The 81,786-nt window shown below is 40.1% G+C and carries 76 protein-coding genes and 3 riboswitches; of the genes, 64 read left to right on the top strand and 12 right to left on the bottom strand.

The features are described from left to right. Window positions 1-153 precede the first annotated feature (153 nt). A riboswitch (SAM riboswitch) is annotated at window positions 154-251 on the top strand. A gap of 81 nt (window positions 252-332) precedes the next feature. The 8 genes from B5Y67_RS08975 to B5Y67_RS08940 all read left to right on the top strand — a co-directional run bounded on the left by B5Y67_RS08975 (window position 333) and on the right by B5Y67_RS08940 (window position 8,889). Then, window positions 333-557 carry a hypothetical protein gene (locus tag B5Y67_RS08975; RefSeq protein ID WP_088226112.1) on the top strand — a complete coding sequence of 75 codons (225 nt, stop codon included), beginning with the start codon at window positions 333-335 and terminating at the stop codon, window positions 555-557. 92 nt (window positions 558-649) lie between these two features. Next, entirely contained in the window at window positions 650-1,105 is a 456-nt protein-coding gene (gene def / locus B5Y67_RS08970; protein WP_088226111.1) for a peptide deformylase, read from the top strand. A 216-nt stretch (window positions 1,106-1,321) separates the two neighbouring features. Next, on the top strand, window positions 1,322-2,479 hold the full coding sequence (locus tag B5Y67_RS08965) for a hypothetical protein (RefSeq protein WP_088226110.1): 1,158 nt from the start codon (window positions 1,322-1,324) through the stop codon (window positions 2,477-2,479). Window position 2,480: 1 nt separating this feature from the next. Beyond that, on the top strand, window positions 2,481-3,344 hold the full coding sequence (locus tag B5Y67_RS08960) for a diguanylate cyclase (protein ID WP_088226109.1): 864 nt from the start codon (window positions 2,481-2,483) through the stop codon (window positions 3,342-3,344). Next, entirely contained in the window at window positions 3,331-4,941 is a 1,611-nt protein-coding gene (locus B5Y67_RS08955) for a DUF2334 domain-containing protein (protein ID WP_170932641.1), read from the top strand. The genes B5Y67_RS08960 and B5Y67_RS08955 overlap by 14 nt, the downstream gene beginning before the upstream one ends. A 1-nt stretch (window position 4,942) precedes the next feature. Then, complete coding sequence (locus B5Y67_RS08950; protein ID WP_088226107.1) at window positions 4,943-6,211, top strand: glycosyltransferase; 1,269 nt, start codon at window positions 4,943-4,945, stop codon at window positions 6,209-6,211. Window positions 6,212-6,217: 6 nt separating this feature from the next. Continuing rightward, a complete protein-coding gene (locus B5Y67_RS08945) occupies window positions 6,218-8,260 on the top strand; it encodes a cellulose biosynthesis cyclic di-GMP-binding regulatory protein BcsB (protein ID WP_088226106.1) in 2,043 nt (680 codons plus the stop codon). After that, on the top strand, window positions 8,257-8,889 hold the full coding sequence (locus tag B5Y67_RS08940; protein WP_088226105.1) for a fibronectin type III domain-containing protein: 633 nt from the start codon (window positions 8,257-8,259) through the stop codon (window positions 8,887-8,889). The genes B5Y67_RS08945 and B5Y67_RS08940 overlap by 4 nt, the downstream gene beginning before the upstream one ends. A gap of 55 nt (window positions 8,890-8,944) precedes the next feature. Here the strand turns inward: B5Y67_RS08940 and B5Y67_RS08935 are convergent, their stop codons facing one another. Then, window positions 8,945-10,657, bottom strand: coding sequence for a methyl-accepting chemotaxis protein (locus B5Y67_RS08935; protein ID WP_088226104.1), 1,713 nt, complete (start codon window positions 10,655-10,657; stop codon window positions 8,945-8,947). Window positions 10,658-10,729: 72 nt separating this feature from the next. Beyond that, window positions 10,730-10,903 carry a hypothetical protein gene (locus B5Y67_RS25295; protein ID WP_170932640.1) on the bottom strand — a complete coding sequence of 58 codons (174 nt, stop codon included), beginning with the start codon at window positions 10,901-10,903 and terminating at the stop codon, window positions 10,730-10,732. Then, a riboswitch (cyclic di-GMP riboswitch) is annotated at window positions 10,863-10,946 on the bottom strand. (Overlaps the previous gene by 41 nt.) Before the next feature lie 351 nt (window positions 10,947-11,297). Between B5Y67_RS25295 and B5Y67_RS25840 the strand changes: the two genes are divergently transcribed. The 10 genes from B5Y67_RS25840 (at window position 11,298) to B5Y67_RS08885 (ending at window position 22,294) form a co-directional block, all read left to right on the top strand. Beyond that, window positions 11,298-11,660 (top strand): SHOCT domain-containing protein, encoded by a 363-nt coding sequence (locus B5Y67_RS25840; RefSeq protein WP_242975912.1) that lies wholly within the window; start codon window positions 11,298-11,300, stop codon window positions 11,658-11,660. 287 nt (window positions 11,661-11,947) lie between these two features. Then, window positions 11,948-12,631: a GntR family transcriptional regulator gene (locus B5Y67_RS08925; protein WP_088226103.1), complete on the top strand. Its 684-nt coding sequence runs from the start codon at window positions 11,948-11,950 to the stop codon at window positions 12,629-12,631. Window positions 12,632-12,843: 212 nt separating this feature from the next. Further along, complete coding sequence (gene uxuA / locus B5Y67_RS08920) at window positions 12,844-13,917, top strand: mannonate dehydratase (protein ID WP_088226102.1); 1,074 nt, start codon at window positions 12,844-12,846, stop codon at window positions 13,915-13,917. 84 nt (window positions 13,918-14,001) lie between these two features. Beyond that, entirely contained in the window at window positions 14,002-15,291 is a 1,290-nt protein-coding gene (locus B5Y67_RS08915) for an MFS transporter (RefSeq protein WP_088226101.1), read from the top strand. A gap of 157 nt (window positions 15,292-15,448) precedes the next feature. Further along, a complete protein-coding gene (gene uxaC, locus B5Y67_RS08910) occupies window positions 15,449-16,843 on the top strand; it encodes a glucuronate isomerase (RefSeq protein WP_348982298.1) in 1,395 nt (464 codons plus the stop codon). Between the two features lie 60 nt (window positions 16,844-16,903). Further along, a complete protein-coding gene (locus tag B5Y67_RS08905) occupies window positions 16,904-17,551 on the top strand; it encodes a bifunctional 2-keto-4-hydroxyglutarate aldolase/2-keto-3-deoxy-6-phosphogluconate aldolase (protein WP_088226099.1) in 648 nt (215 codons plus the stop codon). A 38-nt stretch (window positions 17,552-17,589) separates the two neighbouring features. Further along, entirely contained in the window at window positions 17,590-19,206 is a 1,617-nt protein-coding gene (locus B5Y67_RS08900) for a mannitol dehydrogenase family protein (RefSeq protein WP_088226098.1), read from the top strand. 71 nt (window positions 19,207-19,277) lie between these two features. Next, window positions 19,278-20,225: a sugar kinase gene (locus B5Y67_RS08895; RefSeq protein WP_088226097.1), complete on the top strand. Its 948-nt coding sequence runs from the start codon at window positions 19,278-19,280 to the stop codon at window positions 20,223-20,225. A 373-nt stretch (window positions 20,226-20,598) separates the two neighbouring features. After that, on the top strand, window positions 20,599-21,093 hold the full coding sequence (locus tag B5Y67_RS08890) for a MarR family winged helix-turn-helix transcriptional regulator (RefSeq protein WP_170932639.1): 495 nt from the start codon (window positions 20,599-20,601) through the stop codon (window positions 21,091-21,093). Beyond that, on the top strand, window positions 21,083-22,294 hold the full coding sequence (locus B5Y67_RS08885; RefSeq protein WP_088226095.1) for a Bcr/CflA family efflux MFS transporter: 1,212 nt from the start codon (window positions 21,083-21,085) through the stop codon (window positions 22,292-22,294). The genes B5Y67_RS08890 and B5Y67_RS08885 overlap by 11 nt, the downstream gene beginning before the upstream one ends. A gap of 96 nt (window positions 22,295-22,390) precedes the next feature. On the opposite strand, the gene B5Y67_RS08880 is transcribed toward B5Y67_RS08885, so the two are convergent. Continuing rightward, window positions 22,391-23,791, bottom strand: coding sequence for an amino acid permease (locus tag B5Y67_RS08880; RefSeq protein WP_088226094.1), 1,401 nt, complete (start codon window positions 23,789-23,791; stop codon window positions 22,391-22,393). A gap of 99 nt (window positions 23,792-23,890) precedes the next feature. After that, a riboswitch (Lysine riboswitch) is annotated at window positions 23,891-24,066 on the bottom strand. A gap of 470 nt (window positions 24,067-24,536) precedes the next feature. Here B5Y67_RS08880 and B5Y67_RS08875 point away from each other — a divergent pair. The 4 genes from B5Y67_RS08875 to B5Y67_RS25290 all read left to right on the top strand — a co-directional run bounded on the left by B5Y67_RS08875 (window position 24,537) and on the right by B5Y67_RS25290 (window position 27,369). Beyond that, window positions 24,537-25,334 (top strand): HD-GYP domain-containing protein, encoded by a 798-nt coding sequence (locus B5Y67_RS08875; RefSeq protein ID WP_088226093.1) that lies wholly within the window; start codon window positions 24,537-24,539, stop codon window positions 25,332-25,334. A 7-nt stretch (window positions 25,335-25,341) separates the two neighbouring features. Next, window positions 25,342-26,814 (top strand): methyl-accepting chemotaxis protein, encoded by a 1,473-nt coding sequence (locus B5Y67_RS08870; protein WP_088226092.1) that lies wholly within the window; start codon window positions 25,342-25,344, stop codon window positions 26,812-26,814. Window positions 26,815-26,984: 170 nt separating this feature from the next. Beyond that, the gene (locus B5Y67_RS08865) at window positions 26,985-27,131 is read left to right on the top strand and encodes an aspartyl-phosphate phosphatase Spo0E family protein (protein WP_088226091.1); all 147 of its coding nucleotides are present in this window, start codon (window positions 26,985-26,987) and stop codon (window positions 27,129-27,131) included. Window positions 27,132-27,228: 97 nt separating this feature from the next. Then, complete coding sequence (locus B5Y67_RS25290; protein ID WP_170932638.1) at window positions 27,229-27,369, top strand: hypothetical protein; 141 nt, start codon at window positions 27,229-27,231, stop codon at window positions 27,367-27,369. A 134-nt stretch (window positions 27,370-27,503) separates the two neighbouring features. Here the strand turns inward: B5Y67_RS25290 and B5Y67_RS08860 are convergent, their stop codons facing one another. Beyond that, on the bottom strand, window positions 27,504-28,031 hold the full coding sequence (locus B5Y67_RS08860; RefSeq protein ID WP_088226090.1) for a DoxX family protein: 528 nt from the start codon (window positions 28,029-28,031) through the stop codon (window positions 27,504-27,506). Between the two features lie 405 nt (window positions 28,032-28,436). Between B5Y67_RS08860 and B5Y67_RS08855 the strand changes: the two genes are divergently transcribed. After that, window positions 28,437-28,646 carry a DUF1657 domain-containing protein gene (locus tag B5Y67_RS08855; RefSeq protein WP_047809112.1) on the top strand — a complete coding sequence of 70 codons (210 nt, stop codon included), beginning with the start codon at window positions 28,437-28,439 and terminating at the stop codon, window positions 28,644-28,646. A 653-nt stretch (window positions 28,647-29,299) separates the two neighbouring features. Continuing rightward, on the top strand, window positions 29,300-29,959 hold the full coding sequence (locus B5Y67_RS08850; protein ID WP_088226089.1) for a flagellar brake domain-containing protein: 660 nt from the start codon (window positions 29,300-29,302) through the stop codon (window positions 29,957-29,959). Between the two features lie 420 nt (window positions 29,960-30,379). On the opposite strand, the gene B5Y67_RS08845 is transcribed toward B5Y67_RS08850, so the two are convergent. Then, window positions 30,380-32,443 (bottom strand): methyl-accepting chemotaxis protein, encoded by a 2,064-nt coding sequence (locus B5Y67_RS08845; protein WP_088226088.1) that lies wholly within the window; start codon window positions 32,441-32,443, stop codon window positions 30,380-30,382. Between the two features lie 600 nt (window positions 32,444-33,043). Here B5Y67_RS08845 and B5Y67_RS08840 point away from each other — a divergent pair. The 18 genes from B5Y67_RS08840 (at window position 33,044) to eutM (ending at window position 47,547) form a co-directional block, all read left to right on the top strand. Beyond that, window positions 33,044-33,340: a BMC domain-containing protein gene (locus B5Y67_RS08840; protein WP_088226087.1), complete on the top strand. Its 297-nt coding sequence runs from the start codon at window positions 33,044-33,046 to the stop codon at window positions 33,338-33,340. 29 nt (window positions 33,341-33,369) lie between these two features. Continuing rightward, window positions 33,370-33,660 (top strand): BMC domain-containing protein, encoded by a 291-nt coding sequence (locus B5Y67_RS08835; protein WP_088226086.1) that lies wholly within the window; start codon window positions 33,370-33,372, stop codon window positions 33,658-33,660. 47 nt (window positions 33,661-33,707) lie between these two features. Beyond that, on the top strand, window positions 33,708-35,150 hold the full coding sequence (locus tag B5Y67_RS08830; protein WP_088226085.1) for an acetaldehyde dehydrogenase (acetylating): 1,443 nt from the start codon (window positions 33,708-33,710) through the stop codon (window positions 35,148-35,150). Between the two features lie 32 nt (window positions 35,151-35,182). After that, window positions 35,183-37,732, top strand: a complete 2,550-nt coding sequence (cutC, locus tag B5Y67_RS08825; RefSeq protein ID WP_088226084.1) for a choline trimethylamine-lyase — start codon at window positions 35,183-35,185, stop codon at window positions 37,730-37,732. 26 nt (window positions 37,733-37,758) lie between these two features. Next, complete coding sequence (gene cutD / locus B5Y67_RS08820) at window positions 37,759-38,739, top strand: choline TMA-lyase-activating enzyme (RefSeq protein ID WP_088226083.1); 981 nt, start codon at window positions 37,759-37,761, stop codon at window positions 38,737-38,739. A gap of 41 nt (window positions 38,740-38,780) precedes the next feature. Further along, on the top strand, window positions 38,781-39,131 hold the full coding sequence (locus B5Y67_RS08815) for a BMC domain-containing protein (protein ID WP_088226082.1): 351 nt from the start codon (window positions 38,781-38,783) through the stop codon (window positions 39,129-39,131). Continuing rightward, complete coding sequence (locus B5Y67_RS08810) at window positions 39,128-39,574, top strand: EutP/PduV family microcompartment system protein (RefSeq protein WP_088226081.1); 447 nt, start codon at window positions 39,128-39,130, stop codon at window positions 39,572-39,574. The genes B5Y67_RS08815 and B5Y67_RS08810 overlap by 4 nt, the downstream gene beginning before the upstream one ends. An 82-nt stretch (window positions 39,575-39,656) precedes the next feature. Next, the gene (locus B5Y67_RS08805; protein WP_088226080.1) at window positions 39,657-40,328 is read left to right on the top strand and encodes a cobalamin adenosyltransferase; all 672 of its coding nucleotides are present in this window, start codon (window positions 39,657-39,659) and stop codon (window positions 40,326-40,328) included. Next, window positions 40,316-41,158, top strand: a complete 843-nt coding sequence (gene eutJ, locus B5Y67_RS08800; RefSeq protein ID WP_088226079.1) for an ethanolamine utilization protein EutJ — start codon at window positions 40,316-40,318, stop codon at window positions 41,156-41,158. Before B5Y67_RS08805 ends, eutJ begins: the two co-directional genes overlap by 13 nt. 17 nt (window positions 41,159-41,175) lie before the next feature. Continuing rightward, window positions 41,176-41,463 carry a BMC domain-containing protein gene (locus B5Y67_RS08795; RefSeq protein ID WP_088226078.1) on the top strand — a complete coding sequence of 96 codons (288 nt, stop codon included), beginning with the start codon at window positions 41,176-41,178 and terminating at the stop codon, window positions 41,461-41,463. Between the two features lie 15 nt (window positions 41,464-41,478). Further along, window positions 41,479-41,739 (top strand): EutN/CcmL family microcompartment protein, encoded by a 261-nt coding sequence (locus B5Y67_RS08790; protein WP_047809123.1) that lies wholly within the window; start codon window positions 41,479-41,481, stop codon window positions 41,737-41,739. 24 nt (window positions 41,740-41,763) lie between these two features. Continuing rightward, complete coding sequence (locus B5Y67_RS08785) at window positions 41,764-43,092, top strand: 4Fe-4S dicluster domain-containing protein (protein ID WP_088226077.1); 1,329 nt, start codon at window positions 41,764-41,766, stop codon at window positions 43,090-43,092. Between the two features lies 1 nt (window position 43,093). Then, on the top strand, window positions 43,094-43,642 hold the full coding sequence (locus B5Y67_RS08780) for a BMC domain-containing protein (protein WP_088226076.1): 549 nt from the start codon (window positions 43,094-43,096) through the stop codon (window positions 43,640-43,642). Between the two features lie 66 nt (window positions 43,643-43,708). Further along, a complete protein-coding gene (locus B5Y67_RS08775; protein WP_088226075.1) occupies window positions 43,709-44,386 on the top strand; it encodes a cupin domain-containing protein in 678 nt (225 codons plus the stop codon). A gap of 11 nt (window positions 44,387-44,397) precedes the next feature. After that, window positions 44,398-45,006 carry a BMC domain-containing protein gene (locus tag B5Y67_RS08770; RefSeq protein ID WP_088226074.1) on the top strand — a complete coding sequence of 203 codons (609 nt, stop codon included), beginning with the start codon at window positions 44,398-44,400 and terminating at the stop codon, window positions 45,004-45,006. 90 nt (window positions 45,007-45,096) lie between these two features. After that, complete coding sequence (locus tag B5Y67_RS08765) at window positions 45,097-46,587, top strand: acetaldehyde dehydrogenase (acetylating) (RefSeq protein WP_088226073.1); 1,491 nt, start codon at window positions 45,097-45,099, stop codon at window positions 46,585-46,587. A 1-nt stretch (window position 46,588) separates the two neighbouring features. Continuing rightward, window positions 46,589-47,230 (top strand): phosphate propanoyltransferase, encoded by a 642-nt coding sequence (locus B5Y67_RS08760; protein ID WP_088226072.1) that lies wholly within the window; start codon window positions 46,589-46,591, stop codon window positions 47,228-47,230. Between the two features lie 26 nt (window positions 47,231-47,256). Then, the gene (gene eutM / locus B5Y67_RS08755) at window positions 47,257-47,547 is read left to right on the top strand and encodes an ethanolamine utilization microcompartment protein EutM (protein WP_088226071.1); all 291 of its coding nucleotides are present in this window, start codon (window positions 47,257-47,259) and stop codon (window positions 47,545-47,547) included. A 172-nt stretch (window positions 47,548-47,719) separates the two neighbouring features. Here the strand turns inward: eutM and B5Y67_RS08750 are convergent, their stop codons facing one another. From B5Y67_RS08750 to B5Y67_RS08740, 3 genes are read right to left on the bottom strand one after another with little or no spacing between them, the layout of a single operon-like run. Beyond that, window positions 47,720-47,986: a hypothetical protein gene (locus B5Y67_RS08750; RefSeq protein ID WP_088226070.1), complete on the bottom strand. Its 267-nt coding sequence runs from the start codon at window positions 47,984-47,986 to the stop codon at window positions 47,720-47,722. A 12-nt stretch (window positions 47,987-47,998) separates the two neighbouring features. Beyond that, on the bottom strand, window positions 47,999-48,994 hold the full coding sequence (locus B5Y67_RS08745) for a DMT family transporter (protein WP_088226069.1): 996 nt from the start codon (window positions 48,992-48,994) through the stop codon (window positions 47,999-48,001). A gap of 60 nt (window positions 48,995-49,054) precedes the next feature. Further along, window positions 49,055-49,996, bottom strand: coding sequence for a LysR family transcriptional regulator (locus tag B5Y67_RS08740; protein WP_088226068.1), 942 nt, complete (start codon window positions 49,994-49,996; stop codon window positions 49,055-49,057). A gap of 421 nt (window positions 49,997-50,417) precedes the next feature. Between B5Y67_RS08740 and B5Y67_RS08735 the strand changes: the two genes are divergently transcribed. From B5Y67_RS08735 to trxB, 4 genes are all read left to right on the top strand, one after another. Beyond that, window positions 50,418-51,800, top strand: a complete 1,383-nt coding sequence (locus tag B5Y67_RS08735; RefSeq protein WP_088226067.1) for an MFS transporter — start codon at window positions 50,418-50,420, stop codon at window positions 51,798-51,800. Window positions 51,801-51,859: 59 nt separating this feature from the next. Continuing rightward, a complete protein-coding gene (locus B5Y67_RS08730) occupies window positions 51,860-53,908 on the top strand; it encodes an alkaline phosphatase family protein (RefSeq protein ID WP_088226066.1) in 2,049 nt (682 codons plus the stop codon). A 178-nt stretch (window positions 53,909-54,086) separates the two neighbouring features. Continuing rightward, window positions 54,087-54,413 carry a thioredoxin family protein gene (locus B5Y67_RS08725; protein ID WP_088226065.1) on the top strand — a complete coding sequence of 109 codons (327 nt, stop codon included), beginning with the start codon at window positions 54,087-54,089 and terminating at the stop codon, window positions 54,411-54,413. A 46-nt stretch (window positions 54,414-54,459) separates the two neighbouring features. Then, entirely contained in the window at window positions 54,460-55,674 is a 1,215-nt protein-coding gene (trxB, locus tag B5Y67_RS08720) for a thioredoxin-disulfide reductase (RefSeq protein WP_088226064.1), read from the top strand. Window positions 55,675-55,931: 257 nt separating this feature from the next. Here the strand turns inward: trxB and B5Y67_RS08715 are convergent, their stop codons facing one another. Together B5Y67_RS08715 and B5Y67_RS08710 are read right to left on the bottom strand one after the other, a co-directional pair. Next, window positions 55,932-56,828 carry a hypothetical protein gene (locus tag B5Y67_RS08715; protein ID WP_088226063.1) on the bottom strand — a complete coding sequence of 299 codons (897 nt, stop codon included), beginning with the start codon at window positions 56,826-56,828 and terminating at the stop codon, window positions 55,932-55,934. 137 nt (window positions 56,829-56,965) lie between these two features. Then, the gene (locus B5Y67_RS08710) at window positions 56,966-58,210 is read right to left on the bottom strand and encodes an MFS transporter (protein ID WP_088226062.1); all 1,245 of its coding nucleotides are present in this window, start codon (window positions 58,208-58,210) and stop codon (window positions 56,966-56,968) included. A gap of 254 nt (window positions 58,211-58,464) precedes the next feature. Here B5Y67_RS08710 and B5Y67_RS08705 point away from each other — a divergent pair, with 254 nt between their 5' ends. The 17 genes from B5Y67_RS08705 to B5Y67_RS08625 all read left to right on the top strand — a co-directional run bounded on the left by B5Y67_RS08705 (window position 58,465) and on the right by B5Y67_RS08625 (window position 79,037). After that, window positions 58,465-60,870 (top strand): cell wall-binding repeat-containing protein, encoded by a 2,406-nt coding sequence (locus tag B5Y67_RS08705; protein WP_088226061.1) that lies wholly within the window; start codon window positions 58,465-58,467, stop codon window positions 60,868-60,870. A gap of 520 nt (window positions 60,871-61,390) precedes the next feature. Beyond that, window positions 61,391-62,026: a DUF3786 domain-containing protein gene (locus B5Y67_RS08700; RefSeq protein ID WP_088226115.1), complete on the top strand. Its 636-nt coding sequence runs from the start codon at window positions 61,391-61,393 to the stop codon at window positions 62,024-62,026. 553 nt (window positions 62,027-62,579) lie between these two features. After that, window positions 62,580-62,795, top strand: a complete 216-nt coding sequence (locus B5Y67_RS08695) for a hypothetical protein (RefSeq protein WP_088226060.1) — start codon at window positions 62,580-62,582, stop codon at window positions 62,793-62,795. Between the two features lie 263 nt (window positions 62,796-63,058). Continuing rightward, a complete protein-coding gene (locus B5Y67_RS08690) occupies window positions 63,059-64,288 on the top strand; it encodes a multidrug effflux MFS transporter (RefSeq protein ID WP_207652411.1) in 1,230 nt (409 codons plus the stop codon). Between the two features lie 333 nt (window positions 64,289-64,621). Next, a complete protein-coding gene (locus tag B5Y67_RS08685) occupies window positions 64,622-65,827 on the top strand; it encodes an MFS transporter (protein WP_088226058.1) in 1,206 nt (401 codons plus the stop codon). Between the two features lie 184 nt (window positions 65,828-66,011). After that, window positions 66,012-66,644, top strand: coding sequence for a corrinoid protein (locus B5Y67_RS08680; protein ID WP_088226057.1), 633 nt, complete (start codon window positions 66,012-66,014; stop codon window positions 66,642-66,644). A 33-nt stretch (window positions 66,645-66,677) separates the two neighbouring features. Then, window positions 66,678-67,661 (top strand): uroporphyrinogen decarboxylase family protein, encoded by a 984-nt coding sequence (locus B5Y67_RS08675; protein ID WP_088226056.1) that lies wholly within the window; start codon window positions 66,678-66,680, stop codon window positions 67,659-67,661. Between the two features lie 288 nt (window positions 67,662-67,949). Further along, window positions 67,950-68,408: a hypothetical protein gene (locus B5Y67_RS08670; protein WP_140419076.1), complete on the top strand. Its 459-nt coding sequence runs from the start codon at window positions 67,950-67,952 to the stop codon at window positions 68,406-68,408. Window positions 68,409-68,524: 116 nt separating this feature from the next. Next, window positions 68,525-70,408 carry a site-specific DNA-methyltransferase gene (locus tag B5Y67_RS08665; RefSeq protein WP_088226054.1) on the top strand — a complete coding sequence of 628 codons (1,884 nt, stop codon included), beginning with the start codon at window positions 68,525-68,527 and terminating at the stop codon, window positions 70,406-70,408. 13 nt (window positions 70,409-70,421) lie between these two features. Then, the gene (locus B5Y67_RS08660; protein WP_088226053.1) at window positions 70,422-72,776 is read left to right on the top strand and encodes a DEAD/DEAH box helicase family protein; all 2,355 of its coding nucleotides are present in this window, start codon (window positions 70,422-70,424) and stop codon (window positions 72,774-72,776) included. A gap of 186 nt (window positions 72,777-72,962) precedes the next feature. Then, window positions 72,963-73,163 (top strand): helix-turn-helix transcriptional regulator, encoded by a 201-nt coding sequence (locus B5Y67_RS08655; RefSeq protein ID WP_088226052.1) that lies wholly within the window; start codon window positions 72,963-72,965, stop codon window positions 73,161-73,163. Beyond that, window positions 73,160-73,621, top strand: coding sequence for a DUF6773 family protein (locus tag B5Y67_RS08650; protein ID WP_088226051.1), 462 nt, complete (start codon window positions 73,160-73,162; stop codon window positions 73,619-73,621). Before B5Y67_RS08655 ends, B5Y67_RS08650 begins: the two co-directional genes overlap by 4 nt. 275 nt (window positions 73,622-73,896) lie before the next feature. After that, a complete protein-coding gene (locus B5Y67_RS08645) occupies window positions 73,897-74,235 on the top strand; it encodes a P-II family nitrogen regulator (RefSeq protein WP_088226050.1) in 339 nt (112 codons plus the stop codon). A 179-nt stretch (window positions 74,236-74,414) separates the two neighbouring features. Continuing rightward, complete coding sequence (locus B5Y67_RS08640; protein ID WP_088226049.1) at window positions 74,415-75,503, top strand: dipeptide epimerase; 1,089 nt, start codon at window positions 74,415-74,417, stop codon at window positions 75,501-75,503. Window positions 75,504-76,036: 533 nt separating this feature from the next. Next, window positions 76,037-77,416, top strand: coding sequence for a sodium:alanine symporter family protein (locus tag B5Y67_RS08635; protein WP_088226048.1), 1,380 nt, complete (start codon window positions 76,037-76,039; stop codon window positions 77,414-77,416). A gap of 551 nt (window positions 77,417-77,967) precedes the next feature. Further along, window positions 77,968-78,393, top strand: coding sequence for a DUF2500 domain-containing protein (locus B5Y67_RS08630; protein WP_088226114.1), 426 nt, complete (start codon window positions 77,968-77,970; stop codon window positions 78,391-78,393). 275 nt (window positions 78,394-78,668) lie between these two features. Continuing rightward, window positions 78,669-79,037 (top strand): hypothetical protein, encoded by a 369-nt coding sequence (locus B5Y67_RS08625; RefSeq protein WP_088226047.1) that lies wholly within the window; start codon window positions 78,669-78,671, stop codon window positions 79,035-79,037. Window positions 79,038-79,115: 78 nt separating this feature from the next. Here B5Y67_RS08625 and B5Y67_RS08620 read toward each other — a convergent pair whose 3' ends face one another. Continuing rightward, window positions 79,116-80,003 (bottom strand): phosphatidylserine decarboxylase, encoded by an 888-nt coding sequence (locus B5Y67_RS08620; RefSeq protein ID WP_088226046.1) that lies wholly within the window; start codon window positions 80,001-80,003, stop codon window positions 79,116-79,118. Window positions 80,004-80,551: 548 nt separating this feature from the next. Between B5Y67_RS08620 and B5Y67_RS08615 the strand changes: the two genes are divergently transcribed. Continuing rightward, window positions 80,552-80,800 carry a hypothetical protein gene (locus B5Y67_RS08615; RefSeq protein ID WP_242975913.1) on the top strand — a complete coding sequence of 83 codons (249 nt, stop codon included), beginning with the start codon at window positions 80,552-80,554 and terminating at the stop codon, window positions 80,798-80,800. Between the two features lie 310 nt (window positions 80,801-81,110). Here the strand turns inward: B5Y67_RS08615 and B5Y67_RS08610 are convergent, their stop codons facing one another. Further along, window positions 81,111-81,347 (bottom strand): hypothetical protein, encoded by a 237-nt coding sequence (locus B5Y67_RS08610; RefSeq protein ID WP_242975911.1) that lies wholly within the window; start codon window positions 81,345-81,347, stop codon window positions 81,111-81,113. Window positions 81,348-81,786 lie beyond the last annotated feature (439 nt).

Here is an 81,786-nt window from a genome sequence, read left to right as displayed (position 1 = left end):
GCTTGATAAAGCTTGTTAAACAGTAAAATTCCAATGGAATTGTCTGAGTTAAGATGCAAGAACTCAAACTGGTGACCAAGTTTCCGCCGGGAAATAACTCCTATCAGGGTGCGAAACTTAAATTAATCATTAACAGCAATCAATTGAATAAATCTCTTATCAAGAGTGGCGGAGGGACTGGCCCGATGAAGCCCAGCAACCAGCGTAAGCATGGTGCTAAATCCTGTAGGAGTATTCCTAACAGATGAGAGCTATAAATATCTCTTCATGTTAGAAGAGGTATTTTTTGTTTTTGGTAAAAATCAACGTTTCTCAAAAGAGAGGTGCTTTTCATGGATGATATAATTTGGTTTCCTGTTACAGATAATGAAAAACAACGTATCGAACGTATCTGTGATTTAGCTGGAATGACTCAACAAGAATGGTTTGCGGAGGCCGTGAAAAAATCCGAAAGGGATTTAGTTCTTCCATTGGCTGCCGAGAAAAAAGTTGTTTTGTATGGTAATGAAAAGGGTCTTAGTTTTTGGAAAAGATCTTTAAAAAAGTTATCGTGTTAGAAAAAGAAATTGGAGTTAAAATGGAGCTAATGAAGGGTGATAAGTAAAGTTACCTTAAAATTAAGGCAGAGATTAGAAGAGGTGTGATTTAAATGGCCTTGAGGAAGCTTAGGTTTTTGGATGATGAACTATTACGAAAAAAGAGTAAACCCGTTGAAGTAATCGACGATAAAATAAGACAAATACTCAATGATATGGCAGAAACAATGTATAAAGAAAATGGCGGCGGATTGGCTGCTCCTCAGATTGGATTGCTAAAAAGGTTGGTTGTCATTGATATGGGACAAGGGCTTCTAAAGCTAGTAAATCCGGAAATTATTGAACGTGAGGGGAATCAAGAGGTTATCGAGGGTTGTTTAAGTATTCCTAATATATGGGGTAAACTTAAGAGGCCTGCTAAAGTAAGGGTAAAGGCTTTAAACGAAAATGGGAAGGAAATAATATTAACAGGGACAGGAGATTTAGCAAAATGTTTTTGCCATGAAATAGATCATTTAGATGGTATTCTTTTTGTAGACTCAGTTACTGAATATGTCAAAGGATCATAAATGAGGGTTTAACGGGAGATAATTGCGTGCATAATGCGGAACTAGTTCGTTCAATGTTAGATTTTGTTTAACTCTCAATGTTTGACAAAAAATACGAAGGAAATTAATGAAAGATGTAGAATTTAAGCATACAAGTTAATATAGAAGAGTTAATATGGAATTAGCATTCAAGTTAAGGCATTAATCCAGCCGTCTGTTTTACTCTGCGGGAGAGGAGTGGATCTTAAAATTAAAAAGAAAACAAAATTATTTGCCATCTTCCTAATTCCTTTTGCTGGATTGTTTATTGGATTGTTCTTATACTTCAATTATAAAATAAACCACTTGGAACCGGGCAACTTAGCTGGTAAATATTTACTTAATGTTGACACCCAAAACAGCACTGAAAAGAAAATTGATCAGTTACTATCTCAGCACTTTATTACGAGTGAGGGTCTGTTGACAAGCTGTCAGGGTGTGGGAACCGAAAAAGATAGGTATATTCTTCTTGAGTCCCAAGGTCAACTTATGGAGTATGCTCTGCTAGTCAAGGATAAAAATCTGTTTGAATCTGTTCTTAATAACCTGCAAACGTATTTTACAGCTCCTAAAGGATATTATTACTGGCGGCTAAATTTGCAGGGGAATCAACCGGACGATGCAACGGCCTTGGTTGATCAACTGAGATTATTAAGAAGTCTGGACGAAGCAAGTACTGACTTTGGTGAGCTAACTTATAAAATCAAAGCTTTTTTCTTGGCATTTAATCTTTATAAATATAACCGGGACGAAAATGTATTTTGCGACAGCTACGATGGCAGAATAGGAAAAGCAGAGCAGAAAATTTCTTTATTCTATATCGATCCGGTGGGATTGGAAACCTTATCAGCTGATTTTCCTCCAGCCAAACAATCAGTTCGCAGTACTTTAGATATTCTTAAAAATGCCCCTCTTAATAATCAGGGCTTTTTCCCGTCCAATTATAATTTGCAGACGGGAAGTTATGTCTGGCCGGAAAAGTTCACCACTGTTGAACAATTATACACGATTGATTACGCTCAGAAAGCCGGGATGAATGTTAATAAGTTCTTGGATTTTCTGCATAAAAGTATTCAGGCGAACGGTAAGATTTTCAGTACTTATCATGCGGATGGCAGTCCAGATGGTGTTAATGATTCCGCAGCGGTTTATGCGTTAGCGGCACGGATTTTTCATCAAGCTGGGGATAATAAGGATGAGCAATGGTGTTATGAACGAATGCTCGCATACCGCATTTCGGATCAACCTGAATTGCAGGGGGCCTTTGGCTATGAAACGGCTACATCAGCGTTTACTTTTGACCAAATGGAAGCATTGTTAACACTGAATCAAGAAGGGAAGACTAGGAAGCAATAAAATGTTAGAACATAAAAATAAAGCAATTCGCAAAGATTACTTTTTTTTTGCAGAGATTTTTCTTCTGTGGTTAGTTTTATTAGCTATTAATATGTCCACAACTCCAGGTGCTAACCTGCCTACATTTGTGCTGATGGGTTGTACCGTAGCTGCTTTATTAATTGGTTATATTTTTGGCTCCATGACTGGGCTTATTACTTCCTTAGCGTTTGTTTTTGTCTATGGTTCATATTTAATTTACAATGTGCTGGTGAGCGGCGGTATAACTGAGCTCAAAGTGCAATATGTTGTTTGGCTGTTCGTTGTTCCTTTGGGTTCCTATTTATCGGGACAGATGAGTGCATATGTAACTGGCCTTTTTTGGCAGCTGGAACGAAAGTCAGATCTTGCTGAGTTTATTACTATTGATGAACTCACTAAATTCCTTAATCATAAGGCTTTTTTTAATAAGCTGGAAGAAGAAATGTCCCGCTCCCGGCGGTTTGGGCAGTCTTTGACCCTCGTTATAATAGTACTCGTCAATGAGACAGAGATGCGCACAGTTTACGGCCAAAATGGGATGAGCCAAATTATCCTTGAAATGGCGAGAGTCATCGAAGAACATACTCGCATCATAGACGTTAAGGGTTGTATCGATGAAAAAACGACTGCCATAATCCTTCCGGGCACATCCAGTGAAGGAGCCGCTGTTGTGATTGAAAAGCTTAATAATTCCTTAGATAGAATTAGCGTCAACATAAACGGGAAACACAAAATTATTAAACTAAGGGTTAGACTGGGAAAAGCAGAAGTTAGGAAAGGTGAGGACGATATTTTTGCTCTTTATGACCGTGCCCTGGAAGAAACTAAGTATGATCTTGGCTAGCCTTTCGCTGATTTTCATAACTGCTTTTGTTCCTGCAGCCCAAGGAGCTGCTGCCGAAAACTATCCGATATCACAGCCTCAGCCGAAAGCTGTGATTCTTTATGAAAGCAGGACAAGGTTTGGTGAAAGTTTTCCTCTTGTTAGTGCCTTAGAAGAATATTTAGGACACTTTAATGTTCAAGTTGAAGAATTAGAACGTTCAAAATGGACTTCGGGCGGTTTAAAGGGATTTGATTATATCTTTTATATAGGCGATTACAAGGCGAATCTGCCGAGTGGCATGCTTTCGGAAATGAGCAAAACACGTAAATTGTTTTGGTTCGAGCAGAATATTCAACAGTACGCAAACTATAAGAAATGGGTCGGCTTTCAAAGTCCAGGTCAGCAAAGTGGTTTTGTATCGCTTCATTATCGAGGAGAGGATCTCCCCATTGATCCTGCTGCAGAATTCAATGTTGCCTATCCAGCCAATGCGGAAAATCTAGTCTCTGCCGACAATCTCCATCATACCGTTCCTTTTGTTTGGAAAATGGACAATGTTGTATATGTAAGCAGACTCGACTTTCAGATGCCTTTGAACTTGATTTTGGGTGGGATTTTAGAAGATACCTTAAGTGAGAATCTCGTTGAAAGCCGTCAAGTCTTATTGAGAATTGAGGACGTCCAACCCCTTACTCCATCCGCTGCCTTGGCTAAGTTGATAAACACTTTAGCGACGGCTCGAGTTCCTTTCGCCCTGACCGTGACCCCGGTCGTAAACATTGAGGGAAAAACGGTTACTCTGGCAGACTATCCCCAATTAGTTCAGGTGCTTAAAACCGTAGAATCAAATGGAGGATGCCTGATTTTAAAAGGATATGAGGCTACTAATGATAATGAATTGGAGTATTGGAACACTGCTGACGATAAACCCCTTGCAGAGGACAAAGAAACTCTTGCTCTAAACAAGATAAGGCAAGGCATCGAACTCTTAGCAGGGTTAGAGTTGTATCCCCTGGCCTTTGAGGTGCCAGGTTCAGCCATGTCATCCCGCGGCTATAAGGCTTTAGCCCAGTATTTCACGACGCTGTCCGGGCAGGTTCAACTTTCTGATACCTCATCCTCTGTATCTGTTGACGTTCCATTCACCTATCGATCAAAACGGGCAGGAATGTTGGTTTATCCCAATAATCTTGGCTATTATGATCCGAAACTGTTAGACCCTTCCGGAACAATTCTTGAACAAGCTCGTCAATTATCGGTGGTTCCTGATTGCACTGCCGGTCTTTTTTTTCATAGCTACTTGCCGCCTGAAAAGCTGTTGCCTATTATAAAGGGTTTGAGCCAACTGAAATACCGGTTTGTGGATCTGCGAACTACGTCTTACCGGGTAACTACCCCTCATGTCTCGATTACAAGTGAGAATGGGTACCGCCGAATAAAATCGGATATTCCAGCCATATCCATTGACCAACCCCTAAGTGGTTTGAGATTATCAGTACGTAACTGGTTTTATGTACTGGCTTCATTACTTCTAATTATCCTGTCACTATTTCTCCTGATACTGTCTCGAATCCGTCGGAGCAAAAGCAATTTGTACGAAAAAAGGAGGAGTTAAAGTGGGAAGCCTTACTTTGACGGATTGGTTATTTATTTCAACGGTTTTGGCCATTTGGATGCTCCTTTTTTATCATGTGATTCTAACTTTTGCCGGATATCGCCGGTTCGTGGCATCATTTTCAGAAGACGAAAATTCTCCGGGCATAAGTTTAGAGTCTTACCCGACAGTTTCTGTTCTTGTTCCTGCTCATAATGAAGAACAAGTAATTGGCCGTACTGTCGAAGCTTTAGCAAGATTGGAATATCCTAAAGACCGTATTGAAATCATTGTTGTCAATGACAGTTCCACGGATGGAACTGGTAATGTACTGGCTGAAAAACAGAAAGTGTATCCGTTTTTAAAAATTGTTACCATTAACCCTCCTTTAGGAGCTAAAGGTAAGTCTAACGCTCTTAACCAAGGTTTTCTTGCTTCAAGTGGTGAGTATATTGTTATCTATGACGCGGATAATACTCCTGAAAGGCGAGCGGTTCGCAGATTGGTGGAGAGAATTGTAAACGATCCTGAGCTCGGCGCTGTCGTAGGAAAATTTCGGACACGCAACAAGAATGCTAACATCCTTACCCGCTTTGTTAACATTGAAACTCTAAACTTCCAATGGACTGTTCAAGCGGGCCGCTGCAGTCTATTTGGCCTGACAACAATTACTGGAACGAACTTTCTGATTAGGCGCAGCATCCTGGAAAAAATTAAAGGCTGGAATATCAAAGCATTAACCGAGGACACTGAGTTGACCGTTCGGTTATATGACGAAGGTTACTACATTACTTGGGTGCCTGATTCTGTAACTTGGGAGCAGGAGCCGGAGAAATGGAGGATTTGGATCAAGCAGCGAACTCGCTGGGCCCGCGGAAACTTAGGTGTTATAAATTACTATATTCGTAACATCTTTAAGTTAAGAAACAAACGTATTACCGGGGACATTATTTATTTCTTTTTCACCTATGGTATTTTCTTTTTTTCGATACTAGTTTCAGATGCAATTTTTATTCTTGGCTTATTGGGAAGAAGCAATTTAACCCTCACGGGACCATTTACGATTATCTGGTTTATGGCCTATGCTATGTTTATCTTCGAATCATTCATTTCTGTAAACTTCGAATCGGGTGAGGGAACATTCCTGAATCTTCTTCTTATTTGCCTAATGTATTTTACCTATTGTCAGTTGTGGCTTTTTGTCGTCGTAAAGGCAACCTATTCAGCAATTAGCGATCGGATTTCGGGGACCAATGCACGTTGGTATAAGACCGAACGGTCAGGAGGTTAGGAAACGGTGTCTAAGAAACTTATCGCACTAGTATTGGTGCTAATCTTACTTCTATTTCCTTCTGGTGTTAGGGCCGCTGAAGTGCCTAGGCAAGAACTATCTAATCTCACCTTATTTTCTACTGAGCAAGTATTTAAAGCGCCTTTTAATCAGGCAACTTATTATTTTACCTTACAGCCCTATTTTCAAGCCGGCGGACATTGCTTTTTGGACTTATTTTATACTCATTCCGATATTCTTGATTATGAAGCTTCCAACATGAGCGTTCTCGTCAATGGAGTACCTATTGCCAGTCGAAGGTTTTCAAAGGAAGACGCAGAAAATGGATCATGGCGGGTGGATTTGCCGACTCAAAGCTTCACTCAAGGAATCAATCAAATTCAGATTGCAACCAAACAAAGTACTTCCGGTTCAAACGGTCAGGACATTGACAATACGGGTAATTGGGTTGTCCTTTCGCCCCATTCGAACTTACACCTCGAATTGACGGCAAATTCAATCGGTTTGTCCACATATCCGTATCCTTTTTTAAATCCTTTTGCCCGGCAGCCGGTGCAAAGTACGTGGTATTTGCCAAACAATACTAATGTGGAAGATATTAAATCCATGTTGGCGACAGCTGCTGATTGGGGTTCTAAAGAACCCTATCAGCCGCTCAAATTTAATGTTAAAGTCGGAAAAGACAATCCTGGAGACAGTGACACGATTCTTTTTGGGCAGCTCAAGGAATTGCCCGGTACAGGGAACTCTGATTTGCCGGCTCAGGTAGGCGTTCTTTCCTTCAGCCAAAGCTCAAACGGGAACGGAGATACACTTCTAATCTCGGGAACTGACTCTTCAGGCTTAGCCAAGGCAACGGCGTCTTTGAGCAGTCCTGATACGGTTAATCAGATTAAGGACAATACCCTGATTGTTCAAAATGATCCCGCTGCCAATCGGCCACAAAAACAAACCATTGGCTTAGCCGGTTCTTATACCTTATCTGATTTAGGTTACTCGGATATCGTTCTGGGTGGGGTATTTCACCAGCAAACCAGTATTGTCCTTAACCGCCCCTTAAATTGGCAGCCCGGCAGTTCCAGCTATATAAATGTGCATTTTAGGCATTCTGTTCAATTGGATCCAGCCAAATCCGCTCTCACAGTTTACATAAACGGGATTCCGGTAAAAAGCACTCCTTTAGATGCCAATAATGCCGATCAAGGTGAACTTCGTGTCCAGATTCCGGCATCAGAATTAAATAAACCCTCATGGACTGTTAACTTTGCTTTTATGAACTATCTCAATGTTAATGGTAGTGCGAAGCGTTATGATGAAGTCGCTTGGTCGGTTCTTTCTGCTGCTACAGAAATTTATCTGGCTCCAGGCCCAATCGATAATTCATGGGGACTAAAGGAATTTCCCACGATTTCCCGTCCTGGTCAGTCTTCTATACAAGCCACAATGTGGTTATCTCAACAACCGGATCAGGAAGAATTGACCCTGGCCGCGATAATTGCTGCCAAGGCGGCTCAAAAAGGACAACAGATTAATTGGAATGTCGTGTTGGGGGCAAGGACAAAGCAAATGGAGAATAACGGCCCTGTAATAATGGTAGGATATACTCAGGAAAAAGAACGTTTAGACGGATTAAAACAAGACATTCCGGCTTGGCCTGATCAAAATGGCAGTTATGACGTTGCACCTTTTGTCAGTTTCATTCCAACTCAAAATAATGCAGCGGCTCTTCTTGAAACGGCCACATCGCCTTGGAATAAACAGCAGCCTCTCTTTGTGGTTCTTGGAACAAAAGCTGATTCGCTAAGTAAAGTAAGTGAGGTCCTTTCTAACAGTAAATTAGTGGATCAAGTAACCGGACAATTAAGTATTATTTCGGCTGATGGAACCATTACTTCCTTATCCCCGACTGTGGAAAATCAAAGAAACCAGCCCAACATTATTCAACAAAGGCCTGTTCTCGGATACGCGGTGGTTGTAGGAGCAGTGCTGCTGCTCACCCTTGGCAGTTTATGGCTGATCCGAAGAAGGGATAGGGTGGGAAGGCCATGAAGATAATGGGAAAGGGCAAAGCGATTCTTATAGTGCTTATAGTATTAGCAATTATAGCTGTTTCTTTGGTTCTGGTACTTTGGAAACAGAGGTCGGTTCCCCAAAATTATACATCGGTTCGTTATCTCGCGCCGCTGCCAAACTCGGAGCAACAGGCGATCCAGAATTCCTTGGATGATTTTTGGCACGCATACTCCCTGCAAAACACTACCAAGGGAGACGAAAAGGACCCAGCTCCAGTTCCAAAATCAGAATCAATAAACTCTATAAGCAGTGAAACAAACTCAACGACAGATACAACAACGAAATTACTTTATCCAGGCATACCTCAAGGGCTAGTGACTGTCCCTCTGAGCAATTCTAGCATAAAATTAAGCTGGGATCCTGCTCCGTATGCTTCAACTTATAACGTTTATCGTTCGACGAATCAGGAGCGAGGATATCGTAAGATTGCGAACGAGAAGGATCCAGAGTATGTGGATACAGGACTTAATCCAAGTACCGAATATTTTTATAAAATAAGTTCTGTGAAAAGTTCCGGTGTCGAAAGCTATTTTGCAAACCCGGTTGGCGCAGTGACTAATGCCTCAGATGCTTCAGCCCCAGCCAAGGAAAAAAATAATCCTTAAAAAAGGAAGTGCCTTTCGCTTTGGCTAAGGCACTTCCTTTTTGTGATGCAAAGTTCTAAACAATAAACTTGCCTATGACACTTTGAAGCTCCGTGGCTAAGGAAGCCAGCATATTGGCAGATGAGGCTATTTGTTCCATTGATGCTGCTTGTTCCTCGATGCCTGCAGATACTGTTTGGGCTTGAGAGGCAGTCTCCTTACTATAAGTATCGATCTTTTCGGCTGAAGTTGCCAGTTGCTGAGCGCCAATTGACACTTGTTGAACCGTTGCCGTTATTTCTTCGATTTGAGTTGTAACAGACTCAACAAGTTTGCTAATTTCCTTAAACGATTGTTCAGCGACATTTACGACATCAAGGCCTTCTTTTACATTTTTAACTTCGTGGTCCATTGCTGTAACTGCTAAATCGATGTTTTCATTATTTTGCTCAATAAGAGAAGTAATTTCTGTTGTTGATTTTCGTGACTGCTCAGCAAGTTTTCGTACTTCTTCAGCTACCACTGCAAATCCGCGGCCATTTTCTCCAGCTCTTGCTGCTTCAATCGCGGCGTTTAAAGCCAGCAAATTGGTTTGTTCCGAAATTTGAGTTATAAACTGAATGATGGTGCTGATTTTTTTTGAGCTTATTGAAAGATCTTCAATACGTTCTTGAATGATATTTGTCCCGTCACTAATGTTATTCATTTGGAGGGTTACTTCGTCCAAAGCCTTTTGCCCGGTTTGAGTTGTCATCAATGTTTTTGTCATCGAATCGGCAATTTCACTGCTGCTTGCCGCAACCTCCTGTGTGCTGGCAGAAATTTGTTCAATAGAAGAAGTTACGTTATCAATAGCCATTGCCTCTTTTTCAGTCTCATTGGCAACAAGCTCCATGGATGAAGCAATCTGATTGGCAGCTTGGGTGTTTTCTTCAATAATGGCACTAAGTTCTTCAGATGATGTCGTTACTTCTTTTGAGGTATGACTAACCTGGTTAACTAGTTCAAGGAGATGTTTTTTCATGAGGTTAAAACTCTGAGCTAACTTACCCGACTCATCGTTTTCCTTGACAATAACATCTTCAACCGTTAAATCACCATTCGAAACTCGTTCTATCCCTGCTAAGACTTTCTTAAGGTTAATGGTAATTAAATTAGCAATTAGATAACTGATCAGAAGGCCTAAAAGAGCCGCGATGAGGGTTAAAATAATAATGACTCTTTGGGCATCGATATTTCTCGAGTCATTTTGAGTATAGATAGTATCTGCTTTTTGGGCACAGAAATCAGCAAGTTCTTGAAGGGTTGTATTTATCGTATCGAGATGTGCTTGAGCGTTATTAGCGAAATATTCATAAGCCGTTGGATTTCCCTGTTTGGCCAGCGCTATTGCTTTTTGCTGTTCAGTTCTAAAGGCGGTTAGCTCCTGATTAATTTTAGATACTCTTTCTTTTTCATAGGAGTTATTAGCTAATTTCAAGTAGGAAGCATAACTTTTATCAAAGGCATCAGAGAGAGAATTGATCTCGTCTTGCAACGTTTGTTGAGAGGTTTTATCTTTGACTAAAAAATAATGAAAGGTATCTGATTCATCAGCCCTGGTCAAAGCTCGCGCATCATTTATGTATTTGACAGACAGAAGGTAATTTGCATAGATATCATCCATTTGAGAATTGTCGACGGCACTAAAGTGGTAACCAACAAAACCCACTGAGCAGATGAACAATACCATGATTACGACCAAGGCTAAAATTTTTTTCCGAATTTCCCAATTTCTAAACCAACTCATACATAGCGCCTCCAAATTATTGGTATTTGGCAAAATTAGTTGACTTATCTCGTCTAACACTTTTACAGTTGTTTACTTCATACGTTTTCTTTCATCATTCGCTTTAAGCGCAGCACCTGTTGCTGAGAATTTGAGCCCTCCCTTTATTAGGATTTTAGTTAGAAATAAAAATCGCCACACCTTTGCGGTATGGCGATATGAGCGTTTCGGAAGCTTGGCAGTCATCAGCTTAACTGGAAGACCCATAGCTTTGCGTCCTTGGCTTTCGCCAAGTTTGCCTTTATCGTCATCCCATAATTTTTTTGTACAGAACTCTTTCGTATAGTTATAATACTACCTTTAATTTTACGAATGTTGATGTTGACAGTATCTTAATGACTTTATCAAAATTTATTAAACAGTAAGACCACTAAAATAAAGATAAAGTACAGACCACTTACTAGGGGCTGTACTTTATGTCGCCGTGATGTAACAGCAGAGATAGGTCCATACAACAGAACTATCATTCAAAATGGTGTTAAAAGTCCATCGTTTATATTCTTTGACGCAAAACCTTGATATAACAATCACACTTTTGTCACGAAAATACCAAATGTCTGGTTTAGAGTAACGTTAGGACAAAAAGGAGGTGAGTTGAACCATGAATCCCTACAGCGGAGGCTTTAGTTTTGGAAGTGGGCAGGGGCATATTGCGCCTATTCCCAATGCTCCTGGTTCTAATTTCTCTGTTCCCAATAGTGGCGGCAGCAATGTAATAAGTAGCGGTTTAAACGTTTACGCCTTAATTAACATGGGGCTGCATTTTATTATTGTAATCGCTGTTCTCCTGCTAATATTCTATACTGTTAAACACTTAGGAAGATTTCTCCTGTCAGTCAATAAACAGAGTGATAAAGCTCTTGAATTGCTGAATGAGCGCTATGCCCGCGGTGAAATTGACACGGAGGATTATATGACAAGGAAAAAGACGTTAGGTTACATGTCTGAAACGAAAACTGGTTAAGAAGAATCAGGAATTTGAACGTTAAATAAAATTTTCTGCCCAAGAATTTTCTGAATTCGGAATACTTCTTGGGCTTTATCGCTTTTGGTTTCATAATTATAAAGCCGAAATATCTGGATTCATGCCGACCAACTATAGCGGGTATACGGCAATTCATCCCCCAACTAAAAAGGTAGGAGACTTCTTGCCTCACGAGGATAAATTTGCTAGGAGCTTTTCGATGTAATTCACTGTTGGCTGTAGGGCCAAAAAACTGGTATACTAGTACAAAAAGATTGGAGTACTGTATGGACATTGCCGTCTCAGAACGATTGCCCCACGAGTCAACACGTGAATATGTCTATCGCTGTTTGAAAGAAAATATTATGAATTTAAGGCTTCCCCCAGGAAGTGTCTTGTCAGAAAAGGATATTTCCGTATTGCTGAATGTAAGCAGGACTCCTGTCCGAGAGGCTTTTATTCAACTGGAAAGCGAATATCTGCTGGATATATTGCCTCAAAAAGGAACAAGAGTTTCTTTATTAGATGTTGAGAATGTAGAAGAATCCTTCTTCTTACGTGAAACTATAGAGAAGGAAGTCATTAATCTCGCGGTTAAAGAATTTCCTGCAGATAAGTTGTTTGAACTGCAGTCTAATATAACCCTTCAGGAATTATGTGTAGAAGAAGAAAATTATCTGAAGTTTTTTGAGCTTGATGAAGCATTACATAGGTGTATCTTCGAAGGGTGCAGAAAGGGTCGTATTTGGTCACTGATCCAACAAATGAGTACTCATTATAACAGAGTAAGGATGTTGAATGTTGCCGGCAAACATGATTGGCCTGAGCTTCTGAGTCAGCATGAGGATTTGGTTCGAGCCATCCGAGAAAAAAATCCATCCTTAGCAGCCAAAACGATTCAAAAACACCTAAATAAAATTCGTATCGATATTGAAGATTTACTCATTGAATTCAGGCATTATTTTATCTAATTAAGCGGAACTTAACCAAGACCAAACATACAAATCACCTCTTTATGGGAAATATTCTTCATATTCCCATAAATGGGGTGATTTTTTTATCCACAATCATCTAAATAATATTGACTAATATAACTAGTATGGTAGTATAATTAGTATAAATCAAGAAAGGGGTCTGAATTCTGGTCTGGAGATAAAATAATTTGACGAGGAGGATAGGGCGCGTGAAAATGAGCTTTCGTTGGTATGGTAAAAAACATGACAGTGTTTCTTTACCGTACATTAAACAGATTCCCGGAATGGAAGGAGTCGTGACTGCCTTATTTGATATCCCCGTAGGTGAAGTATGGCCTTTAGACGATATTATGAACGTTAAGCATGATATCGAGAGCTATGGCTTGCTTTTTGAAACCATTGAAAGTGTAAATGTACACGAGGATATTAAATTAGGGCTGCCTAGTCGTGATCTCTATATTGAGAACTACAACAAAACATTGCGGAATCTTGCTCGAGCAGGCGTAAAGGTCGTTTGTTACAATTTCATGCCTGTATTTGACTGGACTCGAACGGAATTAGCCAAAGAACTTACGGATGGGTCAACGGCTTTAGCCTATGATGACAGGAAGCTGCGAAATTTAGATCCTCGGGTTCTTGTTGCAGAGATGGAGAAAGGTTCAAATGGTTTTGTTCTGCCCGGATGGGAGAAAGAACGCTTAACAGAATTAAAAAGCTTATTTGAAATGTACCGCGATTTTGATGAAGACAAGCTCTTTAAAAACCTGCAATATTTTCTGGAGGGTGTTATTCCCGTCGCCGAAGAGTGTGATATCAAAATGGCAATTCATCCTGATGATCCACCCTGGTCTGTCTTTGGCCTTCCCCGAATCATTACTTCAAAATCAAACTTGGAGCGTCTTATTCATTTGGTTGATAGTCCTTATAACGGTATAACCCTTTGTACCGGATCATTAGGGGCCAATCCCGAGAATAATATACCGGAGATCATCCGCTATTTTGGCAAACTGGGAAGAATTCATTTTGGCCATGTGAGAAATATCCAAATTCACGAACCCGGTGTTTTTAATGAAGTAGCCCATAAGGATGTAAACTCGTCTTTGGATATCTATGAAATTATGAAAGCCTTTTATGACATTGGTTTTACGGGACCTATTCGCCCCGATCACGGCCGTATGATTTGGGAGGAAAAGGGAAGACCAGGTTATGGATTATATGATAGGGCCATAGGAGCAAATTACTTGTTAGGCCTTTGGGATGCAATATCTAGAATCAGGCATTAATAACTAGGATATCTATCACTGTTGAGAAATGGTATTAAGACTTTAACCTACCGAGGCTATTATAACTATGGAGGGATATGATAGATGTTTAAGAAGTATCGCTGGACGATTGTAACGATGTTATTTTTGTCCAATGCTATTAATTATGTGGATAGATCAGCAATGTCCGTTGCCCTTCCGATTTTATCGAAAAAATTTGCATTAACGCCGTTTGCTTCAGGCCTAATCTTAAGCAGCTTTTTTGTCGGATATGCTCTTTTTAATTTTATAGGCGGATTCTTATCAGACGTAGTTGGTCCGAGAAGAGTTATGGGTTATGCTATGGCTGTTTGGTCAATCTTTTGTGCTTTAACAGCAGGGGCTTTTAGTTTTATTTCGCTCTTCTTTATCCGTGTTATTTTTGGTTTTGGTGAAGGGCCTCTGACCTCGACTACTAACAAAACAATGAATAACTGGATTCCGCTTAAGGAACGGGCTACAGCAGTCGGGATATGCAATGGAGGAGCGCCGATTGGAGGAGCGCTGTCAGCGCCTTTAGTTGCTTTCATATCCCTGAAGTGGGGATGGCAGGCAGCCTTCCTTGTCCTTGGAGTCCTGGGGCTGATTTGGACCTTCTCTTGGTTCAAGATCAGTACCGACAAGCCCAACAATCACCCTCGGGTATCCCAGGAAGAATTAAAAGAAATTACGGCAGGCAGAGACATAGCTGCTGCTCAAGTTGGTTCAGCGCCAGCTAAGGTCAGCCTTCTTTCAATCCTCAAACAACGCAGTATCCTGGCTTTGATTGTGGGGATGTTTGGCTATAATTATACGCTGTTCTTTTTTATCACTTGGTTTCCCAGCTATCTCGTAGAAGGGCGGCACCTTAGTATCTCTCAAATGGGAATCGCCGCTATGATTCCCTGGATAGCGGGTGCCTTGGGTCAAGTAGCCGGGAGCTTGATTATCGATTTCATTTATCGCAAAACAGGCAAGGTTCTCTTTTCACGCAAAGTTGTCTTGGTGACGTGTCTTTTGCTTGCCGCCGTATGTGTTGTTTTAACTGGATTTGCTAATTCCGCTGTCAGCGCAGTTTTCTTTATGACACTCGGTGTCTGCTTCATCTACTTGCAAGCAACGACTTACTGGGCGATTATTCAAGACCTTGTACCCAGTGAAAAGGTTGGAGGAACAAGCGGATTCGTGCATTCTATGGCTAACATTTCCGGTATCTTTGGACCTGCTTTAACAGGATGGATCGTTCAAAGTACCGGTCATTTCGCTCCCGCCTTTGTTCTGGCCGGAGGCCTGGCAATTATAGGTGCTTTAGCAGTTGCTTTTTTTGTCAAAGGGGCTAAAAACGCAGGTGCCGTTCCTCAGGAACAGATTGCTTAAAGATTTCAAGAAGAATGTTCAGACACTGCCGCTATTAGATATGATTTAATAATTTAAAGTTGGGCCAGGGACAAATTCGTTCTCAACGAAGTCATTGTCTCTGGCCGATTTAGACGCTTTCATAAAGAAAAGGTAGGTGTAAAGGGTGAACAAATTCATGGATGAAAATTACCTGTTAGAATCCCAAACAGCTCGGCAATTATTTTTTGATTATGCCAAGGACATGCCTATTTTTGATTACCATTGTCATCTCCCGGCACAAGAGATAGCAGATGATAAAAAATTTGACAATCTAACGCAGCTCTGGTTAAACGGGGATCACTACAAATGGAGAGCTCTAAGAGCGAACGGCATACCTGAAGACTATATCACGGGCCATAAGAGCGACCGGGAAAAATTCCAAAAATGGGCTGAGACTGTTCCCTTTACCATGGGAAATCCACTCTTTCAATGGACACATTTAGAACTCAATCGGTATTTCGGTATTGATACCCCGTTAAAACCTGATACTGCAGACTCTATCTGGGCGACCTGCAACAGGATGCTGGAAAGCGGTAACTATTCAGCGAGAAGTTTTATTACGAAGTCAAATGTTAAAGCTCTCTGCACTACAGATGATCCCATAGATTCCTTAGTGTATCATGAAAAATTAAAAAATGATGAAACCTTTAAGGTTAAAGTTCTTCCCACCTTTAGACCGGATATGGCCCTGGAAATCGGGCATAAATCGTTTCTCGAATGGATCAATAAATTGGGTGATATCGAAAACATTGCCATCAATTCGCTGGAGGATTTTTATCTTGCTTTAAAAAACAGAATTGAGGATTTTCATGCTCTGGGTTGTCGATTGTCAGACCATAGTTTATCTGCTGCCTTTTACAGTAAAGCAAGTGAAGAAGAGATAAGCAAAATCTTCAAGAAACGTTTAAATCGACAGATTATCGTACCTGAGGAAGAAGTTAAATTCCGAGCAGCCATACTGTCCCATTTGGCCCAAGAATATGCCAAGCATGGCTGGGCTATGCAGCTGCATGTAGGTGCTTTGCGCAATGTCAACTCGAAAATGTTTAAATCCATTGGGATTAATACCGGTTTCGATACGATTGCCAATTTTAATTTTATCAATGACTTAGCCAATATTCTTGATGATCTTGAGAGTGTCGGGTTACTTCCCAAAACAATTCTCTATTGTTTAAACCCTACGGATAATTATTTATTGGCAGCTATGGCAGGAAATTTTCAGAGCCATTTTCCGGGAAAGATTCAATTTGGAGCGGCCTGGTGGTTTAATGATCATGAAGACGGTATGTTAGCACAAATGAAGACTTTGGCTAATGTTGGACTGTTTTCGCGCTTTGTCGGAATGCTGACGGATTCCAGAAGTTTCCTTTCCTATCCCAGGCACGAATACTTTAGAAGGATCATGTGCAATCTCGTAGGACATTGGGTAGAGCGCGGCGATTTTTATACTGATTTTGATTTTTTAGGACAGATTATTAAAGGTATATGTTTCAACAATATTAGGGATTTTTTAGGCGTTGAAATAGATTAGAAGAGATTACGGAAGTAATTAGAATTCGAATACGATTACGATAAGAATAGGATGTTGTGCATGTCAAATAAGGAGCAAATTGTTTCTCGAATTAAAGAGGGCGGTTTGGTGGCAGTTATCAGAGCAGATCATAAAGAACAGGCTTTTAAGATTACTGAAGCTTGTCTTGCCGGAGGAGTTGCGGCGATTGAAATTACCTTTACAGTACCCGGAGCGGAGGAACTTATTAAGGATTTAGCCCAAACGTATAAATCCAAATCCATATTAATAGGTGCAGGAACAGTACTTGATCCTGAAACGGCAAGGACAGCGATCTTAGCCGGGGCGCAATATATCGTCAGCCCGTGTCTCAATACGGAAACGGTGAAGCTTTGTAACAGATACCGGGTTCCTTGCATGCCTGGGGCTATGACGATTAAAGAAGCTGTCGAATGTATGGAAGCCGGAGCGGATGTGGTAAAAATATTTCCGGGAGAATTGTTCGGCCCGGCCATTATTAAAGCCATAAAAGGTCCCTTGCCCCATGCATCCCTGATGCCTACCGGCGGAGTCAGTTTGGAGAATGTGAGCGAATGGATTAACGCTGGGGCGATAGCTGTTGGCATCGGAGGAAATTTGACATCAGGTGCTAAAAACGGTGATTATGAGTCCATAACCACCATCGCCAAACAGTTCACCGAAAAAATTAAAGCAGCACGAGCTCATTAAAAGAGGCAGCATAGCAGCAATTAGGGAGGACAAAATCAATGCTCGACTTAAGCAGAGAAGGCATAAAAAACGGTAAGCCCTGGACAGAATCCGGTATTGAATTACCAGGTTTTCAAGCTGATGAAATGATTAGGGTTACACGAGATAATCCGGCCTGGGTCCATTTCGGGGCAGGTAATATTTTTCGAGGATTTATCGCAGTACTACAGCAAACACTTCTCAATAAAGGGGTGGCTAATACAGGAATTGTAGCTGTTGAGGCCTTCGATTGGGAAATTATTGATCAAATTTATAAACCCTATGACAATCTGAGTTTATTAGCCACTATGAATATTGATGGGACTTTAGCTAAAAAAGTAGTTGGCAGCATCAGCGAAGGGTTGGTTGGGGATCCTGCTCGTCCTGAGGACTGGGCAAGGCTGAAGGAAATTTTTACTCGGCCTTCCCTCCAAATGGCGAGCTTTACGATTACAGAAAAGGGTTATAGCTTAAAAGGGATATCGGGGAAATATTTTTCAGAGGTTGAGCTGGATATGCAGCAGGGACCGGCCCAGCCCCGCCACCTTATGGCTAAGGTTGCTTCTCTGGCCTATACACGCTTTATAACCGGCGAGCTTCCCGTTGCCTTTGTGAGTATGGACAATTGTTCTCACAATGGTGAGAAACTTAAAAGCGCCATCATAACCATTGCTCAAAAATGGGCAGAGAATAAACTAGTAGAGAAGGACTTCCTGGCATATTTGAATGATCCGGCAAAAGTTACTTTTCCCTGGACAATGATTGATAAGATTACTCCAAGGCCATCGGAAACCGTGCAGACTGCTTTGACGGCTTTGGGTTTTACAGGCACAAAAATCCTCTGTACTAAGAAAAATACCTTTATTGCTCCCTTTGTGAATGCTGAAGGGCCGCAGTATCTTGTAGTTGAAGATGAATTTCCCAACGGTCGCATGATGCTGGAACACGCAGGGGTGTTCTTTACGGATAGGGAGACGGTAGATAAGGTTGAAAAAATGAAGGTCTGCACCTGCTTAAATCCTCTGCATACGGCTCTGGCAGTATTTGGCTGCCTTTTGGGGTATACTCTTATTGCCGATGAAATGAAGGACAAGAGTCTAAGGCGGCTGGTGGAGAAGATTGGCTATCATGAAGGGCTGCCTGTCGTTGTTAACCCGGGTATCATAAATCCGGAGGATTTTCTCCGTGAGGTTTTGGAACAACGGTTAACAAACCCTTATATCCCCGATGCTCCTCAAAGGATAGCAACCGATACCTCACAGAAAGTGAGCATAAGGTTCGGAGAAACTATTAAAGCTTATCAAAAACGTCCGGAACTGGATCCTGCTGATCTAACCTATATTCCTTTAGTTATCGCCGGATGGTGCCGCTACTTGTTGGGTGTGGATGATGCGGGAAAGGAAATGAAGTTAAGTTCGGATCCTTTGTTGGAACCCTTGGGTAGTTATCTTGCTGGTATAAAGCTGGGAGATCCGGGTTCAGTAGGTGATAAATTGCGGCTAATTTTATCTAATACAGATTTATTTGGTTTGAATTTATATGAAGCAGGATTGGGAGAGAAAATCGAAGGCTATTTTAGAGAGATGGTGTCAGGCGTTAATTCTGTCCGAGCAACGTTAGAGAAATACTTGGTTTGAATAATCTAATGATCTGTATAGCTTAGACAGTTTAAACGTAAAATGCCAGATATTGAGGTGGCAAAATAACAATGGATGTTGTCAGCTTCGGTGAATCCATGGTTGTCCTTAGTCCGGAAAGCTCCGGACCTTTACGATATGTAAATCGTTTTAGTAAATCTTTGGGCGGGGCCGAGTCGAATTTAATTATAGCCCTTGCCAGACTTGGGCTTTCCGTCGGTTGGTTTTCTAAGGTAGGCGATGATGAATTTGGACGCTATATTGTAAATTCAATTCGGGCGGAAGGTGTTGATGTTTCACGTGTAACTTTCGAAAAAGACCTCAGTACCGGGTTATTGTTTAAGGAAAACTATCAACATGCGAATCCCAATGTCTATTATTATCGCAAAAACTCAGCAGCCAGTACCTTTGGGGCTGAAGATATTGATGAAGAGTATATAAAGCAAGCCAAAGTTCTGCATATTACAGGAATAACCCCTGCTCTTTCTCCTAAGGCTTCTGAAGCAGTCTTTGCCGCGGTGAAGATCGCCAAAGCTAATGGAGTATTAGTCTCCTTTGACCCTAACTTAAGATTAAAACTATGGAACATCAAGGAAGCCCGGCAGCAAATCTTAGAACTTGCCCGCTATGCAGATATTATTATGCCGGGTATTGATGAGGCAGAGCTTCTTCTGGGAATAAAGGATATTGATAAGGTTGCGGATTACTTCTCCTCTCAAGGAAGTACAATTGTTGCCATAAAATTGGGCCCGAAAGGCTGCTATTTACGTCATCAATCTGAAGAACTGTTTGTTCCCGGATACAGCGTTGCAAACGTTATCGATACCGTGGGAGCAGGGGATGGGTTCGCAGCAGGCCTTTTAGCGGGAATCCTGAGAAATGAAAGTTTGGAAAGAAGCGGCAAATATGCCAATGGGGTAGGAGCTATGGCCACTTTGGTTCCAGGAGACTCGGAAGGGTACCCGTATCTTGAGCAGCTTTTAGAGTTTATAGGCGAAAAACAAGGTATCGAGAGGTAAAATTTAACCTTTCTTGCAGAAGTCCCCTTCCTCTTCAGGGAGGGGATGAATCGCCATGCGCACATTCACAATTCACAAAATTCTATAGTATTTGGTAAAATACTCTTGTATAATAGAATCAGTCGTAGAGGAATAAAGGACGGATTCTATGTGCGAATTAGATAATAACAATCACTCAGTAGATTCCAAAGGAATTGTTGAACGTCTGCAATTTTAGTCCTGGGCTTTTAAGGCCCGGGATTTTATTTATGATGATTAAATACACACTATGGCAGACCAAAAGTATATTGACAGAAGGAAGAAAAATAGCTACTATTATTGTTAGTCGACTAACTATTAGCTGTAAAACTATATGTGCTGGGAGAGAACTTTTTTGGGATTTAAATTTAATTCACTGGAATGGTTATTCCCTGTATTTGACCGCATGCACCATAATTGTTTGAAAGAAGAAATCGTAAAGAGAGGGATTGGCGAAGTAAGTAACCCGCAGATTTTATTTGTGCTTAAGAACGAAATGAATAATATGGCAGCATCGCAAAAGGAACTGGCTGAAATCATTGGAATTAGTCCACCTACTATTGCAATATCTATCAAGCGTATGAAAAAATCCGGGCTAATCTATCAGTATCCCGATGAAAAAGATACAAGGCGCAATCTGATCAAGCTTTCAGAAAAGGGATTAGCTTACATTGAAGAATGCGAAAATGCATTCAATAAAGTTGATCATGCGATGCTGAAGGGGTTTACAGAAACTGAACGGGAACAAATGAAACAATTTTACTGCCGTATGATTAATAATCTTGAATCTATAGGGGCTCACCCTCCAGCTCAATTTAAAAAGGAGCGTAGAACGAACGATGGAAATTAACGAACTAAAAAAGCAGAAATACCTTGGTGATAAGGGAATGATTGTCCTAATTGCAGTTCTTAGTGCTTTCATTCCCCTTTCAATGGATGTATATCTTCCTGCTTTGCCTACTATGACAGAATATTTCCGCGTGTCTCAGTCAATCATTAATCTCACCTTAATAATGTTCTTCATTTTCTTTGGTTTTGGCACCCTGTTCTGGGGGCCATTAAGCGATAAGCATGGTCGAAAACCCATAGTATTAATTGGTCTCGCCATTTACACGGCTGCCAGTCTTCTCTGTTCCTTATCATCAAGCGTCTATTTACTGATCGCTTTTAGGGCTTTACAGGCATTTGGCGGAGGAGCTGCTTCCAGTGTTGCCACGGCATTAGTCAAAGATGTTTATAGCGGCAGAAAACGAGAATCTGTTTTGGCTGTGGTTCAGTCGATGGTAGTAATTTCTCCGGCTGTGGCCCCAGTAGTTGGATCATTCTTGTTGAATGTAACGTCTTGGCGGGGAGTTTTTGTGGTTCAAGCGCTAATAGGTATTTCTGCTCTGGCCGGTTCTTTAGCTTTACAGGAAACAATTGTTGAGAAAGGTTCTGCTTCCCTGATGAGGACCATTGGCCGACTCGGAGTCGTCCTTCGCAACAGGAGATTCACGTCACTTCTTATTATCTTTTCAATGATGAGTATACCTGCCCTAGCCTTTATTACTGCATCATCCTACATCTATCAGGAAAATTTTCATCTAAGCAGCCAGGTCTATAGTTACTACTTTGCTTTTAATGCCCTGGGAATGTTGTTTGGTCCCCTCATTTATATCCGTTTATCAAACCATTTCAGCCGTATCACAATTATTAACGCTTGTTTTGCTTTAATAATCGCCAGTGGTTTTCTTATCAGTCTTATTGGCAGCTATTCACCGCTGCTCTTTGCTGTTACCTTAGTACTCTCCACCGTTTCTGGGAGTGCCATGCGTCCGCCGAGTGCATTTCTGATGTTGGAACAGCAACAGGGAGACACAGGTTCCGTCTCATCACTCATGGGTTCCTTTGCTACAGTTATGGGAAGCGTCGGCATGGGTATTGTCTCTCTGAGTTCGAATAATCAAATTGCTGTCATTGGAGATTTGAACATTATTTTGGGCTTGATCTGCGGGGCAGTTTGGCTATATCTCTCCAGCAGGCCATATTTAAAACAAGCAACCGCCGATTAAGAAGCAGGGTTTATCGCTCTCAAACGATAAACCCTGCTTTTGTTTTAGGCTATTTATTAATGTTCAGCTTTAGCTGGACGAGTTCACTTCCGCTTCTTAAGGATTTACATGCTTCGGCAGCAAAGGGACAAGAATCAACCCGGATACGATGAGCAACATGCCAAGGACTAAAGTTTTTAAATCGCTTAAGCCGGATTTCAAAACCCAGAAAGAATAAAGAGAGGCTCCCAGAGCCATTGTTCCGTCCAGTAAACGTTTCCATAAATTAATTTTTTCGTAGTTCTCTCCTTTTAAAACTACTACCAAAGAATAAATGCCGGAGAAAAGGTAAGGAACTAAATTTGCAAGTGTGGCAATAATAATCATTTCGTTAAATGCATTGGCAATAGTATCAGAAATCATTGAGAGCAGGAATAATTGGGTAAGGGCGTTTGTTATCCAGGCAGCCCGGTAGGGTGCCCCATTTTTATTTTCTTTCACGAACCAGTGAGGAAAGAGATTAAGGCGAGCGGATTGATATGGGACCTCAACACTTAGTAATATCCAGCCAACCGTTGCCCCGAGCATAGAAAGAACTCCGAGAGCTGCCATGATAAAGGAACCCTTTGAGCCAATAATTTTCGTTAAGACGTCAACTAAAGGCTTATCGGCAACCATCAACTCTTTGGCTGGCAATGCCCCCATTGCTAAGAAGGTAATAAGAAGGTAAATAGCTAAGGCGATGATCAAGCCGGTAAGTGTTGCCCATTTAACATCTTGTAGTCTCTTGGCACGTCCGGATAGCCAGACCGCAGATTCTACACCAACGAAGGCCCAGAGCGTAAGAATAGCTCCTTGATTCATTTGCTGAAAAAGTCCGATTGTTTCGCCCGATTTAAGCGTCTTTTCCGCAATAAACGGATGGAGATAGGTTACATCGAAGATGGAAAGAGCAATTATTATAAAAAAGATAAAGCCTAGGATTTTAGTCACAGTAGCAAAGAAGTTAATTTTGCTGGCAGCATAGGTTCCTTTGAACATAAGATAATGAACAAACCAAAGTACCGCTGAAGCAATAGCAAAAGAGAGGAAATTACCTATCTGAACATTAAAACTGCCCAGGGAAAAGAGAATTGTTTTAGATTGTAAAATAGGCAGGAAATACGTTAAATAACCAACAAGTGTAATAAGAATTGCAGCATTTCCAGGTGAATTTGAGGTCCAATAGCCCCATGAAATTTCGAATCCCATAATTTGTCCCAGCTTGCTTTTGCCGCCAAATAATTCTCGTGTATAACTGGGCGGGCCACCGATTAATTCAGGCTTGAAATCCGACAGTTGACCATATACATGGGCCAGCATTAAAACCCCAAGGCCGGTGAACAGCCAGGCAAGCAATACACCTGCAGGGGAGCCGACGTTGGAGAGAGATTGTGGAAGCATAAAAATTGCCGATCCAACCATGTTTCCAGTAACAAGTGCGGTTAATAACCAAAACCCTAGCTTTTTGTCATTCATATTAATCCTCCATACTTTTTTTAAAGGCAAATAAAAGTAAGCCCTTAAAGCTATCTATGTACTGCTTAAGGGCTTACCATGTTTAGAAGGTATATCGCCGAAGCAGGTAGCTCTCCACAAGATGCTTGTGACAGTTATGTTCCTTTCGAATACATAACCAGCATGTGAGTTTTTGGGTATTATCTCACACACTTCGGCGATACTCCCTTTCAAGTCATAATATTTCCCTAAACTAAGACGACTTTACTCTTGAGGACCGCGCCTCTACCTTGAAATTATAGTTCTCTGAAATTATAAGTTGATCCTTTAGTATCGTAACCGGGATAAGCCCTCTTGTCAATGAATATTCTGTTCATTTGAACTGTAAGTTTATGGACTTTAGCATAGTGCTGAGTCTCACGTGATTAATTGAACGCTGATTGAAAATGAACCTCAATCGAATCTTAGACTAGGATGGTAAAGCCCAGTAAAAACTGGGCTTTTTGTGATGTATTGGAATATCACAAAATGCGTTCCAAGCCGAGACAATTAGCTTGAATTAAAGAAGCAATCTGGGTAACCAATCATGCCTGAATCACAGTATTATAACTAATTACGACAAAATAAAACAATATAATTTAAAAACGTATTATGCGATAGGATTTTCAGACAATCTTCAGTTGTGATTCAGCGTGAATTCATTTTGAAGTAGTAGCATCTTAATAGGGGTTCGGAGATTCTGCTTTTAGGAAAGGAGAGATTTAAAGTGCTCGTTAAGCAGCGTAATGATAATTATTGGTTTATTCCAGTTCCACTTCGATATGAAAACCAGATTCTGGGACTCATAAATCCGGGCTGTACCTATAGGCCATCAGAGAGCAGTCGTAAAGCCCTAGGAACAATGGCTCTGATAGCCGGAAGTGCCCTGAATAATATGTCATTACGTGAAGAAGTGCTGTTGGCAATGACCAAGGCTTTAGAAGCCCGCGACGATGAGACCGAAGCTCACGCAAGAAGGGTTTCGATGTATGCCGGACATCTTGCAGTAAGACTTGGAATGGATGCTTATGAAATTCGGTTTCTGCGCTGGGGTTCTCTACTCCATGATATTGGCAAGATAGGTCTTCCAGATGCTATCTTACATAAGCCAGGACCTCTTACAGAAGAAGAAATGCAGGTGGTTAAACGACATCCTCAAATTGGTTATGATATACTTCGAAATCTGGGATTTCTGGGACAAGCTCGGGAGATAGTTCTTGCTCACCATGAACATTGGGACGGTACCGGTTACCCAAAGGGTCTTCAGGAGGAAGAAATTCCTTTAGGGGCTAGAATTTTCTCAGTTGTAGATGCTTTTGATGCCATGACGTCAGACCGTCCCTATCGTAAAGCAATGTCGTTTAAAGAGGCAAAAAAAGAATTGTCTCGTGTATCTGGGAGACAGATTGAACCAAAAATTACCCATATTTTTATGAATATAAACGATGAGGAACTTGCAATTCTCCGTCAGCAGGCGGAGTCATCTAGTAATCTGCCAACGAAAAATAAGCTATTAGAAAGGTGATTAAACGATGGATTTGATAGAAGTACTGCAGAGAAGAAATAAGTTGTTTATTGGTTTATCATTGTTAACGACGTTATTAAGCTTTATATCGATTGTGGGAGGAAATTTGCCCCTCAACCAATCAATAGCCGTGATAGTTCCAATGGCAGTTCTGAATTTAGTCATGCTGGTATTTTACTGGAAAAGGTATTTAGTAAGTCAAACAATGTTTATCGTTGCACTTTCCTATGGTGTCATGAACTTTATGAATTTTATTAGTTTTCCTAGTGTTGTGAACTTTTTTGTTGCCTTTTATTATATTGTTATGCTTTCTTTTTATGAAGAATGGAGAGTAATCTTAATAACAGGTTTCTTTAATTTTACGGGTTCCGTAGCTGCGTTCTTGGAATTTAAGGATTCAGTATTCAAGAGTTTCGGGTTTCAAACCTTTATGCCGGTTATGATTTTTATGTTACTCGTTATTGCCTTTTTATTAATTCAGACTAAATTTAGCAAGAGTTTACGTCTAACTATGCTGGAAACTCACAAAAAGGCCACAAAATATAACGATAAATTAGAAACAATTATGGCCGAAATAAAGAAAGTAATACATACTCTCAAGACCCTGAATATAAAACTTAAGCAAGATATTGAAACGACAGATACTATATCCTCCGAGGTTACTAATATATTTACCGAAATCGCCTCCAGCATTAACTCTGTATCCGAGAATGTTGTTGATATAACAAATTTGATCCATTCTAACAGCGATTCAATTGATAGTTTAGCAAATGCATCCGATAATATGAAAAATCTTACAGATTTAACGGTTGAGGTTAATCGAGACGGTGTAATTAAGGTTGATCAGTTTGAAAGCAGTATGAGAACCGCTAATAGTATTGTTGATGAAGCGGTTAATTTAATGAGTTCCTTAAGTAAAGAGACAGAGAATATTGGGAATATACTTGAGTTAATTAATGGGATTACAGAACAAACTAATCTACTTTCATTAAATGCGGCTATCGAAGCTGCTCGTGCCGGTGAACAGGGAAAAGGTTTTGCAGTTGTAGCCGATGAAATAAGAAAACTCGCGGCCAGTTCAAAAGAATCTATTAAACAGATATCGGGATTTTTGGAGAGTATTCAGTTAAAATCTGAAGCGGTAAGAAAAATGATTGACAATATCGCCGTGGCTTCTGGTTCAAGTTCAAGGCTAACAGAAGAAATTAAAGGTGTTTTTGCTGCAATTAACTCTAATACTGAAAAGTTAGCAGACCATGCTAAAGTTGTAGATCGGCTAGTCAAGGATTTTCAGCAGTCTTCAGCAGGAATTATCAATGAAATATCATCAATCTCAGCTATATCCCAAGAAAACACGGCTTCAGTCGAAGGGGTGTTAACGAATTTAAACGAACAAAATCAAAGAATAAATCATATCACGAAAAGCTTTGAAGAAATTTATACTCTTTTTAACAATCTTGAAAATGCAAGTGATAATTAGTTATAGTCTATGAGCCAGAGGAACTTGAAATAGTTTTTAAAATAAAAAGCTGGGAAAAACTGAGAACGAGTAAATTTTTAACGGATTTAATTGATTCTGATCCACATTTGGAATATAATAGCATTTGTGTTGAGGTAATGTTGTAAACTGGTTTTTGGAGTGAGATAGTAATGAGCCGTGTTGAAATACTTCAGATGATTGAAACTTTGCGAGAGCACTTAAATGTTCTTGGACTGAAAAAGCCGCTTGTTGACCCAGAAGTTATTCAAGTTAGCCAGAGGCTCGATTCATTACTTAATATTTACAACAGCCTGTAAATTGAGGGGATTTTACAGCGGTATGGGTACTACTCGTGTTTTCCTTTGGATTACAGTTGACATGTTAATCCTAAAAATGTAATAAGGGGGAGTACTTGTGGATGCACCTATGAGAATCGTTTTGCTTCGTGATGCGGATAAATGCAGCCTTAATAAGCAACTCAAAGATGCGAGAAATGAGTATACGCTTGGCCAATTAGAGAACGAATATTTTCAGTGGCTAGATCAGTTGGTTTAAAATTCCTTGATATCTTCCTTTGAATGAACTAATGAAAAGGGATATCAGGAACATTGTTTTATGAAGACTGAAAAAGCAGGGATCATCAAAAACTTCTTTAGAGTTTTTGATGATCCCTTTTGCCGTTGCTTATTTTAGGATCTTTGTTCTTTTTTAAACTTGAGATATCCGCTTAAACCAATTAACTCAAAGTATTTGGCAAAATTCATGACAATAATATTTGTCCAAATATAGCCAAAGTTGTTGCCGGAACCAGCGGTAATAAACTGTACATTGAGGAAGAGTCCAAGAAGTGCAACCCATAAGAGTCTGAAGCCGATGATCATACCAATACCAACGGCCATTTCGCAGATAGGGACTAAGAAATCTGTTACACCAGGCATACCATTAAAGATGTGAACTGCAACCCATGCCCATAATTTATTGATATAAAGAGGATCAAAACCATGAGCTTTAGGTGGCAGCATGTTGGCAGCCATTCCTGCTATAAGCCCCTTTGCGTGCCCTCCGGCAAAGTTAAGCCAGCCTGAAGTCGCTTTTTCCAAACCTGCTTGAACCCAAGCAAAACCATAAATAAGCCGAGCAACTGTGAAGATAATAACAAAAATAGTCTTTTTCCAATCGCGCATTTCATTTTTAACAGCATCAACGTATGAGTTCATTTTATGAAGGCCTCCTTACCTAATAACTTAAAATTCAACTTGACCATACTATCATAAAATAAAAACCCAATCAATACATTAATTATTGCAAAAAAACAAAATCATAAATTAGATCTAAGCTTGATTTAACTATCAATATATTAATGGAGTGGTGTTTGAAAGTTTTTGATATTAATAAGAAAAAAGATTCACAAATAAGATGTTAATTGTTTTGCTATTAAATAATAAACCTATCAAATATTTAATAAATTTAAAACAAAATGTACAATTCTGCATCATAATTCAGCTTAAATCTGATACAAGTGAAAGAAACTTCTAAGAAATACAATTTCGTCCATATGTTTTTTGAGTAAATGAAAGAACAACTGCACATAATAATTTCAAATGATTAGGAGGGATTAATCTATGACTGTTCAAGCAGATTTAGAAAAGGCTGTAGCTGCGGCACAATCGGCACTAGGAACCTACGAAACCTTCTCTACCTCAACTTTGGATGAATCAGCTAAACAGATGTTTAAGGAGATGTCGAGTGACATGCAGCGTCATGTTACCCAACTTAGAGGGCGTTTAGCCTATGTAACTCAGAATAACAGCATGAACAAGCCCCTAAGTTAAAAATAGACTTGATCAAATCGTAAGACTCCTATAGGGTTCGCAGAGATATAAGCCGCATAATTTGAGCGGCTTATTTTTTTGAGCTTCAAACAAATAGATTAGGAGAATATACGGATATCCAGTTATCCGGATATTTAATTGATAAGATAGTGCCATTCTCTAGACAGTAAAAATTTTTGGGGCTAATATTTACTTAATAATAAAAATTTTGAGAAAAGTATAGAACCTTTTTTGTGAATGAAATCACTAGTATTTATTGCTAATCAAATTTTTGGAGATGAAACTAATGAATTGTCAATGCCGTGAGTGTCAAGGAAGAGAATGTCAGTGTAAATTTTGCTATGAAAGAAACACCTGTAGTTATGTTATGATCGATGAATGTCGATGGGAGAAGATCAAGGAAAATAGGAGTGAGAAAACGATAATGAAATTTGAAGTTATTTTAAGAAATAACCTTCAAATGAGTTTATCAGCTCGTCGCGCAAATAGGACCTATTGAAAGCTCTCCTATTATTAGCAGGAATATAAAGTGCCAGAGTTAAAAGCTCTGGCTTTTTATAACGATTATTCAGACCTTATAGAGGAAATATAGTAAATATGTGGAATACTTATTGAAAAGGGTCTCGAGAGGCGACTATTAAAAAAGGTGGCGATTGAATATTAGTCAATTTCAGAGGAAACTTTTTCCAGGACTCCGAGTTGATCTTGTCGTCCCTGAAGGTGAGTATACCGGAAAATATCGGACTCGCATTGAAGAAGTGGGAGAAACATTCATAGCAGTGGGTACACCTTTTGAAAAGAGTAATCTTGTTCCCTTACGTATAGGGACGAACTTAAAACTAATATTTTGGGATGAAGTATCTGCCTATTCCTTTTCAACTAAGATCAAACAAAAAATAGCGGTTCCAATTCATATGCTTCTTTTAGAGTTGCCGGAAACTATTGTAAAGATTCAGAGGCGTAATTATGCCCGAGTTACAGCTATTTACCCTTTCATCTTTCAAAGAGTAACTCTTGAAGGGCTTAGTGATCACTTAAAAGGAACTATGCTGGATTTTAGCGGCGGCGGGCTACGCTTTTTAACGGAGAATCCGGTGGAGGATCAATCTATTCTCGATGTTTCTTTAGAATTAACCGATGGACGTATGCAAACTAAGGTTCGTGTTCTTCGAATTGAAGAGATTGAGGATAGAAATCCACAACGATATTGTGTCTCGGCAGAATTTATAGAAATATCGGAGCGAAGTCGAGATCGGATCATCCGCTGTGTTTTTGAAAAACAAAGAACGATGCGTAAGAAAGGATTAGAATAATCAAAATCACTCATTGTTTTTTCAATGGGTGGTTTTGATTTTTGGGGGGATTATCATTATAAGGTTTGTCACCTTTTGGGACAAGATTCATACTATATACTAAAAAGAAAGGAATGCAATAGTCATTGTCGGTACTGATTCGAGCGAATGGGTTGGAAATCCAATCGATGGAGTTCAATCTGTAGTCAGAATTCCAGTAATCAATCTTCAGTATATTAGTTATTAAAAAGTTAGAGACCGTGTAAAACAGTAAAAGAAACCGCCAGAAACCGTTTGAGATTTCTGGCGGTTTTTAACGTTTGCGGGAAATGGAATAATTAGGGGAGAAGAGAATTTTAGACCATTTATCTTCAAGGAATTAGAAACGGTAAAACTTGAATGGGGATTGATATGCGGTAATAGGAATAAATTCAAATGTCTTTAGAATTGGAATTTCTTAATTTCTTCTTTTAATTTGTTTGTGCTTTCTTTAGTCCTAAATACTTGTTGTTTGACTTCATCAGACTTGCTTTTTACTTCAGCGGCTCGATTTGCGATATTGGTGATTCCGATAGCCCCTTCATTGGCAGCATTAGCAATTCCATCTATTGCAGCTAAGATATTTTGTATCGAATTCATAAGCTCCTTAGATGTTGCGCTGAATTCAGTAACGAGTTCGTCTACAAAGTTGGCATCTTCTTTATATTTTCCAGCTACATTGAGCATAACCTTATAATCGTTAGCTACGTCGTCAGAAACGTAGGCAAGTAAATTATCAGAATTACTCGAGAGATTGTTAACAGAGTTTGTGACTTTCGTAGTCACCTCCTGTATTTCCATGACGGCGCCTTTTGATTGCTCGGCAAGTTTTCTTATCTCGTCAGATACCACCGAGAAACCTCTGCCCGCTTCACCGGCCCTGGCAGCTTCAATCGCAGCATTTAAGGCAAGCAAGTTGGTTTGTTCGGTTATTTGCATAATGGATTGGGTTAACAGGTTAATTTGATCAACAACCTTCGATTCGATGATTGCCTGTTCCAATGTTTCCTTGGTTTCTGAAAATACATTGTAGGCTTTTTGTTGGGCGGTATCAACATTTTGTTTTGTATCTTCCGCTCTTTCGGCAATTTTTCCTGCAGAAAGAGCACCTTCTTGAGATTTTTGAGCAATTAACTGTACGGATTTTTGTATTTCTTGTGAAGTTGCCGCCATTTCTTCTGAAGATGCCGATGTTTCTTCCATACTTGCCGCTAATTCTTCAGTTGTAGACGATATTTCTTCAAAGTTTTCAGCTAAGTCAATCACGTTATTCATGACATCCTGGACTTCTTGTTCAATTACAGAAGATTCATCCCGAATACTATTGATCAAATGTTTGATGGAATTTTTCATATCGTTTATAGCATTAGTGATTGAGCCAATTTCATCGGATCGAGCCAGATATTTAGGATTAATATCCCGAGTAAAGTCTCCACCCGAAACAATTTCCAAATACTCCGCGGACTTTATGATAGGGGTAGTTATTCGTTTTGTAGTTATAGTGATTAACAATATTGTGATCAGGAGCATAATGACAGAAATACTTAAAACCATAAACGATATTTTTTTGGCGCCTTGATTTAATTCGCTGTCTGCCATAAATGACGCTAAAATCCAGTCGGTTCCACTAACTTTATAGGGATTAACTATGTAATTCATACCATTAATATTGACATCAAAGGGTTTTAAGTCTTTGGCGAGAAGATTTTGCAAGCCCGGTATTTTAACGTCAGCTAATGTTTTGAAATTATTTTTGGCATTATTTCCATCAGCTAAAATAACTCCTGTGTTGTGAACTATCATGTAATATCCTGTTTTGCCAGGTTTCATGGAACTTAACATGCTGCTGATAACGGATTGCTGAACGTCAATTCCTATTGTGCCAATGAGGTTTCCATTAGCATCAGTAAAGGACCTGACGTTGCTGGTAATCATTTGATGGGAAATGCCATCCACATAGGGTGCTGTTCTCACGATAGCCCCATTGCCGCTTAAACCGGTTTTATACCAGCCTTTTTCAGGAGGATTAAATTTAGCCGAAATGCTTGTTTCAGGCCATTGGAGGTAAGCACCATTTTTTGTGCCGAAATACACATACATTGTTCCAGGATGACTTTTGGCGTACTGATCAAAAACTTCATAAATTTGTTGCTCCAAACCTCCGTTTTTTGAAGGTGTCATGTTAACCTGTTGATTGTTGTTGGCATATGAGGTGATAGTTCCGTCATTTGCTTGCATGACTAAGGGATTAGAGGCCATCATATTGATGTCTTTATCAATCCGGTCATAGAAGATTTGAATTGAATTTGCGGCGATCTTCATTTGTTCATTGGAATTGTTAAAATAATCACTTTTTGCCTGGGTTGTCACTTCATAACTGGCTATAGTGCCAACTGTTGCTAGTGCAACAATAATAATTGATAAAGAGATCACTAGAAACCTAGATTGGATACTTTTAAATTTCATCCATGAACCCTCTTTCTACATTATTTTGCAAAGATCTTATGCTTGTGTTATGAAACACAATACCCTAATCTTCAGCAAAATTCAATATAAATTTCCTAAATCTATGTTATTTCGAAATTAACGGCACCTCATACTTGATCACTGATATCATCGGAAAATCTTATTTAAAACTTTATATAAGCTTTAAATAAAACTTTATAAAACTTTAAATAAAGCTTTAAATAAAGCTTTATTTAAAGCTTATAAAACGTTAGTTCGCCGGTCATTAAGCTGCTGAATAAGCTTATTCCGGCAAAGACGAGCGTTTATATATTATGCAAGCTATTATACGGTAAATCTTTAAGTGAATTAGCATATTACGTCTTCTTTATATCCCCTATAGCTGTTTGGTATATTACAGTTTTATGAAGAGGTAATATAATTATCTGCAAAGAATGCTGTCGATTCAAAGTCATTGAAAATAAGAGTAATCGTCTTTTTTAAACTCGTGAAACGTGAAAACTCAGGAATTGAGACTTGATTTGTAATTTGAACAGTGCATTAGTAAGAGCGGATAAAACCTTTGGAAGGTTTCTGCATATTTGAATGAGGAGTAGTTCCATGGAATATTTCGGAGAAGAAGCCTTGGGTCTTGTCGAAACAAGAGGGATGGTCCCGGCCATTCAAGCTGTGGATGTCATGTGTAAAACTGCCAATGTTGTTCTTGTTTCTTACGAAAATATGGGTTCAGGTCTTGTTACCGTCATGGTGAAAGGTGATGTTGCCGCAGTAAGGTCTGCTGTGGAAAAAGGGGCAGCAGCGGCAGCTGCCATTGGCGAAATGGTTGCTGCACATGTTATCCCGCGCCCCGTAAGCCGAGTAGGGAAAATTGTTTCCCGGCATGATATTGATAACTGACATGAATTACTTTGAAAAAGGGGAATTGCATGGAGAGAAATGATGCCTTGGGATTTATAGAGACCTATGGACTTGTATCGATACTTGAGGCTGCAGATGCGATGTGCAAGGCAGCAGACGTAGAACTGGTTGGATATGAGAATGTAGCCTCCGGATTAATTTCTGTGGTAGTTCGTGGTGATGTTGGGGCTGTAAGAACTGCGGTTGAGGCCGGCGTTAAAGCAGCCGAAAGAGTAGGTAAGATTTATAGTACTAATGTTATTGCCAACCCTCATCCGGACGTTGAAAAGATTGTCGCTAAACACGTTATTGATTGGTGAACTGATGCTCGTTGATTTTAATTTGGATAGAGAAAGGAGGCGAGGATATGGATCGGATCGACCAGGATTTACTTTCCATCCAAGAAGCCCGGATACTGGTGGAAAATGCGCGGGAAGCACAAACGTCTTTGGCAGCATTCCCACAGGAAAAACTGGATAAGATTGTGGGAGCTATGGCTGCGGCAGTTTTAAACTGTGCCCGAGAACTTGCAGTGATGTCCTCCGAGGAAACGGGATTTGGGAAATGGCAGGATAAGTATCTTAAAAATGTCTTTGCCAGTGACTTTCTGTTCAAGAAAATCAGAGATATGAACGTTGTTGGTATCATTGCAGAAGACAAAGTCAACAAGACCATGGATATTGGCGTTCCCATGGGTGTTATTGTTGCCTTGCCTCCTTCGACAAATCCGGTATCAACAACTGTCTATAAAGCCTTGATCGCCGTTAAATCGGGTAATGCGATTGTTTTTTCACCTCATCCCAGGGCCAAAAAGACCATAAACAAAACTCTTGAAATACTGATACGGACGGCCGAAGCTAACGGTTTGCCCTCGGGAGCAATCGGATATTTAAGGACAGTTACTGTACCGGGTACAGTTGCTATGATGAATCATACAGATACGGCATTGATTCTGGTTACGGGTGTACCTAAAATGGTTGCTGCTGCCTATTCTTCGGGAAAACCCGTTATTTACGGAGGGCCGGGCAATGGACCGGCATTTATTGAGCGTACTGCTGATATTAAGCAAGCAGTGGCAGACATTATTGCCAGCAGAACCTTTGACAATGGCATCATCTCTGCTTCAGAGCAATCAATTGTGGTCGAGGAATGTATTGCAGGGGAAGTTAGACAAGAGCTGAGAAATAATGGGGCTTGTTTCCTGTCCGAAGGGGAGTCAGAAGAGCTCAGCAAGTTTTTCCTGTCCCCGGATGGCAATATTAATCCGGAAATTGTCGGCAAATCGGCTGTAGAGATAGCAGAAAAAATCGGGATGCGTGTTCCTGATGAAACAAAAGTTTTGATTTCCGAACAGAAATATGTGTCCGATACCAATCCCTACTCGAAAGAAAAACTCTGCCCTGTGCTGGCTTTTTACGTTGAAAAGGATTGGCTTAATGCCTGTGAAAAATGTATTGAATTGTTGCTTAATGAAGGAAGGGGGCATACCCTTGTTATCCATTCTCGCAATGAGACTGTGATTCGAGAGTTTGCTCTGAAAAAACCAGTTTCAAGACTCTTGGTCAATACGCCTGCCACATTGGGGGGTATTGGAGCGACAACCAATCTTTTTCCGGCTATGACATTGGGTTGCGGTACAGCCGGCGGCGGTTTCACTTCTGATAATGTTTCACCAATGAACTTGATTAATATACGCAAAGTTGGTTACGGCGTGCGGGTTTTAGAAGATATCACACAGGACGTAAGAGAAACTTCACCGGATTTGAAAGCTCTGCTGGAAAAATTGCTGGAGCAGCTCGCTGCTCGTTGAAGGTTTAAGTAAGTATAAGGGAGGACCATAGTTTGAATCCAAAAGACTTTTCGACCAAATTTGCCGATGCCACCAAAAACTTGTCTTCGGATGAAAAGGCGGCCATCATGAAACTGTTTGAGGGGATTTCCAAGGAATTAACTGTCAATAAATCTAATCCTTCATGGGCAAGTGAACCAAAATCACCTGTATTTGCAGGAGAAATTACCAGCTTGACGCCGCGTTTGAAACGGCTGCGCGATGCTTATCTAAAAGCAAAACCTAGTGTGAGCATTTATCGTGCCAGAGCGTTTACTCAAGTGGCAAAAGAAAATCCAGGCATGCCTAAAATTTTGCTGCGGGCTAAATGCTTTAGAAGAGCTTGTGAGACAGCGCCTTTATTAATTCAAAAGGATGAGCTGATTGTCGGTCATCCCTGTGGAAAACCGCGGACAGGTGCTGTTTCTCCGGATATTGCTTGGAGATGGGTTCGGGATGAACTGGATACAATGGCGACGAGACCGCAGGATCCCTTTCAAATCAGTGAAGAGGATAAGCGTATTTTACGGGAGGAGATTTTTCCTTTCTGGGAAGGTAAAAGTGTTGATGAAATTTGCCAGACGCAATATGAAGAAGCCGGTGTCTGGTCGTTTTCCGGCGAAGCCTTTGTTAGTGATCTATCCTATCATCAACTCAACGGCGGGGGAGACACATGCCCAGGCTACGATATTATTCTTGCCAAAAAGGGAATTAATGGTGTAAGGCAAGAGGCTGTTGATAAATTAAATAAATTGTCCATGGGAAACCCTGATGACATTGATAAAATCTACTTCTACAAAGCAGAAATTGAAACTTGTGACGGAATATTAGCCTACGCCAAACGTCTTTCAGACTATGCACGGGAACTGGCTGACAGGGAAGAAGATCTAGAACGTAAGAAGGAACTTTATAAGATCTCTGAGATTTTGACAAAGGTGCCTGCTAATCCGCCGCGAACATTCCATGAAGCGCTTCAGTCAGTCTGGACGCTGGAATCCCTCTTTATGGTGGAAGAAAACCAAACAGGGATTTCTCTCGGACGTTTGGATCAATATATTTACCCCATGTACAAGGCCGACATGGAAGAAGGCCGTCTGAACAAATTACAAGCTTTTGAATTAGTAAGCTGTTTCATTATTAAATGTGCTGAAGTTATGTGGCTGTCCAGTGAAATGGGGGCGAAATACTTCGCAGGCTATCAACCATTTATTAACTGTACCGTGGGCGGCCAGAAAAGAACCGGCGGTGATGCGACGAATGATTTGACCTATCTGATCATGGATGCTGTTCGTATTACCAGGATGTATCAACCGGCTCTCGCCTGTCGGATTCACAATAAATCACCCCATGAATATTTAAAGAAAATTGTCGACGTTGTTAAAGCAGGTCTAGGCTTTCCCGCCTGTCACTTTGATGATACCCATATCAAGATGATGCTGTCTAAGGGTTTCAATATTGAAGATGCTCGTGACTACTGTTTGATGGGGTGTGTCGAGCCGCAAAAGTCCGGGCGAATCTATCAATGGACGTCAACCGGGTATACTCAATGGCCGATCGCCATCGAATTTGTCTTGAACCGCGGCATGATGAAATGGCATGGAACAATGGAAGGGCTTGACACAGGAGACCTCGATAATTTTAGAACTTACGAAGACTTCGATGCTGCCTGTAAAAAGCAAATTGAACATATTATCCGTTTATCAGCTATCGGTACTGTGATCAGTCAACGGGTTCATAGAGAACTTGTTCCTAAACCGTTGATGTCCTTGTTAGTGGAAGGCTGCATGGAAAAAGGCATCGATGTGACCAATGGGGGAGCGTTGGTCAATTATGGCCCGGGTTTGATCTTCTCTGGGTTAGGAACCTACGCAGATTCGATGGCAGCCATTAAAAAACTTGTCTATGACGAGAAAAAATATACCCTAAAACAGATTCGTGATGCCTTAAATTCCAATTTTAATGGTTATGAAGCCTTGCGTACGGACTGCTTGAATGCGCCGAAATACGGGAATGACGACGACTACGCAGACAATATTGCCTCAGATATTATCTCTTGGACAGAACGGGTTCACAATTCCTTTAAAATGTTATATTCCTACTTAAGTCATGGTACTCTTTCAATTTCTAACAATACGCCCATCGGGGAAATTACAGGTGCAACTCCTAACGGCCGATTAGCTTGGACCCCATTGTCCGATGGAATCAGCCCGACCCAAGGGGCGGATAAATTAGGCCCCACAGCCATTATTAAATCCGTCAGTAAGCTGAATAATGATGCAATGAACATTGGAATGGTCCATAACTTTAAACTTTTACGAGGCATTCTGGAAACTCCGGAAGGAGAAAACGGACTGATTACGCTGCTCAGGACAGCATCGATTCTCGGCAACGGAGAGATGCAATTCAGTTATGTTGACAATGAAGTATTGAAGAAAGCCCAAGTGGAACCTGAGAAATACAGAGACTTAATTATTCGTGTTGCCGGGTACAGTGCCTACTTTGTCGAACTGTGCAAAGAAGTACAGGACGAGATTATTAGCCGGACCGTTTTGGATCATTTCTAAGAACAGTTTTAAAGGAAAAATACATTATGATTACAGAATCAAACAGCATCTTAGAGCGCAAAGCGAGGATCTTCAATGTTCAGAAGTATTCTATCTATGACGGGCCAGGTATACGAACCTTAGTCTTTTTCAAAGGCTGTCCCCTAAGATGCCAATGGTGTTCAAATCCTGAGGGACTCGAACGAAAATTTCAAGTCATGTACATGGAAGATTTGTGCGTGCATTGCGGAAGTTGTGTCTCGGTTTGCCCGGAGAATATCCATTATTTCATTAATGCAGAGGATGAGCCGCAGTCCCACGGTGAGACGCCGAGACATAACGTCAGGAGAGACCTTGCCTGCAGAGGTTGCCGCAAGTGTGAGACCATATGTCCCCAAAAAGCGTTGTCTATCGCTGGCGCAGATAAATCAATCTCCGAAGTTTTGGAAGTTATTCAGCAAGATACCCCCTTCTACTTGAGTTCCGGAGGAGGTGTCACTCTTGGGGGCGGCGAGGTTACAATGCAGCCTGAATTTGCCGCCAATCTCCTCATGGAATGTCAAAGCATGGGAATTCATACTGCGATTGAAACCTGCGGTTATGCCAAACTGGATTCGCTGCTTAAGGTGGCCCAGTTTACAGATTTGATTCTCTTTGACATTAAGCATGTAGTCTCTGAGAAACATTATGAGCTAACAGGAGTACGTAATGAACGCATTCTGGAAAACTTAGGTGAGCTCCTGCGCCGCGGCTTTAATGTAAAAATCAGAATGCCTCTGATTCGCGGAATGAATGATAGTTTAGATACTATTCATCGAACGATGAAATTCTTACAGCCCTTTAATAAACGTAAAAATTTCCGAGGTATTGATTTGCTTCCCTATCATAAATTGGGCATTAACAAATACAAGCAATTGGCGATGAATTACTCTATTACTGAAGATTTGAGTTTTAAAGAAGAAGAATTAGAGACTATAGCTGCTGCGATTAAAGATTATGACCTAGAGGCTAAAGTGGTGAAGCATTAATAGGGCTTAGAGTATATAGGCCAACAGGACAGAGGGATGTTATGAGTACAGATGAGTTTGATCGAAAACGTATTATTCAGGAGTATGTGCCTGGCAAGCAAGTTACGCTGGCCCATATTATAGCTTCGCCTGTTCAGGATTTATACGAACGCCTGGGAATCGAAGAGCGGGGAGCCATCGGAATTGCAACTCTCACTCCCAGTGAGACAGCAATTATTGCCGGAGATATTGCGACCAAGACATCTGACGTGGAGATCGGGTTTTTGGACCGTTTTACCGGCTCCTTGGTTATATCCGGCGATGTGGCCAGTGTTGAAGAAGCTATGACCGCCATTAATGAGACGCTGGATAAGTTGTTGGGCTTTACTCCTGCGAAGATTACACGCACATGAAGAAACGCATTATGGTCGTTGGACCGACTCGAGCCGGCAAATCTACTCTGGCTAACCTATTAAATGACACTGACAGACCTTTAAGAAAAACCCAAGATGTTATTTATGGGAAAAACACCATCGATACACCCGGTTCCTATATTGAAAACGCGTCGATGTATAAATACTTGATTGCCACTGCCCAAACTGCATCCCATGTGCTTCTTCTGCTCGATTCATCCAGACTTGTTGATGTTTATCCGCCTGGATTCGCTAAGACCTTTACTTGTCCTGTTATCGGCGTGATTACCAAGAACGATTTAGGCCAGGAAAATGTTAATTTCTGCACACAGAAGCTATTAAACATTGGAGTTTCTCAACCGTATTTCTTGGTCTCCCTTAAAGACAATCAAGGGGTAGCGGCCTTAAAAAGACACTTACATCTTTTGGAGCAGAAGGAATAAAATTTGGGTCATTAATGTTGCTAGGCTGCTCCTTTCGACGCATTGGGTGTTGAATTGAGATTTCAGAAAGTGGGGTGAGGCTATGAAGTTTATTACCGAGATGGAGTTACGCGATTTATATCAGAAAGAGCCTTTTACCACCTACGCTTTGGAATCGTCTGTAAAAATCACTCCAGGTGCTCGCCAATTTTTGGTGGACAGAGGTATCAAACTGGTACAGGCTCAAAGCAATGATGGGGTAAGTGCATGCCTAACTCGAGGGAAGGAAGATCATGCCCTGAAAAGCTGGTGTTTACAGAGGCTGAGACATAAGATGGAAAGCCTGGAATCTCTTTTTCTCCTGATGACGGCCGAGCTTGTAATGTCCGGCGACGCTATTTTGGCCGAGGAAGTCATAGAACTGGGAAAGTGTTTCCGCAATCTAAAAAATGCTGAACTTCAAGGCATTCCCTCAGATCCGATAAAATTCTGGGGATGGTCGGAAGAGGAAATTAAAAATTGCGCCGACAATTTAGTGAAATTATTGGAGATTAATGAATTTCACGCCCGGTTGGCCAATGGCAAAACGGTTACGTTGTTAAATTATTTACGCGCTTCACTCAGCGAGCTTGAACCAGCTATTTTAGAAGCATATTGGGTTGAAGAGCAAGAAGCTTGTTCACGTCAAGATCTGATTGAAAATGTCGGTGTGATTATTAACATACTCTGCATTATGATGTGGAAATGTCTGGGAGGACAGAAATGCAAACCGTAAATTCTGCGTTTCAAGAATGCGATCAACTTGTTCGTGACTTTGAGAAGGTCATTGCCAAGCCTTTAATTAAAAAAACTACCGTCTATTATACAGGGATTGATTTGGGAACCGCCTATATCGTCTTAGCAGTTTTAGATGAGAATTATCAGCCTGTTGCCGGGGCGTACCGCTTTGCCAATGTGGTTAAAGACGGGATGGTTGTCGATTATATTGGTGCGATTCGTATTGTTAAAGAATTAAAGCAAGAACTCGAAGAAAAACTGGGAACTGAACTGATTTTTGCTTCGGCGGCTCTTCCTCCGGGAACCTTTACTTTAGATTCAGGGGCCATTAAGCATGTTGTCCAAGGTGCTGGTTTTGAGATTACCAAATTATTAGATGAACCGACTGCGGCCAATGCAGTATTAAAGATAAAAAATGGAGCAATTGTTGATATTGGCGGCGGGACGACAGGGATTGCCATTTTAAAAGACGGTGAAGTGACCTATGTTGCCGATGAGCCTACGGGCGGAACCCATTTTTCCTTGGTTATTGCCGGGGCTTATAAACTAAGCTTTGACGATGCGGAACAGTATAAACGGAATCCGCAAAATCACCGGGAATTGATTCCTGTATTACGGCCAGTTATTGAGAAAGTCTCTTCCATTATTAATCGGCATGTCAAGGAACATTCGGTCAAAGAAATCTATCTGGTTGGCGGAACTTGCTGTTTAGCAGGAATCGAAACTATTATTGCCCAACAAACAAAGCTTCCAACCTACAAACCGCAAAACCCGATGTTTGTCACCCCCTTGGGAATTGCTCTGAATTGCACACAGGAAATTCAATAGACAGGAGCGGTTTCTCTATGGACTTTCGGATCATAAAATCTCCTTCTCAAGGAACTTTGGAGCTGCTTTTCCGACGCAAAGGCTCTGCTTCATCTGTCACGATTGAGAATTACGATGCTGTAGGGTTAGTTCAGGGACGACTCATTGATATGGTGTATGCCGCCGATATCGCAGAAAAAGCTGCCGGAGTTGTTGTGGAAGATATCAAGGGTCATTGTCCGCAGCATCTGATTATGATTGCCATCTTCGGGGATACGGCGGCAGTGGAAGCAGCCATTCAGGAAATACAAAACAAACTAAAATAAAACAGGTGAAATGCAGTGATAGCAGCAAAAGTAATTGATAACATTTGGGCGACTCGAAAAGCTGATTCGCTCCGTGGATTGAAATTTATGCTGGTTGAAGTTCTGGGAGGAATTGATGCCGGTCGGCTCCTGATCGCCGCCGATACCATCGGTGCCGGCATTGGTGAACGTGTACTGGTTTGTACCGGCAGTTCTGCGCGTAAAATGCTGGACCGCGACGATACACCTATTGATGCCGTTATTACTGGAATTATAGATGAAGATTGTACATTTTAAGAGAAAATTCGGAGGTGGAGAACGTTGGATCTTCTGGACATGATTAGGGATGCAGGAGTTATTGGGGCAGGAGGAGCTGGATTTCCAACTCATGCCAAACTAACTTCGAAAGCTGAGTATATCTTACTCAATGGTGCTGAATGTGAACCTCTTTTGCGAGTGGATCAACAATTGATGGTTCAGTCGGCCGATGAAATCATCATGGGATTAGCAGCTGCAGGAAGATATATTGAGGCCAGAAAGGCCATTATCGGGATTAAAGGCAAACATAAAGAAGTTATTGCCCACATGCGTAAAAGAATCGCTGCTCAAGGTCTTGAAAGTTACCTGGGAGTTATGGAACTTCGGGATATTTATCCCGCCGGAGATGAACAAGTTTTGGTTCATGAGTTAACTCAGCGAATTGTTCCGGAAACGTCTATCCCTTTGAAAGTAGGGTGTGTTGTAATCAATGCTGAAACCGCACTCAACGTATTTAATGCCATGTCCGGAAAACCTGTGACGGAAACCTATATCACAGTTGCAGGTGATATACCTCAGCGTTTAACTGTCAAAGTACCTGTCGGTTTGCCGATCCGTGAGCTATTCAGCCAATGCGGTATAGACAATTTAGAAGACTATGCTGTTATTGATGGCGGTCCAATGATGGGTTCTCTTCTTAAGACCTTGGATGGTCATGTCACCAAAAAAAGTAAAGGTTATGTTTTGCTGAAAAAAGACCATTTTCTTATGCGCAAGAAGTCAGTCAATCTCGATCAAGCACGGGTCATCAGCAAAACGGCTTGTGAACAATGTAGAATGTGTACCGACTTGTGTCCGCGTTATCTCTTAGGTCATAACCTTCAGCCTCATAAAGTTATGCGGGCTTTGAACTACAATCTCGAAGATGTTAAAGAACAACAAATCGCTTTATTGTGTTGTGAATGCAATGCCTGCGAATTATTCTCCTGTCCGGCAAATCTCCATCCCAGGTCTATTAATCGTTATTTCAAAGGTAAGCTGGCAGAACAGGGGATTAAATATCAACCGACAACCATGGAATTTCAGCCGAGAGAGGCTCGAGAGTATCGCCTGATTCCAAGCAAACGACTCATTGCCAGAATTGGCTTAACAGAGTTTGACAAACCGGCTCCGATGACTAACGTCAACTTTCAGCCTCAGTATCTGACGATTGCTTTGCGTCAGCACATTGGAGCCCCGGCAATCCCAGTAGTTGCTGTAGGTGAGCAAGTTCAAGCCGGTCAGATGATCGGGAAAATTCCCGACAACAGCCTTGGGGCTTCAGTTCATGCCAGTCTGGCAGGTACTGTTATGAAAATTACAGACAACTCTATTGTAATAAAGGTGGGTTAGTATGTTTAGAGCAATTGGAATGATTGAGGTTACTAGTATTGCAAGAGGAATTTTCGCAGCTGACCAGATGCTCAAAACTGCTTATGTTGACGTGGCCAGTGCTACTTCTGTCTGCCCTGGCAAATATATCACGATCGTTCACGGAGATGTAGCAGCGGTTGAAAGCTCAGTTAGCGCAGGTGTTGCTGTAGCAGGGGAATATTTGGCAGATAGCTTTATTCTTCCCAACGTTCATCAAGGGGTTTTTCCAGCAATTACGGCAACAACAGTACCGGAAGGGACTGGGGCCCTTGGAATTATAGAATCATTTTCCATGGCAACCATGATTATTGCTGCAGATGCAGCCCTAAAAGCTGCCGATATTCAGGCTCTGGAACTTCGTCTGGGCAGGGGGCTTGGCGGTAAAGCGTACTTCACCTTCACCGGAGATGTTGCCGCTGTAGAAGCCGGTATTGAAGCCGGGAAGACCATTGCTCTTGAAAGAGGTTTGCTCGTTGATACGGAAGTAATACCCTCGCCTTCTGAGCGGTTATGGAGCTCTTTATTGTAAAGCTAAAATTTTTCCTTCCTATTTAATATATAGTTTTTTAAGCATTCAGCGAAAGGAGGTGTGATCTTGAAAAAACTTGTTTGCGCCGATGAGGTGAAAGCAGCAGCAGCAAAGGGACAAAAAATATTCTGTGTTGACGGCAATGCGATTATTACACCTTCAGCCAGGGATATGGCTAAAGATTTGGGGATAGAATTCACTGAAGGTTTAGCCCCTGCAGTAGACCATAGTTGCAATGTAAGTGAAATGCAGAAGAATCCAAGCCGAGGAACAGAGATAGACAGAGATCTGATCTATCAGGTGGTCAAGGCTGTTTTGATGAATAAGGCTCTGCAAAATGGCTCCTTGTCTGTTCCTGTAACACCGTTTTTGACAGAGAGTGAACCAAAAAGCGGACTGAAAATTGTGCGGGGCAGAACCGTTAATTATGAAAAGTTTGATACAGGAAATTCAAGTACCAACGTTGCATACCGGGAAGTTATCAGTCAACATGATTCTCAAATGAGTGCAGGTTTTTTAACGATTGAAAAGTCCAGTTTTGATTGGGAATTATGCTATGAAGAGATTGATATTATTCTCGAAGGAAGCCTGTCCCTCACTATAAATAATAAAACCTATGAGGCTTGCCAGGGCGATGTTCTTTTCATACCGAAAGGTTCGAAGGTAACTTGGAGTACTACCGGGTATGTCAAACTCTTCTATGTAACCTATCCGGCTAACTGGCCTGACCTTATGGCAGAATAGGAGGGAATGGTATGCAAGCACTTGGCTTAATTGAGACACGGGGATTTCTTACTGCGATTGAATGCGCAGACGTTATGCTCAAAGCGGCGCAAGTGGAACTTGTAGGGAGAACCTTTGTTGGCGGCGGTCTTGTAATGATTGCAGTAACCGGTGACGTGGGAGCCGTTCAAGCTTCAGTGGAAGCTGGTGCAATTGCGGCTAAGCAGATAAGAAACGCTTCACTGGTTTCACAACATGTTATTCCCAGACCGGATGGACATATAGAGCATTTGGTTGCTTCAAACATCCCACCAAGTTCAGATTCAAAAAGCCCTATGAAGGAATCGCTTCCAAAACAGGGAACCTCCAAACAACGTTTTGAACCCAATGAAACCGCAAAAGAACCTGCTGACTCTTCGCAGCTGCAAATGACGTTTTCCAGCAAAGAGGAAGTCGATACTTTTGTCCATAAATTTGGGCTTGAAAATAGCTTGGATGCTTTAAAGGCTCTTTCAGTAGCCAAACTTCGCAAATTAGCCAAAGAATACAAAGAACTTGATATTGCAGACCGTATAATAGCAAAAGCAAATAAAGATATACTTTTGCAAAAGTTTAAAGGTTATTACGAAAGAAAGAAATAAGACTAGCTTCTGCGCAAGGTTATCGAATTGTGCAACAGGGCAGGTATAACCTGAAAAGGGTGCATACCTGCGGAAGGAGGAATCGTTGAATTGGAAAGCTTTGATTATGATTTGCAGTCTGTACAGGAAACCAGGAATCTTGCCCGTCAGGCTAAATTAGCACAAGCTGAACTTGCAAAATTCAATAGTGAACAGATTGATAAAATCATTCGCAATATGGTTAAAGCTGCAGAGGAAAATGCCGTAGCATTGGCCAAAATGGCCGTAGAGGAAACAGGTTTTGGTAAGGTTGAGGATAAGACCTTTAAGAATCGCTTTGCCTCAACAGAACTTTATGAATTCATTAAAACTATGCCGACTATAGGAGTCATTCGTGAAGATACGGTCAATAAGGTTACGGAAATCGCTGAACCGGTAGGATTGCTCATGGGAATCGTTCCCTCAACGAATCCTACCTCAACCACGATCTATAAGTCCATTATTGCCATTAAAGCACGTAACGGGATTGTGTTTTCCCCGCATCCTTCGGCACTAAAATGTACAAATCAAGCAGCGAAATTGATGCATGATGCAGCGGTTGCAGCCGGTGCTCCTGTAAATATTATTGGCTGTATCTCTAAACCATCGATGGATGCAACCAATGAACTTATGAAGTGTGACGAGGTTGCAATGATCATTGCGACTGGCGGTTCTGCCATGGTAAAGGCAGCGTATAGTGCAGGTAAACCTGCTTTGGGTGTCGGCCCGGGAAACGTTCCAGCCTTTATCGAAAGAACTGCTAATGTAACGAAAGCTGTTAAAAATATTATAGCCAGTAAAACCTTTGACAACGGAACCATATGTGCATCTGAACAATCCGTTATTGTGGAAGAATGTATTCGTGATCAAGTTGTAGAGGAGTTCAAACGCCAAGGCGGTTATTTCATGACACCTGCGGAAACAGAGCAGGTAAGCAAGAAGTTATTTGTTAAAGGACATGCGATGAATGCCAAAATGGTAGGCAGATCTTCGGAAGTCATCGCCAATACTGCTGGTATATCAATTCCCCCGGGAACAAAAGTGCTGTTGGGTGAACAACAGGGAGTGGGTGAAGGATACCCGCTGTCTTATGAAAAGTTAACAACAGTATTAGCTTTTTATACCGTTAAAGATTGGCAAGAAGCTTGTGATTTAAGCATCAGATTATTGAATAATGGCGGAGTAGGCCATAGCATCTCTATCCATACAGAAAATCCTGAAATAGCTAAGAAGTTCTCCGAAAAACCTGTTTTTAGGATTTTAGTCAATACTTCCTCAAGTCAAGGCGGAGTGGGAGCAAGTACTGGGCTTGCACCGGCCTTTACTTTAGGCTGCGGCACTTGGGGCGGCAGTGCAACCTCCGATAATGTAACACCGTTGCACTTAATCAATATCAAACGTATAGCCTATGGAATCAAAGACTTCACTGAAAACGCCAATAACTCCGCTTCTTTCTCCTGCGAGGCACAGAAAACCGGTGTTTCAGGCAGTATCAGTGAAGATCAGATTCAAAACCTCGTGGAAGAAGTGCTTTCGCTCCTGAAAAAAAGAGGTGACTACTAAAGTGGGAAAGTACGACACTTTAGTAGAGCTTTTACTCGAAGTGGTCAAAGAGGGAGGAGATATAAAGGAGAAGGACAACTCCATACCTGTGGGAATCTCTAATAGACATATTCATTTATCCCAATCTGACGCAGATGTTTTGTTCGGAACGGGATACAAACTGACAAAAACTAAAGATCTGTCTCAACCGGGGCAATACGCCTGTCAGGAGACATTAACCATCTGCGGGCCTAAAGGGGCTATCGAAAAGGTCCGCATTCTGGGGCCGGTGAGACGTGAATCGCAGATCGAAATATTATTGGCAGATTGTTTCAAACTAGGGATTACGGCACCCGTGAGATTGTCTGGAGACTTGGAAGGTTCTCCGGGTATAACTCTGGTTGGCCCTAAAGGAAGTATCTTGCTGACAAAAGGACTGATCATTGCTCAAAGACATATTCATATGTCCCTGGCAGATGCCAAACATTTTGGCGTTACGGATGGGGAAGAGGTAACTATCCAAACAACGGGACTTCGAGGGGGCACTTACACGAATGTTATTGTAAGGGCCAACGATAACTCAAGTCTTGAATGTCATCTTGACACTGAAGAAGCCAATGCTATGTGTCTTAAATCAACGTCAAAAATTAAGATCGTAAAATGAAAGTAATTTAGAGGAGGCAATTAAAAATGAACAAAACTGAAGCATTAGGATTAATTGAAACTAAAGGTCTGGTTGGAGCAATTGAGGCGGCTGATGCCATGGTCAAGGCCGCTAATGTCTATTTGATTGGCCGCGAGCTTGTTGGAGGTGGCTTGGTTACGGTTATGGTCAGAGGAGATGTTGGTGCTGTCAAAGCTGCTACCGATGCCGGCGCCGCTGCTGCTCAGCGGGTTGGCGAACTGATCTCCGTACATGTTATCCCACGCCCACATGGTGACGTGGAATTGATACTCCCTGCAGTGAAAAAGGAAGCATAATCATTTGAAATTTATTCCAACAGTGAACAAATGAAGGCCAAAACTTCTTAACTTGAGGTTTTGGCCTTCGGGCTTTATGAGAAACAAAAACACCGAAATCTAACATAATGAGATTTCGGTGTTTTTGTTTCTCATATTAGCGGATGCTAAATTGTTTGCCATAGCTTAAACCTTAACCTACATATTTCATGAGGTGTTTACCATAATCCGTAATTTTATAACTTAGTTGAAGATTCCCGTTATCATCGAGAGCAGCATTCTTTAAGTCAATAAGACCCGTAGCTGTCAGCGTGAGAAGATAATCTTCAATACCTCGCTCATTAACACTTTTATCAAGGGGATACTCATTTCTCAGGATTTCTAATAGTTCTTGATTTGAGAGGTTTTCATTCTCGGAGATTACTTGTAATAGTCTAAACTTGACAGGTATCTGACTCATAAAGAAACCTCCTTAGCGAATTTTCAAATTAAGCAGATCTTTGGGATTACCGACGGTAAGAATCGTCCCCAGAAACAAGACAACAACTCCGATAATTAAGTTTGGGGTGAGCGGCAGGTTATTCAACAACCAACCAAAGAAAACTGACCAGATTGCAAAGGTCACACTCAAGCCCATGGTTCTGCCTACTCCGGTCATATTCATTGCTCGATACCAGGATAAAAAAGAAATACCGCCGATAAGGCCGATGACAGCAATGTACCAGCCAGTTGGTGCCGAGAAGCTTTTTGTAAGAATTTGGTAAGAAACACCTCCTGCCAATGGGAGTATGGCAAAAAGATAAACAAAAAAAGAAGTAGCTTCTCTTATACCGATAGCGATATCTGAATCAACCAAATCCATCCCATAAGTTGATAGCACACCTTCTATAGCCCAGCCAATGGCAGAAATAACGGCAAAGGTAATGCCAAGATAAAAATGAGGATAATTAGAACCATCAGGCGGGACAAATCCCACGATAAATGAGCCAGTAATTGCTAATAGAATACCTGCCCATACACGAGGTAATATCTTTTCTTTAAGAAAAACAGCACCAAGGACAGCGCCAATTGCAGGATATCCTGCCGTAATTGCAGCGGTATAGGAGGCTCCTGCGAAATAAATTCCAAGCAGATTACCAGACATTCCGATTGGTCCGCCAAGAATAGCGGCTAGCATAATTATTCTAGCCGGCCGTGTTTTTAAGGTACGAGCATAATCGCGCCATTTTCCATTTAGGACATTGTAAAAAAATAGCCAAAGCGCAGCGAAACCATCATGAATACAAGCACCGACTAAAGGAGCAGCGAAAATACTCATATTATTTGTGAAGGGGGCTAAACCAAGCACCATTCCCATCAGTACCCCGTCTAGCCCCCAAGCTGCACCTGACAATAACCCACTTCCAACACCTTTTTTAGCAAAGGCTAAGTCTCTCTTCTGCAAAAGCAATTGTGCTCTCTGTTCCATTAGCCTAATAACTCCTTAAGTTGATAAATTCCAAACCGCATCTGACGCAGCTGATCCAATTTACACAGCCTGGACAACTTGGGCAGCGTGAGCTGCCTGAGCTGCTTGTCGTTTTTTGGTACAAGTATCTTTAATCACTCTGATAAATTCTTTTTCCACCAAGGAAAGATGGTGGCGATTCGACCAAATTAAGAGAATTGATACTTCTAAGTGAGCATCGTCAATTAAGATTTTCTTAATTTTATTGGATTTTGCGAATTCATCAGCCATAAATTTAGGAACGAATGCAATGCTTTCACCTTGTGATAAAATTTTCTCCATCATCTCTAAATTATCAACGCGGTAAGAGACATTGATATCACCATATTTACGCAGCAAACTAGATACGCCACAATTGGTGATATACTCAGTGTTGTATAAAAGTATAGGCAAGGTAAGTGCTTGATTAAGAGGTATTGAATTTTGACTAATCATAGAATTTGACCCAGTAATAATTACAAATTCATCCGTAAATAATTCTTTACAACTAATATCTTTGGCTTGGCAAAACGCTTCGGTATTAAAAATAATACCAAAGTTTGCTTTGCCGGTTTTAACGTCCTGCAAAATATTATTTGATTCTCCGACTTTTAACAAGGTATTAACTTTGGGATGATTATGTTTAAAAGTCGTTAAAATATCAGGCATGATAGTGATATTTACACTGGGATCTGATGCAACCGAGATATTTCCGTTAAGCTCGATGGAATTAGCTTTACCTATAGATCGGATATCATCGATGATATCGAGTACTTCTTTAGCTTTGACTATAATCAATTCCGCTATTTCGGTTAGTTGAGCACCAGACCTTGTCCGAGTTAAAAGTACGACGCCGAGTTCATCCTCTAGTTTACTGATGGCTGAACTAAGAGCCGGCTGGGAAATATGAGCTCGTTCAGCTGCCAGCGAGATGGACTTGGATTCCTGTACTGCAACTAAAAAGGCTAATTGTTCAAGACGCATAGTTCATAACCTTCCTTAATAACGTATGTCGAATCCTGGCCTTATTATACTATTTGTAATTTAAATTACAATATAAAATAAAGAAATATCTTGTATAAACAAGAATGATTTTAGTTATATAGGATATAACTACTAAGTATCCTATTCGAACAACAGATTTAGTTATATGGGATATAACTACTAAGTATTTCACAGAAAAAGTCGAATCGCCTATAATAAGCGCAAGTGCTTATTATCACAAAAATAGGGCCCCAAAAAACAAGAGAAAGAAGAGGGAAAGGCAGGTGAATTAGTAAGAAGAGGGATGAAGTGTTAGATATAAAAGATATAAAACTAGAGGTAAAAGGTATAGAGGTATTGATTCCATATTAACTGAGTATTTCAACCAATCAACAAAATCAAAATATGGGAGAGTGGGTATATGGCCGTAGTGACCGAATCAAATTTGGATGCAACAGTTAAAACGGGTGGTAAAAGACATTATCTCGATGAAGCACGTATGTGTATGGAACATTATAAATTTTTGATAATTCTTGCTCTAGCCTATGCGTTTGACCAAATGGATTTATTTACGTTTTCTTTCGTAGCCCCTGCCTTAACCAAGCATTGGGGTGCTTCCATGGAGTGGATCGGAATAGTCAACTCGTGTACTTTTGTAGGTATGTTGTTCGGCTGTTGGTTCGGCGGCTGGCTGTCTGACGTTATTGGCCGCAGAAAAGCATTTTTGTTTTCCGTGTTCTTTTTCTCGGTCTTTTCCATCTTAAACGGAGTGGCACCCAATCCAGCAATCTTCTTAGTTTTTAGAACCTTAACCGGTTTTGGTATCTTATCAATGGTTGTTGTGGCTATGGTGTATATTACAGAAATATTACCGGCTGCTTCAAGGGGAAAATGGCAAGCCATATCGCTGGCAACGGGTTTGCTGAGCGTACCTTTAATTGGACAAATTGCTGAAAAAATCGTACCAAGCAGTCCTAATGGTTGGAGATATATTTTCTTTATCGGCGGAACAGGTTTTATTATCTTTATCTTAGCTCTAAGCTGGCTCAAGGAATCCCCGCGTTGGCTTATTACAAAAGGTCGTTATTCAGAGGCCGAAAAGGTTATTCAAAGATTTATTAAGGATGAAAAAGTTGACATTAACAATGAAGCCAGTATTGACCCAGCAAATAATGCTCCCAAAGAGGCTGGAACCATGGAGACACTTAAAGAAATCTTCAGCAAGAAATATGCCCGGAAAACCAGTGTTCTAGTCATTATGGTCTGCTGTATTACAGTTGGTTACTTTATGTTCTTTGGCTGGATGCCCACATTATTAAATGATTATGGTTTTTCCTTGGATGACGCTTTGTGGATGTCTGCTCTCGTATCGTTTGGAAGTCCTATCGGTAACTATTTGGCTGCTTTCTTTACTGATAAAGGCGGAAGAAAGATTCCCATCGTTATCTACAGTCTCTTAGTCGGAGTACTGACAATTGTCTTTGGTACCCTTAAGATCCCCATGGTTATTGTTGGCATAGGTTTCTTTATCAGAGTACTGATGGATGGTGTTTTCGTAGTCATGTGGTCTTATTTAGCTGAAGCTTATCCAACTCATATAAGAACTAGCGGTACAGGCTTTATTTACAGTACAGGCAGACTTTTGACTGCTGTAGCTATGGTCGTTGTACCAATGATCTACAAAGGCTTTGGATATACAGTGTTGTTCGGCATAATCGGTGTTATGTTCCTTTTAGTTGCTGTTACTACTGGACTCTGGGGTGAGAAGACCGCTGGTCGTTCCTTGGATGAGCTCGAGGCCTAGATAATTTTTCATCTATAGTTATGGATGATAATAATAAAGAATTTTAAGGAGTTGGGGTTATGAAAAGAACAGCACTTACCAATAAGTTATTGGTATTGGGCGTTGATGGAATGGACCCAAGAATCAGTAAAAAGTTCTTGGCAGAAGGGAAAATGCCTAACTTACAAAAATTCATTGATCGTGGAGCTGCTAGAGAAGATATCCGTCTGCTTGGTGCAATTCCTACAATTACTCCGCCATGTTGGACAACCCTTGCCACAGGCGCCTATCCAGGAACTCATGGTATCACATGTTATTGGAGACAATCTCCTGAAAGTCTCGATGCTGTTGTCTATAATATGGATTCACGCAACTGTCTTGCAGAACAAGTCTGGAATGTTAGTGCTGAAGCAGGAATGAAAACATTAGTATGGCACTGGCCGGGGAGTTCTTGGCCGCCAACCTCTCACAGCGAAAATCTTAGTGTAGTCGATGGTACGCAGCCTGGTTCTGTGAACATGGGCGTTGCCCAGCTTGACTGGGAAAAGGTTATCGTAGCTACACCTGAAATTAAAGAAGTGCGTTACGCCCCAAGAGTTGACAAGCCGGCAGGGGTAGGCTGTATCATTACTGATTTGGAAGACACACTGGACAATGATGTTGATGACGAAATGATGGAACTTTGGTGGGGTGACACTGCTCGTCAAGGTGGAGAAATCCGCACTTACGTCATGGATGATGAAGATACCGAAGTTGTCATTGGCAGTAAGGTTGCCTACGACATTGTGAATTCTCCCCTTAAAGAGGCTACTGGTTGGGCTAATGCTCCCGAAGGTTCCAAGGAATTTACTGTCTTAACTTCTGGCGGTGTGATGAGACGACCTGCGCTTATTCTGAAAAATGCAGCCGGTGAATATGATCGTGTGGCTATTTACAAGAATAAGAAAGCAGAAGCTCCGATTGTTGTCCTGGAACGTGATAAAATGGTAACCGGTATTATTGATGACGTAACCAAAAAAGAAGTCACTAAACCGGCCTGCCGTTCAATGAAGATTCTCGAACTTGACCCGGTAGGAAATCGAGTGAGACTATGGATCAGTAATGCGCTTGATATTTCCAATGATCAATTATGGCATCCCAAATCTCTTTACCAGGAAATTAAGAGCAACGTCGGAGAGGTTCCACCTGTTAGCTTAATTGGTGGAGAAGATGCTGAATTAGTCCGGGAAATCTTCGAACCCTCTTGGGATCTTTATAACAAATGGCAAGCTGACTGTCTGAATTATGCCATCAAAGAAAAAGGATATGAAGTTGTATTTTCACATCTTCACAACATTGACTGTGCCGGTCATCAATTGTGGCATCTTGGCAAGACGTTAGAGCCTTGGAATTATACCGATGAAAAAACGTATCAAGGGTTCATTGAAAAATTCTATATCCAGACCGATAAGTATTTTGGCGAATTCCTCCATTTACTGGATGAAGGTTGGACAGTATTTATTCTCAGCGACCATGGCCTCATCGTTGGCGAAAATGTACCGCCAATTATCGGAGAATATGGCGGTCTCAATACCAAAGTTATGGAAAAATTGGGATATACCGTGATGAAGAAAGACGAGAACGGTAATTCCATCAGGGAAGTAGATTGGGAAAAGACGAGAGCCGTTCAAATCCGCAGTAACTATATCTACATTAACCTCAAAGGTCGAGACAAATATGGTATTGTTGACCCGAAAGATAAATATGATTTAGAAGAACAAATCATCTCTGACTTATATAATTATAGAGATGAGAGAACGGGCAAACGTGTTATCGGTATTTGCCTCAGAAATAAGGATGCTGTGTTAATTGGTACAAACGGGCCAGAATGCGGTGATATCTTCTTCTCCGTAGAAGAAGGCTATAACAGGTTGCATGGTGACAGTATTTCAACTTCAGAAGGATATTTTGATACCTCAGTTTCCCCAGTTTTCGTAGCGGCTGGTTCCGGTATTAAGTCCGGATTTACAACCGAGCGTACAATCCGTCAAGTTGATGTTGCACCTTCGGTCGCCGTATTGCTCGGTTTGCGTTTCCCCGCACAATGCGAAGGAGCACCGATTTATCAGATCTTCTCTGAAGAAGTTTAGTTTAGTTCAGTTAATTTAGAAAAATGATTTATGCAGCTATCAGAAAGTAGCACACTGATAGCTGCTTTTTAACTGAAATATCGAGGAATTAAAAACTAAAACTAATTATCTTAAAGATTAAGTATCATTGACAAATGGATTATAAATATTAAACTAATGTTGCTAAAGGAGTGTTACTATGTCATTACAACAATTAAACTCAAACAGTTTCGAAGAAATCATCTATGACGATTGTGAATCCTGTCTGGTTATCTTCTCCAGAAAGGATTGTCATGTATGTAAAGAAGTTGTTCCCATGCTTGATGAACTAAAACCACAGTATGAAGGTAAATTTGGGTTCTTTTATGTTGATGTAGAAGAAGACAAGAATTTATTTCAGCGTTTTTCTTTAAAAGGTGTTCCGCAGATTCTCTTTTTCGCGAACGGTGAATATCAAGGGAAACTCGCCGGCAAGGTTGAAGAAGAGACTGTAGAAGAAAAAATTGCAGAAGTACTCAATGCTTAATCGTTTTGAATACGTTTTAGGAAAGTAAAGAAAAGGAGTAGAAGTCATGGCTAATACGTATGACTTGATAATTATAGGCGGCGGACCTGCCGGATTATCGGCTGCAATTTATGGCGGTCGGGCAAGGCTTAAGACTTTGGTTATCAATAAAGGGACTATCGGAGGTTTAGTTAATACAACTCGTGAAATCGTAAATTATCCTGGATATACTCAGGTTAGCGGACCGGACCTTATGAAAGATTTTCATAAACATGCTCAAAGTTTTGGTGTTGAATTCTTAAAAGAAGAGGTCGTCAGTGTAGACCTTTCTCAAGAAGAAAAAACGATTAAAACTAAAAAAGGAAAAGAATTTTCCGCTAAAGCAGTTATTATTGCCTGTGGCAGCGAGCCTCGGCTTTTAAATATACCTGGGGAAAAAAGACTTCGGGGAAGTGGAGTGGCCTATTGTGCGACCTGCGACGCTGAGTTCTTTGAAGGTGAAGATGTTGTTGTCGTAGGCAGCGGCGACCAGGCGATTGAAGAGGGTATGTTCATTACTAAATTCGCCCGCAAAGTAACTGTCATTGTTTTACATGACGAAGGAATTCTCGATTGCAATAAAGTAAGCGCTGAAAAGGCGTTTAACAATCCTAAAATAGAGTTTGTTTGGAACGCTACCATTGAGGAAGTACTTGGAGTAGAAAACGTTGAAGGTGTGAAACTTAAGAATCTAAAAACAGGCAGTTCCTCAGAACTAACCTGTCAAGGCGTCTTTTTCTTCGTGGGGATGGTTCCTTCAACGAAATACCTAATAGACACCGGAATTGAAATAGATAGAAGAGGCTATATCCCCGTAAACGACCTTATGGAAACTAATCTGGAAGGTGTTTATGCTGTAGGGGATAATCGTATAAAATATCTTAGACAAGTAGTTTCGGCAGCAGGTGATGGCGCAACAGCCGCTGTTGCCGCCGAACGTTATATCGAAGAACTTAATGTGTTTAACAGCAATGTTCTTCAGAGCGAGAAAAAAGTCTTATTATTATTTGAAAATGCCCTGATTAATGAAAGCTTGGAGTTTGGGACCTTATTAGAAGAGGTTAACAGCGAATCCGCCGATAATTATAAAATTGTTAAAGTTGATATGGCAACGAAGAAAAACCTTGCTCACAAGTATGATATAAAGACTGCACCAGCAGTTATTGTTTTGGAAAAGGGAAAAGAGATCAAACGCCTTACCTGTGTTTTGGATAAGGATAAACTAAAGTCACAATTATGCTAGATCATATTTATATAACGCAAAAGGGGCACCTCAGATACTGGGTGCTCCTTTTGTTTTATCCAGTTTTTAAGACTCCCGGTTATAAGAGGGTGGTAAGGTCCTTCGTTAACTTCAGGCGGGGTAGAGCCCTCCTTCGCTGCTAAGTATTCCTATTGGGAAAGGCGGCTCGGCAATAATGTCCACTGGACATTATTGTATCTGAAGCCCCGGTGTTCAGCTTTAGCTGAACGAGTTCACTCCTGTGAACGATGATAATTCTATTTTATTTCGATGGTTTGGGGTGTCCCAAATGTGTAACCCGGATAGGCTGCTGTAAGGGTATAAGTTTGACCGGTGCTTAAGACAGCGCTGATTGTGTAAGTTGTTCCATTGTCTGATGTTGTCGCATTAGAAATTGAGACGGAATTTCCTGAACTATTTTGAAGCGTAAAATTATCAGGCGCCAAACCATTCAGCGCTGGGTTCAATGTGACTGTAAATCCCGATGTCGACGGGTTACTGGTTTTCATGGTTTCACTGACTGATGTCTTAGATGGAGTGGTATTAGAAGTTGAGGAAGAGGAATCAGCAGGCGTTTCTGAAGAGGAGCCGGAAGAGGAATTAGAAGAATCTGGAGGAAGAGAAGAATTATCTGACGATGCATTTGAGGATCGGGACTTGATAGCGGCCATATTAGTTATGATTGAATAAATTTCCTTGCTGATATTGTACTGATGAATTAGTCCGTTATCAATTAGAAATATGGTAACTGAAGAACTCCCTTTACTATCATTTTGCATCAACGTTTGCAAAAAAGCATAATCTTGAGCAGTAACAGAAAGCTGCTGAGAAGTTCCATCAGAGACATATAATACCCAATACCCTGACGTTAAAGCCTTATTTTCACTTCCAATGTTCATCGTAATATTTCCGTTCGGAGAAATTTGAGAGGAGTAATTAGCCGAATTAGGATCATTAGAGGTATTAGGGTCATTTGTATTTGGCAGGTTAACATCATTTGAGTTTGAAGCTGCAACACTCTGGTTATTGATATTTTCCAAATAGCCGTGGAAGAGAAAGTAACCAATGACAACAATTACTAATATACCTACAGCTAATGTCCCTAAATCTTGCCTGAAGTCGCCGTGTGGTTGACGCCACCTTTGGTAAGGCATAGGTCTTCTCCTTTCGAAAATTCAGAGATAAGCTCCCATAACCTCAATGTATTTTTATAGTACAAAGATTAGTACTCATAATAAATTTTTCTATCTGATAATATGCAAATTAGCAGGGAAAATATGTCTGACTACAGCTATAACGTTGGTTGCTTCTCCTTTCTAAATGTTCGGACTAGGATTAATACTATTAAAATACCAGCGGTGATGCCGCACATCAAAAAGCCGACGGAAGGACCATATTTTTCAGCGAACCCTCCGGCAAATAAGTTGCCGATTGGAGTTGTCCCTCCAAGAGCAAGTGCGTAGACACTCATAACGCGGCCTCTGTATTCGTCTGTAGAATTGAGTTGTAAGGTTGAATTTACAGTATTCATAAAAATAATATTAAAAAGGCCAATACCCGCGACAAAAAACATTGCTAATGAAGATGAATGGATAAAGAAGATAATTGCCATTAAGGCAGACAAGATGAGGGAAGAAGTAAACATAATGCGTCGATTGGGGTTTGTCCGGGCTTTTGTGGCAACTATCATTGCCCCTATTAATGAGCCAATGCCCATAGCAGATAGGAGAAATCCATAACCGTTAACGCCTTTGTGGAGTACCTGATCGGCAAACACGGGGAAAAGAACATTGGTATTCATTATAAATGTCCCAATATCCAATACAGCAAGAACAGCGCATGCTAAAATTGGTTTTGTGGAAATATAGTTTAGCCCATCAATAACGCTTCTAAGCATATTGACTGTTTGGGGCGGACGATTAATTACTTGGGGATGAATAAGTGACAACCCTATAATTACCGGAATAAAGCTTAGAGCATTCAAGATGAAACAAAATCCGGCACCAATACTTGACATTAATAGAGCAGCTATTGTCGGCCCAATAATGCGTGCTAAGTTAACGATAGTAGAATTAAGGGCTAGGGCATTGGTCAAATCTTTTCTGCCCACTAATTCAACCATAAATGATTGACGAGTAGGCATATCCAATGTATTGACAAATCCCAGGGCGGCAGCGAGTAGTAATACTTGCCAATAATGAATATGTCCTGATAAAACAAGTGCTGCCAGAATAAAAGCCTGAAGCATAAGCGCGGACTGAGTCAATATGAGAATAGCCTTCTTGGGAAATTTATCCGCTAAAACACCGGCAAAAAGGGAAAAAGCAAGCATAGGACCAAACTGGGCTACCCCTAAAATTCCGAGCAGAAACGCTGATTTCGTTAGGGTGTATACCAACCATTGTTGAGCCGTTGTCTGCATCCAGGTTCCCATCAGTGAAATGCACTGCCCGAACCAAAAATAGCGGAAATTCTTATGAGTTAAGGCTGGAAAGGTTTGGCCAAGCTTTCTGGTCACGGCGAAAGTGTTATTCATTTTCTTCTCCAATTTTTCAGTAATTAATTTAGCTAGGATTACTATTATATAAAGTACTATTAGCAATAGTATTGTATAACGTTACTTAACGTGAATCAATATCTGGAGTTAGTGAGAGCCAACAAACTAAGGAAAGAAAATTAACTTCGAATTTTTAAATAGTTTAAACCTCCCCCCCCTAAAACTTTAGGCAATAAACGTATATGCATATAGAGGATTATTTTGACAGTAAAGTTGTTTAGGAGGGAAAAGTTATGAACAAAAAAGCAAAATTGACATCTGTGGCTGTGACAAGTACTTTACTCATAGCTACTTTAGCTGGGAGTGTCCAAGCTAAGCCTAATTTTAAGTCTCATTTTAATCGTTACTCAGGTCAAGATCGTTTTCAAACGTCCACGGCTATTGCTCAGGAGGAAATTCAGGGACAGCAAATGCAAAATGTTGTTCTGGCCTCGGCTTATAGTTTCCCTGATGCTCTGTCAGCAAGCACCCTGGCTACGAAGCTGAATGCATCCATTATTCTTGTAGGAACTGATGTCAATGACTCAGAACTCAGTTTGAACTTTGTGAAAAACCATTTAAAAGCCGGGGGAAACGTCACGATTATTGGTGGTGCTGGCATAATCAATGAAAAAGTTGAGAAGTGGCTACATAAGGCGGGCTATCATGTCACACGAATGGGTGGCTCTGATCGTTTTGACACGAACTCAATCATTGTCAACGATCTTAATGTGAATCCTGGGACACCGGTTATTGTTGCCAGCGGTAATGAGTTTCCGGATGCTTTAGGCGTTGCTTCGCTGGCGGCCAGCAAAGGATGGCCGATTCTTCTCAGCAGCCCCACGAAATTGCCTGATAGTGTTACAAACTTTATCACTAAAGATCAACCTTCCAATATCTATATTGTTGGCGGTAAAGCTGTTATCAACGATTCACTGCAAACAACACTGCAAAGTTTGGTTCCCAGCGCCCAGATACAGCGGTTTGGCGGTCAGGATCGTTTTGAAACCTTATCGCAAATCTTAACCAAGTTTTATCCAAACCCGACTCAGATTTATCTCGCTAATGGATATGATTATGCCGACGCACTTTCTGGAAGCACATTAGCAGCTCAAAACAATGCACCGATTTTATTAATTGATCCCAAATCGAGGCAGTTACCCCCATCGATTAAAGACTATCTCATTACTATTCGGAATACGGGCAGTAATCCTCAAATAAACGTACTTGGCGGATCGGTTGGTGTCCCTGACTGGGCAGTTAATCTGGTCAGCGAGATTTTTGGGGATTCAACCACCTCTTCAGGAGTTATTCCTGTAACGGTAAGCAGCCCGTCGACGAATGGAATTACTGTTGGATTAAATCCGGCCATTAGTGGGTTAACTGCCAACAACTTTACCCTTCTAAATAGTTCGGGGAATTCTATCGCTGTGACAGGTGCGACAACGTTTAACGGAGGAGCCACTTACACCGTTAATGCAGCTTTAAGTGCCGGGCAAATCTATACATTAAGGGTAAACTATAATGGTAATAGTGTTGGAACAACCCAGACCTTCACTGTTCCTTACGTTACAAGCAATCAAACTGTCACTGTCAGCAATCCGACAACAACAGGATTTACCGTGGGACTCAATTCGTCACTTAATGGTCTGACCGCCAGCAATTTTACACTTAAAAATAGTTACGGATATACTGTTCCTATTACAGGTGTGACAACTCTAAATGGAGGAGCCACTTATACTGTTAGTGCAGCCCTGACTGCAGGACAAACTTATACCTTAACGGCTAACTACGCCGGTTATACCCTGGGAACAGCTCAGAGTTTCATGGTGCCCTATACGAATGTCTACAGCGAAACACTCACTGTAAGTAACCCTTCATCAACAGGATTCACAGTGGGTTTGAGTTCGGCTCTGAACGGTTTAACTAGTAACAACTTTACTCTTCTTAACAGTTCCGGATATTCTATACCGCTTACAGGTGTGACTACACTTAATGGAGGGGCTACTTATACAATAAGTGCAGCCTTGAGTGCAGGTCAAACCTATACCTTAACGGCTAACTATGCCGGTTATGCCCTGGGAACGGCTCAGAGTTTCATGGTGCCCTACACTAATGTCAGCAGCGAAACACTCACTGTAAGTAACCCTTCTTCAACAGGATTCACAGTGGGACTCAGTTCGTCACTTAATGGTCTGACCGCCAGTAATTTTACCCTCAAAAACAGTTCTGGATATACTGTTCCTATTACAGGCGTGACAACTCTGAATGGAGGAGCCACTTATACCGTTAGTGCAGCCTTAAGTGCAGGTCAGACCTATACCTTAACAGCTAACTATGCAGGCTATACCCTGGGTACAGCCCAGAGCTTTACAGTTCCTTATAACACGAATAATGTAACGTATACAGTTAATAACATATCGACAACCGGCTTTAAAGTAGGATTGAGTGCAGCGTTGAATGGTTTAACAACAAGTAACTTCACTCTCCTGGATAGTTTCGGAAACCGCATCGCGATTTCCGGCGTTGTAACCTCTGACGGAGGAACAACTTATACCATTAGTGCTGCTTTGAATGCTGGTCAAACCTATACGTTAACGGCTAATTATAATGGTTATGCTTTTGGAACGTCTCAAAGCTTCGTCATACCCTCTGTTTGAGTCGGTTAATTTAGACTAGACGTAAGAAATAGATAGTTCAAAGCCGAATCTAGTTGAGACCTAAATCTCTCAGATATGCAGCAATCAAGAAAACCAAGCTGTTCGGCAATTAATTCAAAGAAGATGCATCCGATAGAAAGCTCCCCTTAAGGCAGGTTAGTTCTAATGACTGCCAAAGGGGAGTATTTATCTAATCGTAAGACTTTACTTTTATAAAGTGGGAGTGGTTCCAATACCTTGCTTCGGCGGTAGAGTCCATCCTTCATCGCGATAGAATTTGTTATGGGTTAGGTGCTTTCGTCACCGAAGCCCTGATGTTCAGCTTTAGCTGAACGGGTTCACTTGCAAAACTAGTTGACAGGAATAGATTTAATAGTTATTTTATAAATGAGAAAATTTAGATTACTATTGGCAGAATTAGCAAAGTCTTAAGATTAAAAAATAGACTAACTTGCTTTTAATAATAACTTTATCTTAAGAAGAAAGGATGTGAACGAAAATAAATTCTGAAAGAGTGGAAATAGAGTCAAATTACCGTAATACATGTCTGAAATTCTGGCGGGATATTAAAAAAAATGATCCTAAAGAGATAACAGCGGTACGAACCGTATCCTACAATAGTGATACCCGTCAATTCATTGTGCTTTTTTTTAATGAAGAGTATGTTGTGGATAGTGACCAAGAGATCATCCACCGAAGAAGAGATGGATATGTTCCTGAAGTGTTGGCAACGATTATTATCCTCAATTATTTGGCCAATGCCAGGCCTTTCCTGGGATCTGACTTGAATTGGGTAAGCGTTAAAGAACTGCCTGGTGGTACGATATTTTATTCTGCATTTCACAAAACAGTTATATCTGTGTTAATTGAATCCTTTGGCCATCAGTCCAGCCGGTTAATGAAAGTTTCTCACGTCTTAGGTGGTCAGCCAGGTCCTTTCGGAGACGCTTCGGTAGTTTTGAGAGCATTTCCCGAAATACCCTTGTGTGTTGTAATTTGGGAAGGGGATGAGGAAGTTAAGGCTAACGCCACTATACTCTATGATTCTTCCATAGAACAAATATTAGATACTGGAATAAGCATTGATCTTGGAGTATACCTGGCAGATGAGTTAAAGAAGCTAGCCCAAGGGCAATTTAATAAATACATTACATAGTGTAATTTTTTAACCTAATTTGAGTACGATTATGAGCTTTAGTTTTGAGTTTGAGTTTGAAGCATTTGTTGTACAATTTGTCAGAATGGCCTATAATAACTTTATAGAACAAGAAAGCTAATAGTTGTCTTTTGTTGCTTTATAGCTTTTTAATGTGCTTAGTTCTATACTTTATTAAATTACTACTCCATTCCAATGTAGTCCTCAAAGAGTTGGAATGGAGTTTTCCGTTATGTTTTTATAAGTATTTAATTACGACTACTGAGATTAACAGATCAAGGAAAGAAATAATTCTTGAATTATAATTAAAGTTTAATATTGCAAAAATATTAACAAATATTGAAATTTACTATATAAAGTAGAATAATAAAAAGATAGGTAAGAATTTTTACATTACAGTGAGAAGAGATGAGGCTTTAGAACGAACCATTTATAGATTCAAAAGATGGAGATATAAAAACTGCTTCTATTGTTAGATAGAGAGATTTTGATTTAATAGCAATCAAAAAGAAGGGGAATTAGGGTAAATTAGGGTAAACAGAGGTGTTTTAAAATGTTCATAGTTTTTCCGGCGGATAAAAAAATTAAAGAAAGGCTTGATGCAGTATGCAAATCATTGAATGTATCCTTTGAAGAATGGTTTGAATCTGCCCTAAAAGCCTCAGAATTTGATGTGTTGACAAATCTGTTAAGCAATCCAAAAGATAAAGTTTCATGGATGTGGGACGAGAAACTAAGCCGATTTGTCAGGCGATCAGATATTGAATAATCAAAGAGTAGTCCTTAATCGTCGAATGCATTAGGTTTCGTGAGACTCCCACTTGTAGAAGTGGGAGTTGTTCCCATACCTTGAGTTGACTATTTATTTCTTCAGACTGCAGCAATTAGTTTATGAAATCTATTGTAATATTTGAACTATTAAGATAGTATATAGTTGTATATACAATATAATGAATTAACAAGTGAATATATGGACTTATAAAAATGTAAACAGCTACGAGGAGAAAACCAGTAAAAGAGGGAATGATTAAGATGGGTCAAATTAGCTATTTAACGAAAGCAACGGTATCAGGGTCAAAAGGACTTCGATATTGGGTTGCATTCGTGTTAGGGGCATTAGCTGCCTTTGCACCGTTGTCGATTGATATGTATTTGCCATCTCTGCCTTCCTTAACGACAGAATTACATACTAACGCATCTTTGGCTCAGTTGAGTATTACTGCCTGTTTGCTTGGAATTTCTGTAGGCCAATTACTTATGGGAGCCCAGAGTGATATTCGTGGCCGTCGTTTACCATTGTTAATTGGACTAATAGCTTATACGGCTGCGTCTTTGCTTTGTGCTATTACTCCGTCAATCACCGGTTTAATAATATTAAGGTTTATTCAAGGAGTGGCAGGTTCTGCAGGGATTGTCATTTCCAGGGCCGTCGTCCGAGATCTCTACTCAGGTTCCGAAATGATGAGGTTTATAGCTCTATTAATGTTAGTAAATGGTCTGGGACCGGTACTTGCACCAATAATTGGGGCTCAGCTTTTGCAATTCACCTCATGGCGTGGTGTATTCATAGTTTTATGTGTTATTGGATTATTAATGATTTTTGCAGTTTATTTTGGATTGAAGGAATCATTGCCAATTGAGAGCCGGACTTCAGGTGGCCTTTCCAATACTTTTTTAACCTTTAAAGACCTTATTACCGATGCGGATTTTGTTAAGTATGCTTTGCCTCAAGGACTTGTTTCGGCAGGCATGTTTGCCTACATATCAGGATCACCATTTGTCGTTCAAAATGTATTTGGGGCCTCCCCCCAAACCTTCAGCTTAATTTTTGCAATGAATGGTATCGGTATTATTATTGCCGGGCAACTTACAGGAAGACTTGCGGCGAAGATAAATGGGGTCAAATTATACGTGGCAGGCCTTTGCCTCGCAGCTTTTGGCGGCCTTGCATTGTTAGGGGCAATTATACTCAACGCAGGGCTGTCATTCATATTATTGCCATTATTTTTAGTAGTATCAAGCGTAGGAGTTGTAGGTACTGCAGGTTCAGCCTTAGCCATGGAAAACTATGGACATGCGGCAGGCAGCGCTTCTGCTTTGTTGGGGCTTATGTCATTCATTTTTGGTGCATTCGTTGCCCCGCTGGTAGGCTTGGGGGGAAGCAATACAGCAATTCCAATGGGTGTTATCATAGCAATAGTGGATGTTGGTTCATTACTTACCTTTATGATCTTGAAGAGGCCAAGACTACAGAGGGCATAGTTGATATGTATATACATTTTGATGTATTTACATAATTCGTAATAGTTTATATCTTACAAAGGAGGGGGAGATAAGACTGAGGTTAACAGAATAGTTTGGGTTGCTTTAAAAAGAAGGGAGGAATTCGACATTAAAATTCTTAATATTCTAAATAACCCTAATATACTATCTAATATTTAATAATCTGTTAAGCATTAACACAGGATTTGAATAATGACAACTATATTGAACTGCAAGAGTACCTTGTTAAAAGTGTTTTAGGATTCAGCAATCATCCGAATTACTTATAACTTTAATGGCGAATATACATTATGTTTTGAAAGGAAGATATCTGTGAATGATAAAAAACAGTCTTTAGTATTATTAGCCATTTATTCATTCGGGTTTCTTGCTATGGGTGTTGGAACAATTACTCCTGCCATAGCAGCTATCGGAGGAGCCTTTCCAAACGTAAGCTTCAGTACTCTATTGCTGGTATCGACTATCCCTTCACTTATATCCATACCTGTATCTGTTTTTGGCGGCGGTCTTGCTGGAAAGTCTGTAAAATACAGGACGTTAGTTATTTTTGCAACGTTGATGTTCAGCCTTGGTGGAGCGATTCCCTATTTTTTAAATGATTTTACCTCGATATTGATAGCCCGGGGTTTCTTTGGGTTGGGACTTGGGCTTATTATGCCGATCAACAGCGCCTTAATTTTTAACCTTGTACCACCTGATAAACAGGCAAATGTTATGGGAATTAACGGAGTTATCATGAATATTGGAGGAATCGTGCTCCAATTGCTGGGTGGTGTGCTTGCCTCAGTAAGATGGAACTATAGCTTCCTTGCTCATGCTCTTGGGTTAATCACATTTATTATAATCATATTGTTCCTGCCAGAGCCTCAAAAAGCAAATATGCCGGCGGGTTCTGCTGACAATGCAGCTTCAACATTGAAAATGCCTGCGTCAGTGTTTGGTTGGTGTATTGTCTTTGGAGTAGTTACAATTTTAGACTACCCGTCACTTACCAATATGTCTTCTGTACTTTTAACCATCAAAGCTAATGCAGCGGTTGCCGGGGTAGTCCTGATGTTCATGACTGTAGGGGGTATGCTGGCAGGAGCGGTTTTTGGCAAAGTGTATAAAAAAATTGGACGCCAAACTCTTAGTGTTGGAGTTATATTTTTTACAGTATCCCAGATCTTGTTTTCCTTTAGCCAAAGTGTTCCGATATTTATGCTTGGAGAGGCGTGTTTAGGGGTAGGGCTAACTCTTTGCATGTCATCGATCTATATGCTTGCCGGTGCTTCAGTGCATCCCAGCCAGACTCCAATGGCTATGTCCATCATTGTCTCAGGCATGAACTTGGGCGGATTTCTTTCCGGGTATTTTTATGCTGCCATTATGAGTCCTCTGCATATCACGACGCTAAGATTTCAATATTATTTTGGAACGATAGGATATTTAGCTTTGTTAGTGGTCTTCTTACTAATGTTTGCTTTCAAAAAGTCTGCTCAGTCGGTTGGCCCTTCTTCACAAGCAAAAGTTCAATAATTTCTGCATATGAGATAATTGGAAATGGTGAATGCTGAAATTAAATTTAATTAAATAATTCAGGCTGAACTAAAATTATATAATACATGCTCCTTTAATGTGCTGTTACTATACGTTAAAATATTGGGTAAAGCAATAACTGATAACAGATAATTGGTAATAATTAACGAGGAGGACTTAAGAAATGTCTAAGATTGAAGAAGTTAAGGCAATGGTGCAGTCGGGAAAAGCTAAACTCATTCCTGGGTTGGTACAGGAAGCCTTGGATGAAGGAAATGAAGCCCAAAATATTCTCCAAGCCATGGTCGACTCAATGAGCATTGTTGGTGATAAATTTTCAGCCGGGGAAATATTTGTCCCGGAAATGTTGATGGCGGCTAAGGCTATGTCTAAAGGTGTCGATATACTTAAGCCGCTTTTTGCTGGACAAAGTACAGCTTCTTATGGGACATGTGTTATAGGTACCGTTGCGGGCGATCTTCATGATATTGGCAAAAACCTTGTGTCAATGATGATAGAAAGCGCTGGATTTGAGATTGTTAACCTTGGGGTTGATGTATCGGCGGCTAAATTCGTCGAGGCTGTCAAAGAAAACAGAAATGTAACGTTAGTGGCATGTTCAGGTCTTCTTACAACAACAATGACGGCTATGAAAGAAACTGTACAAGCCCTTAAATCCAGCGGATTGACAGGCTTTAAGGTAATTATCGGCGGTGCGCCGGTAACTGCAGAATTTGCAGTATCAATTGGTGCAGACGGTTTTGCTCCCGATGCAGGCAGCGCAGCCGTAAAAGCTGTGGAATTAGTTAAAGGTTGATAAACCATCTCAACAAAATGAGGAGGGGTAATTATGTTAACGAAACGGCAAAATTTACTTGAAACGATCAAGGGCGGAAATCCTGATCGATTTGTAAAACAATATGAATTTATGCATTTTATCATGGAAGCTCCTAATCCTGGTGGAAACTTCCCTGAACCTGGGCAAACAATAAAAAATAACTGGGGTATTACCTTCCGGTGGCCGGAAGGTCAACTCGGCGGCTTTCCGGTTCATGACGAGGAGCATAAGGTTCTAAAGGATATCACCGAATGGAAGAGCTATGTTAAAGTGCCCCCAATCCCTACAGCCGATGAAGATTGGGCACCTGCTATTGCCCATGCGAAAACTGTTGATCGTAACAAGGAATTTGTAACAGTATTTGTCGCACCTGGAGTATTTGAAATGACCCATCATCTTATGAGTATGGAAGATGCCTTAATGGCTTTATATGAAGAGCCGGAAGCTATGCATGAACTCATTGATCGTCTTACTGAACAGGAGTTAGCTTATGCTAAAGTTTTGATTGATCGTCTTCATCCTGATTGCATTTTTCATCATGATGATTGGGGAAGCCAAAAATCGTCCTTTATTTCTCCGCAAATGTTTGAAGAGTTCTATCTTCCGGCTTACAAGAAAATATATGGTTTCTATAAAGCTAATGGGGTAGAGCTGATTATACATCACAGTGATTCCTATGCAGCTAATTTGGTGCCCTTTATGGTTGATATGGGAGTAGATATTTGGCAGGGGGTCATGACAACAAACAATACGCCGGAATTAATCAAAAACTATGGCGGAAAGATTAGTTTTATGGGAGATATCGACAGCGGTGTCGTCGATTTCCCGGCTTGGACTCCTGAAATAGTTGGCAAAGAAGTAGAACGGGCATGTAAAACTTGTGGGAAGTTGTATTTTATACCTTGTCTGACTCAAGGAGGCAATTGGAGTTCTTTCCCGGGTGTTTATGATACGGTAAATGAAGTCATTGACAAAATGACCAAGGAAATGTTCTAATATCCATTTAATTAAGCAGCCAGAATTATTAAAGATTCAAAGATTCAGAGATTGCAGGGCCGTGAGAGAATAAAGTTTCTCCACGGCTCTTTCTATTTTAGGGCCTGAGTTTATAACTCTGAATTTTCTTTCGAATGTCTCCTGTTTTCAGCCCTAATGGGCCTGAGCATAAGAACTAACTCAACAGATTTTTAATTATTTATCCAAAGAGAAGGAAATGTATGAAAATTGTGGAAAGTTAATAGATGGTACTTATCTATAAAATTGGAAGTGGTGGGGTGTGCCGGATTGGAATATAGAGATGTAGGTCGATGTGCATCATGTGGAGGGAAGTGTTGTAAGCTTTATATACAAAGGTGTGAAGGTGGACAACTGCCTGATGATATTCATTATGCTAATGATAATATTATAGATCTAACTCAAAACTTTGAGTATTATTTCCAGCACAGTGTTTGGTATTTAGAAAAAGATAAGTTTGAAGTAGAACCACTCTATGACGTACTTAAGGCTTTTAGTGCTTGGATTGATTCTTACATCTATAATGATTTTTCGGCTAGAAAAATTGAAGCCCTAAGGTTTCTTAGTGAACTGAAAGAACGTGGAATTAGTATGGGGTACTGTGCTTATTGGACGAAGCGAAGCGGTTGCATTATTGCATGGGAAAAACGTCCTATAATTTGCAAAGAACATCGATGTAAGGAATGGCTTGAAGAAGACAACAAACAAAAACTAAAAATACGTTCATAAGGTAATAAAGTAATAGAGTAATAGAGGGAGAAATTGTTTCAACCTGTGTAATATTAGTCAATAATACTTATGGCATTAATCCTTTGAAATGTTTCGAGAAAGTTGGAGACTGCGCATTGGAGAAACTGAAGTTGGAAAGCGCTGATATCGTTCAGAAAAACATTGAGATAATCGGGTCATTGTTTCCAAATGTTATAACCGAAGCAAGAGATGAGAAGGGAAATTTTAGAAAAAGAATCAACTTTGAATTACTTAAGCAGGAGCTTTCAGCAGATATTATTGCCGGAGAAGAATCCTATGAGTTTACTTGGGTTGGAAAAAGAGCAGCCATTGTCGAAGCCAATAAGCCAATTAGGAAGACTCTTCGTCCCTGTGTAGAGGAGAGCAAAGAATGGGAAACTACCGGTAACCTGTATATTGAAGGGGACAATCTTGAAGTTTTAAAGCTGCTGCAGGAAAGTTATTTAAATTGCATTAAGGTGATTTATATTGATCCGCCTTATAATACGGGAAAAGATTTCATCTATAATGATGACTTTAAAATCAACAGAAATCAATATAAAGAGAGAATCTCTGTGTATGATAATGAAGGTAAGAGATTGTTCCGGAACACTGAAACCAATGGAAGATTTCATAGTGATTGGTGCAGCATGATTTATCCGCGTCTTCGGTTAGCGCGTAGTTTGCTAAAGGACGATGGAGTCATGTTTATTAGCATCAGTGACCAAGAGATAGATAATTTGAAAAAAATATGTAATGAAGTATTTGGTGAAGAGAATTTTTTAGCTGATATTATATGGAACTCTACTAAATCTGTGACCAACACAGCGATAATTTCAGTTTCTCATACCCATAATCTGGTTTACTTTAAATCCCTGGACTATTTTGTCAAACATCGAGAACGTTTCAGATTTCCCGAAGATGGGGAGGGCTTTGATAATCCCGACAATGACCCTCGAGGCAAGTGGAAGGCAGACCCTTTTCAGGTCGGTGGCTGGAGACCTAATCAACAATACGAAATTGTTAATCCCAATACCGGTGTTGTTTATAAACCCAAGGCTAATTGCAGTTGGAAAAATGACTATCAAAAGTTTCAGGAATTACTTAAGGATCAGAGAATAATATTTGGCAAAACCGGTGAAGGTGGTCCGCAAAGAAAGCGTTATATTTGGGAAGCAGAACCAAGGGGAAAGGTTGCGAAGACTATCTGGGATGATATTGAGGCCACAACGAACGGAACCCAGTTAATTAAGAAACTATTTGATGGCTTAAATGTCTTTGATAATCCCAAGCCCGTAGAATTAGTAAAACGATTTCTGCAATTAGCAACTGATCCAGATGAAAACTCTCCTATTATTCTGGACTTTTTTTCAGGTTCGGCTACAACCGCCCATGCCGTTATGGAACTAAATAGCGAAGATAAGGGAAACCGTAAGTTTATTATGGTTCAATTACAGGAGCCTTGTGATAAAAATAGTGTAGCTTTTCAGGCTGGGTTTAAAAACATCTGTGAAATTGGCAAAGAACGACTACGCCGGGTCGGGGAAAAACTAGTAGCTGATAAGAGTGATAATGAAGGGGTCAACAGACAAGACATAGGGTTTAGGGTCTTAAAGCTGGACAGCACAAATATGAACGACGTATATTATGCTGCTAGTGATTATCATCAATCAATGCTTTCAGAATTAAAGCCGAATATTAAAAAAGACAGAACGGATTTGGATTTGCTTTATGGCATTATTCTTGATTGTGGCTTACCTTTATCCCTTAGTCATAGAAGTGAAACGATAGAAGGGGTTACTGTGCATTTTATCGATGACGGTTTTCTGGCAGCTTGTTTCGAAGACCATATCTCTGAAACGGTTATACGAGAAATAGCAAAGCAGAACCCTCAGAGAGCAGTGTTTAGAGATAGCTGCTTTGCTGGCAGTGCAGCTAAAATTAACGCCGAAGCAATCTTTAAGCTACAGGCCCCTGATACAAGCATTAAAGTCATATAGGGGAGGGCAGACTTTGAAGCTTAAGTTTACGTATCAAAAATTTCAAGCAGATGCGGCAGCGGCAGTTTGCGGAGTTTTTGCCGGCCAACCTAATTTTGCTTTAATTCCAATAGCCACGGGGTTGAGTTCTTCGGGATATGCCAACCAAAAGCTTTTGATTTCGGATGACCTGATAAAGTCTAATCTTCAGAGACTGCAAAGAAGAAATCGATTAGAACCATCATCAAAGTTAGATGGAAGATATAATCTAACCATTGAGATGGAGACAGGTGTAGGTAAAACCTACACCTATATTAAGACTCTGTTTGAACTGAATAAGCATTACGGCTGGAGCAAGTTTATCATTATCGTTCCCTCTGTGGCAATCCGTGAGGGTGTTTATAAGTCTCTTGATATTACGAAAGACCATTTTGCCGAAGACTATGGAAAAAGGATTCGCTACTTTGTGTATAATTCCAAGGACTTGGCTAAAATAGCTCAGTTTGCCTATGACAGTGGGATCAACGTTATGATTATAAACTCGCAAGCCTTTAATTCCCGCGGAAAAGATGCCAGACGTATTTATATGAATCTGGATAGTTTTCGCTCACGCAGGCCCATTGAGGTTCTGGCAGCGACCAATCCAATACTCATTATCGATGAACCTCAGTCGGTGGAAGGAATAGCCACGAAAGAGCGGCTTAAAGAATTTAATCCCTTATTAACACTGCGTTATTCAGCAACACATAAAAAAAATTCTCTCTACAACCTGGTGTACCGACTCGATGCTTTGGAAGCCTATAATAGGCAACTAGTGAAAAAAATTGCTGTCAAGGGAATATCAATTACTGGAACTACAGCCACAGAGGGCTATTTGTATTTTGAGAAAATTAATTTGTATGATGATCGTCCTCCAACGGCAGCTTTTGAGTTTGAAGTGAAGAGCAGGAATAGTGTACGAACGGTAAGAAGAATGATTGAAGAAAGGTATGATTTTTATACTCATTCTGGTGGGTTGGAGGAATATAGGGGGTATATTGTTTCTAAAATCGACGGTTTAAATAATACCGTAGAATTTACGAATGGTGTTGTCATAGCGGCCGGGGATATTTTCGGTTCAGTTAATGAAGAACAGATACGTCGGATTCAAATCAGAGAAACGATTAAATCACATTTAGAACGAGAACATCAATTACATCGCAGTGGTATAAAAGTTTTATCGCTTTTCTTTATCGACGAGGTCGCAAACTATAAACGATATGATGAAACCGGAAAAGCATTTAACGGTAACTATGCAGATATTTTTGAAGAGGAATATCGGGAAACGCTTAAAGAATGGGAATTAATTTGTAGGGACTATGATTACCTTCAATTTCTCAAGGAAATAAATCCTGACAAAACACATGCTGGTTATTTCTCCATTGATAAACGAAATAAACGAATGACTAACAGTAAAATCGGTGATAGGAAATCGTTAATTTCCGATGATGAAGGCGCCTACAATTTAATCATGAGGGATAAAGAAAGACTCTTAGATTTCAAAGAGCCGGTGCGCTTTATTTTTTCCCACTCGGCCCTGCGCGAAGGATGGGATAATCCTAACGTTTTTCAGATATGTACACTCAAGCGGAGCTCCTCAGATATAAGGAAACGCCAAGAGATAGGCCGGGGTCTTCGCCTCTGTGTCAACAACTATGGCGAGAGAATGGACGCTAATGTCCTCGGCAGTGATGTCCATAACGTCAATGTCTTAACGATAATTGCCAATGAGAGCTATGACAGCTTTGCTAAACATCTTCAGTTAGAGCTTGCAGAGTCTATTGCTGACGGTACAATTTACGATCCTCAAGTAATGGCACCTGAGAATGCGCGAAGTAACAGTACCAGCATGAAACTTCATAAACAAACTGCTGAGATGAGGACTTTAAATACTTTTTGGAAAAAAATAAGAGCCAAGTTGTCTAATGGGGTTAAATTTGATAATGGTGAATTGATCCAAAAGTCAATTCAGTCTTTAGATAGGGACCTCAGTGTACCTCGGATTTTCTTTAAGATCGAGTATGGTGACATGGATACCATTAAATCAAAAGGAACTCTGCATAGGGGGCAGGCCATTGAAAAAACCGCAGGCAGAACAGAAAAGGTCCATTCTGCTGTTAGCATGACCGTCAAGTACGACTTAATCGGGAAGATCGTTGAGGCAACCGGTTTAACGCGAAATGATGTGTGCTGCATTCTACAAGGTATAACCATTGAAACGTTCGAGCAGTTCCATATCAATCCGGAGGAATTTATTCTCAAAGCCTCTGATCTTATTAACCAACAAAAAGCAGCCGTGATTATTAAACATATTGACTATCATAAACGAGATGTGGTTTACAATGAATAGCCTTAATAATTTAGTTTCAAAATGCCAAGGTTTTAGCGTAGTTGGTTTTATCCATCGTTATCCAGACTTTATCCAGACTTTATCCAGACAGCTCAAGGTCTGAATTTTATTTTTAACAAAATGCAATATATAGTTTACATATAGAATGATATATTATATAATATGCAATGTGGAGGCGATGGAGGATTGAAGAATCTTAAATTGAAGTCTGCTAGGGCAAGACTGGATATGTCTCAAGAGCAATTAGCCGAAGCTGTTGGTGTTACGAGACAGACAATCGGGATGATTGAGGCTGGGAAGTTTAATCCATCATTACAGTTGTGTATTGCTATTTGTAAAGTACTAGGTAAAACATTAAATGATATTTTTTGGGAGGAAGAATCATGAGAGATGAGAGAATTGAACAAGCAAAAAATAAAATAAGAAGTGAACTAGCTGTTATTATATATGTAGGTATAGCTATATCGTTTGCAGTCAAAACGTTGCTCTTTAAGATGAACCTGCAGGAATGCCTTACAGAATATTTAATTTTGATATTTTTCCCGGTCTATGAACTCTTACGCATGAATATGATGAAGGTTAGTACCTATAGTGTTTACCCTAAGTATAGGCATAAACAATTAAAGACCTTGATTATATTAGTCATAGCATTTTTTGTAGTTGCTGCAGTTTCTGTCTTTTCTTCGACGAAACAGTCAACCGTGAATCTTTCACAAAGCTCAATAGTTTTCTTATTGATATTTTTAGTTCTGTTTATCGGCGGTTTTTTTCTGGCAACAAAATATCATCAAAGCAGAGCTTATAAATATGAAAAAGAATTTGATGATAACGGACCTGAAGAATGAGCATATCATAGAAAGAGTAAGAGTCGGGATAAGAGCAAGAATCAAGAATATTGTATGCATGTATAAGAAACATTTACTTAATGTATACAATTGGGTAAGATGCTAAATAGAAAAGGTTTAATGAATATTGTCAAAGCAAAGGTGCTTTGAGAGAAATTTCTCTCCAAGCACCTTTTTTATTCAGTTTTTAAGACCCCCACTTCTATAGTAAACACAATTAATAAAAGGGTTCGGCAGCAACTTGAGTAAAATTAAGAAAAGTTGAGGTGATCACGATGAAAAAAATAGAAGCAATTATTCGTCCCGAGAAACTCGATGATGTAAAAGAAGCACTCAGTAAGAATTGGATTGATCGCCTCACGAATAGTCATGTTTTTGGAAGCGGTAAGCAACAAGGTTATATTAAAGTTTACAGGAATGTAGAGTTTGATGCATATTTTATTCCTAAAATGAAAGTTGAGGTTGTCGTTAAAGACGAAGACGTTGAAAAGGTTGTGAAAATAATTACTGAAATGAGCAGAACAGGTATGATCGGTGATGGCAAAATATTAATAGCTACAGTTGAAAATGCTGTGGGAATCAGAACCGGTGGCAGGGGAGAAAGAGGACTATGATCTACTATGATCTAAGGTTAAGATTGTAGTCGCAGTGAAATTATATTGAGCGGTCATGCACTAGGAAGATGCAAAAGGGTAAGAACTTTAAGGAGGATAAATCAATAAATAATCGAAATCTTATAATTGGAGTCGATAGAGTCTCTTAGAACCAAAATTCCTAGACGGAGGTACCAATGATGAAAATTACCGATATTAAGATTGGCCACATCTCCATTCCTTTGAAAAGGCCTTTTAAAACAGCTCTAAGAGAAGTGAAGAGCGTAGAAGATGTTGTTGTAAAAGTAATAACCGATACAGGACATATAGGTTATGGAGAAGCACCGCCAACGGGAGTAATAACAGGGGATACTACGGGAGCGATCATTGGAGCTATAGAAGATCATATAAAAAAACATTTAATTGGTTTGGATATCAATAATTTTGAAGAAATTATGCTTAATTTGGATAAAGCAATAGTGAAAAATACTAGTGCTAAGGCAGCAATAGATATTGCGCTCTATGATCTTTATGGACAATTGTATAATGCTCCTCTTTACAGGCTTTTAGGAGGCTATCGCAAAGAAATTACTACCGATATTACAATCAGTGTCAATACTCCGGAAGAAATGGCAGAGGATAGCAGGGCGGCTATTGAAGAAGGCTATAAGACCTTAAAAATAAAAGTGGGAAAAGATGCAAATTTGGATATCCAACGGATGAAGGCAATCCGTGAAGCAGCAGGATTTGCTGTAAACCTTAGAATTGATGCGAATCAAGGATGGGGTGCAAAAGAGGCGATATATACATTAAGAAAAATGGAAGATGCAGGCTTGAATATTGAGTTGGTGGAACAGCCTGTGCCTGCTCATGATTTTGAAGGGCTTAAACTTGTTACAGATCATGTATCCATTCCTGTACTTGCAGATGAAAGCGTATTTTCACCTATGGATGCTTTAAAAATAATTCAAATGCGAGCGGCAGATCTCGTAAATATTAAACTAATGAAAACAGGAGGTATTCATAATGCCTTAAAGATTTGTTCATTAGCTGAAATATACGGAGTGGAATGTATGATTGGCTGTATGTTAGAAAGCAAAATAAGTGTTACGGCTGCGGTACATTTAGCATTGGCAAAACGTATTATTACTAAAGTTGATCTTGATGGTCCTGTTTTATGTAAAGAAGACCCTATAGAAGGAGGCGCAGTGTTTAACAACCATAAAATAACCATAGAAGATGTCCCGGGTCTTGGATTTAAAAAAATTCATGGAGTCGATTATCATTAGAATTCATATCATCTTCTCACATGGTAATACCTAATCCCTCGCGTTAAAACTTGAAGTAGTAAAAGAAGATGATTTTCTATAGAATTTGTTATTTTGATATTTTACGAAGGGTTTGTAAAGCCATTTGGTACATTTGGCATGTATACAAAATTATTCCAATAATAGTATTGTTATTAATTATATTCTTGTGCTAGTATATTACACATAAGGTTTAAAGTCATTCTGACTTGAAACTAACTTAGGATGTGTAAAGCAAAGGCGCTTTGATCTACTCATAAGAGTATCAAGGCGCCTTTTAATTAAAAGGATATTATTAGCAGGGTTATATAAAAAGTTAGCGAATATATTTAGTTTTAATAGTCAGAATAAACTGTAAATATATAAGCCTGGGTTGTACCTTTCATACGTTGTTATTGGTAATTCGGTCGTTATAGTTTAACTTAAGCCAAGAGAGGAAAAGAACCAGGCATAGAGGAGGTGAGTCAGAAAAAAACAGTATATGCAAACAATTAACTTTGAAAAGGATGATAACTATGAACGATTTGATTAACTCGGTTGATTCATTTGTGTGGGGGCCATTTACTATTGTACTTTTGGTGGGAACCGGTATTCTAATTACTTTATTAGTACGTGCTATTCAAATACGTAAATTTGGATATGCGTGGAAATTACTTTCCGGCAAATATGATAACCCTAAAGACGAAGGTGAAATTACTCACTTTCAGGCTTTAAGTGCCGCACTTTCGGCGACAATTGGAACGGGAAATATTGCTGGCGTCGGTACGGCAATAGCTATTGGCGGTCCCGGAGCTCTATTCTGGATGTGGGTAACAGCTTTTGTCGGTATGGCAACTAAATATGCGGAAGCTTTGCTTTCCCTAAATTTTAGGAAAGTTCATAAAGATGGTAGTGTTAGTGGCGGACCCATGTATTATCTCGAAAAGGGTTTAGGTCAAAAATGGCTGGCGATGTTATTCGCATTGTTTGCGGCCATTGCCTCTTTCGGAATTGGGAATATGGTGCAAGCGAATTCCGTGGCAGAACCTGCTCTTAAATATTTTCACATTCCCAAAATAGCAACAGGGATAATTATAGCCCTGTTAGTCTTTGCGGTTATTATTGGAGGAATTAAACGTATTGGAAGCGTTGCAAGCCGTATCGTTCCTTTTATGTGTATTTTTTATGTTTTGGGTTCGCTAGTTGTTATTTTCTTACACCTCAACAGCATACCTCATGCTTTTGCAGTTATTTTCCATGATGCTTTTAGCGGTACCGCTGCAACCGGAGGATTTGCAGGATCGGTGGTAGCTCAGGCCATCCGTTTCGGTGTTGCTCGTGGGGTTTTCTCCAATGAAGCCGGCCTGGGCAGTGCACCTATTGCACATGGTGCTGCCAGAACAAAATATCCTGTTCGTGAAGGGCTTGTAGCCATGCTTGGCCCCTTCATTGACACGATTGTCGTTTGTTCAATGACTGGTTTAGTTATTGTGACAACTGGTGCCTTTACACAAGTTGATGCTGCCGGTAAAGCTTTAACGGGTGCTAACCTTACTGCTAAAGCCTTCAATCTGGGCCTTCCTGGCCCAGGAGAATATATCGTCGCTTTCGGAATCATCTTTTTTGCTCTTTCGACAATTATTAGCTGGTCTTACTATGGAGATCGTGCGGTGGAATATCTCTTAGGTTCTAAATTCGTTCTTCCGTATCGCATCCTATATTGCATTTTAATCCCGGTCGGCGCAGCAACAACATTAGAAACTATCTGGAATATATCCGACATATTCAATGCTCTGATGGCTCTTCCAAACTTGATTGGTTTAATCCTCTTAAGCGGTACGGTTGTTAAGATGACTAAAGATTATTTTAGTGATCCTAAAAAAATCACAGATACATCTAGTACCTTAGATGTGTAGTAATCAAAGGCGAAGATTACCTTTAATTAGAGACCTAATTGAAGAAAGTATTTACTATTAGGTTATTACACGTTAGATAAATGCATATATTACTGTCAAGTGATAGGAGAAAAACCTATAGTTAATAGAACTTTGAAATAAGAGTCTATTCTATAGGTTTTTTTATCCAGTTTTTAAGACCCCCACTTCTATAAGTGGGGGTGGGTCCTTCGTAACTTCAGGCGGGGTAGAGTCCTCCTTCGCCGCTAAGTATTCCTATTGGGAAAGGCGGCTCAGCAATAATGTCCACTGGACATTATTGTATCTGAAGCCCCGATGTTCAGCTTTAGCTGAACGAGTTCACTTTTCACGCCCATTAGCACTTATGAACAGTACATCAGGAAAGGGCAATTGTTACAATATAAAGGGAGATTATATAGAAAATTAGACAAATAAAGGAATTGATGTTTTGAGAGTGAACTATATAACTATATAACGATATTCTAGGATAGAGGGAAGGAAGTAATTTCATAAATTAAAAAGAACTAAATTAAGGAGGTATTAACGTGTTTATGTTTCATAGCCCTCCAGACATTATGTTTTCATTAATCCCAATTATATTCTTTGTGATTTTTTTCCTGGTCTTAGGCACCATTATTCTTGGTATTATAAAAAGTATCGGGCAATGGAGATATAATAATTCACAACCGAAATTAACTGTCTCTGCAAAAGTTATCTCGAAGAGAACTCATACGTCAAGCAGTATTCACCATGATGCCGGTGACACGGGAACGCACCATGTTGAATCAACGTCATATTATATAACCTTTGAAGTCGAAAGCGGAGACCGGATGGAATTTAGAGTTGATGGTCGTGAATACGGATTAATCGCAGATAATGACCTTGGAAAACTCAGTTTTCAAGGTACAAGATTCTTAAGTTTTGTCAGGTATAATTCTTCTCCTATAGAAAGGGATTCAGTTACCCCTTCCTTATAACATTGATGAAACTGCTGACCTTTAATATTTAGACGCCTGCTGGTGCGGTTCTTGGGAGAAACCCCGCGAGATTCAAAGTAGCAGTTACTAGAGTTTTGAAATAAAGGGGTTCATGACAAAATAAGAACATTATTTCCTCTGTACTATATTTAAATATTGTGATAATCTTGACTTGTATGAATTATTTATTATATGGTGGAAAGTGGTTGGCTTAATAGTACAAAAAACGATTCTCAGTGGCTAACGCACAATAGCACTTATGGGGAAGGTGTAAAATGAAACAACGAATTAGTACTGATCAAATCCAACAACTGACTGCGCAACAGCGAGACAAACTAAAAGAATGGTGGATGCCATCATTTGGGGATTTATTTGTTTTTGAAGACTATTGTGATGAGAATTTATTTGATACTGAAGATGAGATCAACATAAATTTTTTTAATGCGAAAATTAAACCATTCAGTCTTCCGTTACTATCAGTGGGACAGTGTTTAAGTTTATTAGCGCCATATAATCCTAAGCTTAACTTTGAAGGTAATGGTTTGTGGCATCTGGAGATACAAATCAAAAATGATCAAAAAATATTTATGGAAAAAGACCCTGTTGATGTACTTTTTAAAGCTGTAAAATTGGTTATTTCTTAAGACCATCTTACCACCTAAGGAACGGTCCTTTTTGTAAGATCCCCCTTATTCCGAGGGGGATTTTTTTACTGTCTTTCCTTATAATTTCTTTCCTATTTTCTCTCCAACTAAAACGTAACATTCATACCCCAGACTAGTTTGCCTAAGGATATCCTCGTCGATTTTAACTTTATTAGCTTCTAAAAATAAAATTACTGTTGAACCGCCAAATTTGAAATAGCCCTTTTCATCACCTCGGTTTATGGATTTCTCAGGGGTATAGGTTTGGGCAATTGAACCTACGCAGGTCGCTCCAACTTCTACATATAAAACATCACCAAAATTGTTTGAATGGAAGATACTCCATTCTCTTTTATTTTCACAAAAAAGTTTCTTGACTCTTTGAAGAGCAATTGGATTAACAGAGTAATAAGATCCCTTAATTTTTGTGGATTTTTCACAGATACCATTGTCTATAAAATGAAACCGGTGATAATCAGTAGGGCAAAGCCTTAAAATTAAACAGGTTCCATTATTGAACTTCTCAGCGATGTGATCATCTCTAATCAATTCTTTAAGACTATAGGTAAAACCTTTTACCTGAACCAATCTATTTAAGTCTATGTTTTCATAAGCGTAAAGTCTCCCATCTCCAAAGGAAATCAGCGATAGGTTGTCTTTATCGATTGGACGAGCTTGAGAATTTAATTTACGATAGAAAAAGTCATTAAATGACGAAAAATCGTTAAGCTTTTTTTTAGTCTGAGTCAAATCTATATTGAAATTGGTAACAAAAGTATTAATTTTCTTCCTGCTCATTCTCCTGTTCAAATACCAACCATAAAGGCTTGAGCATAGTCTTCTTTTTATAATTAGTTCTAAAAGACTCATACCGATGGGAGACGAGTAGGTCCAATTCAAAATATTTTCTCCAGCTACCTTTTCTATCTCATAAGATTTTTTGTTTCGATTATAATACTTAATCAAATGCATCAACTCCTAATAGAGGAAATATCCTGCACCTGAGGTCAAAGCCAGATGCAGGATCATATTTTAAAGCATTAAGGCTCGATAAGCGGCAAATACCAAATTTTATCCAATCGTAAGACTCCCATTTCTTGAAGCGGGAGTGGTTCCCATACCTTGCTTCGGTGGATAACTTGGTTTGTATTAATGCAAGTCTTAGGGTGAAACGTCGTATTTAGAAAGGGTTGGTTAAGAAATCAGCGATAGTCTTAACAGTTTTTTGTCATTGAGGATTGATATACTTTAAGTAAGCTGATTTTTCTATTGATATTCTTTTAGAGCCTGGGTATAATAGAACATAGGTTCTGCATAAACCAAATGCATGTACTGAAAGGCGGATTTGATAATGAAAGATATTTGCGCTGAGTGTATTGAGAAAAAGAATTGTATAGAACCCTGCGAAGCATGGTTAATTGCTAATAATCAGTGTCCTGTCTGCCATAATAAATTGATACATAGGGGAGGATGCACCGAGTGTATTACGGGAGATTGGGCGAAGTGTGGTTAACGTGAAAGTCGTAATGAAGCCGATTGAAATGATTGCCTGGTTTGATGTGCCGGGTATACCGCGCCCCATTCGTTTTCGGCATGATGGAGAGGTGGTCAAAGTTGAACAGATTATTAGGTTATCCGAAGAAAAACTTGCCGGAAATCGTATGAAGATTTATGAGTGTCAAAGTAATATCAACGGCCAATTAAAGAGATACGAGCTTAAATATGAATTAAATACGTGTAAATGGTTTTTATATAAGATATAAACTGATCTGAAAAGGTCCTGTATAGTTATTTAACATAGTTTACAACATTCATGTTTTTGGGAACCGGGGCTTGAGAAGGATCGGCATCATAGCCCACTGATTAGTATAACTTTTTGCCCCTTTTCTTTTCATGATTGTTTCGATAGTCTCATTCATTTTTGTCACTCCTAAAAAATTATTCATTTTCAATATCATTATAACTATACAATTCAATAAAGCAAGAAGAGCACTAGCTGAGCCTTATGTTGGCATTTGAAACTGCTTTGTGTTAGATTATTCACTATTGGTGCTAAGTCAACTCAGGAGGCATTTAGGGCCTCTTGATGTAATTGTCTGCGGCTTCCGTTAACATTTCTTTCCATGTGGGGAAATTTGTGGTGTTTGCAACATAGGAATTAATTGTTTTGTCCGGAATCGCATCATAATCTTCCTCTGTTGTTACATTAAATCCACCAGCAGAGAAAAATTCTTCGATGGATTCAAACTGAGTATAGAGTTTCATAAATTCAGGTGTACAGATTTCACTTAACGTAACAGTATTTTCCAAATCCTCATGCCTCCAATATATTTTGAGTTAAATAGCTAGTTTTATTTTGTTATTTCTCGTTAAGAGTATTATTTGAATTTTGCTATAATTTTTATACTATTACAGTAACGGCCAGGCAATTCTTGCCTGGCCGTAAAAACTATCGCAACAGTTTTCAAAAGAAATTTTTCTAAAAGACTATGCCCATTGCAATTAGTGTAAGAATAGCAATTACGACAATTGCCACACCGACCCCACATAGTATCATTAGTTGCCCCCCCTTATTACCGGTATATACCATAATATTCCTATTATGGTTTCGTGATACAAAATGAGGAGCATTCCTGTGAGTAACAAAAAATGAGCTTTGAAAAAAAGACGACCTCACGTTAAGCTTTGAGAGGATGCACTGTTGGCCAACAGAATCCAATCAAAAAATAACGGAGGTCACCCAGGTGAA

Source organism: Desulfosporosinus sp. FKB (assembly GCF_002196705.1).
Classification (GTDB): domain Bacteria; phylum Bacillota; class Desulfitobacteriia; order Desulfitobacteriales; family Desulfitobacteriaceae; genus Desulfosporosinus.
This window is presented reverse-complemented; position numbering and strand designations above follow the sequence as displayed.

Excerpts from the sequence above, each read along its gene's own strand:
- B5Y67_RS08975 (WP_088226112.1), top strand. The coding sequence starts at position 333 with ATGGATGATATAATTTGGTTTCCTGTTACAGATAATGAAAAACAACGT.
- def (WP_088226111.1), top strand. The coding sequence starts at position 650 with ATGGCCTTGAGGAAGCTTAGGTTTTTGGATGATGAACTATTACGAAAA.
- B5Y67_RS08960 (WP_088226109.1), top strand. The coding sequence starts at position 2,481 with ATGTTAGAACATAAAAATAAAGCAATTCGCAAAGATTACTTTTTTTTT.
- B5Y67_RS08955 (WP_170932641.1), top strand. The coding sequence starts at position 3,331 with ATGATCTTGGCTAGCCTTTCGCTGATTTTCATAACTGCTTTTGTTCCT.
- B5Y67_RS08940 (WP_088226105.1), top strand. The coding sequence starts at position 8,257 with ATGAAGATAATGGGAAAGGGCAAAGCGATTCTTATAGTGCTTATAGTA.
- B5Y67_RS08935 (WP_088226104.1), bottom strand. The coding sequence starts at position 10,657 with ATGAGTTGGTTTAGAAATTGGGAAATTCGGAAAAAAATTTTAGCCTTG.
- B5Y67_RS25295 (WP_170932640.1), bottom strand. The coding sequence starts at position 10,903 with ATGGGTCTTCCAGTTAAGCTGATGACTGCCAAGCTTCCGAAACGCTCA.
- B5Y67_RS25840 (WP_242975912.1), top strand. The coding sequence starts at position 11,298 with ATGAATCCCTACAGCGGAGGCTTTAGTTTTGGAAGTGGGCAGGGGCAT.
- B5Y67_RS08925 (WP_088226103.1), top strand. The coding sequence starts at position 11,948 with ATGGACATTGCCGTCTCAGAACGATTGCCCCACGAGTCAACACGTGAA.
- B5Y67_RS08915 (WP_088226101.1), top strand. The coding sequence starts at position 14,002 with ATGTTTAAGAAGTATCGCTGGACGATTGTAACGATGTTATTTTTGTCC.
- uxaC (WP_348982298.1), top strand. The coding sequence starts at position 15,449 with ATGGATGAAAATTACCTGTTAGAATCCCAAACAGCTCGGCAATTATTT.
- B5Y67_RS08905 (WP_088226099.1), top strand. The coding sequence starts at position 16,904 with ATGTCAAATAAGGAGCAAATTGTTTCTCGAATTAAAGAGGGCGGTTTG.
- B5Y67_RS08900 (WP_088226098.1), top strand. The coding sequence starts at position 17,590 with ATGCTCGACTTAAGCAGAGAAGGCATAAAAAACGGTAAGCCCTGGACA.
- B5Y67_RS08895 (WP_088226097.1), top strand. The coding sequence starts at position 19,278 with ATGGATGTTGTCAGCTTCGGTGAATCCATGGTTGTCCTTAGTCCGGAA.
- B5Y67_RS08885 (WP_088226095.1), top strand. The coding sequence starts at position 21,083 with ATGGAAATTAACGAACTAAAAAAGCAGAAATACCTTGGTGATAAGGGA.
- B5Y67_RS08880 (WP_088226094.1), bottom strand. The coding sequence starts at position 23,791 with ATGAATGACAAAAAGCTAGGGTTTTGGTTATTAACCGCACTTGTTACT.
- B5Y67_RS08870 (WP_088226092.1), top strand. The coding sequence starts at position 25,342 with ATGGATTTGATAGAAGTACTGCAGAGAAGAAATAAGTTGTTTATTGGT.
- B5Y67_RS08865 (WP_088226091.1), top strand. The coding sequence starts at position 26,985 with ATGAGCCGTGTTGAAATACTTCAGATGATTGAAACTTTGCGAGAGCAC.
- B5Y67_RS08860 (WP_088226090.1), bottom strand. The coding sequence starts at position 28,031 with ATGAACTCATACGTTGATGCTGTTAAAAATGAAATGCGCGATTGGAAA.
- B5Y67_RS08855 (WP_047809112.1), top strand. The coding sequence starts at position 28,437 with ATGACTGTTCAAGCAGATTTAGAAAAGGCTGTAGCTGCGGCACAATCG.
- B5Y67_RS08845 (WP_088226088.1), bottom strand. The coding sequence starts at position 32,443 with ATGAAATTTAAAAGTATCCAATCTAGGTTTCTAGTGATCTCTTTATCA.
- B5Y67_RS08840 (WP_088226087.1), top strand. The coding sequence starts at position 33,044 with ATGGAATATTTCGGAGAAGAAGCCTTGGGTCTTGTCGAAACAAGAGGG.
- B5Y67_RS08835 (WP_088226086.1), top strand. The coding sequence starts at position 33,370 with ATGGAGAGAAATGATGCCTTGGGATTTATAGAGACCTATGGACTTGTA.
- B5Y67_RS08830 (WP_088226085.1), top strand. The coding sequence starts at position 33,708 with ATGGATCGGATCGACCAGGATTTACTTTCCATCCAAGAAGCCCGGATA.
- cutD (WP_088226083.1), top strand. The coding sequence starts at position 37,759 with ATGATTACAGAATCAAACAGCATCTTAGAGCGCAAAGCGAGGATCTTC.
- B5Y67_RS08815 (WP_088226082.1), top strand. The coding sequence starts at position 38,781 with ATGAGTACAGATGAGTTTGATCGAAAACGTATTATTCAGGAGTATGTG.
- B5Y67_RS08810 (WP_088226081.1), top strand. The coding sequence starts at position 39,128 with ATGAAGAAACGCATTATGGTCGTTGGACCGACTCGAGCCGGCAAATCT.
- B5Y67_RS08805 (WP_088226080.1), top strand. The coding sequence starts at position 39,657 with ATGAAGTTTATTACCGAGATGGAGTTACGCGATTTATATCAGAAAGAG.
- eutJ (WP_088226079.1), top strand. The coding sequence starts at position 40,316 with ATGCAAACCGTAAATTCTGCGTTTCAAGAATGCGATCAACTTGTTCGT.
- B5Y67_RS08795 (WP_088226078.1), top strand. The coding sequence starts at position 41,176 with ATGGACTTTCGGATCATAAAATCTCCTTCTCAAGGAACTTTGGAGCTG.
- B5Y67_RS08780 (WP_088226076.1), top strand. The coding sequence starts at position 43,094 with ATGTTTAGAGCAATTGGAATGATTGAGGTTACTAGTATTGCAAGAGGA.
- B5Y67_RS08770 (WP_088226074.1), top strand. The coding sequence starts at position 44,398 with ATGCAAGCACTTGGCTTAATTGAGACACGGGGATTTCTTACTGCGATT.
- eutM (WP_088226071.1), top strand. The coding sequence starts at position 47,257 with ATGAACAAAACTGAAGCATTAGGATTAATTGAAACTAAAGGTCTGGTT.
- B5Y67_RS08750 (WP_088226070.1), bottom strand. The coding sequence starts at position 47,986 with ATGAGTCAGATACCTGTCAAGTTTAGACTATTACAAGTAATCTCCGAG.
- B5Y67_RS08745 (WP_088226069.1), bottom strand. The coding sequence starts at position 48,994 with ATGGAACAGAGAGCACAATTGCTTTTGCAGAAGAGAGACTTAGCCTTT.
- B5Y67_RS08740 (WP_088226068.1), bottom strand. The coding sequence starts at position 49,996 with ATGCGTCTTGAACAATTAGCCTTTTTAGTTGCAGTACAGGAATCCAAG.
- B5Y67_RS08735 (WP_088226067.1), top strand. The coding sequence starts at position 50,418 with ATGGCCGTAGTGACCGAATCAAATTTGGATGCAACAGTTAAAACGGGT.
- B5Y67_RS08730 (WP_088226066.1), top strand. The coding sequence starts at position 51,860 with ATGAAAAGAACAGCACTTACCAATAAGTTATTGGTATTGGGCGTTGAT.
- B5Y67_RS08725 (WP_088226065.1), top strand. The coding sequence starts at position 54,087 with ATGTCATTACAACAATTAAACTCAAACAGTTTCGAAGAAATCATCTAT.
- trxB (WP_088226064.1), top strand. The coding sequence starts at position 54,460 with ATGGCTAATACGTATGACTTGATAATTATAGGCGGCGGACCTGCCGGA.
- B5Y67_RS08715 (WP_088226063.1), bottom strand. The coding sequence starts at position 56,828 with ATGCCTTACCAAAGGTGGCGTCAACCACACGGCGACTTCAGGCAAGAT.
- B5Y67_RS08710 (WP_088226062.1), bottom strand. The coding sequence starts at position 58,210 with ATGAATAACACTTTCGCCGTGACCAGAAAGCTTGGCCAAACCTTTCCA.
- B5Y67_RS08705 (WP_088226061.1), top strand. The coding sequence starts at position 58,465 with ATGAACAAAAAAGCAAAATTGACATCTGTGGCTGTGACAAGTACTTTA.
- B5Y67_RS08695 (WP_088226060.1), top strand. The coding sequence starts at position 62,580 with ATGTTCATAGTTTTTCCGGCGGATAAAAAAATTAAAGAAAGGCTTGAT.
- B5Y67_RS08690 (WP_207652411.1), top strand. The coding sequence starts at position 63,059 with ATGGGTCAAATTAGCTATTTAACGAAAGCAACGGTATCAGGGTCAAAA.
- B5Y67_RS08680 (WP_088226057.1), top strand. The coding sequence starts at position 66,012 with ATGTCTAAGATTGAAGAAGTTAAGGCAATGGTGCAGTCGGGAAAAGCT.
- B5Y67_RS08675 (WP_088226056.1), top strand. The coding sequence starts at position 66,678 with ATGTTAACGAAACGGCAAAATTTACTTGAAACGATCAAGGGCGGAAAT.
- B5Y67_RS08650 (WP_088226051.1), top strand. The coding sequence starts at position 73,160 with ATGAGAGATGAGAGAATTGAACAAGCAAAAAATAAAATAAGAAGTGAA.
- B5Y67_RS08645 (WP_088226050.1), top strand. The coding sequence starts at position 73,897 with ATGAAAAAAATAGAAGCAATTATTCGTCCCGAGAAACTCGATGATGTA.
- B5Y67_RS08640 (WP_088226049.1), top strand. The coding sequence starts at position 74,415 with ATGAAAATTACCGATATTAAGATTGGCCACATCTCCATTCCTTTGAAA.
- B5Y67_RS08635 (WP_088226048.1), top strand. The coding sequence starts at position 76,037 with ATGAACGATTTGATTAACTCGGTTGATTCATTTGTGTGGGGGCCATTT.
- B5Y67_RS08630 (WP_088226114.1), top strand. The coding sequence starts at position 77,968 with ATGTTTCATAGCCCTCCAGACATTATGTTTTCATTAATCCCAATTATA.
- B5Y67_RS08625 (WP_088226047.1), top strand. The coding sequence starts at position 78,669 with ATGAAACAACGAATTAGTACTGATCAAATCCAACAACTGACTGCGCAA.